The following is a 115,343-nucleotide window of genomic DNA, read 5'->3' as shown; positions in this document are numbered from 1 at the left end:
TATAAGTCAAGGTTGTCAGGCCTGGGTCACCTCGTGGTGGCATCGTTTCCGGTGCGAGGCCCGCGGGTAATCCCGCATCGAAGAGCGTCGGAAGGGGATTCGATGAAACTGGCCGAGGTGCTGACCGACGGGTTCGGCCGCATCCAGGAGGTCGTGCACGAGGCCGTCGAGGGGCTGACTCCCGAGCAACTGGCGGCGAGCCCCGCGCCGGACGCGAACACGATCGCCTGGCTGGTCTGGCACCTGACCCGGGTCCAGGACGATCATGTCGCGGACCTCATGGGCACCGAGCAGATCTGGACCACCGGGGGCTGGCTGGACCGGTTCGAACTGCCGTTCCCGGCCTCGGACACGGGCTACGGGCACCGGCCCGAGGACGTCGCCGCGGTCCGTGTCGGCTCCGCCGATCTGCTCACCGGCTACTACGACGCGGTGCACGAGGCGACGACGGCATGGACCGCCGGTCTGGACGAAGCCGCCCTCGACCGTATCGTCGACCAGGCTTGGGATCCGCCGGTCACCCTCGGGGTACGCCTGGTCAGCGTGCTTTCCGACGACCTGCAACACGCCGGGCAGGCCGCGTACGTCCGGGGACTCGTACTCCACGATACGTAGGCCAGGTGCCGCTCCACGACGGACGACGGGAGCGCCGCTCGCGGAAACACTGGGCGCATGAGTACTTCCACAGTGCGGCGACAGCCGAAGACGCTCACCCCGCGGTGGCGGAAACTCGTCCTCGTCGTCCATGTCGTCTCGTCACTCGGCTGGCTCGGAATCACCCTGGTGAACGCGGTCCTGACCGCCACCTCCGTGTTCACCGACGATCCCCGGCGCCAGCACGCGGCCATCCTGATGATGGACCAGGTCGGCGGGTACCTGCTACTGCCGGTCAGCATGACCGCCCTGGTCAGCGGGATCGTGCTCAGTGTGGGCACGAAATGGGGACTGATCCGGTACAGGTGGGTCGCGATCAAACTGGTCCTGACGCTGATCGCGGCGGCGCTGACGGTGTTCTCGCTGCTGCCGGGGATCCGTGAGCTGGCCGCGCTGGCGGAGTCCACTATGGACGGCGTGTTCGTCGAAGCGGGGCAGCGGGTGGACGGGTTCTATCCGATCATCGTGTCCACGACGATGTACCTGACCATGACCGTGCTTTCGGTGTACAAACCGGGCGGGAAGACGCCCTACGGACGGCGAGTGACCGCCACGCGGGGCCGCGAGCGTCAGCCGGCTTAATACTCTTCGAGGGCTTCGTCGATCCGCTTCGCTTCGGCGAGCAGATCGTCCAAAGTGGTCTGAGCGGCGGCGGTCTCACCGTTCGCCGCCTCCTCCTCGAGTTCCGCGTCGGCGAGCCGTCGCCGCAGCTCGTTCGCCTTCTCAGTGGACTTCTCGGCCCGGCGTTCGGCGCGGGCGACGTCGATTTCCGCCTGTTTACAGGCCTTCGCGAGAGCGGCCGCCTCACGCCGGAGCCGGTTGAACTCCGCCACCCGTTCCTGCTCGCGTTCGGCCTCTTCGCGAGCCTTGGCTTGGCGCTCTTGATCGGCCTTCGCGGCGGCGTCGGCCTTCTGCTTTTCCTTCGCCTTCCGCCGATCGTCCAAATGCGACACGGTGGCCGGTTTTTCCCGCTCCGGAGCGGGTTCCCGCTTCGGTTGCGGCGTGAATCCGCTCGTCAGCCACTGGTCACCCGCGCTGTCCGCGCCGGTGCTGAGCCGCCCGGCCAGCGCGAGCGCCGCCACCTCGGGATCGGCCACGACGGCTTCGAGGGTCGCCTCGACTTCACGGGCGACGGACTCGCTCATCGAGCGTTCGTCCTGCAAGACCTGGTTGACCAGTTCCTGACGCCGCTTGGTGAGCTTGCGCAGTTCCGGCCCGGCCAGCGCGGAATGAGCCTTCCGGAGGTCTTCGCCGAGCCGGGCCAGTTCCTCCAGTTCGGCGGAACCGGCGCGGCGGTTGAGGATCGTGGCCGCGAGCGTCGGTTTCCGGAGCGCGCGGATCCGTTCGGCCAGCGCGGCGTCACCCGCAGCCTTGGCATCTTTCGCCCGCTGATTGCGCACGGAAACGAACTCGGCCGGATCGCCGGCATAGAGTTCGTCCGCGACCTCGTCGAAGTCCATCGTCCTCCGGGAACCGGTGACTCAGCTGTCGGTCAGGCTCGGGATCAGGTGGCCGTGCTGACGCTTGGCCTCGAGGTACGCGCGAGCCGATTCACTCACCGGCACGATCGACGGCTCGCGTTTCACGATGATCCCACGGTCTTCCAGGGCTTTCATCTTTTCCGGATTGTTGGTCAGCAGCCGCACGCGGGTCAGGCCCAGGCTCTCCAGCAGATCGGCGGCGGCCGCGTAGTCACGGGAGTCGTCGGGGAGATGCAGCGCGCGGTAGCTGGTGAAGGTGTCCGCCTCGTGCTTCTGGCTGTAGACATAGCCGCGCGCTTTGGCGAGCAGCCCGGCGCCGCGTCCCTCCTGGTCCAGGTAGACGATCACGCCGGCGCCGGCGTCGATGATCAGCTTCTTCGCCTGCTCCACCTGATCATGGCAGTCACAGTCGACCGAACCGAGGATCTCGGAGTAGACGCAGCGCGAATGGATCCGGACCAGGCAGTCGTCCGTGGGTTCGCCGTAGATCGCGGCCACCGGGGGATTTCCGGTCGCGTGCGCGTCGTCGAGGACCCGGACCCGGAAGCCGGAGCCGCCGGTTCGACTGAGCGAGTGCTCGACGAAAAGTTGTTCAGTCATGGGCCTCGTGCTCCGGAGTCACTTTGAGTACACGGTCCACTTGCTGTGCCATCGGCATCGAATCCGCGACTCCGCCGAACGACTGGGCCGCGGTCATGGCCGCGGTCGCCCATTCGAGGTCGGACTGGTCGATCTTCCGGTCCTTCAGGAGCAGGCGGTGGATGAGCGCGGCGCTGAAGGCCTCCCGGGCGCCAGGGGTGTCCCGCAGGGCGGTCGGGAAGCGGGCGACGTCCGCTTTGAGATGCTCCGACCGCACCATGCAGCCGAATTCTTCGGTGATGCAGACGCCGTGCACGCCGAGTACCAGCAGACTCGAAGCCAGCGCTTCCATGGTGATCTCGTCGGTGGCGCCCGAAAGGAGCTCTCGCAGCTCCCACTGGGTGCCGACCAGGTAATCGATGTCGGCGAAATGCTCGTACAGGAACTGAGGGCTGGCGATCGGCGGAGAAGGCCGGACCACGATCAGCGGCTTCTTCTTGAGGCTGCTGACCACGCGCAGGACCTCGCGAGTGGCTCCCATGGGCTGCTCGAAGGTGATGACGACCGCGTCCGACGCTTCAAGCACGTTGCGCAGTGAGTGGGTGTGGAAGTCGGCCGGGTCGAGCCGGATCTCGCCTTCGTTCATCCACGGCATCAGGACCGCGCCGCCGTTGCGGGTCATGAACACCCCGACAACCGGGGTCTTGGCGTTCGGCACCATCTTGACCAGATTCAGTCGCATGCCCTCGGCGGACATGTAGTCCAGCAGCATCTGGCCGGGCAGGTCGTCGCCGACCGCGGTGATCATGTGCACGTCCATGCCGAGGCGGGCGTTCGCCACCGCGTGGTTGAGGCCCTTCCCGCCGGGATGGGTCTCGTAGGAGATGAGCGGCGTCGACGATCCCGGTGACGGGATGTGGTCGACGACGTAGATGTGGTCGACGACGGCGGAGCCGATGACGCTCACGGTCGCCGCCCGGGTCGCGGCGTCCTTCGTCTTGCCGGGCTCGGGGAGTGCGACGTCGAGAACGGAACTGCTGACGCAGAGTTCCGCCAGTTTGGCGATGGCGCGGGTCTCCAAGCTGGAGCGGAGCGCCCGCACGGTCAGATGCCGATCGGGGAGGTCCACGCCGAGTAACCGGTGGATCGGCTCCCAAAGCTCCACGAGCCGGTCGCGGCGTTCACCGACATCGGCCGCGTACAGGGTCTCGATCTCGGGGGCGTCGGGGAACCGGTCCGCGAGCAGGCCGAGGGAGAGCGCCATGTCGACGATCACGAGTTCCTCGGTCGGCAGCTGATCGGCGATCCGCCGTACCGCGTCCAGTGCGGCCTCGGGCTCGTCCTTGCCGGTGGTGTTCACGATCTGCCGGACGACCGGGAGGTCCAGGATCGGCCGGACACCGACCTCCGTGGAGCGCAACCGTTCGGCGCTCAGGCCGGTACGCGTTCGCAGTCTCACCAGAGCACTGCGGACGCCGTCCACGCCCGGTACCGGACCACTCATCGGGGTAGATTACTCCGTTCATCGGCAGTTGCCATGGGGTTGGGGTTCTCGTACGGCTATTGCCGTCCGTTACGCCGGAGGATCGTCGCGGGGAGCATACCGCCGCCTCCTCGTGGAACGGTCTCGACTCCCTGCAGGGGTCATTCACTCATTCGAACCAGTGTGACCGTGGGATTGGGTGGGTATATCTCAAGTTCGTGTCTGCCAACTGTCTTTCGTTGGCGGCAATTGACGGTTAGCTCCGGCAACTGCCACACTGGGCTTGCCTTCAAAGTCGGGGAGGTCACCATGAAGTGTTCGCGAGCCGCACTACCGATCTTCTTACTGTCCACCGCGCTGACGACATCGCTGGTCAGCGGCTGTGGAGCCCGGGCCGGAGCGGCCGGGGGCGACGGGGAGCGAATCGTCATCCTCGCCTCCGCGAGCGCCAACGAACCTCGCCCTTCCCTTCCGCCGGGGATCGAAAGCCGCCTCGCGGAGGCCGCGCACAGCCAGAACGCCACCGACGGAAAGAACGGCAAGGGCAGTGTCGCGATCGTGACCACGGCCGACGGCGACACCGCACAGACCCTTCCGTTGACTCCGCGCCGGGCCAACGGCGCCGTCGAGCACGGGTTGCAGCGCGAAAACCTCATCGACGCCAACGTCCGGCGGGTCTCGGAAGCCGTGGGCGGGCTGGCCGCCACCCATTCCGGTGTCGACCTGCTGGCGGGCATCGACAACGCCGTACGCGGCGCCGGACCCGGGACGCTCGTCGTGATCAGCAGCGGGCTCTCGACCGCGGGCGGGTTCGACCTGCGGCGCACCGGATGGCAGCTCGAACCGGTCGCGCTGGCGGCGGAACTGAAGACGCGCGGCCTGCTGCCCCGGCTCGACGGACGGCGGTTCGTGATGACCGGGATCGGCGAAACCGCGGGCGCCCAGGCACCGCTCGCCCTGCCGACCAGGGAACGGCTCATCGCGTATTGGCGGGAGATCTGCCACGCGGCGGGCGCGGCCGAATGCGTCTTCGACGAGGCCAGGCTCGAACCGCGGCCGCCGAACGGGACCGTCCCCACACCGGAGGTCCCGGTGCCCGGGATCGTCTCGGTCCGCGGGCCGGACGGCACGACGAAGACGACGCTGTCCAACGACGTCCTCGGGTTCGCCGGCGATTCCGCCGCGCTTTCCCCCGCGGCCCAAGGGGTTCTGGCCGAACTGGCGTCGAGGATCGTCGCGAGGTCGGAGGACCGGCCCTCGGCGAGGGTCGTCGTGCGCGGGTTCACGGCCGACCCGCCGGGTTCGACCGAACAGGGCAGGGCCGACCTGTCCGCCGCGCGAGCGGGCGCCGTGGCCGGCGCGCTGAGGGCGGCCGGAGTGAGCCGACCGATCGATTCGAGTGGAGGGGGGACCGCGCCGGGCATGACGGCGATGTCCGGCGGTGTCTTCGACGAAGGCGTCGCCGTGAAGATGCGCCGGGTCGACATCACGTACTGAAAGAGGGAGGAACCGTCATGGACGGCTTGGACCGGATCACGCCCCGCCTGCCCCTGCAGCGGGCGGCGGCGGAGGACTACCACGACGACTACGAGCGGGCGGCCGCCGGAACCCGGGGCAGGCTCGGCGCGCGTATCGCCGAACTGAAGCTCGCCGCGGACCGTGTCCTGCGCACCCCGGTGATCGGGCCTCGCGGGCAGTTCATGACCGTGTACGAGGCCAAACACCGCGCGGAGGTGCTGAGCGAGCGGATCGACACCGACGAACTGCGCGGCAGCCTGCGGCACTACCGGGTGTCGCGTGCGGCGAAGGTGCTGACCCTCCTCGGGCTGGTGGTGATCGACTTCCCGGTGATGCTCTGGCTGGCGAGTTCGGTGTTCAACGTCGACTGGACGAACCCGCTCGGGCTGCAACTGGTGATCAGCGTCGTGATCTCGGTGCTCGCCACCGGCGGCGCGGCGGCGGCGCTGTACCACCTCGGGCACGACCAGCGGGAGAACAAGGACGACCGGCGGCGGCTCACCTGGCGCACACTGTCGCGCGGCTCGAAGCTGAGCATGCTGGCCGCGGTGGTACTGATGGGACTGATCGCGGCGGTGATGTTCGTCCGGGTCTACACCGAAGGCGAGCTGAGCGGGCTGACCAGCCTCGCGTTCCTGCTGGCCGTGCTGGTCGCCTTCGTGATGCTCGTTTCCGCCGCGCTGGTGTTCTGGACGGCGTTCCGCGACGGTTCGCTCGAACAGGACGATCTGCGGGTCTACAGCGCGATCGTCCTGCGCTACGAATCGCAGCGCCGGGAGCACGAGGTCCACATCGGTGAACTGACCTCGCAACTGCAACGGCTCGAAGGCGAGTACCCGGGTTTCCGCGCCACAGTGGACACCTAGCCTTCGGCGGGGCCGCCGTAGCGCATCGACCCGCTCGGCGGCACCCACCGGACCGGTGAATCCGGCATTGCCCGGAACCGTTCGGCTCAAGCGTGGATCGGCACTTTGGAGGTGGCGCTTCCCCTGCCGCGGAACAACGATGAGCACCAGGGATCTCGGCCTCGAGTCCCGGGGGAAGCCATCTGCCGCTGGAGGTCCGATTGTCCGTCACCGACCGCGTTCCCGTTGCCCCGCAAGCGAACTTCCTCGGCTCCGGACCGTATCCGGAACACCGGTGGCGGGTGGTCCTCTGGTCCGTCCTCGCCGGTTTCGTGCTGACGGTGATCTGGTCCGCGCCCTTTGTGGACAGTGTGATCGGCGACAGCGTCGCCAACACCCTCCTCGGCCACAACGCCAAAGAGACCCCGATCGGCGGTGTCCTCGCCGGGACGTTGTTCGCGTTCGTCTCGGGACTCGCCGGAACCTTCACCGCGTGCAACATCGCCGCGTTCGGCGCAGTCGCCCCGCTGGTCGGCGGAGAGACCCGCGGGCGGCCGAAGTTCTCGGACACCTTGAAGCCGCTGGGCTGGATAGCGGCGGGCATGCTGACCGTTTCCGTGGTGTACGGCGTGATCGTCGCGCTCGTCGGTACACGGATGCCGCAGTTCTCGACGGCCACGACCGCGGGCGGCCTCACGCCGCGGAACATCCAGTCGATGATCGTCTACGGCGTGATCGGTGTCGTGTTCATCGTGCTGGGCCTGGCTTCCGTCGGCATCGTCCGCAACCCGATCGCCGGGCTCACACGCCGTTTCCCGCCCGCGCCGCTCGTCCTGATGGGCGCCCTCATCGGCGGATTCCTGATCGGCCGCCCGTTCCCGCTGTTCCGGATGATGTTCCGCAGCGCGGCCGAAAGCCACAACGTCTTCTACGGCGCGGCCGCGTTCGCGCTGCAATCCGTCGGCAACATCCTGGTGATGGCGCTGTTGTTCCTCGTCCTCACGAACGGGACGGGCGGGCGCCTGCAGCGGTGGATGCTCGCCAAACCCACCAGGATCGCCGTGGTGACCGGGGCCGCGCTGCTCGTCGCGGGCACGTTCACGCTGCTGTACTGGGATCTGCGGGTGCTGGGCCGGACCGGGATCATCTGGTACCCGACCATCAAGTGGTGAAGATCCGCGCCAGAACCCGCTCGACCGAATCCTGAAGATGCCTCGCCGCGCCGTCCCGGCCGGCGAGGTATCTCAGCAGGCCTTGCTGGAACAGGCCGTCGAAGAGCGCGTACACCGTCGACCGGTCCAGATCCAGTGGCTTGCCGAGTAGGTCCGCGTACCGATCCACGATCCGCCAGATCATCAGTTCCAGCGTCTCGTCGATGTCGAGAACGTCCGCCCGGAACACCTTTTCGAACAGGCTCTGATTGCGCAGGTCGTACCAGAGCCGGTGCAGTCGTGCGTCTTCGCGCAGCGTGGCCGCCATCGCCGAGCCGAAAGCGTGTCGCAGGTCTTCGGCGGTCTCCGCGGTCTCGACTATCCGGTCGTACCGGGTGACGCATTCGGTCTTGTACTGCTTGACGCAGTAGGTGATCAGCTCGACCTTGTCACGGAAATAATAGTGCAGTACCCCGTGGGAGAACTCGGAATTCTGCGCGATCTCCCGCAGGCTCGTGCGCGCGTAGCCGAGGTCGGACAAGGTGACCAGTGCCGACCTGGCCAGCTGAGCGCGCCGTTGATCGAATCTGTCCACCTGACGGGTCTCGTCTCCGCTGCGGTTCGCCACGTCGGTCACGATCGCGTTCCCGTCGCTCGGGTGCCCGCCGGCCACGAGCACATCGAAGGATTCTAGCCCCGGGAAGGGTTTTCTAGTGACGGACAGAATCTATTCGAGCCATTCGGTGACGAAGTGGTCGCTTTCGTGGATGTGGACGGCTTCGTAGGTTTCCGGGCCGATCACGGCGAACTTGTGCGGAGTGTCGGCGGGAACGACGAGGACTTCGCCCGCGCCGCCCTCGCGTTCGGTGTCCCCGATGGTGAACCGGGCCCGGCCGCGGACGATCACGAACGTTTCGCAGTACGGATGCCGGTGCAGTCTCGGTCCGGAACCGTCGACGTCGGTCCGCTCGCGGATGATCGAGATCCCGGAGCCGACGTCGCGGCCTTCGACGGTTTCCAGGGCTTCAGCGGTCATCCCGTCACTCTAACTCCGGCGGTGAACGCCGTGGGGTCATTTGCCGCGCTCCACGACGAACGTCGAAAGCCCGGTCAGCAGTGCCCTGGCCGGGCACTCGGGAAGGCCGAGCGCGAGATCCCGGGCCTTGGCCGCATAGCCGTGGGCTTCGGTGAGGGCGCGGTCGACGCCGGGGGACACGCGCAGGAGTTCGAGGGCCTCATGCAGGAGCATCGGATCGGAAACCGGGCCGTGGCCGATGATCTCGCGCAGCCTCGCGGCACCGGACCCCTCGTCGTCGAGAGCGTGGAGCATCGGCAGCGTGACGATCCCCTCGCGCAGGTCGGTGCCGGCGGATTTGCCCAGATCCGTGGTGGACGCGGCGATGTCGAGAACGTCGTCGGAGATCTGGAACGCGACGCCGATGAGCTCGCCGTACTGGCCCAATGTTTCGATGATCCGCTCATCCGCGCCGGACACCTGCGCGCCGAGTCTGGCCGCCATCGCGATCAGCGACGCGGATTTGTCGGCCATCACCTGGATGTGGTGTTCGTAAGGCGCGTGTTGCCCGCAGTCCTCGAACGGCCCCGTCGTTTCGAGGAACTGGCCGCGGACGAGCCTGCCGAACGTGTTCGCCTGCAGCCGCAGCGCGTAGTCGCCCAGCCCGGCGCCGACCCGCGCCGCGCAGGCGAGGACGTAGTCGCCGATCAGAACGGCCTTCTTGTTGCCCCACAAGGAGTTCGCACTCGTCACGCCATGCCTCATCGGGGCCTCGTCCATGACGTCGTCGTGGTAGAGCGTGGCGACGTGGACGAGTTCGACGAGGACAGCGGCCGACGTCGCCCGGTCCGGGTCGGTGCCGAACGCCGCCCCGGTCAGCGCCATCAGCGGCCGGAGCCGTTTGCCGCCCGCGCGCACGAGGTGGGTGGCCGCCTCGGTGAGGTCGGGGTGGCCGGGACTGCGCAACACCTCCTGGAGTTCTTCTTCGACCCGGGCGAGCCCGGCGCGGAGTCCGGCGTCGAACGCCGTGTGCCGCTCATCGGCCGGGTCGAGCCCGAGTTCTGTGACGATCGTGGTCGTGTTCACGACCTCCAGCATCCGAGCGGCGGGCCGCGCTCCGCATGGCGCCGGCGGGGGAGATCGCTCCCTCCCAGGAGGGAAAACGATGACCGCAATTCGCTTGACCCGAGGACGGTCCGACGTTCCACTGTGGCGGGACACCACGATCGTGGTGCCGCATCCAGGGAGGCAGCTTCAGCGATGGAGATCCGTGCGACGACCGACAAGGACCTCGACGTCTTCGTCGACACCCTTTACGCCGCGTTCGGGCGCTTCCCGGAAACCCCCGCCGGGAGCGGGATCTGGTCGGCGCTCGAAATGGACCGCGGCCTGCTCGCGATGACGGCGGACAGACGGCCCGTCGGCACCGCCGCCGCGTACTCCTTCGAACTCACGTTGCCCGGTGAAGCCGTCGTCCCGGTCGCCGGGGTATCCGCCGTCGGCGTTCTGCCCTCGCACCGACGCCAGGGTGTGCTGACCGCGATGATGCGGCACCAGCTCACCGACGTGCGGGCCCGCGGCGAGTTCCTGTCCGTATTGCTGTCCTCCGAGGCACTGATCTATCGCAGGTTCGGCTACGGACCGGCGACCTACACACGACGGCTGACGGTGCCACGCCACCAGGCAGCCTTCGCCCGCCCTCGGGCTCGCGGAACGGCCGACCTCCCGGCGACCGGCTCGGTCGAACTGCTGCGGCGTGCCGACTGCGGCGAGATCCTGGAGCAGGTCTACGACCGGTACCGCCGCGCGCAGCCCGGTGCGCTTTCCCGTCCGCACCGCTGGTGGACGCTGGGAGCCGGGCAGTCCCCGATCGCTCCGACGTCGCGCTACATCGCCGTCCATCGTGACTCCGACGGTGTCCCGGACGGGTACGCCAGCTACTCGATCGCCGATGCCGAAACGATGACCGTCGACGAGACCATCGCCGTCGACGACATCGTTTTCGCGACCCTGACCCGGTTCCTGCTCGCGCACGATCTGATCACCCGGGTCGTGTTCAAGCATCTCCCGCCCGAGCACCCTTTGCGCTGGCAGCTCGAGGACTTCCGCGCCGGCGAGGTGAGCGACGACACCGACTGGCTCTGGGTGCGGCTGCTGGACGTGCCACGTGCGCTGACCGCGCGCGGCTGGTTCACCGACGCAGAGCTGGTCCTCGACGTCGACGACCCGGCTCTCGGTGAGCACGGCCGCTACCTGCTGACCGTCCGGGACGGCAAGGCCGACTGCGTTCCGACGGACCGCGAGCCCGACCTGTCCCTGGACATGAGCGACCTGGGCTCGATCTACCTCGGCGGCACCGCCCCCAGCACGCTCGTGCGAGCCGGCCACATCCGGGCTCACCGCCCGGGCGCGGCCGTCGTCGCCGACGCGCTCTTCCGCGCCGAGCGTCCGCCGCACTGCCTGCACTGGTTCTGACCGGGCTCAGAAGGGCGGCTCCGGGCTTCCGGTGGCCGCGGCGACCGGCGTCCGTTCCCACGCGCCGTCCGACTGCGTGCCGCCCGAACTGCGGCCGGCCCTGTTCACCTTCGCCGTGGCGTACCGCAACGACGGGCCGATCTCGTCGACGTCCAGTTCGACCACCGTCCGTTTTTCGCCTTCCTTGGTTTCGAACGAACGCTGCTTCAGCCTGCCCTGCACGATCACCCTGGTTCCCCGGGTGAGTGATTCGGCCAGATTCTCCGCGGCCTGCTTCCACAGTGAGCAGCGCAGGAACAACGGGTCGCCGTCACGCCATTCCCCGCTCGCCCGGTCCAGGACGCGCGGCGTCGACGCGACCGTGAAGTTCGCGACCGCCGCGCCCGACGGGGTGAACTTCAGCTCCGGGTCGGTCGTCAGGTTGCCGATCACCGTGAGCACCGTTTCTCCGGCCATGGGACTTCTCCTTCTCGCTTCGGCGCGCGGGGCCCGGCCGGGTCCGCTGTCGCCTGGGAAGAGGAGACCACCGGGGTACGACAATTTCGGACGTCCGTCGGCGCTCGGATGTCCTGACGGGGTCGTTCAGGACTCGAAGTGTCGTGAACTTCCCTTTCACGGCGTTCGCGAGGCCGAGAAACATTCGCCGAGGCGGGCGAGTCCTTCGTTGATCCGGTCGGAACCGACCATCCCGTAGCCGATCACCAATCCGCCACGCGTTCCCCCGTACGAGGAAAGACTTTCGACTGCCACACCCGCTCGCCCCGCGGCCGCGACGACACCGTCCATAGTGACCGTCGCATGTGGAGTAACCGGTGCGCACAGGTGAAGACCGGCACTTGAAGGGACGATTTCCAGCACGTCCCGCAACTCGTCGCCTATGAAGGCGAGGATCCGGTCCCGCCGCACCGCGTACTCCCGGGTGGCCTTACGGACGTGCCGGGCGAGCAGGCCTTCGTCGATGAAGCTCGCCAACGCCGACTGGGTGACGAGGTCCCCGTGCCAGTCCATCAGTTGCTTCGCCTGCCGCAGCGCCGGGCGCAGCGAGGCGGGCGCGATGAGGAAACCCAGACGGAGCAGGGGAAGCAAGGTCTTCGAGAACGAACCGACGTAGAGCACCCGGCCGTTGTGGTCGAGGCTCTGGAGCGGCTCGAGTGGGCGGTCGGAGAACCGGTACTCGCTGTCGTAGTCGTCCTCGACGATCACCGCGTCGTTCCGTTCCGCCCACGCCAGCAACGCCGTCCTCCTGGCGAGTGACATCGGCGTGCCGAGCGGGAACTGGTGCGACGGCGTCGTATAAACCAGACGAGTGCCCTTCGCGAGTGCCGTGACGTCCAAGCCTTCGGCGTCGACAGGCACCTTCGCGACCCGGGCACCGAGCGACGCGAAAAGCCGCTCCGCTGGGGGATAGCCGGGATCCTCGACAGCGACCCGGGTACCGGGCTCGATCAGGACCCGGCCGATCAGGTCGAGGGCCTGTTGCGCCCCTTGGGTGACCAGGACGTCCTCGCCGCTCGCCTGTACCGACCGCGCGGCGCCGATATGCCGGGCGATCGCCACCCGGAGGGCTTCGAGTCCGGCCGGATCGGCATACCCGGACGGCGGCAGCAACGACGGCCGCAGCGCCTGGCTGACCAGACGGCGCCAGGTCCGTAGTGGGAACAGTCCCGGATCCGGGACGCCGACGCGGAAGTCGAAATCGGGCGCGGACCGGTCGGCGCCGAGTGGAGCGGGCAGCGAACGCCAGCGTTCGATGGGCCGCAGGCCGGCGCCTGGGGGAGCGGCGCGATCGACCTTGGCCACGGGATCGGCGCTGACGAAGGTCCCGCGGCCGACATGGCTGCTGAGGAAGCCCTCCGCGGTGAGCCGTTCGTACGCGACCGCGACGGTGTTGCGCGAGACGTCGAGTTCGCGGGCCAGTTCCCTGGTCGGTGGCAGGCGTTCACCGGAGCGCAGGCGCCCGTCGAGGATGCCGTCGCGGAGTTGGCGGTAGATCCGCGCGGCCAGGTCGGTGTGGCCGTCGAGGCTGATGTGGAACGGCATGCCACGAGCCTACATTGGCCCAATCATACTGGCTGGAATTGGAGCTGGGATGTGGCCAATACGGCGCCTAGCTTGATTCCATGGAGTCCACGAAGCGACTGACTTTGGCGCAGCTGATCAGTTCCGTCGGCGACGGCGCCTACTACGTCAGCTCGGCGCTCTACTTCACGCTGATCGTCGGGCTGTCGCCCGCACAGGTCGGTCTCGGCCTCACCGTCGGCTGGGCGGTCGGTTCGGTGGCCGGGGTCGCGCTGGGGCATGTGGCCGACCGTCGCGGGCCGAAGGGAACGGCCGTCCTGCTCGGGCTCGGCACCGCCGCGTCGGTCGCGGCGTTCCTCTTCATCGGCTCGGTCGTCGCCTTCGTGATCGCGGCCTGCGTCTACGCCTGTTTCCAATGCGGTCTCGGCGCGTCGAGGCAGGCGCTGCTCGCCGGTTTGATCGACCCGGCCGAGCGCACCACGTTCCGCGCCAAGCTGCAGGCGATGTCGAACGCCGGGATCGCGGTCGGCGCGGCACTCGGCGGCATCGCGCTGGCGATCGGGACGCAAGAGGCCTTCTTGACGGTCTTCGTGATCGACGCGCTCGCCTTTGTCGTCGCCGCTCTCGTGCTTCGAAAGGTTCCATCGGTGGCTCCGGCGCCCATCCGGACCGAGGAACCGTCCGTGGCCGTTCTCCGCGATCGCCCGTACGCGCTGCTGGCGCTGCTCAACATGATCATGCTGCTCTACATGCCGCTGTTCAGCCTGGTTCTGCCGCTCTGGATCTCGACTCGGACGGCCGCTCCGAGCTGGCTGGTATCGGCGATGCTGGTGCTCAACACGGCGAGCGTCGTGGTCTTCCAGGTGCGGGTGGCGCGCGGCGTCACGGGGCTTCGCAGCGCCTCCCGCTATGCGCGGTACGCGGGGTTGCTGCTCTTCGTCTCCTGCCTGATCTTCTCGTTCTCCGCCATGAGTAATTCGGCGTGGCCGGCCGCGCTGATCCTGCTCGCGGGGGCCGCGTTGCAGGTGGTGGGGGAGATGGCGCAGGCGGCGGGTTCGTGGGAGATCGGTTTCGGCCTCGCACCGGACGGCAAACAGGGTCAGTACCAAGGGCTCTTCGGTGCCGGGACGGCCATCGCGCGCATGCTCGGCCCGGTCCTGCTGACCGGCCTGATCCTGGTGGGCGGTGCGCTGGGCTGGGTGGTGCTGGGCGGGCTGTTCCTGCTGGCGGGCACGCTCACCGCGCCCGCCGTCCGCTGGGCGGAACGGACCAGACCCGTTCCCGTACTCGCTCGGGTTCAGTCTTCGAGGGCTTGACGGAAGTGCTCGGCGATGTCGAGTCCGGCGGCTTCTTCCGGTGTGTACCAGGCGAAAGCGTCGTGTTCGTCGGGGTCGAGCACGACCTCGCCCGGCTCGTCCTCGGCGAGCGCGTACACCGTGGCGTGGATCAGCATCGGCCTGCCGCCGACGTCGTCCCAGCTGTAGGCGCCGCGTTCGCCGAGAACCCGCACGGTCAACCCGGTCTCCTCGGCGAACTCGCGGACCACGGTCTCGGCCGGCGCCTCGCCCGGCTCGACCGTCCCGCCCGGCAACTCCCAATGGCCACCGAGGAAGGAGCCTGGCCGCCGCCGGATGAACAGGATCTTCCCGTCGCGGATGACCCTGCCGTACGCCAAGTACTTGTCCGTCACCAGCGCATCTTCCCGTATTCGGAGAACCTTTCCCATTGAGGACCGATCCTGTCCGCAATGCCTCCTAGCGTAGGCGTCATGGAAAACACCGAGATCCGCCCCTTCCGGCTCGACATCCCCCAGGAGCAGCTGGACGAACTGCACGCGAAGCTCGACAGCGCGCGCTGGCCCGCCCCGCTCCCCGGAGACGGCTGGGACACCGGGGTGCCGGTGGCGTGGCTACGCGGGCTCGCCGAGTACTGGCGTGACGGTTACGACTGGCGCGCCGTCGAACGCGAGATCAACCGATTTCCGCAGTACACCACGGAAATCGACGGGCAGAACATCCACTTCCTGCACGTCCGCTCGCCGGAGACCGGCGCGACGCCGTTGATCCTCACGCACGGCTGGCCGGGTTCGGTGGTGGAATTCCTCGACGTCATCGGCCCGCTCACCGACCCGAAGGCGCACGGCGGAGACCCCGCGGACGCGTTCCATCTCGTCATCCCGTCGCTTCCCGGCTTCGGTTTCTCGGGCCCTGTCTCGGATTCCGGTTGGACCATGCAGCGGATCGCGCGTGCTTGGGCGGAGCTCATGAACCGGCTCGGCTACGAAACTTACGGCGTTCAGGGCGGCGACCTCGGCGCTTCGGTGTCCCCGGAGGTGGCGCGGGTCGCGCCGGCCAAGGTGATCGGCGTGCATGTCAACGGCGGTCTGACGCCGATGCCCCCGATGTCGATGTCCGAGGAGGAACTGGCTTCGCTGACCGATCTCGAACGCGACCGCATCCAGCGGATCGGGGCGTTCATGCAGGAGGAGTTCGGGTACATCGCGATCCAGTCGACCCGGCCGCAGACACTCGGCTACGGCCTGATCGATTCCCCGGTCGCGCAACTGGCCTGGATCATGGACAAGTTCCGTGAATGGACGCATCCACGCGCGACGCTGCCGGACGAGATCATCGACCGCGACACGCTGCTCACCAACGTCATGTTCACCTGGCTCACCGGTACGGCGGCTTCGTCGGCGTACGTCGGGTACGCGCAGGCCGAGACTTGGGGCGCGGTCGAGAAGAACTCCGGCGTTCCCACGGCGGCGCTGATCTTCGCGCACGACGTCGGAATCCGGCGGTATTCGGAAGACGCCCACACGATCGTCCGCTGGACCGATGTCGACCGCGGCGGACACTTCGCCGCCTTGGAAGAGCCCGAGATCCTGATCGCGGACGTGCGGGAGTTCTTCCGGTCCCTCAAATGACGAGAGCGGCCGCTTCCCCGAGGAAGCGGCCGTAGTCGTCCACTTCGGACTCAAGGCCGACGATGGCGGACGGCGACAGGGTGGCGAAGGGTTCTATGACGACGCTCGTCCGCTTCGCGGTCCGCTTGGTGTGCCAGGTTCCGGCGATCCGGCCGTCCACCAGCACGGTGGGCGCGATCATCCCGCCGCCGGAGTTGACGCGTTTCGCGTGGTCGGGGTCGAGGAGCAAGTCACGGTCCCGGTAACCCAGCAGGTAGGTGTCGAAGGCGCCGAGCAGGCGTGGGGGACAGGCCGGAGCGGTCAGATCCGTTTCCGCGAGAGCGGAACCGGCGCCCGCCCGCACGAGGTCCAGCGCGTCGAAGGCCTTGCGGCAGAGGCCGAGTGGAAGTCCGGACCAGGCGGCGAAGTCGTCGGTCGTCGCGATGCCGTAGGCGGTGAGATACCGGCGGGCGAGTTCCGTATGCGGGTCGTCCGGGCTGGTTTCCTCGGTGATCCACTCGTCGAGAAGAACGTACGTCGGCTCCGAGCCGTCGTCCGGGCCACGACAGATCAAGCCTCGGTTGGCCGCATACGCCAAGAGATGAGCCGGAGCCTGTGACTTCGCATCGAGCGCGATCCCGTTGCCCGCCAGGCCTTCCACGATCTGCTGCCGGGTGAGCGATTTGCCCGGCAGCAGGGCGTGGAGGTGTTCCAGCGCTCGTTCACAGAGGTCGTCGGTAAGGCCCAGTTGCCTGCGGCGTCCCTGGCCCGCCTGGGCGTTGCGCGGACCGAACAGCCGATTCAGCCAGCGGAGATCCTCGGCCGGGACCAGGTGGAGTGTCTTGCGCATCAGCCAGGTGCGAGCCACCGCCCGGGACGCGTCGATGTCCGCCGCGGTCGACCCCCGGCTCCGGACCCGGAACGCGAGTCTGGCCGCCGGGCTCGACTGCGCCTGGATCGCGGCGATGGACCTGGCGACGGCCAGCACGTCCGCGGCCCGGGCGTCGAGCAGTTGCGCGCGGGCGCGGACGGCGCGGATGTCGTTGTCGGACAGTGTCACCGGATGACGATCTCACGTCGGCTACGGTGGAGCCCATGACCCAGTCCGCGTACCCGGCCGCCCTGCGGTGGCTGTTGTTGTGCGTGGTGGCGCTGGGACTGGTCGGAATGCACCATGTCGCGGCCGAATCCGGCCACGGTCACGAGACTGTCGCCGTCGCGATGGCGGATCCGTGTTGCACGGACATGCCTTCGCACGACGGCGGTGGTGAGCACAATGGACTGCACCTGTGTCTCGCGGTACTGGCCGCGGCCGCGCTCCTGATCGTCACCTGGCTGCTCGTCCGCAAGGGGCGGATCGTGGCGACATGGAAGACGCGGCCGTGGAACGGTTCGGTATCTGGGCGTGATCCGCCGAGATGGAGACCGGTTCCGGAGCGATTGTCCTTCCTTTGCGTGTTGCGGGTGTGACAGGCGGGAGCTTTCCCCGTCATACCCGAAAACCGATCTGAGGAAGAACCATGACCAGCAGGAAACTGGTCGGGGCGGCGCTCGCCGCCCTGGCCTCCGTCGTCGTGCTCGCCGGCTGCGCGAGCTCCGACAAGCCCTCCAGCGGGCACGACATGTCCACGATGAACGTGCCTGCTCCCCAGCAGGCGGGCCACAACCAGGCTGATGTCACCTTCGCGCAAGGGATGATCCCGCACCACGAGCAGGCGCTCGCGATGGCGAAACTCGTCGACGGCCGTACGCGCAACGCGAAGGTCGTCGACCTCGCCTCGCGGATCCAGCAGGCGCAGGGCCCGGAGATCCAGCAGCTGAACGGCTTGCTGAAGGCCTGGGGAGTGGCGCCGTCGGGTGAGCACTCCGAACACGGCTCGATGTCCGGGATGGCGTCCGAGGACGATCTCGCGAAACTCGGTCAGGCCGAGAACGCGGCCTTCGACCGGCAGTGGCTGGAGATGATGGTGAAGCATCACGAAGGCGCGCTCACGATGGCGAAGACCGTGCTGCAGCAAGGAAGCAATGCTGAGGTGAAGGCTTTTGCGCAGAAGGTGATCGACGGTCAGCAGACCGAGATCACCGAGATGCGGACACTGCTCGGCTGATCACGATCGCGCAGGCCGGACTCGTCCGGCCTGCGCGATCACCGCTTGGAAGTGCGCGCACTGGGTGAAGTCGTCGTGCTCGCATCCGAGAGCGCAGTCGATGAGAGTGAGGGAAGCCTGGGCGGCCGCGATTCGCCGCGTGAGCTCTTCCTTGTGTCGTTCGAGAACCGCGTCACGCTCGCCCGGTTTCTGGAACATCTCACGGATGCCGTCGAGGCTGATTCCCGCTTCCTTGGAGCGCAGGATGACCGCGATCCGGGAGAGATCGGCGTCGGCGTAGCGCCGCCGGTCACCCGAGCGTGACGGCTTGAGGAGACCAACGGATTCCCAGTGCCGCAGGACATGCGTCGCCAGGCCGAAGCGCTCCGCGACCTCGCCTACGCTCAAGGTGCTTGACTTCATGTCATCATTAAGTCGGACGATCGCCGGTATGTCCACGAACGGTATGTCCCTGATGCAGCGGCTCGACGCCGCCGACGCGCGGCCGGAAGCCGCCTCTTTGAGGTCCCGGACCTATGAACTGCTCCGCCTGGAACCCGGTTCCGCGGTGCTCGACGTCGGCTGTGGTGCCGGGCGGGCGGTGGCCGAGTTGTCGTCACTGGGGTTCCGCGCTGTCGGTGTCGACTTGTCTTCCGAGATGGTCGAGGAGGCTCGTCGACGGTCTCCGGATCTGGAGTTCCTGACCGGTGACGCCTGTTCGTTGCCGGTGGACGGTGGGTTCGCGGGGTATCGGGCGGACAAGGTGTTCCACGAGTTGGCAGAGCCGTCGCGTGCTCTCGCGGAGGCTCGGCGGGTTCTGGTTCCCGGCGGGCGGATCGTGTTGTCCGGGCACGATTGGGAGGCATTGGTGATCGATTCCTCTTATCCGGCACTGACTCGGGAGATCGTGCGCGCGCGTGCCTCGGTGATCACCGCTCCTCGGGTGGCCCGCGGGTTTCGGCGCCTGCTGTCCGGTTATGGGTTCGGTGAGGTCGCGGTGGAGGTCGTCACCGCGACTGTGGATGGTGGCCTGTTAGGGCGGGTGATGGTCGAGGTGGCTGTTCGCGTGGGGGCTGTTTCCGTTGAGGAGGGGGAGATCTGGCTGACGGAGCAGCTTGAAGAGGGGAGGCTTGTTGCTGTACCGCAGTTCCTGGCGTCTGGTAGTGCCCGTCGATGACTGATTCGTGGACAGTGGGTGCGTATTTTCACCGTTCACTCTCCGCGTAAATCCGATCACGAAATTACGTGAACTCGAACGTCTGTTCGAGTACGATCATGGTCATGACCCCAACTCTTGCTCATAACCCGAAGACCGCTCGCTTTCTGGATGCCGCGTTCGACGAGGAGGTTCTGCTTCGTCAGGCGCAGGGGCGTCAGGTGCGGGCGTTAGCCGATTTCGCTGCTGTCGCCGGATCGCGAAGATCGATGACCGAGGAAGTCGCCTTGCGCTTCTCGGTCACTCGCAATCGAGCGTTCCTGCTGCTGGAAATCGCCTGCGCACTGGTGCGCCGCCTGCCTCATACGCTGGCGGCGTTGGAACGCGGTGACATCGACCTGTTCAAAGCCTCCCGGGTCACCCGCCTGACCCGGGAGGTGTCGGACGAGGTCGCCGCCCAGGTGGATGCCTGGATGGCGAACCGTCTCGCCGAGCGTGATCCGGAGGCGATCCGCCGTTCGGTGAGCCATGCGGTGCAGAAGTTCGACCCCGCCGGCTATCGCGAACGCGCCGCGAAGAAACGCGCGGCGAGGCATGTCTCGTTGAAGCACGAGGACGAGACGATGTCCTCACTCTCCGGTTATCTCCCCGCAGAGGTCGCCAGCTCGATCTATGCGTCGATGAGCCGGGCGGCGAAGGCTCGACGGTTCAAGGACAAGTCCCGCACTCTAGGTCAGCATCGGGCGGATATCTTCGCCGAACGGCTGCTGGCCGAGGAGAGACGAGGGAAGCTGCGGGCGCATATCCATGTCTATGTGGACTTCTTGACCCTCGTCGGTGCACGTAATGACCCCGCGTTCCTGGCAGGCTACGGACCCATCCCGGACTGGCTGGCGCGCGAAATCGCCTCCGACCCCGGCTCGACCTGGTCCCGTCTGATCACCGACCCCGCCACCGGGCAGCTACTGGAAGCGGGGGCCGACAAGTATCGGTCACCGGCCTCCTTGGCGCGGTTGATCAAGGCCCGGGATCGGGAATGCACGCAGCCCGGCTGCCACCGGCCCGCGGAGTCGTCCGAGATCGACCACATCGTCGGCCGGGCCCGCGACGGCAGGACCAACCACCACAACTGCCATGTTTACTGCAAAGGCCACAACCTGCTCCGCGAAGAACCCGGCTGGTCCGCGGAACCCACCGGCAACGGCGGCATGATCATCACCACGCCGTCGGGGCACCGCTACGAAACGGCACCGGAACCGTTCCATGAATCCCGCTCCGACGCCCCGTTCTCTGACGAGGCCAGGGAAGGTGGCGCCCAAGGCGATGCTGATGCGGCCTGACGAACCGAGCGTTCCTCGGACGTCGATGAGCTCGGCGGCATGTTCGGCACGCCGGCGTTCGACACCCTGTTCGCCTCGTCGGTGAGGGCTAACTTCGCGCCGAACGTCCGTGACGCTTCGCGGGCGGCGGTGGGCCGGTTGACGAGCAGTCGGCGACCAACGAAGAGGTTCGGAAGCCGGTCGAGCTTGGCTTCGGGCCCGCGTCGAAGGACGTGGTCGCCGCGCAGCTGGCCAGACCGGGATGTCGGCGGGGCAGGCCCAGGAGGTCGTCGGGACGCTCACGCTTGCCTCGTATGAAGCTTGTTGGATCCAGGGGGGCCTTTACGTGCTCTTTACGCGGGAGTGCCGAGCACCGACATGCCGAGCACCAGTTCGTTCGCCGGGTCGCAGCCGAGGAGTTGCTCGACCATCTCGTCGCGCAGCGCTGCGGTGAAGGTGATGTTCAGCCCGAGCGCCGTCGCCAGCAGGTAGACGGTCTGGCTGAGATGGCCGACGTCCATCAGCAGGATCCGGTACGTCCGGCTCACCGGGTACTTCCACTGGTTCCGCTCGATGACACTGGTGTAGATCAGCAGCGCGCCGGCGTTCCCGGTCCATTCCTGGTCACCGGCGAGTGCGACCAGTTCGTCGTCGTCGATCTTGCCGCCCAGTGGCGTGAGCCCATGCCCGAAAGCGTCATAGTGGTAGACCCCGCATTCGAGGCCCCCGACGTTCCTCGCGTAGACGTACACCTCGGTCGGATGCCGCGCGCCGCCGGACGGGCTCGTCTTGAAGACGTTCCCAGTGGCCGGGATGTCGGGATGCGTTTCCGGCCTCGTCGGCCGGGCGGCCGTGAGCAAGGCGCTCAAAGCACGCAGCGGCAACGGTTCTTCACCGAACTCGCGGACGCTTCTGCGCTTCCGCAGGGCCTCGCCGAGCCCGATCGCGTTCAGCGGTTCGGGCGACGGTTCGGGCAGCGGTATCGCCTCGAAGTCGCCCGACGGCCTCACCGGAGAAGGCGGAGGATTGGCCTTCGCCTTCTCCAGCAGGGTTTTCGCGGTCGTCTCGCTGGTCGTGAACTCGGTTTGCCGTAGCGATCGGGTGCCGAAGTGGAACGCCCTCGCGGACGCTCCCCAGGGACCCCAGTCCCGAAGGATCTCTTCTTCCCTCCGCTGGCGGGAAGAACCTTTGACCACCAGCACGTCGTACCGGATCATCGCGCGCGTGATGCGGACGAGCCTTTCCCGCGTCTCGGGATTCTCGTCCGCGTCACGCACCGATTCCGGCTCTCGCCACGAACCGAACCATCGCAGAACCTGTTCGGTTCCTTCGGCGAGTTTGAGCTGGCGATGTCCGAGGTGATCGTCCCAGATCAGCTCACCTTCGGACCAGTAAAGCGTTCCACAAGAGGAAACCCTTACCAGCATCGAATGTCTTGCGCCCCAGTCCCCAGTAGTGCGAATACTTAGCGAATCCGCCCGGTCATTCAGCGTCGCGGACGGAATGGCGGTGTTCCGCCCGGCGGCGGATCGAACGGGCCCCACTGCTGGAGAACCCGGTACTCGGCTTCGATTTCGGTCAGGAATTCGTCATCGTCGTCTTCCATGTGGCCGATCCTCTACGTGATCAGTTGCTCCGGTCAAGCGAATATACCTACTCCATCAGAGTACCGGAGCGAAACGACGAATTACGCCGAGTAATCGGTCAGGTGCTGTCTGAGTTCGCGTACCTCGGCGGAGTCTGAAATGCCGAGCTCGGCGTAGAGTCGCAAGGCCAGTCTGCGATGACGGTCCGCTTTCGGTCGCTCACCGAGAATGTCGAGCGAGGTCGCCATTTCATGGTGGGCGATGGGCTGCATGCTGCGATTCCCGGTCGATCCGAGAACTTCCAGCGCGGTGGTCAACTGGGAGACCGCGAGTTCGGCATCGCCGACGGAGCGCGAATTGATGCCGAGGGCGATGAAGCATTCGGCCTCGAGGTCGGCCGATTCGTTTTCATGGGCCAGCCGTAGTGCCTGGTCGAGCTCTCCTGCCGCTTCAAGGTGGCGGTCCTTCTCGGTGTGGATCAGTCCGATCCGGTGCCGGGCGCGGGCCTCGATGAGGGCGTTCCCTATGGCCTTCGCGGTGTCGCGGACCCATCCGAGTTGCTCGATCGCCTCTTCCGTCTCGCCGGTGAGCCAGTGGGTGAGGGCGGAGTTCCCCTTCGCCCGGCATTGCATCCGGACGTCGCCCGTGGTCGCGGCCAGTTCGAACACCTCGCCGAACAGGCGATTCGCTTCGGTGTACTCCTTTGCCCGCCAGAGGGTGAGGCCGTAGTTGTGCAAGGCCTGGTACTCCAGTACCAGATTTCCGGTCGCCCGGGCTGCGGACAGCGCGAGCGTGTGGATTTCCCTGGCCTGGTGGTAGTGACCGCGGTTGTCGAAGTAGCGCCAGACCGACGAACAGAAGAGCACGAGGTCCGAATAGTGCTGGGAATGGTTCATGGCGACGGCCACCGGCAGGACGTTCTGCCATTGGTTGTCCATCCAGTGCGCGGCCTGGTCGTAGTCGGCGAACGACTGCCCGAATTCGCTCTTCGGGACCTCGAGGCCGTCGCGGGGCTCGTCGTCGGTATCGGGGTCGATGAATTCCATCGCGGCGGCGACGGTGCAGCGGTAGTAGTCGAACAGCCGCCGCATCATGGTGTCGCGCTGGTCTTCGGGCTCTTCCGCGAACAGCAGTTCACGGGCGTAGCTGCGAAGGAGGTCGTGCATTTCGTACCGGTCCATCGACGGTTGCCGTAAAAGATTCACGTCGACCAGTCGTTCGGCCAGGCGGCGGGCCTCGCCGAGGCCCACTTCGGCCAGCGCGGCCGTCGAATGCAGGTCGAAGGCGGCACCGGGGTGATGGCTCAAGCGCCGGAACACCCGGCGTTCCGCTTCGGACAGGTTCAGATAGGACACCCGGAAAGCGCCGGCGACGTCGCGTTCCCCTGCGGTGAGTTCGCCGAATCTGTTCCGTTCGTCACGCAACTGCCGGGCGACGAAGTCGAGTGTCCAGGACGCCCGCGCTCGCAGGCGGCTCGCCGTGACGGCCAGTGCGAGCGGCAGATCGCCGCATAGGCTCGCGACCTGGTCGGCCGCGTCGGGGGATTCCCGCTTCAGCCGGGACGGTCCGACGATCCGGCCGAGCAGGTCCACCGCGTCCGCGCGGCTGAACGGTTCGAGGGAGAGCAACTCCGCACCGTCGAGGTCGGCGAGCCTGGTCCGGCTGGTGATCAGCACGCAACAGCTCGCCGAACCGGGGAGCAGCGGGCTCACCTGCGTCGCGCTGATGGCGTTGTCCAGCACCACGAGCATGCGTTTGCCGGCGAGACAGCTGCGGAACAACGCCGCACGCTGCCCGGTGCCGGCGGGGATGTCCGAACCCTGGATGCCGAGCGAGCGCAGCAGCGACTCCAGTGCCGCGGCAGGATCCACCGGGTCACCCGCAGGCGAAAACCCTTCGAGGTTGACGAAGAGTTGCCCGTCGGGGTACATCGGCGCCAGCCGGTGAGCGGCGTGGACGGCCAGTGCGGTCTTGCCGACGCCGGGCATGCCGTCGATCGCGATCAGCCTCGGCCCGGCCGACGAACCGGCCTGGCCGATCTCGAGGACCGTTTCCAGCTCCGCGGCGCGGCCACCGAACGCGGGGAGGTCCGCGGGCAGTTGTGCTGGTCGGGGGAAGAGCGCCTTCCGCGCGTCCGCGTCCTCACGTCGTCCGCTGGTGTCCATCCCGGCGCGGAGACCGCCCACGCCGTACCGGATGAGGGAGGTGTCCTCCATCAGTTCGGCGTCCGTGCGCAGGATCTGCTGGTGGAGTGCGCTCAATTCGGCGCCAGGGTCGACACCGAGCTCCTCGGCCAGCGCCGTCCTCGCCCGGTCGAACGTCCGGAGCGCGTCGGCGCCGCGGCCCGCCCGGTAGAGCGCCAGCATGGTCAGGCACTGCAGGGTCTCGCGAGTGGGATGCCGGGCGGCGAGGTCGAAGGCCTCGCGGACCGCGGTGTCGGTCTCCCCGAGCCGGAGCCGGGCGCCGATGAGGAGTTCGCGGGCGGCGAGGCGTTCTTCGTCGAGCCGTCGCGCCGTCTGTTCGATGGCGTCGCCGTCGAGACCGTCGAAGGCGGGGCCGCGCCAGAGCGCGAGGGCGTCCGCGAGTTTGCCCGCCGCCTGGGAGATCAGCCCCGCGGCCAGGAGTTCCGCACCTTGGCGATAGTCCGCCTCGAACCGGGCCGAGTCGAGTGACGCGCTGCTGGTGACGATGCGGTACGCCGAACCGGTGGTGACCACTGCCGACCGCGCGACGCCGAGATCGTGCCGCAGCCGGGCGATCGCGTTGCTGACCTGGCGGACGGCGGTCTTCGGCGGCCTCTCCGGCCACATCGTGCCGATCAGGTAGGACGCCGGGACGAGCCTGCCCGCGTTGATCAGTAGGGAGGCGAGCAGTCGTTGTTCACGGCGTCCGCCGAGCCGGACGGGGACGCCGTCGACCTCGGCTTCGAGCGGGCCGAGGACGGAAAAACTGAGCTGAGAGGGCTGACCACCGCTTTTCGGATCACCACCGGTCTTGGGCGATCCGGCCGTTTCAGGTAAAGGATCGACGGTCATATGCGACTATGTCGTCCGAGACCGTGAGAGTGCTCAAGCACTACCTCCCAGTCCGCTCGCCCGGTGATCGGCACCCTAACCCACCGTTCCGGCCTCCAGCCAGGACGGCGTGGGGGAACGCTGTCCGGCATTCGGCCTAGCCGAGGGCTTCGAGCCTGCCGTGGAACCGGTCCGAGTCTACTCCCGGAACCCCCTGATCTGCGCGGACGAGCGCCGGTGGCGAGCCGATGTAATTCCGATGCAGGGCCTTGGAAAGCTGAAGACATCGGCTGGGCGGGGTTCGGCGCGACGGGGCAGCGTGCCGAGGCCGCATGAAGGGGCTCCACGGCGGTTGGCCTTCGATCTGGGGGTGGTCAACCGCCCTGGGAGCACCCTCGCCGTCATCGGTTTCTCCCGACAGGTTCCTCTCAGAAACGCGCGGCACACTGGGGAAAAGAGGAGTGTGCCGTCATGAGTGCTCTGGGCAATCTGGTGGGTGTCCTGCTCACAATGTTCCTGATCGTGCTTGTCGCCCGGCTGGTGTTGGACTGGGCCGTGACCCTCGCCGGCCGGATGCCGCCCTGGTCGTTCCGGGCGCGCGGGATCACCCACAGGGTCACTGAGCCGGTGATCGCGCCCGTCCGCCGCGTGGTCCGCCCGGTGCGGGCCGGTGGCGTGGCGTTCGACCTCGCGTTCACCCTCGTCTTCCTGGCCGTCGTCGTCCTGCAGTCGGTCGCTTTCAGCCTCTGACCAGGTGTGATCGGCCGCGATTCAGGGTATGTGGGCGGGGACGAGAGGAGTGTGCCCATGCGCCCGGTCTGGAGCGGGTCCCTTTCACTCGGACTGGTGACTGTGCCGGTCCGGCTGTACAGCGCCGTCGAGGACCACAAGGTGCACTTCCGCCAATTCCAACGCGGGACCGAGGATCGCATCCGGTATCGGCGCGTGAACGAGCGCACCGGCAAGGAAGTCGACTACGACGACATCGTCAAGGGCTACGAGTTCGACAGCGGCGAGTACGTGCTCGTCGAACCCGAGGAACTCGACGAGATCGCCCCGGGCCGGTCGAAGTCGCTCGACATCGAGAGTTTCGTCGAACTGGACGACATCGACCCCATGTTCTTCGACAAGACGTACTGGCTGGCGCCGGCGAAAGAGGAATTCGAGCGTCCGTATGCGCTGCTGCTCGAAGCGATGCGCTCGTCCGGCCGGGCCGGGATCGCGAAGTTCGTCATGCGCGGCCGCGAATACCTGTCGTTGATCCGTTCGGGTGACGGCGTCATGGTGCTCAACACCCTGCATTTCGCCGCCGATCTCCGCGACCCCGCCGAACAGCTCCCGGACCTGCCCGGCAAGGCGAAGGCGCGCGGCAAGGAACTCGACATGGCGGTCGACCTGATCGACGCGATGAGCGACGACTGGCGGCCCGAGGAATATCGCGACACCTACAACGATCGCGTGCGGAAGCTGATCAAGGCCAAGAAGAAGGGCAAGACGATCACGCCCGCCGCCGAGCCAGGTGAGCCGACGAAGGTCGTCGACCTGTTCGAGGCGCTTTCGAAGAGCGTCGAGAACGGTAAGTCCACGAAGAAGGCGTCGTCGGGGAAGTCGGCCAAGAAGACGTCAGCCAAGAAGACGCCTGCCAGGAAGGATCTGGCTTCCCTGTCGAAGGCGGACTTGGAGAAGCTGGCGCGGGAACGCGACATCAAGGGACGGTCGAAGATGACGCGGGCCGGGTTGGAGAAGACGCTCAAGGCCTCGTAAGCGTCACACCGGCCGCCGTCAGTTCACCGGCGATGGCCTCGATCAGCAGCGGGACGTCCTCGGCCGCCGTCGCGTGGAGGCCTTCCGACACGATCAGCACGTCGGACGTCGCGGCGGATACCGCGGAGTGCCCGCTCTGCCGGTTCGTCCACCGCCGGGCGTGGGCCTGACCGTCCTCGTCGGCGAAGATCACCTCGCCCGGATTCGGGTGCTCCACGGTGCCTCCGAAGGTCATGTACTTCTCGTCGCCCCGAGCGTGACGGACTTCGAGCGAGCCGCCGATCTTGGCGACGTCGAGCACCGCGACCGGGATGGCGTACGCGACCGACACCGCGTTGCAGAGGTCGATCACCGGATGGATCCGGGGGAGCGTGCCCTCTTTCCGTAGCCGGCGCAGCAGGGATTCCGACGCGCAGCGGTACTGGGTCGGCTTCAGTCCCATCTTGCCGAACGCCCGGCGCCAGGCCTGGATCTCCGGGAACTCCGATTCCGGCCCGTCCGCGAGGCGTCGCGATGCCCGCGCAAGGAACTTCTCGACTTCGACCGGCAGTTCGGTGGTGATCCCGGTGGCCGAAAGCGTCCCGACGGCGAGGCCGGGAAACTCGGCGCGGACCTCGGGGCTGTGCTGGAGTCGCATGCGAAACCTGTCTACTGGGTGGTGAAGGCGAGTTTGGCGCCGAGCGCGGCGAAGGATCCGGCGAAGATCCGCCGCATCCAGGCGAGCACGCGCGGCCGGGAGATGACGTGGTGGCGCACGCCGGCGGCGAGGACGCCGTACACGCTGAACACCACGAACGTCGCCAGCATGAAAACCCCGCTCAGCAACAGCATCCGGGGGATGGACCCGGGTTCGCCCGCCGGGACGAACTGGGGCAGGAACGCGAAGAAGAACAGCGTCAGCTTCGGGTTCAGGACGTTGATCAGCACGCCGGAGGTGATCGTCCGCAGCGCCGACTTCGGTTCGGGGTCGCCCTCGACGACGATCGCGTCCCGGTCCCTCAACGTCGACCACGCCATGTAGAGAAGGTAGGCCACGCCAAGGTATTTGATGATTTCGAAGGCCACCGCGCTCGCGTGCAGCAGCGCCGCGAGACCGGTGATCGCGGCGACCATATGGGGGATGATGCCGAGCGTGCAGGCGGTCGCGGCGATCACGCTCGCGCGTTTGCCGCGGGTCAGCCCGGCGGACAACGTGTAGACCACGCCGGTGCCGGGCGTGGCGACCACGACCAGCGTGGTGATCAGGAAGGCGATGCTCACGCCGACCACTGTGCTGGTGGTTTGGTCTGCCGAACAGAGCCAAAGTCGAGTCGGCTTACAGGGCCAAACGCTGGCGCCCGAGAGGCTGAGCACCATCTCCGTCTGGGGATCGCCGTCGGAGAGAACGCAAATGTGCCGGTCAACTTCGCCGAAGACCCTGTTGGAAGCCGGTTTTCGCCGACGTCACCGGCGAAGAACCGTGCCGAGAGGCCCGAACTGGTGTCCTATCGGGGCTGGGTGGCGGGGCTTCTGGCCCAGAAGAGGTCCGTGACCTGGCCGGGCTCGGGCGCGTCGCGCTGGAGGCGATCGTCTGGGCGGCTTGAATCCGTCACCGGATGGAGTGGCATGATGCACGCTCGCACGTCGACGAGGAAGGCCTTGGTTTGAGCGCGCGCACCTCCCAGGTGGACGACCTCCGGCTGGTGGCACAACCGAATGCCGTGTTGTGCTCCGAGCTCTTCGTCCGTCTCATCTTGTCGGATTGGTCCTTGCGGCCGTTGCTCGATCAGGCGAAGACCGCCGCCGCCAGACTGGTGGACGCGCTGGTCGACGCGGCGGATCCGAAGGAGCCGCCGTTCCTGACGCTGAGATTGCGGCTGCAGGCCGACGTGCTGGTCATCGAGGTCGACCACGAACTCGTCCATCTGGCCGCGCCGACGCCCGCGCCGGGCGAGCGTACCGGGGTGGTGCCGTGCGAGACCGGCGGCGTCACCACCTGGTGTGAACTCCCGCTGCCCGGTGGCCTGTCCGCCGGACAGGTGCAGCTGCCGCGCCGGGGCGACCGCCGGACTCTGGTGGACGAGCCCGTCTCCGGTGAGCCGGTCGGCGCCGATCCCGAGGTTCTGGAGCGACTTCTGTCCCGCTTGAGCGGCTGGTCCGGCTGATCCTCTGAAAGGATCCGAGGATGGGCTCGAAACGCGTCACCACCCCGGTTCTGGAGATCGAGTACGAACACGCCGGTGATGCGGGTGGGCCGCCGGTCATCCTGCTCCACGGGTTCCCGTACGACGTACGCGCCTACGACGAGGTCGCCACGGTCCTCGCGGCCGGCGGCGCTTCGGTGTATGTGCCGTATCTCCGCGGGTTCGGCGGGACGCGGTTCCTCGACCACGCCACGCCGCGCTCCGGGCAGCAGGCCGCGCTCGCGCAGGACCTGCGGGAGTTCATGGACGCGTTGGGGCTCGGAAACGCCGTCGTCGCCGGATACGACTGGGGCGGCCGGGCGGCGTGCATCGCGGCCGCGTTGTGGCCCGAGCGGGTGCGTGGGCTGGTCTCCGTGGACGGCTACAACGTCCAGAACCTCGCCTATGCCGGGGAACCGGCGCCGCCGGAGTGGGAACGCACCTACTGGTACCAGTTCTATTTCCACTCCGAGCGCGGCCGTCGAGGCCTGGAGGCGAACCGCGACGAGCTGTGCGCCTTGCTGTGGCGCACCTGGTCGCCGACCTGGTCCGGAGCGGACGCCGCGTTCCCCGCCAGCGCGGCAAGCCTGCACAACCCGGATTTCGTCGACGTCGTCATCCACTCCTATCGGCACCGGTTCGGCCTGGCGGAAGGGGATCCGCGGTACCAGGCGCTCGAAGACCTGATCGCGAAGGAACCGGCCATCACGGTGCCGACCGTCGTGCTGGAAAGCGGGGACGACGGAGTCGGCGGGCCCAGTGCGGAAGGCGACCGCGAGTACTTCACGGGCGCCTACGACCACCGCGTTCTGCCGGGCGTCGGCCACAACGTTCCTCAGGAGGCGCCTGAAGCGTTCGCCGCCGCCGTCGCTTCCCTGCTTTAGTGGTCCTTCCCTTCCGGCGAAAGGAACGCCCTGTGACCGACTCCCAGCCCGCGCCCCCGGTCCCGCCCGGGACGTTCCTGCTCGAACTCGTCCCGGTGCCGGTCAGCGACATCGATCGGGCGAAAGAGTTCTACACGGAGCGGCTCGGCTTCCACCTCGACGTCGACGTCCGGCCGGCCGACGGGGTCCGGATCGTCCAGCTCACGCCGCCCGGTTCGGCCTGCTCGATCACCCTGGCCACCGGGATCGCGTCGCTCGACATGCCGGTCGGGACGCTGCGCGGGCTCCATCTGGTGGTCGCGGACATCGAGGAGGCTCGCGCCGCGCTCATCGCGAGGGGAACCGAGGTCGGTCCTGTCGAGGACATGGGTGGAGTCTTCTACGCGGCCTTCAGCGACCCGGACGGCAACACCTGGACGTTGCAGCACATGCCCTGGCGGGTGGCGTGAGCGTGATCACCCGTCCGTGCGCATGACGAATCCCGATCAAGGGTTGTCCTCCCTGTGACGGCGCACGATCCGGGCGCCACGGACGGAGGAGGACCCGATGTCGTTGGGCGACAAGATCAGCAACAAGGCGGAAGAGCTGGGCGGTAAGGCCAAGGAAACCGCCGGTGACGCCACCGGCAATGAGGAACTGCGTGCGGAAGGCCAGGCGGACCAGGCGAAGGCCGGTCTCAAGGGCGCCGTCGAGAACGTGAAGGACGCTGTCGGCGACGCGGCGGACAAGATCCGCGACACCTTCAAGAAGTAGCGGTTCCCTACGGGCCGGGGCAGCGACTGCCCCGGCCCTTTTTCATCCGTTCAGGAGGATCGGCAGGCTGGTCAGCCGCGTGCCTTGGATGCCGCCGAGGAACGTCTGCCGGAGCTCGGCGTACGGAACCGCGAGCCGCGCGCGGGGGAAGTCCTCGCGCAGGACCGTCGCCGCCGCCCGCAGTTCGAGCTGCGCGAGCTGGGCGCCGACGCAGAAATGCGGACCCGCGCCGAACGCCAGGTCCTGGCCCGGTTTCCTGGCCGGATCGGTGTTGATGCCCTGGATGTCGACGAGCACCGGTGCCCCGGCGGGGAGACGGACACCGGCGAGGTCGATCTCCGTGGTGGTGAAGCGCCAGAGGGTGAACGGTGCGGGCGGATGCACCCGGAGTGTCTCGCGGACCAGGTCGTCCACGGGGGCGGTGTCGCCGTGGAGGAGCCGGGCGACCAGGAAGCCGAGAGACGCGTCGGTGGTCAGCTGCCCGGCGAAGATCAACGAGAACAGGTGGTACCGCAGGTCGTCGTCGGAAGTCCCCGGCGGGACCCGTTCGCGCAGTTCCGCGGCGAGCCCGTGCCGGTCCGGCGTCAGCCCTGCCGCGGCGAGGCCCGCGATCGCGGCGATGGCCTTGCCCTGGGCGCCCGGTTCGGGATCGGACATGCGGCGGCAGGCGTCGACGGCGTCGTCGAGCAGGCCGAGCGGGATACCCAGCAGATCGAGTAGCACGGTGAGCGGGAACCGGGTGGAGAAGCCGTCCATGAGGTCGGCCTCGCCGCCCAGGTCCGTCAGCAGTTCCCGCGCGATTTCGTGGATCCGGCCGGATTGGGCCTGGATGCGTTTGGCGCTGAGCAGCGGGGCGTGTGCTCGACGCAGTTGTGCGTGGTCGGGGCCGTCCAGGGTGGTGAGTGACGGCTGTTCGGCAGCGGTCTGTTCGAGGCCGGCGACGGCCGGATCCCAAGGGGCGTGCGCGGGGTCCTTGGCGATGCGCGGGTCGGAGAGGACCTCGCGGGCCAGCTCTTCCTCGGTGACGATCCACGCCTTTCCGCCGGCTGGCGCGGCCACTTCGACGAGGGGGCCGGCGGCACGCAACGCGGGGCGGACGAGGTCGGAATCGGTGATGCCGCGGATCGTCGCGGCGAACGGGTCGGGGAGCACAACAACTCCTTCATGAGAAAGTAGCTTCACTGTGAAGGTATATTTGGGGCCGGTAGGTTGTCAAAGCACTTACTCGAGGAGGGTCGATGGAGGATGAGGTCGCGACGCGGAGCGCGTCGCTGCTCGACGGCCTCCGGAGTTTCGGCGCGAACTACACCGAGTTCACCCGCCGCTTCGCGAACTGGCTCGGCCTGCACGCCACCGACGCCGCCGCGCTGGTGGAGATCCTCTACGCCGAGGACACCGGCTCGCCGCTCTCCCCGGCCAGGCTCGGCGAACGCATCTCGCTGACCTCCGGCGCGACCACGAACCTGCTGAACCGGCTGGAGAGCCTCGGCTACGTCGTGCGGACCCGCGAGAACACCGACCGGCGGGTGGTGACCCTGCGCAGCGGCCCCGACATCCAAGGCCCCGCGCGGGAGTTCTTCGGCCCGTTCAGCTCCGGGCTCGCCGCGCTGGTGGCCGAGTACCCGGCGGAGGAGATCGAGCGCTTCGAGGCCTTCTTGCGGCACCTAAGGTCCACAATGGACGACGTCCTGGCCGAACAGGGCCGCCCCTGACCTCTTCCCGCGTTCACCCTTCTGAACGCGGGAGGGACTCGACCAGTCCGGATCGGCGTCGGCGCCGAATACCTCTCAGACGCCGGGAAACCGCGTATCCGGGCGTCGGGTGAGGTGGAGGCAGCTTGATGGTCGAGGGTGTGCGGACGAGTCTGCGCGAAAACGGCGGCACCGGAGCGGAGTCACCCGAGTCGAGCCTGATGCAACGGGTCGCGGCCGGGGACGAGCAGGCGTTCGCCGATCTGTACGACGTCGTGGCGGGACCGGTGTGGGGAGTGGTGAACAGGGTCGTCCGCAACGGCACGTTCGCCGAGGAGGTGACCCAGGAGGTCCTCGTGGAGGTGTGGCGGACGGCGGCCCGCTTCAAACCGGGCAAGGGCAGCACTCTCGCCTGGGTGCTGACCATCGCGCACCGGCGGGCGGTGGACCGGGTGCGCTCGCATCAGGCCGCGCTCGACCGGGACGACAAGGCGGGCAGGCTCGATTTCCGCCGCCCGTTCGACGAGGTCGCCGAGTCGACCATCGCCAATCTGGAACAGCAGCGGGTACGCCAGTGTCTTTCGGCGCTGACCGACCTGCAACGGGAGTCCGTCGTGCTGGCTTATTACAACGGGTACACCTACCCGGAGGTCGCGGAAGTGCTCGACACCGCGCCCGGCACGGTGAAGACCCGCATCCGCGACGGCCTGATCAGGTTGCGTGACTGCTTGGGGGTGGGGCAATGACCGCGGAACTGCACACATTGACCGGGGCTTATGCCTTGGACGCCGTCCCGGAAGAGGAAGCCGCGGCGTTCAAACGGCATCTGAGGGGCTGCGACGCCTGCCGTCAGGAGGTCCAGGAACTGCGGGAGACCGCGGCGCGGTTGGGTAAATCGCTCGCCGCGACGCCGCCGCCGGGGCTGCGGGAGGCCACGCTCACCGCGGTTTCCCATACCCGCCAATGGCCTCCGCTGGTCGCGGCGGTCCGGCGCGCCGAGCCGACGAAGAAGCCGTCCGTGCGGATCGCCTTGTGGAGTGCCGCGGCCGCCGCGGTCGGGGCGCTGGTGTTCGGCCTGGTCACGACGACCACCGAACCGGCCGCAGACCCGGCCCAGCAGCAACTCGCGGCGGTGAACTCGGTGCTCACCGCACCCGACGCCTCGACGGTGAAGGGGGCCAAGCCCGGCGCGCCCACGGTGGTGACTTCGCAGAGCCAGGGCAAGGTCGTCTTGCTCGCGGGTGATCTCCCGCCGCTGGCACCCGGCCGCGTCTACCAGGTCTGGCTCATCGGGGCGAGTGGTGTGCACTCGGCCGGGCTGCTGGCCGAGGACGGTCCGCATCGGACCCGGCCGATGATGACGGACCTGCCCGCGGGCATCGACCGGGTCGGCATCACCGCCGAACCCATGGGCGGCTCGCGGACGCCGTCCACCCCGGCGGTCGCGATGATCGATCTGGCCTAGGACACGGCCTTAGAGCCCGGTGAGCCGCCCGCAGGCCTGCCAGAGTTCCTGGCGCTGCGTGGCGGTTTCCCGGTTCTTTCCGAGGTAGTACGTCGGCCGCTGGACCCGGTCGTGCCAGAACATCCCGTTGTACCGGCCCGGTTCTTCGGCCGCGGCGAGCCAGACGAAGGTGTCCGCGCCCTGCTCGGCGTCGCGCAGGATCAGCCGGGTCAGTTTGCGGAACGTCGGCAGGGAGGTCGCGACGCCGGGGGTGTCCGCCCAGCCCGGATGCGCGGAGTGCACCGTGACCCCGGAGCCGTCCAGTTCGTCCGCCCAGAGTTCGGCGAGGATCACCTGCATGCGTTTGGTGCGCGCGTACCCGGCGGCCGGTTTGTATTCGCCTTGCCGGTATTGGAGATCGTCGGTGCGCAGCGGCTGGCCGTACATGCCGCCGGAGCTGACCCAGATCACCCGCGCGCCGTCGGCGAACTTCGGCCGCAGCAATTCGGTCAGCAGATGCGGGCCGAGGACATGTGTGGCCAGCATGACTTCGTTGCCCTCGGCCGTTTCGCGACGCTCCGAGGGCATCACGCCGGCGTTGTGCACGAGGACGTCCACCTCGCCGTCGAGTTCCTTGGCGTAATCGCGAACGGACGAGATCAGGCTGATGTCGCACTGGTCGACGACGACGTTTCCGGCGGGCGCGGCGCGTTCGATCTCGGCGCGGGCGGCCTCACCGTCGCCCCGGACCGCGATCCGGACGGTGGCGCCCAGTTTCGCCAGGCCGATGGCGGTCGCCTTGCCCAGCCCGGCCTTCGCTCCGGTCACCACGGCGACCTTGCCCGCGAGGGCGTCCGGTGCCGGGTCTTCAGGCCACCAGTGCCGCCGCAGGAGGTGCCCGAGGCTGCTGTACCCGAGCAGGCTCCGGTCGAGCGCGGTGTCGGCGGCCCGGGTCACGGCGGACATGCGGTACTCCTCTGCTCGGTACGGCGGTTCATCGCTCGTAGTACAGCGGAACGGGAACCAGTGCCCACACCGCTTTCCCGGTCCGCTCGGTCCGGAAACCCCAATCGAGTGAAAGCTGGCCCACCAACCTGAGCCCGTAGTGCGCCTGGTCGGAGCACAGGGGGTCCAGATCCGGATCATCGTCGGAGACCTCGACCATCAGGCCGTGCAGGCGCCGCTCGATCCGGAGTTCACCCGGTCCGATGGTGTGCCGGTAGGCGTTGCTGACCAGTTCGTCGACCACCAGGAGCAGGGGGCCGAGCGGTTCGTTCTCGCGCCTGCCGAAGCCGATGTGCTCGGCGACCACGGAGCGGACATGGCGTAGATCGGGACGATTCCGCAGGTCCAGTGTGACTTCCGCGGCGCCCGCGACCCGGCGGCACAACCGTTCGAGCTCCGCGTCCAGATTCGCGTGTCCGCCACTCACCGCACCCAGCTCCCCTCGCCGAACACCTCTCACCGGGTGTTCGGCGCCGACGGGGCCACGGACGGGTGTGATCGCCTACTGGAGGCGGGGACCGGTCTTGGCGGAGAAGCGGAATTCGATGGTCATCGGGAGTTCTTCGAGGTCCAGCGCCTGACGCAGCCGCGGCAGGCCCTCCCCGGTGACGCGTTCGCGGATGGCGGCGAGATCGCCGTCCTGCTCGGCGCTCAGCACCACGGCCAGCACCGGCGCGTCCTGGGTGCCGCCGAGCGTGGCGTGCGCGGCGTGGACGCCGGGATAGGCCCCGACCTCGGCGGTGAACGGCTCCACCGCCGTGCTCGCGGCGAGCGCAGTCTGACCCGTGTCCTGGTCGAACCGCCAGGTGCGGGACTTCGGTTTGCGGACGGGCTGCGCGATGAGCCAGCGCAGCGTCAGCAGTCCGACGACCAGCGCGCCCCCGGCCACGGCGTACCAGGCCCACCCGGGCGGCATCGCCGTGCCGGGCACGAGCGCGGTGTCGGCCTCGAGGAGGGGAATCCTGCCGAAATGGGTGCCGACGGCGAAGAGACCACCGGCGAGCAGCACCAGCCCGGTCAGCACCAGCAGGGTGCGGTTCAGGCGTGCGGGACGGTTGAGGTCGGTCATGACGCGCTCCTGGTGGCCTTGACACGGACCCGCACGGCCGGGACGGTGGCGGGGCCGATCTGCGCGAGGCGGTGCTCGATGGCGGCGCGGACGGCGTCGGCGAGACCGGCGGTGTTCGTCCGGCCGGTGGTCACCACCGAGACGACCTTGTGCCGCTTGACCTTCAGCTTCGCTCCCGAGACGCCGTCCACAGTGGACGCCGCGGTCCGGAGGGTGGAACGGTAGCTGCGCCGGGAGGCACCGGAATCCGGTCCGCCTGCCAGCGGCAGCACGGTCGGCCTCCCCGGGACGATCGCGCTGACGAACAGGAACAGCCCGATCAGGGCGACACCACCGCCCACGATCGCGGGAAGCGGGTCACTCCACCGGGTCCCGTGCAGCGCGGACGCGACGGCGTCGTAGCTGATCCACGGCTTCTCCCCGATGATCACCTGGACCGCGACGGCGGCGGCCAGAACGCAGCCGGCCAGCACCACGAGGGCGACGAGCACTGCCGGGACGCTACGGCGGGGGCGCCGTTTCATCGGACCCTCCTCGTTTCGGGCTCCGCGGTGTGCAGGGCCGTGACCGTGATGCCGACCCGCGTGACGGTCAGGCCCGAGAGCTCGCCGACACGGCGGATCAGATGTTCCCGCGCGGTTTCCGTGGTGGCACGGACCGAAAGCGGGTACTTCACCGAGAGCCGGACGTCCAAAGTGGCCGTCCCGCCGGTGACGTTCGCGCTGACCTTGGCGCCCTGGTCGGGGTCTTCACCGCCGACCGCGATCCCGAGCACCCGCGAAGCCGCGCCGCCGAGACCGTCGAGTTCGGTGATCGCCTGTGCGGCGATCCGCTCGACGGCGCCGCTCGCCACGGTCAGCCCGCCGCGCCCGTCCGTATCCGGCGCGGCGGGGGTCATGGTCGTCATGGCGGTCAGCCCCTGTCGCGGCCGGCCAGGGCCGAAAGGTCGAGCTTGCCGTCGAGGAACCGGCCGACCAGCAGACCGAGGGCGGCGAGGACGAGGACGACGACGAAGGCGCCGAACCCGCCGAACGCGCCGGCCACGCCGAGCACGAGACCGGTCAACAGGCCGAGATGGGTGGCATTCATGAGCGTTCTCCTTGCTGTGGGGCGCGGACCGGCGCCGGTGGTCACTGGACTCGGCCGGATTCGGTGCTTTCCTCGGTGTCGTCGTCGCCCGGGATGTGGACGTCGGACACGTTGATGTTGACCTCGACGACCTCGAGTCCGGTCATCTGCTCGACGGCGCCGATCACGTTGCGGCGCACCGACTTGGCCAGATCCGCGATCGCGACGCCGTATTCGACGACGATCTGCAGGTCGACGGCGGCCTGGCGCTCGCCGACCTCGACGGAGACGCCCTGTCCGGCGGACGCGGTGGCGCCCGGGATGCGCTCGCGCAGCGCGTTGAACGCCCGCGCGGCGCCGCCGCCCAGCGCGTGGACGCCGGAGATCTCACGGGTCGCGAGGCCCGCGACCTTCTGCACGACGGTGTCGGCGATCGTGGTCACGCCCTGCGGAGAGGCCAGCGCGCTGGTGCTGTTGTTGTCCGCGGCGGCGGGGGCGGCGGAGTTCGAGTTGGCCTTGGGGGTGGTGGCGGTGGTCATCGCACTCTCCTCGAGTCGGATTCCGTTGCTGTCGGGGAAGTTCCCGGGGTTTCCCGTTTCGCTCCCACACCCCATAGACCCAGCCGGGACAAGATCGTCACGACCCGATCGTGTGGTCTGGATCTCATCGTTCGTGGGTATGTCTTTCGGGATAGTCCCCAGTACCCACTTCGGCTCGGTTTCTTCAGTCTGTCGAGGGTCGTGCGCGGAGGGGGCGAAGGTGTTGGCTGTGTCGAGTTCAGAGACCGGAAATTCCCCGAACACAGGAGTGCCGAGTGAGTCCCCGTCGGTCGTGGTGGTCAGGCGTGGCGCTGTCCGTCGCGCTGGTCGCCGGATGCGCGACGTCGCAAGGAAGCCCTGCTCCACCGACCAAAGTGGACGAACCGGAGCACGACGCCGCCCTGGCGCCGTTCTACCGGCAGACCGTGAACTGGCAGCCGTGCGAGGCTCTGCAATGCGCGAAGCTGACCGTGCCGATGGACTACCGGCGGCCGGACGGGCCGAAGTTCACGGTGCCGTTGATCAAAGCCGCCGCGACCAGGCCCGGGGGACGACTCGGCACGCTCGTCGCCGGCGCCGGTGGGCCCGGCCAATCCGGCGTCGCCATGGTGAAGGACATCGCCGGGACCTGGCCCGCCTCGGTCCGGGAACGGTTCGACCTCGTCGGGTTCGATCCGCGGGGCATCGGCGGGAGCGAACCCCGGCTCACCTGCGAGACCGAAGGCGAACCGACCGAAAAGGCACCCGAAGGCCTGCCGCTGATCGGTGCCGAGGTCCCGCGAACGCGCCAGTACGCCGAGGCGTGCCTACGGGACACGGGGCGGGAAGTGCTCCCGCACCTGGGAACCGACGACATCGTCAGCGACCTCGACGTGCTGCGGGTGGCCACCGGCCAAGAGAAACTGACCTACGTCGGCTTCTCCTACGGGACCAGGATCGGGCAGTTGTACGCCGAACGGTTCCCGAAGAAGATTCGCGCCATGGTGCTCGACGGCGTCGACAACACCTATCTCGACTGGCGAAACGACACCGTCGAGCAGGCTAAGAGCGTCGAGGAGACGCTGCACGCCTACGCGAAGCAGTGCGCCACCAGGACGGACAAGCCGTGCCCCGGCCGGGACGAGACCGAAATCCTCGCCACCGTCGATCGTGTTCTGGCGAAAGCGGACAAAGAGGGCGACGGAGCATCGCTCCGCGAGGCGATCTCCGGGAAACTCACCTTCCCCGCCGACTGGGCCGAACTGTCCGGAATCCTGCTCGGTGCCGATGCCCCCGCGGACGGGAGGTCGGACGGCGAACCCTCCGACGCGCCGGAGGAGTCGACCGACACGACCGACGCGCTCACCGTCGTCAACTGCCTCGACCGCCCGCATCCCGCCGATCTGGCTCCCTACGAGGAGGCGGCCCGGGAGCTCCGCCGGGTTTCCCGGCTCTCGTCCGGCATCGAGGCGCTCGGGTGTGCCTTCCTGCCCACCGCGACCACTCCGGCCAGGACGGTTCACGCGGACGGCGCGCCGCCGATCCTGCTGGTCGGGACCACGCGGGACGCCGCGACGCCCTATGACTGGGCCCAGCATCTGGCGGGAAGCCTGCGATCGGCCGTGCTGCTGTCCAATGAGGACATCGGGCACGCCGTCTACGGCGGCACTTCGTCCTGTGTGGACGCCGCTGTCAGCCGGTACCTGGTCGATCTGACCCTGCCCGCGACGCCTGCTCGCTGCGCCACCGGGACAGGTGGCTGATCCGGGGCCGTGTGATGCTGTGCGCAGGCCGAGGGACGGGAGCATGAGGATGATGGACCGGCGGCTCGTCACCGTATCCGCCGAGCTGCTCCTGACCGGATTCGTCGCGAGCGTGACGGTCTTCCTGAGTGACCTGCTGCCCGCTTGGGGCTGGCCGGAACTGCTCTATCCGTCGGTGCCGGTGCTGGCCGCCGTGATCGCCTGCGCGGCAGGCCTGATGCTGGCGCGCCGGTGGTTCCCGGCGTCCGCGCTGCTCGTCGCGACGGTGCTGTTCGGGCTGTTCCCCGCCACTGGTGTCGCCCTCGCGGTCGTCGCCCATACGGCGGGTGTTCGGGGGCGGCGGTGGCCGCTGTTCGGCGTCGCGGCGTTGCTCCCGGCCGCGGTCGTGCTGATCACCCAGCCCGCTTTCCGCTGGCAGTACGTCCTCGTGGTGATCGCCGTGTCGACGGTGTCCTGCCTCGTCCTGCCCGCGTTGACCGGTGCGATGCAGGCGCAGCAGGCGCGGCTGGTCGTGGCGTTGCGGGACCGCGCCACGACGCTGGCCGAGGCCCGCCAGGTGACGCGGGAACGGGCCCGGTTGGAGGAACGTTCGCGGATCGCCGAGGAGATGCACGACCAGCTCGGGCACCGGCTCAGCCTGATCACGATGTTCTCGGGCGCACTGGAGGTCGCCTCCGAGGGGAAGGATCCGGAGCTGCGTGAGGCCGCGCGGCATGTCCGTTCGACCGCCAAGGTCGCGCTCGAAGAACTGCGGCAGTCCCTCGGCATCCTGCGCCCGGGCGGGGAACCGGTGGAGCCCGCCGAGGCCACCGACGCGGCGGGTACCAAGGCCGATATCGCCGATCTGGTGGAAGCCTCGCGCGACGCGGGACTCGACGTGAGCCTCGAATGGCATGGGGCCGACCTCGACGGCGTCCCGCCGCCGGTTCGCCGAGCCGTCCATCGGGTGGTGCGGGAAGCGCTGACCAACGTCCACAAGCACGCCGCCGCGGCATCGGCCGCCGTCGTCGTCGACCACGGTCCCGACCGGGTGAAGATCTTGGTGCGCAACGGAGTCGAGCCTGTCGCGGGGGAGCGGCTGCCCGGCACCGGACGCGGGCTGGTGGGTCTGCGCGAGCGGGTCCGGCTCCTCGGTGGCACGTTCACCGCCGCGCCGGACACGGACGGCGGGTTCGCCGTCACCGCCGATCTGCCGCACCGGGCGGACGGCCCGCTCGCCGAAGACGCGGGCGAGGAATCATCGGCCGCCGTCCCCGAGCGTCGTCCGGGCAGGCTCCTTTCCGGACTTCTGCTGACGACCGGGCTGGCCGCCGTCGCCGCGATGCTGCTGACGACGCTGGCCTTCGTCCCGCCGCTCACTCCCGCCGACAGCGAAGATCCACTGGCCAGCGTCAGAATCGGGATGACGCCGGAAGAGGTCGAGGCGTGGTTCGGCCCGAACGAGCCGTCGGCGCACGTCGCCGCGCACGGTCGCGAACCGCCGATCCCCGAGGACACCTACTGCGTCTACACGTCGGCCGCCGATCCGCCGGATGCCGAAACCTCAGCGATCTTCCGGTTCTGCTTCGGCGACACCGGGTTGGTGGAGAAGACCTGGTTCGAGCTTCCCGTCCCGAAGGAGGCGCCATGATCCGGGTCCTGCTCGCCGACGACGAGCCGCTGCTCCGTGCCGGTGCGAGACTTCTGCTGAATCAGGCGGGAGACATCGACGTCGTGGCCGAGGCGTCCGACGGCGCCGAGGCGATCGACGCCGTCCGCCGGGTGCCCGTGGACGTCGTGCTGATGGACATCAGGATGCCCAGGGTGGACGGGCTCGCCGCCGTCGAGGAACTCGGCCGGATCGCGCCCGGGGTTCGCGTCATCATGCTCACCACGTTCGGGGACGAGGCCTACGTGGCCCGCGCCCTGCGTGCGGGAGCGGCCGGATTCCTGCTCAAGGACACCGATCCGGCGCAGCTCATCCAGGCGGTGCGGGCCGCGGCCACCGGCGACGCGGTGCTGTCGCCCCGGATCGCGAAGCAGGTCATCGACCGCTTCCGCGACACCGATGCCGGCAGTGCCGACATCGCAGCGAAGGCCCGGCTCAAGCTCGGCGTGCTGACCGCGCGCGAACGCGAGGTCCTGATGCTGGTGGGGCAGGGGCTGGGGAACGCGGAGATCGCAGGGCATCTGCGGGTGTCGAGTGGGACGGTGAAAATCCACGTCAGCCGCGTCCTGGCCAAACTCGGCTGTGCGAACCGGGTTCAGGCCGCGATCCTCGCCCACGACGCCGGAGTCCTTCGAGACTGACCCTCGCCTTCCGTCGAGTTCTCTGTTAGGAAAGGTTCCTAACTAATGGGAGGCGATGTGCGCGGACGTGGTCTGGCGGCGGCGACGGTTCTGGTGGTCCTGTGCGGTGGCTCGGCCGCCGTCGCGGAGACGACGACGGCGGGGTCCGGTGCGCGAGTGGCGCGCAACATCATTTACATCCAGGGCGACGGCCTCGGCCTGGGGCAACGGGACCTGCTTCGGCTGGCGCTGAAGGGCAAACGTGGCGAGCTGGCGATGGACGGGCTCGCGGTCACCGGTCTCGTGCGGACGGCGTCGGACGATCCCGACGAGATCGTCACCGATTCCGCCGCGGCCGCCACCGCGCTCGCGACCGGCCACAAGACACGCAACGGAGCTGTCGGCGTCGACGTCCACGGCCGACCGCTGGAAACGATCCTCGAACGGGCGAAACGGGCGGGGAAGTCGACCGGCCTGGTCACCACCGCACAGGTGACGGGCGCGTCACCGGCGGCGTTCGCGGCGCACGTACCCAGCCGGGATTCGCAGAGCGACATCGCGAAGCAGTACATCGAGAACAGTCGCCCGGACGTCCTGCTCGGCGGCGGCGAGGACTGGTGGTACCCGAAGGGGAATCCCGGTCTCTGGCCGGACAAACCGGGGGAGGAGAGCCGCAGCCCCTACGGCAACCTGGTCGAACGCGCGCAGCGAACGGGCTACACGTACGTGCGCGACGGCGCCGAGCTTCAGGCCACCCGGGCGAACCGGATCCTCGGCCTGTTCGCGAACGAGGACATGGTCGACTACGGGCCGGACGGCGTCGGCAAGTACGCGCCGCGGGTCCCGCTGCGACAGATGGCGCGCAAGGCACTGGACACGCTGGCGAAGAACCCGCGCGGCTTCTTCCTGTTCCTGGAAGAAGAAGGAACCGACGGCATGTCGCACGAGAACAACGCCCACGGTGTCATCGACGCCGGCCGCGCCCTGGACGACACGATCGCCGAGGTCCTGCGCTTCGTCCGGTCGCACCCGGACACCCTGGTGATCATCGGCGGGGACCACGAGACCGGTGGCCTGAGCATCGAAAACTACGACGCCTCCGAAACCGGCCCCGACGGCCCGTTCGACGTCCCAGGCTCGAAGCAGCAGTTCGCCGTGGACTGGACGACACACGACCACACCGGCGCCGACACCCCGGTCACCGCCGAAGGTCCCGGCTCCGCCCGATTGGGCGGCACCGTGGAGAACACCGACGTCTATCAGGTGATGCGAGCCGCCGGTCGATTCTGAGCCGCCCCAGATGCCACGAAGGCCCCCTTTGAGACGGTGACCGTCTCAAAGGGGGCCTTCACGACATGCTGGACTCGGTCAGCCGCCGATGCTCTCGACGACGGCCTCGGCCACCGCCTTCATCGTGGTCCGGCGGTCCATCGCCGTACGCTGTATCCAGCGGAAAGCGTCCGGTTCGGTGAGGCCCTGACGGCTCATGAGCAGGCCCTTGGCCCGGTCGATGACCTTGCGGGTCTCCAACCGGTCGGTGAGGCCCGCGACTTCGGCCTCGAGCGCTTGAAGCTCGGAGAACCGGCTCACGGCCAGCTCGATGGCGGGCACCAGGTCACGTTTGGCGAAAGGCTTCACCAGGTACGCCATCGTGCCCGCTTCCCTGGCCCGCTCGACCAGGTCACGCTGGCTGAACGCGGTCAGGATGACGACCGGTGCGATCCGGTCGCCGGTGATCTTGGACGCCGCCTCGATCCCGTCGAGCTTCGGCATTTTGACATCGAGGATCACCAGGTCAGGCTTCAGTTCGGTGGCCAGGTTGATGGCCTGCTCACCGTCTCCCGCCTCACCGACGACCTCGTAGCCCTCTTCGCGGAGCATCTCGACGAGGTCCAGACGGATGAGCGCCTCGTCTTCGGCCACGAGCACCCGCCGCTGGGGTGCGGCGACGGCACCATTGGCCTCGGCAGCCTGCTCGGTCACCGGGGTCCTCCTGAAGGTCGTCGGGTAGTTCGGCTCGCGGGCGATCCGCGAACTCGAAGCCTACCGGGAACGATCCAGTTGGCGAGATGGCGTTCACCACGTCAGACGGTCGTCACACTCCCGGGCCCGGCGGAAGGCGCGCCGCCGTGATCCCGTAAAGTTCATCAGGCACCGCCCCCGTAGCCCAACTGGCAGAGGCAACGGATTCAAAACCCGTCCAGTGTGAGTTCGAATCTCACCGGGGGCACAAGCAGGATGCACATTGGGTCTGGCCTGGCATTGTCGTTGTGATGTGGCGTCGCCGATGGCGGTTATCGCGTCCAGGTCCCCGGGTAACGTGGCTTTGATGGTTGCTTGGTCGTTCTGGTAGCGGACTTTGATCGTGAGCTGAGTCAGGGCCAGTAGGCGGTGTAGTAGGTCTGCTGGGGCGTGGCGCAGGTTGGCCTTCAGGTAGGGCAGAGCGGCTAGCAGGTTCGCTTGGTCTGGGTTCGTTTGGCCTGGGGCGGCGTCGTCGGCGATTCGGCTCAATGCGTCGAGGAGTGTTTTGCGCTTGAGGTAGAGCTGGCATGCCCGATGGAGTCAGAACTCGGCGCCGCGTTGGTGTTTCGTAAGTTCGATCTCGTACGAGGCGTCGGATGTACTCGTGGTCGCTTTGGCTTCGAACGACCCGGTGTCGGGCGGATACCGGGTACCGACTGGAACCGGCCAACCGGAGAGTTCTTGGTTCGAGTCCAAGCGGGTGAGCAAAGCCCTGGTCGTAGACCTGGACTGGGTGTTACCCATGAGCAGGAGCGATCTAGTGCCGATTTTGACGCTCGTTCAGCTGCGGCCTGCTGCTCGGGCTCGTCGACGTCCTCGGTCAGGCCTGGCACGACCAGCGCGACGAACCCGCTTCCCTGGCGCACCACCGTGAACCCGGCCGTCTCGGCGTGAAGCGTGATCCGGTTGTTCTTGCACCCGCATCGCGCGTGATACCGGCCCCATCTCGTCAGCAGCGCCTCGTACACCAGCCGATCGCCGTAATACTTTGGATTCCGCGTAAACCCGGACATCCCGCGATACTCGCACCGCAGACCAGGCGCCGACCCACACCACGCGAGCCCCGTTCGGAGCATGCCCCGGTGCCGATAAATCCCGGTCCACACCCGACCAACGACGGACCGTGACGAAACCGGCCCTATTGCCTGCACTCCCTGCACGACATCAAAGCAACTGGTCAGGCCATATCCGCACCTGGAACCGCTACGCACCCGGCGACACTCACCGCTACAAGCAGCGAGAACTGACGCCACTTGAGTACGCGGCCTCACCAGTCAGCGATCCTAGGTTCCCCTCGTCAGCGCGGGTGCTTGAAATGGCCGGGGCCGGGCACAGACGTCAAGACCAGCAGTGCGAACAGATTCCCTTTTCGTTCGCTCGGGCGGCGCCGGTCGTGGTCCAGACCGGCGGGTGCACGGTGCGCCCCCGCTGGCGGGCGACGTTCACCGAGTGCTGGTACTTCACGCACTCGGTAGTGCGGTGGACGTTTCGGCTCCGTGCCGTCACGAACCCTGGCGTGTTCGGGTCCATCGGCCACTTCCGTGCCCGTTGCGCGGGAGTTCCTACTTGAGCCGGACGGTTGTCAACCGGTGCCGGTGCTGCGGGAGTGGGGTCTTCGTCCCATGCCTCCGGGTCGCCGGGCCGTGACATCGTGGTGTTGTCGTCGAAGCGCAGCCCTGCGGGGATGTGCCCGGACCGCGGGCGCCCTGATCGGGTGCGGGTGTCGACCCCGCACCACTCCGCGAACTCGAACACGTCGAAGTTCGGGTCCGCGTGCCCGAGTACCTGCGCAGCAATCCACATGACATTCGTTCGAACGAACTCAGTCTGCTCGGGAGTCAGCTGCTCGGGAGTCGCGTTGATTCCGTCGTTGTCACGCTGATGACCTGCGCGGTCAAGCCGGAATGGTGCGTCCGACCAGTCGTGGTAGCTGATTTCCGCAGCGAATTCGCGGGCAAGACGGCTCAATGCCATAAGGTCCTCCGACAGGACTTGGTATAGCAGCGTCCCCCGACGGGGAACCCTTCCCGAAATTGTACTGGGCGCAACCGTTTGCCTGGCAGGACTATCTGTCACCTTTGATCAATAGTTGTCACAGGGCCTGCTGCTGGCATCACTGCCCACTGAGCGCTTGTGTCCATGCCCGTTCGAATTCGTCGCCAGCGATTCGGGTCGCCACGAACTCCGGCTGCGCGTTGATCTCGTCAAGGGGTGGTACGGGGACCTCACCTAAGCCTGTGCCCCCCACCTCGCATTTTTCGTCGGCCCAACCGATGCGGCCGTCTCGAAAGCGCTCCACCTTCCGACGCTCGTAGCCATCGGTGCCGACCTCGCTGAGGATTTCCACCGGTTCATCGGGGAAGTCGTGCAGCCACGCAACCCGCAGGTGCAACATCTTGCGCATCTCTCCCGCCTGTACTGACCGTGCTCTTCGCTCTCGCGCAGTCTATTCAGCCGCACCCGCGTTCGGGCGGAGATGTCGCGAGAACCGTGGGTGACAACAAGAGCTCACACCAAGTGCCCGAAAGCAGAGCGCTGCCAGGAGTCGCCCACACGCGATCGAGTGACGTCGTCACCGATCACGTATCCGGTGGCTGTTCTCTGCCACCTTGTCGGGTGAGCACTCGCCAACCCCCGCGCTTTCGCCCCGGATCCGACCGCGGCCTACGTCGCTGCGCCAGCGGACCTTCGCCGTGGGCGCATACTGGGGCGCACTTCTCATGGTTGCGGCTGACATTGCGCTAGGTGAAGGCAAACTCGCCAAACCCTGGCATGTCGGAGCGCTCATCATCGCCGGCGGAGTTGACGTGGCCAGCCTGGCAGCGCCGTGCGCAAGGTGGCCTGGATGCGTTGCAGCGTGCCCGGCGTGACCGGTCTGCCCGCCGCGCCGTGGGTCCGGATGATCGCGGTGAACATCGCCTGCACCTGAGCGTTCGTCTACTTGCCGAGCAGCTGGTCGCCCAGGTATGGGATCAGGTACCCGCGGATGTGCTGGCGGTAGCTGCGCAACGTCGACGCACCCGGCCCGATCCTTGTGTCGAGCCAGAGCTGCAGCCGCTGCGCGACCGTGATCGCCGCGGCCGACAGTTTGCTCCTGCCCGGATCGCATAGGTAGGAGTGGGCTGGCGTGCCGCCCGTTGCGACGAGAACCCGCCGCGGCGGATCTGTCGTCTCCGCCCGTTCGGCCACGGCGGCATCTCCACCCGGAAGTACCAGCTCTCGTGCCCCCCGCACCGTCAACCCTCGACACCGGCTACCCAGTAACCGGCCCGCATCGTCCTGGCAACCGCACCGCTTGTACACACCATCGACCTTCATGGCACACCGCTCACTCCTTCGACGGACGTACTCAGCGTGCGCCGCCGGCGGGCTGTTACGGAACCCCCGATGAGGGACTCCGCAAGACGTCCCGACAACGGTCATCGTTGACGCGCTCGTGGGTCTCTGTGGTGTCAGTGCGCGCACAGTCTCGGCGATCCCTGGCGCTCGGACGACGTCGCAATCCCATTGAGACGTGGCAATGGCATCTATAACCGGGCAGCAAATTCAGTGGCAAGTCAGAAAAGTACCAACCGGTTGTTGGTTGAGCCTGAGACTTGGATTGCCCTGAAGGGCTGATACGAAATAGCTGGCTCGCTCATGATCGTTCACTCTGTTGGAGTCTTCCTTCACTCGATAGTGATCGTGAAGAGTCATGATGACTTTGTGGGTCGCGTGGCGTCGGGGGACGCGTGCTGACCGGGCCGAGGGGGTCCTTTCCAATGGTGCGTCCGTCAGTGGCGCGCGGCTTCAGGCTGCGCACGTTACCCATGGTGTTCCTGATGTTGGCCGGCGTCGTTGTGGTGACGGCGAGCTCACCGAAGAGCTCACTGCCGGCTCCGGTCGTTCCCGTCGCGGAGGCGCCGGATGCCGCCAGCGCGTTCGCGGCGGCCCGGTTGCAGGGCACGCCGGTCGGGGTGGCGAACCAGACCGCTGAGGCGAAGAAGGTGCTGGCGAACCCGGACGGGACGCTGACGGCGCAGTTGTCGCCGCAGCCCGTGCGGGTCCGCAAGGGTGACGGCTGGGTACCCATCGACACGGCGCTGACCTCCGTGCCGGACGGCACGATCAAGCCGAAAGCGGCCGTGGCCGACGTGGCGTTCTCCGCCGGTGGTGAGGGGCCGCTGGTTCGGTTCTCGCGTGAGGGCAAGCGTCTCGCGTTGCGGTGGCCTGGCTCGTTGCCGAAGCCTGAACTCGAGGGCAACAAGGCGAGGTACAGGGAGGTATTGCCTGGTGTCGACCTGGAGATGCAGGCAGAAGCGGAGGGCTACAACCAGCGTTTCGTGGTCAAGACTCCGGAGGCGGGACGCAATCCGGCGTTGGCGTCGATCAAGCTCGTGGTCGAGACGGAAGGCGTGCAGCTCACCTCGGATGGAAGCGGTCGTGTTCAAGCCGTCGATGGCGACGGGCAGAAGGTTTTCGTCGCGCCGGCCGCCACGATGTGGGACGCCCGGGGGCGCGAGAGCACGAGCGCGCCGGTCGAGGTCAAGGTCGATCGCTCCGCGATGACGTTGACGCCGAATGCCGCGATGCTGGCGGACCCGAGTACGCGGTATCCGGTGGTGGTCGACCCGGACATGCGGTCGCCGGGACAGAGCATGTGGGCGAAAGTATTCCGCGGGCACCCCGACCGGCCGTATGTCAACGGCACGGGCGACGGTGACGCGTGGGCGAAGGTCGGAAAGTGCACGTGGGCTCAATGCCAGGCCATCGACCTCGCCCGCACGTTCTTCCAGTTCGATACGGCGTTCTTGGCCGGCAAGGAAATCAAGACGGTCAATTTCAACACCGCTGTGGTTCACGGTCCGGATTGTGGTGCGAACGAGCACAAGCTCTTCATCGCGGATCGCAATCTCGACTGGGGGGTAACCTGGAACAACCAGCCAAATGGCCAAGAGATCAGTACTTCCTGGGTTCCAGGTAGCTGGGATAGTTGCCCAGGTAATCAGCCTGTTGGTTTCGGTGTCGGTCTTTACATCAATCCCAGCGGGTCGACGACCTATTTTCTGCAGGCGAAGTCCGAGACGGATTCCGACGCGTGGCGTAAATACGACGTACCGAGCACGATCCTGCAGATCACCTACAACACGAAGCCGAACCCGCCGTATGACATGAGGACCGATCCGCCGCTGCCCGCGCCGTGCCGGTGGTGTGACGGTGTGCCGTATGTCGGCGATCCGTCCATCCGGCTGTTGAGCAGGTTGTCCGACCCGGACGCCAACGACCAGCTCCGTCCGGTGTGGAACATCTACGGTGGTGCTCCAGACCAGCGTGCTCCGGCGATCTACCAGGCATCGGGTGCCTATCACAGTACTGACGTCGATCTAACGAAACGCGACGGGCAGCGTGTCTCGTGGACGGTGTGGGGGCACGATTCCGCGGATGGCGGTGATTGGCGGAATGGTCCAGGTCCGTTCATCGTCGATCGCCAGAAGATCGGCAACAAGCCGACGGTGACAGCGCCCCTCTACAAAGCGGACAATGCGTGGCACGGTGGTGTCGGTGTGCCGGACGTGTTCGAGTTCGATGCGAGCGATGCAACGACCACGGTCACGGATGTCGATCACTACCTTTATGGCTGGACCGATCCGCCAACGACGAAGGTCGATGCGGTCGCCCTAGGCGGTAAGGCCTATGTGAAGTTGACCCCGCCTGGTGACGGACCGCGGGATCTGTTCGTGCAGAGTGTCGACCGTGCCGGGAATCCCAGCCCGACGCGGGTACACCATTTCTATGTGCGGGCGGGTAACGGACCGCTGGCGCAGTGGTCGTTGGAAGGCAACACGAAGGACACCGCCACGCTCGGGTTCCGCGATGCGACACTGAACGGTGGGCCCGTTTATGTGCCGGGCAGTACCGGGTCAGGTCTCAAGCTGGACGGCGTCGACGACTACGTGACGGCACCGGTCTCGGCGAGCACATACCCGAGTTTCTCCTTTTCGGGCTGGGTCAACCTCGCGGAAAAGAAACCGGGCTGGTCAACACTGCTGAGCCAGAACGCGTCGACAACGGCGATGGTGAAGCTCGGGCACACTGGCATCGCGACCGATCGCTGGGCGTTGGAGTTCCGGCCTGGAAACGACCCGGCTACGGCGCTGACGACGGTGTCGTCGCTCACCACGGCGCAGACGAACACCTGGACTCACCTCGCTGGTGTCTACGACTCCGGGGCACAGCAGATCCGGCTGTATGTCAACGGTGACCTCCAAGGCAGTGCGGCATGGAAGTCCCCGTGGCCCGCGACTCATGAGTTCGCGGTCGGTCGCGCCATCGTCAACAGCGTCGGGAAGGACTACCTGGCCGGTTCGGTTGACGAGATCCGCACCTATGACCGGGTGCTGACCGATGCCGAGGTCAAGTCCGCGGTCACGCGGGACAACGTCACCGCGGGCTACTGGAATCTCGACGACGCGGACGGGACGACCGCACGCAACGCCGCCTCGGGCGGTGAGATGGCGGTGCTCCAGCCGGGCGCCAGGTTCGCTCCCCAGGGCGCGGTCAACGGTGCGGCCACCTTCGACGGGGTCAAGGGATTCGCGGCCACGTCGGGGCCGGTGGTAAGGACCGATCAGAGTTACGCGATCACCGCCTGGGTGCGACCGGACAAGCTCGGGGACATGACCGCCGTGTCCCAGGACGGCACGGCGGTGAGCGGTTTCTACCTCAAGCAGAACAACGGTTCCTGGGTCTTCGGCGTGAACCCGGGTGACGCCACCGGTGGCACGGCGGTGGAGGTCAGGTCCGTGGCGAACACGGTGCAGACCGTGCCGTGGACACACCTGGCCGGCGTGTACAACGCAACGGCCAAGACCTTGACGCTTGCGGTCAATGGGAAGCAGGTGGCGAGCGTCCCGGCTCCGGCGTCACCGTGGCACGCCGCTGGGTCCTTCGCCATCGGGCGGGGGAAGCACGGGACGCCGCTCGGTTACTGGTCCGGTGGGATCGACGAGGTGCGTGCCTACAGCCGCGCGCTCGACGTCGCGGAGATCCAGGGCATCGTCGCCCAGAACAACGTCACCGCCGCCACCTGGAAGCTCGACGGCGACGCGCAGGACACGTCGGGCATGACGAAACACGGCACCGCGAAGAACGGCGCCCAGTGGGTCGCCGGGCAAACCAGTTACTCCGACCAGACCGATCTCGCGGTGAACCTGGACGGCATCGACGATCACGTCAGCGCACCCGCGCCGATCGACAGCAGCATGAGCTTCTCAGTCGCCGCTTGGGTGAAGATGACCAACAAAACCCCTGGCTGGGGTGCTGTGGTGAGTCAGAGCGGGCAGAACGTGTCCGCGTTCAACATCGGCTACACCGGCGCTGCCGATGACCGGTGGGCGTTCGCGATGCACGGCCCCGACAGCACCGCACCGAACTCTGTCGTTCGCGCGCGCTCGGCGCAGCCGGTCCAGACCGGTGTCTGGACGCATCTGGCCGCGAGCTACGACAGCAACTCCGGCGAGATGCAGCTGTATGTGAACGGCACCCTGTCCGGGACCGCGACGTTCACGGCGCGTTGGAACGCGACCACTGAGTTCGACATCGGTCGCGGCAAATGGGCCGCTACCTGGCTGGACGCTTTCGGTGGTGCGGTCGACGACGTCAAGGTCTACAGCCGCACCTTGTTCACCGACGAGATCCGCACGATGTCCGGCCAGGACCTCACGCTGGTGCACAACTGGCAGCTCGACGAATCCAGCGGCACCAAGGTCGCCGACTCCACCGGCGCCCGCACCGGAACACTCGAACCCGGGACACAGTTCGCGCCCGGCAGGGTCGGAAACGCCGTCCAGTTCGACGGAAAAACCGGCGCTGTCGGTACCACCGGCGTCGACCTGCGCACGGACGAGAGCTTCAGTGTCTCGGCGTGGGTCTACATGGACCGCAAGTCCGACATCGTCTCCAAGCTCACGGCTCTGAGCATCGATGGCGATCGGACCAGTAAGTTCCGGCTCGGGCACGTCGCCGACGAGATGAACGCGACCTGCTTCGATGGAGTCTTCGAGAATCCGAACGCCTGTGGCAAGTGGGTGTTCGAGATGGCGGAATCCGACTCGGATGCGGCCCCGGTCACCAACGCAGCTGTGTCCACTTTGCCGGCTGAAATCAACACGTGGGTGCATCTGGCCGGTGCCTATGACCGTCAGACCAAGAAGACCTGGCTCTACGTCAACGGAAAGCGCGTTGGGGATGGAACGTTGAACGCGCGCTGGCAGGCGTCCGGAGCCACTCAGGTCGGCCGTGGCCTGACCGCGGACAAGCCGAGCCAGTTCTGGACCGGCAGGGTCGACGATGTCCGCCTCTACACGACAGCGCTTGACAGGGACCGGGTGTCGAGCCTGTACAAGTCGTATCCCGCTGTTGACGGCGGTACCGCTACGTTGCCGGTCGCGGACGCGGGGCACTGGCGGTTCGACGAGAACGCCGGGCAGATGGCCATGGACGCGAGTGGCCGTGGATCGACCGTGGCGTTGAAGAACGGTGCCGGGTGGGGCGGCGGGAAGAACACACCGGGGTTGCGTCTGGACGGGGCCACCGGCTACGCGCAGACCGCTGGCCCGGTACTGGATACCGCGAAGAGCTTCTCCGCCGCGGCCTGGGTTCAGCTGACGAAGACCGACGGCGGCTACTACTCGGTGTTCGGGCAGGACGGTGCTCGGGTCAGCGCGTTCCAGGTCCAATACGACGGGGGCGCGAAGAAGTGGCGTGTCGTCGTACCCAGTGAGGACAAGGACAACCCCCCGATTGTCGCGCTGTGGGCAGGCCAGGCTCCGCAGGCGTACCAGTGGACGCACCTGGCCGTGGTGTATGACGCTCAGTTCCGGCAACTGAAGCTGTACGTCGATGGTGTGCAAAGCGCGGTCCAGGTGGGAGTCACGACGATTCCGTCGGCCGGTGTCTTCTCGATCGGCAGAGCGTGGTGGAACGGCGGGAACGCCGGCTTCTTTCCGCAAGGAATCGACGACACGCGGGTCTTCTCGCGAGCACTCACCGACGCCGAAGTGCGCAAGGTGCACGACGACACCCCCCGGGGTGACGGTGGCGCCTGGCGGTTCGACAACGGCACCGGCAAGGACTACAGCTGGCGCGGCAACGCTGTTGTCCCGACCGGCGGCGCGTCCTTCGCGCCGGGTGTGAGCGGTACCGCGCTCAAGCTGAACGGCACTGACGGGCAGGCCACCGCGCCGGAGCGGGGATTGGCCATGCAGGACAGCTTCACCGTGTCCGCCTGGGCCAACCTCGCCCGCACCGATCAGATCGCGACCGTTCTCTCGCAGGACGGTGTGCGGATGAGCGGCTTCACCCTCCAGTACCGGCCGGAAGCCGGACGGTGGACGTTCGGCGCGACCGCACAGGACGTCGACGCGTCACCGGTCTCCTACGTCAGCTCGTTCGATCCCGCGGTCGTGAACCGGTGGACACACCTCACCGGGATTTACGACCAGGCGGCCCACCAGCTGCGGCTTTATGTCGACGGGCAGTTCGCTGGCAAGAAGGACGGTGTCGTCCTCTGGCAGGCGAACGGGGCCTTCGCCCTCGGCCGCGGCAAGACCAACGGCAAGCCGGTGGACTTCTTTCCAGGGATGATCGACGAGGTCTACGCCCACTACGGTATGGCCTCCGACGCAACGATCAAAACCTACGGCAGCTTTCCCGCACCCGATGGCGGCCAGTTGGGCAGCTACGTCGACGGGACAGGACGCAAGCGGACCGCGAGTACGAGCGCCACACCCGCGGCCGGTTACCGGTTCGAGGAAAGCCTGGGCATGCTGGTCGACGGCGCGCAGCCCAACACGCGGGTGCTGTACTCCTGCCAATCCGGTGCGGACTTCTTCACCTCGACTGACGCCGCCTGTGAGGGTAAGACCAAGCTCGGTGAGATCGGCTCCGTCTACACCCAGCAGCCGACCAACATTCCCACGATCCCGGTCTACCGGTGCACCTCGTCAAGCGGGCATTTCGACAGCCGCCAGGCCGGCTGCGGGGGAGCGACCCAGGAATCACTCCTCGGTTACACCCTCGCCTACGCACCGCTCGTGCGGTACTACAACAACGCCGCCTACGACCACCTCAGCACCACACAAGCCGCCCGGCCCGGGTACTACGCCGAGTTCCGGCACGGCTATCTGTCACTGCTCCCGGCCACAGGTACTCAGCCCCTGACCGCATGCGTGAACGATGCCGACCAGTTCGTGTCACTCGACTCGAACTGTGAGGGCAAGAACGCCATCGGGCCGCTCGGCCAACTATGGACGCAGCGACCGGACGGTCCGGACGTTCAGATGCTCTACCGCTGCGGTAGCGCGAATATCGAGTCGATGACCAACACCAGCGACAACTGCGGCGCTATGGGCAACGATCGCTTGCTCGGCTATGTCGTCACGAAGCTTCCCCAGGCCGAGCCCGTCTTCGCCGCATCGAGCAGCGGAACCACGGCAGGGCGCGAACCAACACCGCCAGCAGGGGCCGGCGGCGGATAGCCCCACCGGGAAATCCACGACCCGATCGACTTACAGCCACTGAGGCGCTCCCAGACCACGGGCAGAACCTCATCGCGTCCAGCCTGGAGAACCGATGCGACACAAGTCGTCCACACGCCGCACCTCGAGAACCCTCACGGTGGCGTTGATCTGCTCGCTGGTCGTGACCGGCGTCAGCACCTCGCAAGTCGCGAACGCGGCCAATGGCTGGAGCGTCGACCCACCGATAGTCGACTCGACTCCGGTGACGAACCAGACCATGCAGGGCCGTGATCTCGATGAAGCGAGCCTGAAGGCGCTCACCGGGAACCAACCCACCGGCTCCACCACGCCCGACGGAGGCGGAACCAGCAAAGCGACCTCGCTGTCGCCCACGGCAACCTGGGATGTGTCCACGCAAACGGGAGACTTCTCGTGGTCGTATCCACTGCGCGTTCCTCCGGCCCCGGGCAATTTGACACCCAACCTGGCATTGTCCTACACGTCGTCGGCGGTTGATGGGCGCACAAGTGCCACGAACAACCAGGCATCGTGGATCGGGGACGGATGGGACCTCCACCCGGGATTCGTCGAACGCGCTTATGGTGCTTGTCAGGACGACAAGGAGAACGGAACGACCCCGCCGAAGGTCGGTGACCTCTGCTGGAAGAGCGATAACGCGATCGCGTCTTACAACGGTTCCGGTGGTCGGCTGGTTTACGACACCACAAAGAAAACGTGGCGGCAGAAGAGCGACAACGGCTCCCGGATCGAGCACCTCGCCGGCGCCGCGAACGGTGCCCGCGACGGCGAGTACTGGAAGATCACCACGGTCGACGGCACCCAGTATTTCTTCGGGTCCACGCCGACGTCAAAGTCGACCTGGACAATTCCGGTCTACGGTGATGACGTCGGCGAACCGTGCCATGCGGCGGACAACACGTTCGCCAACTCCGCCTGCGTCCAGGCGTACCGCTGGAACCTGGACAAGGTCGTGGACCGCCACGGCAACCTGATCCGCTACACCTATGACATCGAGACCAACAACTACGGCCAGAACCTCAAAGACACTCCGGTGTCCTATGTCCGTGGCGGAACACTCAAGGAGATCCAGTACGGACTTCGTGATGGCGACTCAGCGCCCGCGACCGGCAAGGTGAACTTCACGACCGAGGATCGTTGCGTTCCCGGCAGCCTGTGCACACTCGACAAGCCAGAGAACCTTCCCGACGTGGCCCTGGCAGACCGCTGCGAAGGCACGACCTGTAAGGACAAGTACAGCCCCACGTTCTGGTCGACGAAACGCCTCGCCAAGATCACCACCCAGGCCCGCAAAGGCAACGGCTACTCAGATGTAGACAGCTGGACGCTGGAACATCAATTCCCGGATCCCGGTGACGGCCGTAAAGCTGCTCTCTGGCTCAAAAGCATCGTCCACACCGGTCATGTCGGAACACCGATCGGTTTGCCCAAGGTCACTTTCGAAGGCACGAAGCTCGCGAACCGGGTGGACAAGGGCGACGGAGCAGGGCCCCTGAACCGGTATCGGCTCTCCGCGATCGTCTCCGAAGCCGGTGGCGTCACCAGCATCAGGTACGCGCCCTCGGACTGCACTGCGACCTCCTTGCCGGACAAACCGGAAATCAACACCAAGCGTTGCTTCCCGGCCACGTGGACACAGCGCGACTTCGCCGAGCGCACCGACTACTTCAACAAATACGTTGTCGAGGCGGTCGTGGAGTCCGACTGGATGAGTACCAGCAGTGAGCAAGCCACCAGCTACTCCTATCCCGACGGTGCGGCATGGCACTACTCCACAGCCGACTTCGAGTCCGAGAAAGACAAGACCTGGAACGAGTTCCGCGGGTTCGGCAAGGTCATCGTCCGCACCGGCAAGCCCAACGACCCCAGCGGGCCGATGGGGTACACCGAAACCCGCTACTTCCGCGGCATGCACGGGGACAAGCTCCCCAACAACGGCTCGCGGACGGCGAGCGTCCAGGACAGCGAGGGCGCCACTCACGTCGACGAGGACTGGCTCCAGGGCTTCACCCTCGAGACCATCATCAAGAACGGCGAAGCCGGGGCCATCGTCGGTAAGACGATCACCGAACCTACCTGGCAAGGGCCCACAGCCACCCAGGGAGCCTTGAAGGCATACCTGGTCCACACCGGTATCAAGCGCGGATTCGTGGCACTGGCCGCAGGTGGCTGGCGGGTCGCGAAAACCACGACGGACTACGATCCCAATGGTCTGCCCACCAAGGTCAACGACTTCGGCGACATCAACGTCTCCGGTGACGAGCACTGCACGTCCACGACTTACGCGCAGAACACGACACGATGGCTGCTGAGCTTCCCATCACGGGTCGAGACACTCTCTGCACGCTGCGGCCTGCTGCCGGTCTATCCGCGAGACACCATCTCCGACGTCCGGTTGTCCTACGACACGCTCGCACATGGTGTTCCACCCTCTGTCGGTGACGTCACCCTGGCTGAGGAAGTCGACGGTTACAACGGCTTCACTCCGATCTATCGGACCACAGCCAAGACCAAACCTGATGTCTATGGTCGTCCGCTCGAAATCACCGACGCCGATGGCAACACCGCTACTTCCATCTATACGCCGGCCGTCGGCGGCCCTGTCACTCAACTCGTCACCGCCAACGCGCTCGGGCACAAGACGACCACCGTGTTCGAGCCCGCGTGGGGGTCACCTCTCACGGTCACCGATCCCAACAACCGCGTTACGGAGACCAGCTACGACGCGCTCGGGCGTAAAGCAGAAGTCTGGCAGCCGAACCGGCCCCGAGCAGACAACGCTCAAGGCACCGCCCGCTTCGCCTATGACGTCCGAAGAGACGCACCCAGCTCGGTTACCACCACGCAAATCGGCCCCAAGGGGAACTACACCACCTCGACAACGATTCTCGACGGCCTCTACCGAACCAGACAAGTCCAGGCACCCGCACCCGGAGGCGGCAGGCTGCTGGTAGACACCCGTTACGACTCACAGGGCCGTGCCTACAAAACAACACAACCGTTCTACAACGACCAACCGGTCGATACCTCACTCTGGGTGGCCAGCGACCTCAAAGTCCCGGGCCTGACCTTCACCGAATTCGACGGCGCCGGCCGGGCCACCGCATCGATCTACCAGGTAGGTGGACACGAAAAGTGGCGAACCAGCACGGCCTACGGCGGAGACTCGGTCAGCGTCACGCCACCGGCGGGCGGTATCGCGACCCGCACGATCACCGATGCCCGCGGCCGTACCCGCAGCGTCTGGCAGTACCACGGCGCCCAGCCGACCGGCGACTACGACGAGACCAAGTACGACTACACCCCTTCCGACAAACTCGCCGCCATCACGGACTCGAGCGGTAACCGCTGGTCCTACACCTACGACATCCACGGCTCGCTGATCCGCGCCGACGATCCCGACCGCGGTGCCACCACCTACACCTACAACAAGCTGAACCAGCAGACCAGCAGCACCGACGCCCGCAACGTCACCCTCGCCTACGGCTACGACAAACTCGGCCGCAAGACCGGCGTCTTCAAAGACAGCCTGGCGGGGACCAAACTCAGTGAATGGGCCTACGACACCGCGCACAAGGGGATCGGGCAGGTCGCGTCGTCAACTCGCTGGGTCGACGGGAACGCCTACGTCAAGAAGGTCAACGTCTATGGGCCGCTGTACCAGCCGACCGTCCAGTCGACCATCATCCCGCCGATCGAGGGCCCGAAGCTGGCCGGTACCTATCAGTCGTTCTTCCAGTACAACTGGGATGGAAGCCTCGGCGGTGAGGGTATTCCGCGGGCAGGTGACCTGTCGGTCGAAAGCATGCTCTATGTCCACGACGATCTCGGATACCTCCAGAGCACCGAAGGCGGCGTGGACGAGGACTACCAGGACTACGTATCCGAGAGCAGCTACACCCGCTACGGCGAACCACAGCGGCTACAGCTCGGAGGCAAGAGCAGCACCAGCGCCAACGGAAAACGGGCGTGGCTGTCCTACTACTACGACACCAACACCCGACGGCTCGATCGCACCATCGTCGACGCCGAGGTCCCGCAGCCGATGCAGACCGACACCCACTACACCTACAACCCCACGGGCAACATCACCTCGATCGCTAACACCCCCATCGGGCAGCCGACGGACAAGCAGTGCTTCGGCTACGACTACCTGACACGTCTCACCGAAGCATGGACGCCCGCCAACCCCGATTGCGGCGCGCCTCCCGGTTCCACCGGTCTCGGTGGTCCGGCCCCGTACTGGCAATCCTTCACCTATGACAAGTCCGGCAACCGGACCGGTGACACCCAGCACCTGACTGGTGGCGACATCACCCGCAAGTACAGCTACGCCGCTCCCGGGACCGCCAAACCGCATGTGCCCAACTCCATCACCACAGAAGGGCCTGCGGGCGCCAAGACGACTCAATACACCTACGACCAACTCGGCAACACCAAGACCCGCCCCGGTGCCTCCGGGCAGCAAAACCTCGAATGGAACATCGAGAACAAGCTCGAGAAGGTGACCGACGGCACCTCGGACACGACATTCCTCTATGACGCCGACGGCGATCGGCTGATCCGGCGTGATCCGACGGGCACGACGCTCTATCTCGGTGGGCAGGAGGTTCGCCTTGACAAGGCGAGCGGGAACGCGACCACGACGAGGTACTACACCCACGGCGGGGCGACAGTCGCGATGCGGACCGGCGGCGTCTTGACCTGGCTTGCCGGTGATCATCAGGGCACCACGCAGGTCGCGATCAACGCGAACGACCTCACGGTCAAGCAACGACGCCAAACCCCCTTCGGCAGCCAACGGGGCCCGGACGTCGCTATGCCGGGTGAGCGTGGCTTCGTGGGCGGCACGATCGATGCCTCGACCGGGCTTACGCATCTCGGTGCCCGTGACTACGACGCCGATCTGGGCCGGTTCGTGTCGCTGGACCCGCTTCTCGACCCGTCCAGCCCGCAACAGATCAACGGCTACAGCTACGCCAACAACAACCCGATCGCGCTGAGTGACCCATCTGGTCTCGCTCCTGAGGACTCGCCGGGTTATTGCGTCGGCTGGCGGGGCGACTGCGGGATCGATCCGGTGGCCGGCAGCGGCATCCACGGTCACTACAGCGACCAGCAGCTCACGAACATGAACGTCAAGCGCGGCCAGCCCGGTGCTAACGAGAAACGACGGCAGTACAACCAGGCGCAGATGAACGGCGCGAAGAAGCAAAAGCGCCTTCCGCAGACGCCCCTGGAGTGGGCGGACGCCGTAGCAGTGCCCTGGACCGGTCTAGGCGCGGCCTGGCAGTTGTTCAGATCGGAAAGTCTCTCCGAAGCCGCACATAACAGCCTTGACATCATCGGCTACCTCCCCTTGCTCGGCGAGGCCGCAGACCTGGTCAACGCGGCAATCTATGCGGGTGAGGGCGACGACTTCAACGCAGGACTCTCCGCGGCCGCCGCTATTCCCTTCGTCGGCTGGGCAGCCGCCGGCGCCAAAGCCGCTGTTAAACAGGGGGCAAAGGAATTCAGCGATGTTGCCCCGACCGTGGCGAAGTGTGCCACGTCGAATAGTTTCGTCGCCGGTACCCGGGTGCTGCTCGTCGGCGGGGTAACGAAACCGATCGAAGAAATCGAGGTCGGTGACGAGGTCGTCGCCACAGACCCTGAAACCGGCCGCACCGAGTCGCGCCCAGTGATTGCGACCATCGTAGGACAAGGTCAGAAGAACCTGGTCGAATTGACCGTCGACGTCGACGGCCCCAGCGGAGATAAGGTCGGTGTGGTCATCGCGACCGACAAACACCCGTTCTGGTCGCCAGACCGCGCGTCCTGGACCGACGCGACCGACCTTAAGGCCGGTGATACTCTCCGGACGGATACTGGTGTGGTCGTTACTGTGGTCAAGGTCGACCGATGGCAGGCCCAGCGTCAGCGCGTCTACAACCTCACCGTCGACACCCTGCACACATATCACGTAATCGCCGGGACTGTGCCGATTCTCGCCCATAACGCCGGTGGGACAGGTGTCGACCTTAGTGGTGCGACGCCTTGGGGCAATGGAAAATTTCCGGTTGGCGGCGCATTGGATGCTGGCGGGCCAGCTAATGGAATTCTGTATCGCACTCATAACGGTGCTATCAGTAATTATGCGGTATATGATGCTGACGGGATAATTTTGCGAAGGGTTGACCTGGTCGGCGCGACTCATCTCGGAGTTCCGACGCCGCATATTCAAGAGTTTACGCGTAACGTGGCTCCGGATGGAAGAATTTTCCCTCAGCAGAGCAAGGTTGCAATTCCGGCTGGCCCTGACGATTTGCCTCGTATTGGTTGCTGATTAAGGGGTCCTAACAGATTGAGTGGTTTGAGTCTGTGTCAGCAGATTATGGTGCAGCCGAGTGCTAGGAACGTCTGGTGGATGTCGTTGCAGATTTTCCAGTGGAGGCGCAGGCGGCGTGACTAGTGCAGAAGTGTGAAGGCGTCTTCGGTGCTCCAGCGGTGGGCGCCGGGGCCGCGGTGTTCGTCGCTGCGGGCGGTGGCAGGCGGGATTCTCGTGGCGTGGACAAAGGGCGGTACTTGTCGTGTTCGTAGGCCTGGTCGGAGTAGATCCGGCGTGGCTGTCGCCGCGGTGGCCCGGTCGGCCCCGCGCGGGTGGGATCGCGTGGATCGGCGGCATCAGCTGGGTGACGTCATGTCGGTCCCCGCCGATGAGGGTGTCCGCGAGCGGGATGCCGGTGTCGTCGGTGATTATTTGGTGTTTCGACCCGGCACGGGCTCGGTCCACTGGGCTGGGGCTGGTTTCTGGGCCCCTTCTAACGTCCGCACATGCGATCCATCAACGGCTGCCCTCATTGAGCCCGCCTCCGGGTCATCACCAAGATGCGGCGTCAAGTCACATCCAAGGCCATTCTGTTAGGTCCTCATGTCGAGGAGGTTGTAAACTCATGAGCAACGTACGCATGAAGAAGGTAAGGTGACATGGAACTGAACGGCCTGCCGCAGGTGGATGCCTGGTGTGCCGATCTTGGCAGCTTTGACCTTCGGACGTTCATGCTGTCTAATGTGTCGATCGCTGAAGCGTGCTCGGTAATCGCGCTAATGTCTCCTGGCTTTGTCGAATATCGCGGCTGCATATTCTTGGACTTCGTCTTCGATGCCAGTGGAGTCGATGCGTGGATCGATCGATTCGATGGCGTCGAACAATCGGTTGAATCTGCGGTAAATCACGTTCATCTTTGGGACTTCTTTTCGCCGAAATCTGAGGCTGAGAACGATGCTCTGGTTGAACTCGCGCACCGGATGGTCGAATCTTGGAAGAGTTCGGCGCTAATGCAATTTCCTGGAAGAGAGTTCGTGGTTCAGTTCAGTGATGGTTCCGATGATTATGGGCCGACACTGGTAATTTATGCGGGTTAATTAATTAGGTGGATGCGGTCTGTGGTTGATGGTCACAGCCCTGCTCAGAGTCGGTAGTCGACTTTAGTGTCGGACGAGTGGAGTGTTTTAGGGGATCGCGGTCATGTGTTTGTCCCTTCTCTGGGAGTTCGGTGGCTGAGCAGCAGCTGGTCGTAGATCGCCACCGACGGCAGCGGCCGGGTGTCGGGCGGCAGCTGGGTAAGCCGCCGTTCGGTCAGCGAGGTCACCGCTGCGGGCGGGACGACCCGGTCGGCTGCCGACGGTGGTGTGGTGTCGGTGTCGGCGGGCTTCGAGCGCGACCGCGTCCGCGGTCAGCGCGCCGGCGCGCAGTGCCGCCGCGAGGCCGGCGACGACGTGTTCGTGGGTCATGTGCCGGTGCAGCAGCAGGATCTGGATCAGCGCGCGGGTGCCGTCGCGGTCGCCGTGGGTCTTGCGGGCAGCGGCCCACCAGGCGTCGTGCACCGGGGTGAACTTACCCGCCGCGCGCCTGCTCCAGGGCGGTCGCCCTAGGGAGGGCACTGGGTTTGCGGACCAGCGCTTCGAGGTAGTGGTCCAGCTCGAGACGGCTGCTGGCCTTGGCCAGCAGCCGCTCGTGCCGGGCGACCTCGGTGCGGCCGTCGAACACGATCAGCTCGGAGGCGTGCAACAGCACCCGGACCCGGCGCCCGATCAGCCGGACAGGCACCGAGTAGCGGTTGGTGCGGATGCTGATCTGGCTGAACCGGTCGACCCGCGGGGTGAACCAGCGGCCGGTCTCGAACGGCTCGTCCGGCAACGGCCGTAGCAGCGGAGCCTCGAGCGCGAACATCTCGCCGATCGTGCGTGGCCGCGCCCCGATCCGGCGGGTCTCATCGGCGACGTCCCAAGCCTCAATGCAGGTGTTGAGCTCGCTCAGCGAGCTGACTTCGGGAACCGGGACGAGGTGATTGCGGCGGAACCATCCGATCTGGCCCTCGCCCCCGCCCTTCTCGTGCGCGCCCTGCAAACCGGGTGGCAATAGAAGGGCTCGATCGCCCAGTGCGACCGGAACGCGGTCCACCGCTCGGTTTCCACCCGCTACCGCGAGAACCCCAGCACCTGGGCGACCGCGGCCTTGAGATTGTCGTAGCGGATCTGGCCGAGCGGGACACCACCGAGCACCCGGAACGCGTGCTCGTGCCCCTCGAAGAACGCCTCCTGGCCGCCCGACAGGGAAATCTTGTGGACGGCCTTGCCGGAGAACGACAGCCGCAGCGCGAACAGGAAACACGTCACGAGCGTGCCGCGCAGCCGCACGGCGACCTCGCCGAAGTCGATCTCCGCCTCCTGTCCCGGCCGATGCGACTGCGGTATGAACACCTCGGCCGGGCCGCGGTCGGCCGAGATCCGGACCTCGGGCTCGCGGATCGCGACGTAGGTGCGGACGACCTGATACGACACTTCGGCCATGGCGTGTTCGTCGATCAACCGGTCGAAGATCCGCTTCACCTTGTGCCGCTGTTTCCGCCGGGGCATCCAGGTCCGCACGCAGGATTTCGTCGATCACTGGCTTGAATGGATCGAGCTCCGAAGACCGCGGTGATGGCTTCTTCCGCGGCTCCGGCCACGCCGATGCGAGCGCCTTGACCGCCGTGCGCCGGCCGACGTTGTATTTCCGCTCCAAAGCACGCCCGGACATGCCAGCCCGGGCGTCCCGGCGGATCGCCGCGTAGAGCTCTACCTTCGACAGCGGGGACATACGTGCTCCGTCAAGCACACGTAGCCGCCCACCGCAAGGGTTCACCCGCGGTCAAATCTCACGAACACCTACTTCGCAACCACGCCGACCGCGGTCACTACAGACGGACAACCGCGGTCACATCACGCAGACAAAACCACGGCTGGCTCCACGACCCGGGACTGACGGCCAGCGGGGGGACCCTGCTGGGCTTGTGCACGCATTGCCTGACCCGAACGACGGTACTGTCGAGGTACTCGGGGTCGACGACTTCGCGATCAGGCGCGAACGCAATGCGCGACTTGCTGATCGATGTCGCTCCACGGCGGGCCGATCACCTCGCCGCCGCGTTGGCCGAGCAATGCCCAGCAGATGGAACAGTGGGGTAGAGCAGAAGGGCGCGGGTGTTCCGCGGGAACGTCGTGGTCTGCGCGGCGGTCCACGCCACCGCGGGTGGCCGCTGCTGCCGTGGAAGATCGATGAAGCGAGCGGGATTGCGATCGATCAAACCACGCCGCACTGCCGCGCCGCGCGCAACGCAGCCTGGATGCGTGCATCGTCCCAGCGGGCACCGGGCGCCCCGCTATGTGGGTCCGGATGATTGCGTTGTGCGCGCCTTTGGCGGAGCAAGCGGCAGGATCGAAAATGGAGACTTGTCGCTGTCGCCCGCCGGCGTTCGAGTTGGCTGACCTGGCGCGTCCTGTTTGCTGCGAGCTTCACGTCTTGGTCGACTGGGCATGCCGACGCTGCATGATCAGCGATACGAGTGCGCTGATAATTAGCGGCTTCTCATTGATCGATGTGCATCCTGAGAGTGCCGCCCGTTCACTGCGCACAGAGTGCTTCCCGCTGTACAACCCGGAGGAGCCTGTCCGGGGGCACAGACAACATCCCCACAAGCTCCGGCGCGGCTGCGCGCTGGAGTTCGGGGGAGTGCGTCGCGTCGGTGATCCTTTCCGCTACGTGAGTGATCTTCGGTAGTTGGCCTGCCGGGAGTTTGATCGTGATTGTCGCATGTTCGCCGTCGTCGTGGACCATGATGGCGAGCTGGACGGCCTCGAACAGCGCTTGAAGGTACGGTCTCGGCGCCAACCCGAGGTAGGGCAGCGCGTCGATCAGAGGCAGTTCGTCTACCGTCACCCCTTTCGGCGTCACAGCAAGGTCCGCTTCGTTCAGCTCTGTGATCTTGGCCTGGAGTTGCTTCTCCTCTTTGGCGAGGTTGTTGTAGTCACCCCGCAGTGCGGCGGTGAAGGGATCGTCAGGGTCGCCTTGCTGCGCTTGTTTCAGGATCGATGCCTGTTGTTTGGCTATCTCGGCCAGCTTGCGCTGAACACGGTCTCGTTCTGCTGTCGCATGATCGTCGACACCGGCAAGGTCGCCCGCCGGTCGGGGCCGAACACTCGGTCGGCGAAGAACTTGGCCACAGCGTCCTCGTGAAGGTAGAGGACCTTTCATGGTCGGCGAACCTGTCTGAACGGCCTCGGTTGTTGTTGCTCGCCGGCAGCGGTAGTACGCCCCGCCATGACGCGGATCGCCGAACATCCGTCTTCCGCGTTCGTGGAACATCCGTCCACGGAAGAGGTACGTCCTGGCCGTGGCCGGGTGTTGTTCGTTGGTTCGGTTCCGTCTCGCGAGCCCTGGTTGGACTTCCAGCCCGCGTTGATCGCGTCGCACATCCACTTCGGGATCAGCGGCTCATGTACAGGGGCAGGCGACCAGGCCCACTTGATCGGGTCGTTGACTTTGCCTCGTCGTGATCGGGTGGCTCGTCGGTTGAAGACCTGATAGCCGGTGTACTTCGGGTTCCGCAGGATGTCGTACACGCTTGATCACGATTCACCACCCCTTAGCGCGTTTCCTTGCGGACGTTGGAACTCACCACCCTCCTTGCGGTTCCGCCGTGCCCGCGAGCGATCTCGAGGATCGTGCACGGGTACCGGCACGACACAGTCCGTCGGTGCTCCGGTGAAGAGGCTGATCAGCCCGGTGGTGTGAATCTTTCGCTGTCCCTTGCTTGCGGTTTGAGAGACTTCCTGTGCATAGCGATTTCAGTTCGGATCGCGCGCCGGCGGTTCGGCGTCGAGGATGTCTGTCGCCCGAATGGCACGGGCAGAGGTGCCGGTGCGGGCGCCGTCCGGACGGATCGGAACCCAGGTGATGCCGGTGTGTTCGTCACGCAGGCTGCCTCCCGCTACCGTTCCGGTGCGTTCCTGTTCAGCAGGCCTTGCGTGGTTGGGTGGACAGGACGCGTGCCGGCGAAAACGGACTCGCCATCCCTGCGGGTAGCCGCCACCGTGACGAGTGGGCCAGTCCCGGTGAGTGTTCTCTGCCTGCTTGGCCGGGTCTGTCTCAGGAACGGCAGGCATGGTCGGGTGTCGACGACGCAGGGAAGGCGTGCCGTCGACGGCGGCCGGGGAATTGATCGGCTGGTGACAGGCGGGGCAGCGCCTTGCCCGAGCGGGCCGGCCTGGAGGAACTTCCGTTGGCACCTCTGGTCACCTCGATCGAGTCCGATTCATCGTCACCGGTCGGCCGCGGTCCAGGGCGTCTGATTCCAGGGTAGGGCCTCTCGGCCGGTGTCGTGCTCATCCGCGTGGGTGGTTCAGGTCTCGCAGACGAATGATCGGCTTCGTGACGCGGTCGCAGGGCTACCCTGGAGGAACCGGAGAGGGTGGCGAGGACACGTTCCCCTTGACGACCCCACCGGTGCCGCCCCAGTCCTCGGCTGTTTACCCGCGGAACAGCCGACTCGGGAGGTGGCGTGATGAGAGCCAAGGGAAGAAAGACAGGTGCCGCCGTGACGAGGCGGCCTGCGGCGAGCCTCGATGGCGTCAGGCCAGAGTCCTACGAGATGAGCCGCGACCAGCGTTGTCGCGGCGCGCGTCTGGTGGCGTCGGCGGCGAAGGACGTCGAGGACTGTGCGTTGCTACTCGCCATGTTAGGGCTTGACCCCGCCGACGGATTGGAGCCCAGGGGCGATTGACAAAGCCGTGGTATCAGGGGTGCCAGTCTCTGTGCGATCGACTCGCGCGACGAACCGATAGTGGTCAGCGGGAATTCCTCGGCCCTGGTCGGGGATCTCCCTCACCCTCGACGACAAGGGCGGGGCCGTGGACCGCGCCGACTGGGACGCCTGCGATGACAAGGCCGTCCAGTCGATAGTGGCGGTCTGTCACGGCCGAGTCTGAGATCCCGCTCGGTGCGGCGACCAGCTGTGCTCACATCTGTTCCCGTGACCGTGCCCCGTCCTGGTCATCCAGGTCAGGAGACTTTGCAGATCGCAAGCGGTTCGTAGCTTGGCGTTCACGTCCTCGCTCTCCCCGCACCGCTTTCCGTGGATTCCCTGCCGGGTTCAGGGCCGCTCGATGATCGCCACTACCGATCCGCCGTCAGGAGAACTCTGGCTCGGCCTCCCGCTTGAGCCTCGCGAAACGTGTGGCCGCGAACAGTGCCGCTACCGCGATCATGCCGAACGTGGCCAAGAGGCGGTTCACGTCGATGGCAGGTTCCCAGCGCAGCTTGCCGTCCTTGATGACGTACGCGCCCACCGGCTTGGCCGACAGACCGAACCCGCCACCTTCGCCCGAGCGGCCCTTCTCGTCGCGGCTGTCGCCGCCACCGCCACCGGTGCCGACCGTGGCGGCCACGATCACCGTGACCCCGTCGGCGTGGTACGGCTCGCCGTAGACCATCTTGGTTTCGAGACCGTCTTTGGTCTTCTTCAGTAGTTCGTCGACGTTCATGAGGTGCTCCCGTGTTCGGCCGTCGGATTCGTTGCTGATCTCGTGCTGGGTATCAGCTTTCGTGCTGCTGTACCGGTATCGGTAGACCGATCCCGTAGTGACCCAGTGGCCGCAGGACTTCCGCGATCGGACGTCGTGGGGTGGCAGGGAGTGGGGGAGTGCCGTCGGGGAGGTGGCCGATTCGCACGACGAGCTGAGGCTCGGCTCTCTCGGCGACGACGCAGTCGCGGATCAGTCCGCGGGTGCAGGTCAGCTCCAGTGGCTCGGTGACCAGGCAGGACGCGAGGTTCAGCCGGGTCGCCGTCAGCACTACGGCGCTGGCGGCTTCGCCTGCTCGTAGCCTGTCGAGCGGAGTGTCGTCCGCGGTCGACAGTACGGTCAGTGCGGCGCCGTCCTGGGCCTCGGTGTCGGTGAGCACGGCGTCGGAGAAGTCTCGCCCCAGCGATGCCGCGGTGGTCAGGACCGCGTTTCGTGCGGGTACGCCGTCTGTGGCATACCGCCGTCCGCTCCAGGACGCGAGTTCGATTCCGTAGTCCGGATCGGCCCGGTGCAGGCCTCGAGCCTCCACCGCGGCGGCCGTCAAGGCCGCACGCCGCGGGGCGTCGTCGACGAATCGCAGCATCGCGCGGTGGTCTGTCGCGCTACGTGCGAGGCGGTTCTCCTCCCAGGCCGTCAACGGCCGAGTGGCATACCGGCGGCGATCCGACCGGCGTCGAGGTATCGCCGTGGCCAGCGCGATGTCCTCTTCACGCGGATCACGGGGAACGAGTTCGATCCGGGCCAGCACGGCAGATTCGGGCATCCGGTCGATGTGGGTGGCCCAGCCGAGCGCGGCGGCCGCGATCGTGAAGTGGTGGAGCACGCACCCGCAGCTGATGAGCAGATCGCGACCCTCGGGGTCGGCCTGCCTCAGCCTGCGGTCGGTGTCCGCGCGCAGTTCGACCGTGCGGCCGCTGAACCGCCAGTCCCAGGGTTGGCTGTTGTGCACCGAAGGTGCGCGTACCGCAAGTGCGATGGCCGCCCTCACCGTGTACGCGTCGGGCGCGTTCTGGTCCATCGCTTTCCTCCTCGGATCGGACTGTTCTCATGCTCACCGGCTCCGGATCGCGATCACAGAGGCGAACGAGACGGAGCCGAGGGCCCTTCGACCCTTCCGTGCGGGCGGGGCGCCGCTCACCAGGGCCTGGGAGCGGCGAGACGCGGACGGTCGCCGTCCATAGTGGACAGTGCGACGACGTCCGGACGAGAGTCGGATGTCTCTCGTCGATATGGACCAAAGACCTCTCTGTCATCGACGTACGGCCGAATCCCGAAGCCTCCTGGATTCGTACCGTTGAGTGCATGGCTGGCAAGGACAGGGCACGGATCCCCCGCGCGGTGTACGAACGGGAACTGCTGCGGTTGCAGGCCGAGCTGGTCAAGCTTCAGGAGTGGGTGCGGCGCGAGGGTGCCCGGCTGGTGGTGGTGTTCGAGGGGCGGGACGCGGCGGGGAAGGGCAGCACGATCAAGCGGGTCACCGAACATCTGAATCCGCGCGTCGTGCGGATCGCGGCTCTGCCGCGGCCTACGGATCGTGAACGGACACAGTGGTATTTCCAGCGCTACATCGAGCACCTGCCCGCCGCCGGTGAGATCGTGCTGTTCGACCGCAGCTGGTACAACCGGGCCGGCGTCGAGCGGGTGATGGGATTCTGCACCCCCGAAGAGCATAGGCGGTTCCTTCAGCAGTGCCCCATTTTCGAGCGGCTGCTTGTCGACGACGGCATCCTCTTGCGCAAGTACTGGTTCTCGGTCAGCCGGGACGAACAGGAGCGTCGGTTCCGAAGCCGGATCGACGATCCGATGCGCCGCTGGAAACTCTCCGCGATGGACCTGCGATCCGTGACGCAATGGGAGGACTACTCGCGGGCAAAGGACGACATGTTCGTGCACACCGATATCGCCGAATCTCCTTGGCACGTGGTCGAAAGCGAGGAGAAGCGGCGTGGACGGCTCAACATGATCGCACATCTTCTTTCGAGCGTGCCCTATCACGACGTCGTCCATGAGCCGGTTTCGCTCCCATCGCGTCCGGAATCGAACGGTTACTGCCGCCCTGACCGGCTGCTGCAGACCTACGTCCCGGACCACGCGGCGACCTTGAAGGAGCCAAAGCCATGAGCGCGACCGTCGTGACCGCGTCCGATACCGCGTACTTCGACACGGTTTCTCTGCGCCTGCTCAGAAATGACCTGACCTTGAGCGTCGACAACGGATCGTGGTGCCTCGCGACGCCCGACGGTCCGGTCCGCTTCGCCGGCACGGGCCTGGCCGTCCCGCCCGCCCTTGCCCGGCTGGTTCGAGCGTATACCCGTGATGACGACCTGGTGGCCGTCGCACGCGTCGGAGACGGCGGGACGACCGAACTCCATGCGCTGCTCGATCACCGGATCGCGCGATCGCCTCGACCTCTCGACGACTCCGCACGAGGAGTGGTCCTCCGCTACGTGCGTGCGCAGATCGCTGCCCTCGCCGCCGCGGATCTGGCCGCCCGACAGGACAAGCCGGACGCGGTGCATCGGATGCGGGTGGCCACCCGGCGGCTGCGAGGCGTCTTTTCCGTCTACGCCCGGGTGCTGGGCGGCCGGAGACTTCTCAAGGCACTGGGTGACGAATTGCGCTGGCTCGGCGGGGAACTCGGCCCGGCGCGGGATATCGAGGTCCAGTGGGCACGTTCACGACCTTGGGTCGGAGAGCGGACGAACGCCTGCTTCGCCGTCCTCTCGGAGGAGGCGCGCGAGCGGGCGCGGTGCGCGCTCGACGGCCGTCGGTATCTCCAGTTGCTCACCGCCCTGGACGTTCTCGAGGTGGTCCTGAGCGAGAAGCCCCGGCGGAAGTGGCCCACAGCGGCCCGCCGACCCGCGGCCCGGGTACTTCCTCACCTGGCGCGTACGGCGGCCGAGAAAGTCGACGCTCGCGTCTCCGGGCTCGCCGCGCACTCAGCTGGTCCGGGGCGTGACCGCGCCGTTCACGACGTGCGGAAAGCGGCCAAGCGGCTGCGGTACGCGCTGGAGGCCGGCGCCGAGGCACTGCCGGTCGACGCCAAGCCCGCACTGCGTGCCTTCCAGGACCTACTCGGAGAATTCCAAGACGCGGTTGTCGCCCGCGAGCTCTTGAGCGCCTTGGAGGTCGCAGACGGTGACTTGGCGGCGGTGCGGGCACGGGAGACGGTCAACGCCGATCGATGCGTGGCAGCGCTGCCCAAAGCCTGGCACGATCTCCGCCGTGCCCTTCGTCCGTTATGGACTTAGCGCGCCGTCAGGCGGCAGTGACCTTCGGTCCTTCCCCAGGGCCGGGGAGACGCATGATCCTGAACGGAGGACTTTCTGACGGAGGAGGCCGATCGTGAAGATGCGAGCATGGCGGGTCACCCGGCCCGGGCCGATGGCCTCGAATCCTCTCGACTGGGCGGAGGTGCCGGTCTCGCGACCGGCCGCCGGCGAAGTGCTGGTCAGGGTGCTGGTGTGCGGGGTCTGCCGCACTGATCTGCACGTCGCAGAGGGCGACCTGCCGGTGCATCGGGAGGGGGTGACTCCAGGACACGAGGTCGTCGGCGAGGTGGTCGCGTCAGGGGAAGGCGTTTCGGGCTTGGCCGTGGGTGACCGCGTCGGAATAGCGTGGTTGCGTGAGACCTGTGGCCGGTGTCGGTACTGCCTTCGCGGCCGGGAGAACCTGTGTCCGGAGTCGCGTTACACAGGCTGGGACGAAGATGGGGGATACGCCGAGTTCGCGGTCGTGCCGGCCACTTACGCGCTTCCGCTGCCCGACGGGTACACCGACGACGAGCTCGCGCCCTTGTTGTGCGCCGGGCTCATCGGCTACCACGCGCTGGAGCGGGCGCAGGTACCCGAGGGCGGACGCTTGGGGATCTACGGATTCGGCGGAAGTGCTCACCTGACCGCTCAGGTGGCGATCGCCCGTGGCGCCACCGTGCATGTGATGACCCGCAGCGAGGAAGCCAGGAAGCTGGCGCTGGCTCTCGGAGCGGCTTCGGCGGTCGCGGCTGCCGAGCCGCCGCCCGAACCCCTGGACTCGGCGATCCTGTTCGCGCCCGTCGGAGAACTGGTTCCACCCGCCCTCGAGGCTCTCGATCGAGGCGGGACACTGGCACTCGCCGGGATCCATCTCTCCGACATCCCGTCACTGAACTATCAGCGGCACCTCTTCCAGGAACGCCAGATGCGCAGCGTCACGGCGAACACGCGCGCCGAGGCGCGGGAGTTCCTGGCGTTCGCGGGGACCCATCACCTCGAGGTGAGTACGGTGCCGTACCCACTGGACGGGGCGGACCGGGCGCTCACGGATCTGGCGGCGGACCGGGTCAATGGCGCGGCCGTGCTGCGGGTGAGCTGACCGCCGCGTCGTTCACGCGGGAACGAGCAGAATCCACAAAGGACCTTCGGATACCGGAAGTGGCCGCCCGGAGGTGGTGAACCGGGTCGGCGCCGTCGCTGCCGCGCGGTCCCAGGTAGCCGAAAACCGCTGCCCGTCCCGCCACACCTCGCCTGCCCGCTGCCGACCGTCTGCGCGATGGGGGAGTTGGGGATTGTGCCGGTCTCCCCGCGCTCGCCGATCCGGCCGCCGTCCACCGTGGTCAGCGGCGAGTCGTCCAGCCGATCAGGTACCTGCCGATGTCCTGGGACCAGGTGAAGGTGAAAGCGGCCGCCGGATAACGGATCGCCGCGGTGGTGGCCGTCGCGCCGGATTCCGGTGCGGTGATCACTGTGCGGATACGGCGTCCGGCCCTCTCCGGACCGGCGAGTTCCGCCGGGCCCTGCAGGGACAAGCCGAACCCGAAACCCAACCGGCTCGTCGGCGCTACTCAAGGGGCTGGGACCGCCACGGGCAGGCTGCCCGCAAAGGTCCCGACGACGCGAGGGCTGTCTCCGCATAGGGAGACAGCCCTCCGGCTAGGTCCAACCGCTTGTGATCAGGCCCAGACTGTGCAGTGGAACTGATTGTTGCCCACGTTCACGCAGGCGCGCCATGACGTGCTCTGTCGGTTCAAGATGAGAGTCGAGCCGTTGCCCGCGCCGAGCGGGCCGTCCCAGCCGCCCGCCTTCGCCCGGTCGAGGTGGACGGGCCGGCCCAAGCTGTCCTTACCCTGCATCCTGTAGTCGGCACCCACGCTCGCCGGCGGATACGTGTAGAGGAGGAGTTCTCCACCGCTACCGGGATACGCCGAACAGATCCGGGTGCCATTCGGCTGCGTCCAGCATCCGTCCGCCAATGCCGCGGGCGTGGCGACGAACAACCCGGTGATCGTCGCCGCTCCGATCACGGCAGCCGAGACCTTCGTGCGTAAAGACATTCTTTCTCCCCGGCTCTCAAGTTCGCCGTACCCGGACGGCATCAACTGCAGACTTGCGTTCAACGAATCAGCGTGTGTTCGCGGCCCTCGGCGACCCAGGCCGTATGTCCAGCCTTTTGGCTTGGGAGCCGTCTTATTATGCGATCGAAACTCGGATACTGCCCGAAATCGACACGTTCCCCGCCCGGCGGAGCAGTTCGACCTCCCGAACAATAGTTCTCGTCAACGAATACCGTCAAGGTGCTGATGGTGTTGTCGGTGGCCATGGCGACGATCCTCACCGAGCATGTCCTGCGCCCCCCGGGTGGAACTCCGGAGTGAGCGAATAAGGCGACGCCAAAGCCGGCAGGGAGAACGAACAAAGACTGACCGTCGAGCAGGCCCGCTGCGGGCACTTCATCGGCGTCGCGACTGAGCGGAATCGCGGCGGCCGCAGCGCCGACACCACCTTCAGCGGCGATCAGGTTCGGCGGTGGAGTGTTGCGCAAAGCCAAGCCCAGGGCGGATGTGACCCCATAACCACCCATCCAGGTCACTGCTGTGCCGCCATCCTTCCTGTGTTCGTCCGCGCTGCCGCACGTAGACACTCAAGCGCGACAAGGCAGGGCAAGGAAGAGGTTTCAAGCCTGCCTGAAAGGGGTTCGGGCAGGTTGACTGCCTGACATTTGAGCGGTTACGTTGCCTGAGGGTGCGGTTGTGCACCCCTTGAAATCGGGCGTACGCGGTCGCCGCTGGGAAATGGTCAAGGGAAAGAATTTCCGATTGCTTGTCACTGTCGGAATGTAAGGTCGGCGGTCGTTGTCCGGCAGTGGTCTTTCCGTCAGATGGCACCACTGTGAACAGTTGGTACGACATCGAAGAAGTTGCGATAGCCGGGGGAAGATCATCGTGTTCCTGCCGGGGGCGACGAAGACCGGGCCGTGCTCTGTCCGGTGAGTTCGGTCGACGTCTTCCGGTTGTGGTCACGATGTGCTTGTTCCCGTGGCATTCGCTCGGACCTGGTAGGTCCCCCGAGTGCTGGCGACAACCTCGCCGGTGGCATCGGTGATCGTCGCGTCGAGCACGAACTCGGCCTTGCCATGGTGATCGGCCTCGCGGCGCAGCCGGACGATCGTGTCCGCATCGAGGGATGCTTCGGCCCGCACATCGGTAGTGGCAGGACGTCGGTAACGGATCTGAACGTCCTTCACCGTCGGGTGGAACCGTTCGACATCGAAGTTTGCGACGAACAATGCGCCGCCCAGCATCTCGGCCAAACCGAACAGGGTGCCAGCGTACATCGTGCCCAGGTGGTTGACGTTTCCCGTCAGCGGAGCCGCACCGATCACGTGCCCTGGCCGCAGGTCGACAACTCGAATTCCCAACGAGTACATCGGCGCGACGCCATGTTCGATCACGGCATTCATGAACGCGGCCAGATCGGCGTCCGCCGCGTCACCCTGCGCGGATCCATTCGTGATCAGATCGTCGGTCGCCACCATCATCACTCCTCACCAACAGGTCACCCGACCCGGCCCGGTCGGCGATCAACTCGAATAGCGCGCGCCAGGTCGGCTAGGGCGTTCAGGTCCTGGTCCCGCCGCGGTGATCTGTGCGCCATGGGTCTCTCCGTCGGACGTCAGCGGCCGGTTATCGCTCGCCACCGCCTCCGCACGTCACGAGTACCGGCGGTGCGCATGAACCTGGCGAACCGTTCCGCATTGCCGCGCTTGTAGGGGAACCAATGCGGAGTGAGGGGTAAGGGGAACCGGTCGGACAGCACTGCCTGGCTGCGGCAGTACTTGCGGATGCCGTACGGTCCACCGTTGCGGGCGCCGAGCCCGGAGGCTTTCCAGCCGCCGTGCGGCAGGGGCAGCGCGAGCAGGTTGACGATGACGTCGTTGACGTTCACCGCGCCCACTTCGAGCCGCTGCGCCTGGCGGCGGGCCAAGGCCCGGTCACGGGTCCAGATGCTCGCCGACAGCCCGTAGGGCGAATCGTTGGCCAACCGGATCGCCTCGTCGACATCGTTGGCCTTCATGATCGGCAGCAGCGGCCCGAAGGTCTCCGCGCGCATGCAGGTCATCGAGTGGTCGACGTCCACGAGGACGGTCGGTTCGTAGTAGTGCTCGCCCCGTCGCGACCCGCCGATCAGTACGCGGGCGCCGCGCTCTCGGGCGTCGGCGACATGCTCGGCGACGATCTCCGCCTGCTGCGCGACCGTCATGGCGCCGACGTCGATGCCGTAATCGGGGGTAACCGCGCCGTGGCGCAACCGCCCGACCTCGGCGACGACGGCGTCCACGAACCGGTCATAGACCTCGGCGACCACATAGACCCGCTCGACCGACACGCATGTCTGGCCGGCGTTGTACAGCGCACCGAACACCGCTCCCCGGGCCGCGCGCTCGATGTCGGCGTCGGCCAGCACGATCATCGCGTCCTTGCCGCCAAGTTCCAGGCCGCACGGGATCAGCCGCGCCCCGGCTCGCTCGGCAATGCGTCGGCCGGTGCGCTCGGAGCCGGTGAACTGGACGAAGTCGACCTCGTCGACCAACGCCGCGCCGGTCTCTCCCGCCCCGGTCACGCAGGCGAAGATGTCCGGGGCGCCGATCTCGCGCCACCCCGCCACGGCCGCCCGGGTGGCCAGCGGGGTGAGCTCCGACGGCTTGATCGCCACGGCTGCGCCCGCGATCAGCGCGGGCAGCGCGTCCATCATGGCCAGCGCGAGCGGGAAATTCCACGGTGAGATCACCCCGACCACCGGGTAGGGGCGCAGTAGCCGTTCCTGCCGCTTGTTCGCGACCAGTATCGACGCCGGGCGGGGGCTTTCGGCCGCCAGGAAGCGGGCGGCGTGCTTGGTGTAGTAGTTGATCACGTGGACCGGGTAGGCGGGTTCGGCGCGGGACTCCGGCCACGCTTTGCCCGTCTCCTCCTGCAGCAGCCGGGCCAGGTCGTCGGCGTGGTCGAGCAGCCAGTCGCGGTAAAGGTGGAGCCAGCGCGAGCGCTCGGCGACCCCGAGCGCTTCCCACTCCGGTTGCGCCGCACGCAGGTTCGCGACGATGCGCGCCACGGTCGCCGCGTCGGCGTTGTCGACGGACGCGAGCAGTCTGTCGTCGACGGGTGATCGCACGTCGATCCCGGTTGCTTCCACGGCTACGACGGTAGGAGCGGGTGGATCGGTATCCCATGGCCGTGCCGACCAGATGATTGGCCGAAACGCTCAGGCGTTCTGGTGTTGGTATGCGCCGGGCGGGCTGCCGGTCCAGCGCCGGAAGGCCCGGGAGAAGGTGCTGGGCTCGGAGAACCCGAGCCGTCGTGAGAGGGCCTGCACCGTCTCCTGCCCACGCACCAGGCCGGCGATGGCGGCGTCGCGCAGGATCTCCTCGCGGATCTCCCGTGCGGACGTTCCCTCCTCTCGGAGTCGTCGGCGCAGCGTCTGCGGGCTCATCGCCAGCTCGGTGGCGATCTCCTCGACGCGGGCCGCCTCACCGCCCAGGTCGCGCGCCATCCGCGCGCGGACCTGCTCGGTGAGCGTGGTGCTGCATCCGGCATCGGTGAGGATGCGGGTCGCCGAGTCACGCAGGTACTCGTCGAGCTCGTCGGCGCCGCGCACGATCGGCGCCGCGAGCCATTTGGCGTCGAACACCAGACCCGGTCGCGCCGCGCCGAACGTCGCCGGCGCGCCGAAAATCAGGTCGTAGTCGTCGATATCCGGCTGCCGCCGGTAGGGCACCTCGACGCAGCGCAGTGGCAGGCGCTCCCCGATCGCCCAGCCGATGAACCGGTGGGCGATCGCCAGCACGGTGTCGATCAGCAACGGAATGGGATCTTCGACGGCCCGGATGTCGCAGGTGAACCTCGCCAGGTCACCGTCGACCGTCACCGCCAGCGGCGGGAACCCCGGGACCGCCCGCTGGAACGCCTGCCCTCGCCGCAGCATCCCGCCGAGATCCGGTGCGGTGATCATGGTGTGCCCGAGCAGGTGCCCGGCGCCGCGCGGCACCGGCGAGAGCCCGAAGCCGAGCAGATCGTCGTCGGTGGCGCTCCACAGCCCCTTGATCACGGAGCCCAGCTGCGCGGCGGTGACCCGGGAGCGGCCCTCGGCGAGCAGGTCTGCCGAGATCCCGGCGGCGGCGAGCAGGGCGTTGACATCCCAGCCGCGCCGCATGGCCAGCGCGACGATCTGCTGTACGCGCTGAATCGGGACGGTATGGCCGGTCGTCGCCGACACGTCGTGCATGGGATGGAGGTTAGTCCCCGGTCCGAGGCTTCAGCGACCGCAGGCGCGAGCGGTGGAGCTGGAAAGTCGTGAGCGGTTCGGCCAAGGGCGCGAGTGATTCGGCCATCGTCAGGCGACCGGTGCGGTTCGTACCTTCGGTTCATGTCCGATGAAGCGCAAGAGGTCACCGTGGCCGACAACGAGGGTTACCACCTCGACCGCCTCGACGTCTGGGGCGAGGAGCAGGAGTTCGTCGTCGAGGCCGAGCGCACCATCGCGTATGCCAAGGCCACCAACGACCCCATCGCTCAGCACCTGGACGGCACCTACGCGCCGCCGGTGTTCGCGATCGTGCCGGCGATGGTCATGATGGCCGACGCCACCATGTCCGTGGTGCCCGACGAGCTGATGCTGCGCATCCTGCACGGCGAGCAGGACTTCCGGCTGCACCGGCCGATCGTGCCGGGCGAGACGCTGGTGGTGCGGGCCAAGCCGGTCGGTATCCAGGGCAAGGAATCCGGCGTCGTGGTCACCACGCTGATGGAGACCCACAGCCGCACTCACGGCGACTTGGTGAACGAGCAGTACTTCATCGGCTTCTTCCGCGGTGGCAAGTTCGAGGGCGGGGAAGGCGTCCCCGCGCCGGAGCACGCCTTCCCCGCCGAGCTGCGCGAGCGCGAGCCGGACTTCGTCGCGGAGCAGCGGTTCGACGAGGACCAGACCTTCCGCTACGCCGAGCCCGCCGGTGACCCGATGCCGATCCACACCGACGACGAGTTCGCCCGGCAGATGGGCCTGCCCGGGATCATCATCCACGGCCTGTGCACCATCGCGTTCATCTCGCACGCGCTGATCACCGAGATCAGCCCGGACGACCCGACGCGGCTCAAACGGCTCGCGGTGCGGCTGACCAAGCCGGGCCTGCCGAAGGAGACCATCACCACCAGCGTGTGGTCGGCAGGCGACGGCGCTTACGCGTTCGAGGCGGCCGGTGACGAGAACCCCGGCAAGTTCCTGATCACCGACGGCCGCGCCGAGTTCGCGTAACCAGCAGAGGAGCATTTCCCATGGGCAGCAAGGTTTTCGTGGTCGGCGTCGGCATGACGAAGTTCGAGAAACCGGGTCGGCGGGAGGGCTGGGACTACCCGGCCATGGCCAAAGAGGCCGGCACCAAGGCACTCGAGGACGCCGGCATCGACTACGCCAAGGTCCAGGAGGCCGCGGCGGGCTACTGCTACGGCGACTCCACCAGCGGTCAGCGCGCCATCTACGAACTGGGCCTGACCGGCATCCCGATCGTCAACGTGAACAACAACTGCTCCACCGGTTCCACCGCGCTGTACCTCGCGGCCCGGGGCGTGCGCAGCGGCGAAGCCGACTGCGCGCTGGCCATCGGCTTCGAGAAGATGCAGTCCGGCTCGCTGGAGTCCGGCTGGTCCGACCGGGAGCAGCCGCTGATGCGCCACCTCGAGGCGCTGGCCCGGTTGCGCGAGTTCGCGATGCCGGTGGCGCCGTGGATGTTCGGCGCGGCGGGTGTGGAGCACATGGACGTCTACGGCTCCACCCCCGAGCACTATGCCAAGATCGCCGAGAAGAACCACCGGCACTCGGCCAACAACCCGTACGCGCAGTTCCAGGACGTGTACACGCTGGACGAGATCCGCGGCGCGAAGATGGTTTACGAGCCGCTGGGCATGACCCGGCTGATGTGCTCGCCCACCTCGGACGGCTCGGCCGCGGCCGTGCTGGCCGGCGAGCGGTTCGTCGAGGAGCACGGGCTGGGCGATCGCGCGGTCGAGATCGTCGGGCAGGCCGTGGTCACCGACCTGCCCTCGACGTTCGAGGCCAAGACGGCTCGCGCCCTCGTCGGCGTCGACATGACCGCGGCCGCCGCCGAGAAGGTGTACGCCCAGGCCGGGATCGGCGCTGAAGACGTCGACGTGATCGAGCTGCACGACTGCTTCGCCCCCAACGAGCTGCTCACCTATGAGGCGCTCGGCCTCGCACCGGTGGGCGAAGGGCACAAGCTCGTCGACAACGGCGACACCACCTACGGCGGCCGCTGGGTCGTCAACCCGTCTGGCGGGCTGATCTCCAAGGGGCATCCGCTCGGCGCCACCGGCTTGGCCCAGTGCGCCGAAATGACCTGGCAGCTCCGCGGCGAGGCCGAGTCGCGTCAGGTCGAGGGCGCGCGGATCGCGCTCGCGCACAACATCGGCCTCGGCGGGGCGTCGTTCGTCACCGCCTACCGGCCGGCGAACCGCTGAGAACCACGACACCGAGGAGGAAATGATCATGGCCGAGGCACATGTCTCGAAGGAGTTCGGCGTCTCGCAGGAGAAGCTGTGGGCAGTCATCTCCGATCCGAAGCGCTTCGAGGAGTGGCTGACGGTCCATACCAAGTGGAAGGAAGAGCCGCCCACCGAGCTGACCAAGGGCGCCACCATGGCCGAGGTCCTGACCATCATGGGCATGGCCAACACCATCACCTTCACCGTCGAGGAGTTCGACGCGCCGAACACGACCCGCTTCTCCGGCAACGGTATGGCCGGCGCGAAGATCACTTTCACTCTCTCCGTCGAGGCCATCGGCGCGGACGCCTCCGTGGCCAGGATCGACGCGGAGTTCCTCAGCCAGATGATGGTCGGCGCGATCGGCGGCGCCATCGAGCGGGCCACCACCAAGGAGCTCACCGCCTCGCTGGACAACCTCGAGAAGCTGGTGGCCTGACGTGGGCGTGCTGGAGGGACGGGTCGCCGTCATCACCGGAGCGGGCCGCGGCATCGGTCGCGAGCATGCCCTGCTGTTCGCCAAGGAGGGCGCCGCGGTCGTGGTCAACGACCTCGGCGGCGGCAACGACGGCAGCGGTTCGGACGCCGGTCCGGCCCAGGAAGTGGCCGACGAGATCGTCGCCGCCGGTGGCCGGGCCGTGGCCAACACCGACAACGTCGCCACCTGGGACGGTGCGAAGGCGCTCATCGACCAGGCGGTGGCGGAGTTCGGCGGGCTGGACGTCGTGGTGAACAACGCGGGCATCCTGCGCGACGCGTTCGTCGCCGGGATGGACGAGACCCAGTGGGACTCGGTCATCGCGGTCCACCTGAAGGGCCACTTCGCGGTGCTTCACCACGCGTCGGTGTACTGGAAGGAGCAGGCCAAGGCGGGCAGGCCGGTCTCCGCATCGGTGATCAACACCGCTTCGGCGTCGGGCACCTTCATGCCCAACGCGGGCCAGGCCAACTACGGCGCGGCCAAGGCGGGCATCGCGGCCCTCACCGAGGTCGCGGCGCTGGAACTGGAGCGCTACGGGGTGCGGGTCAATGCCATCGCGCCGGTCGCGCGTACCCGGCTCACCTTGGCCACCCCGGGCATGGGCGCCATCTTCGCCGAAGAGGTGCCCGAGGGTGAGTTCGACGCTTTCTCCCCGGCCAACATCGCGCCGATCGTGGCGTACCTGGCCGGTGCGGATTGTCCGCTCAGCGGCAAGGTGCTGGCCGTGCAAGGGGGCGCGATCTCGCTGCTGCAGGGCTGGACGTCCAAGGACCTGGTGGAGACCGACGGTCCGTGGGAACTGGAGAAGCTGCCCGGGAAGTTCGACCAGTGGGCGTCGGCGTGAGCAGGGACAAGACCGCGACGGTCCGCGGCAAGGTCGTCGTCGTCACCGGCGGTGCCCGCGGTATCGGTCTCGCGACCGCTACCGCATTGCACCGCCGCGGTGCCCGCGTCGCCATCGGTGACATCAACGAGACCGCCGCGAAGGCAGCGGGCGAGCAAGCCGGGTTCGAGGTCGCCGCGAAGCTGGACGTCACCGGACGGGAGTCGTTCGAGGCGTTCCTCGACGACGTCGAGAAGCGCATCGGACCGGTCGACGTACTGATCAACAACGCCGGGATCATGCCGGTCGGCTTGGTGGCCGGCGAGTCCGACGAGGTGACCAGGCGCATCCTGGACATCAACGTCTACGGCGTAATCCTCGGGACCAAGCTCGCACTCGAGCGCATGCTCCCGCGTCGCAGCGGACACGTCATCAACATCGCGTCCCTGGCCGGTGAGACGTACGCACCCGGGGTGGCCACCTACTGCGGCAGCAAGTACGCCGTCATCGGGTTCACCGACGCGGTCCGGGTCGAGAACCGCGGCAGCGGCGTCGACTTCTCCCTGGTGCTGCCCTCGTTCGTCAACACCGAACTCACCGCGGGCACCAAGGGGATCTCCGGGTTCCGGGCGGCCGAGCCGGAGGAGATCGCCGCGGCCATCGTCCGGCTGATCGGCAAGCCGCGTGCGGTCGTACGGGTGACCTGGCAGACCGGGGCGCTGCTCGGGTCGCAGAAGTTCCTGCCCCGCCGTGTCTCGGAGGCCGCCGCGCGGCTCCTCGGCGGCGACCACCTGTTCACCGACGACGTCGACCCCGAGCGGCGCCGGGCCTACGAGGAGCGCGCTCGCGGCAACTGACGTCCCGCTCCCACCCCCATTCACCAAAGGAGCCCCGCGATGCCTCGTGCGGTATCGACCCCCCGGACCCTGTGTGAGGCATTCCAGACCGTCGCGGCGCTGGACCCCGATGCGGTCGCTCTGCGCGACCTCGGCGGCGACGTGGCGATCACCTGGCGGCAGTATCGGGACCGGGTGCGCTCCATCGCCGCCGGGCTGGCGGGCCTGGGCATCGGCCGGGGTGACACCGTCGCGCTGATGCTGACCAACCGGCCCGAGTTCCACCTGTGCGACACCGCCACGCTGCATTTGGGCGCGACGCCGTTCTCGGTCTACAACACGAATCCCGCGCAGATGCTGGCCTACCAGTTCGACAACGCCGACAACCGCGTCGTGATCTGCGAGCGGCGGTTCCTGCCCGTCATCCGCGAGGCCGTCCAGCAGGGCGGCAAGGTCGAACACATCGTGTGCGTCGACGGGGAGGCGTTGTCGCTGGAGCAGCTGGAAGCCGCGCCGGCCCCGGAGTTCGACTTCGAGGCGGCCTGGCGTGCGGTCGAGCCGCACGACCTGCTCACCCTCGTCTACACCTCCGGGACCACCGGACCGCCCAAGGGCGTCGAACTGACCCACGCCAACTTCCTTGAGAACGCGCGCATCCTCGTCGACTTCGGCGTCCGCGATCAGCCCAACCGGATGATCTCCTACCTGCCGGACGCGCACGCGGCCAACCGCTGGTTCAGCCATTACGCCCAGTTGCTGTACGGCGGGCAGATCACCACCGTCGCCGACCCCAAAGGGGTGCTGGACGCACTCACTCAGGTCCGGCCCACCTACTTCCTCGGCGTGCCGCGCGTGTGGGTCAAGATCAGGGCCGGACTGCAAGCCGCCCTCGCCCAGCAGGACCCGGTCAAGCGCAGGCTCGCCGCATGGGCGATCGGCACCGGACGCGCCCGTGCCCGCGCCCGGTCCGAGGCCCGCGAGCAGCACCCGCTGGCCCGGCTGCGTTACGCGGTGGCCGACCGGCTGGTGCTGGCGCAGGTCCGGCAGCGACTCGGCCTGGACCAGATCGTCGCCGCGGTCAGCGGTGCCGCGCCCATCCCGCGCGAGGTGCACGAGTACATCCTCGGCCTCGGCATCCCGCTGTCCGAGGGCTGGGGAATGTCCGAATGCACCGCGGCGGTCACGGTGAACCCGTTACACCGCATCAAGATCGGCACCGTCGGCCTTCCGGTGCCCGGCGCTCGGATCACCCTGGCCGACGACGGCGAGGTTCTCGCGCGCGGCCCGATGGTCACCCGCGGCTACCGCAAAGACCCCGCCAGGACCGCCGAGGCCATCGACGCCGACGGCTGGCTGCACACCGGCGACGTCGGCGAGTTCGATTCCGACGGCTACCTGAGGATCGTCGACCGCAAGAAAGAGCTCATCATCAACGCGGCGGGCAAGAACATGTCACCGACGAACATCGAGAACGCCGTTCTCGCGAACTGTCCGCTGGTGAGCACTGTCGCGGTCATCGGCGAACAGCGCCCGTACAACACGATGCTGATCTGCCTCGATCCCGATGCCGCGCCGTCCTTCGCCGACCAGCATGAACTGCCGGCCGACCTCGCGACGCTGGCCGAGAACCCGCAACTGGTAGCGGCCGTTCAAGCAGGGGTGGACGCCGCCAACGTCACCCTGTCCCGGGTCGAGCAGATCAAGAAGTTCACCGTCCTGCCCGAGGTCTGGCAGCCGGGCAGCGCACTCCTGACCCCGACCGGCAAGCTCAAGCGCGCGCCGATCGCCACCCACTACGCCCAGACGATCGAGGCCATGTACTGACCCGCCCGCGCTCACGTCGAAGTGCCGTAAATCAGGTGGCCGGTGCTCACGGTGGCGGTGATCGGTTACAGCACGTTCGGGTTGGGCGTCTGGGTGGAGTCGAGCATCCGGGCGGGCGCGGCGGGGGAGTTGTACGCCCATACCGCGAAGAACCAGTTCTCCAGCTTCTCCGGATCGCCGTCGCCCAAGGTGATATCAGCCGTGCGAACCCGATTCCATTTCTGCTGCACGATGCGTACCGAGGCGGCGATGTTCGCGGTGTAGTCCAGTGCGATGGCCCGGCCATCTCGTAACCGTGGCGGCGCAGGCCGTCGGTCACCTGCCCGACGACGTAACCGCAGTCCGCCTTCGCGACGGCCTGGCGATTTCGGCAGGGCCGTCCGGCCCCTCGACCCGAAGGCCGCGCCCCTGGGTGTCACCGGCGATCTCGCGTTCCTTCGAAACCCTGTGACCCTGGGGTTTTCCTGACGTTAGGTGAAGGATCACAACTTCTCCGCCGGAGACGGTCTCTTAACCGTTGGAGAGGCCCGAGGAGAAGGTCATGAAGCTGCGGAAGATCCAGATCATCGTCGGCACGGTGGTCTTGGCGGGCCTGATGGCCTTTTGGTTCCGAGAGGAGGTCGGCGCGGGCATCTATGCCCTGATCCTGCTCCTGACAGTCACCTGATGAGGCGTAGTGGTTCTCCCTGCCACCTTGCTGGGAGTGGCAGGGGGAAACAGACGTGGCCGCAGGCGCCTGGACCACCGACGCCGCCGAGGCCGGCCGTCGCAACGGCTGAACGTGTTGCCGCGAATCCATGCAGACGGCTCCCACGCAAGCTCAACCGCCAGCTGACCTCAGCAGCTCCTCGATCTCGGTGATCGCCTGAGCGTTGTCCCGGTAGTGGATCCCGTGGACGCCGACCGCACGCGCAGCGGCGACGTTTGGCTCCACATCGTCGAGGAAGATCATTTCCTCGGGGCGAACCTCGAGTCGGGCGCAGGTGAGCTCGTAGATCCGCGGATCCGGCTTGCTCATGCCGACCTCGTGCGAGTAGACGATGTCATCGACGAGATTCTCGAACCCGTACGCGGCCTGTTCCCGTTCCCGGGCGCCGACGAAGCTGTTGCTTAGGATGCCAGTCCGATAGCGCGGGCGCAGCCCCCGGCAGTACTCGATCAACTCGGAGTTGCCGACGCCCAGATACTGCTCCCAGAAATCCGCCATGATCGCATCGGCTTGCTCCCTGTCGACGCCTAGTCGATCGCTGATCGCCTGATGCACCTCATCCTCGGTCACCGCGCCGATGGCCCCGGCTGCCCAGACCTCCGACAGCCGTCGGCGGACCTCACCTTCCACAAAACCGAGCTGGGTCTCCCACCGCCTGCCGACACCAAGGTCAGGCGCGATCTCCAGTACGTCGCCGATGTCGAACACCGCCGCACGAATCGCCATGATCGCCACCATATCGGCCGCCGGCCCGGTGTCCTGCGCTGTCGAGGCAGGCCCATTTTCGTTGGGAAGGCGTCGATGTACCTCGCGGCCGGACTCCACCGGTGAATTCCGTAGCTCCATTCGGGTGGCGAGTCGTGGTGGCGGCAACGTGGCCGGGGTGCGGGGACGTGGTTGGGGTGGCGGGCTTGGGTCGCCTGGGCCCGCCGACAATGAGGAGGGACGAATGAGGATCACTCGAAGAGCTACCTTGGCCGGACGATGGACCACCGGTTCTGTTTCCAGGGGGTTGACATGTCTGTACTGAGTCGGCCTGGTCTCGGCGCGATGGTGACGACGCTCGCGGGGCTGGGATTGCTGGCGGGGCCGGTGACGGCGGCCTCTGCCGCCGGACGCGTGGTCGAATGCCCTGGCCGCAACCAGATCTGTGTGAACAGCTTCTACCACGGTGTCACCGGCGCGGTCTCCGTCGATGCAGACGTCTACGGATCCAGCAGCACCAAGTACCGGTGGGAATTGATCCGTCCGAACGGCACCGCACAATGCTACGGAGAGATGACCGGTGTCGACCCGCCCCGAAGCTGGATCTGCAACGGGGTCGGCGTCGGGCAGCACCAGCTGCGCATGTACACCGGCACGAACGGCGGGAAACTCGGCTTCCGGTTCTAACGCAGTGTGAAGCTCAGAGCGTTGGCGTGCCTCGGGCCGACCGCGGCAACGGCCGACGATCGAGCGCGCCGCAAACGCACAGTGGCGCCGATGCCGTGCAGTCGTCCGATCAAGTCGGTGCGCGCCGCCATGAGCCAGACCACACCAGACATCGAATTCAGGGAGTTTCTATGAACAACCGGACAATCAGGCTCTTGGGCACGGGCTCGCTTATCGTCGCATGTGCCGCGGTCGCGGCACCGGGGGTAGCGACCGCCGCGCCTACCGGGTGCTCGTCGGCGTACATCACGAACGGAACCGGTGCGGAGGCCAGGTGCACCGGCGGAACCGGTACTTTCCGGATCAGAATCGACTGCCGGCAACCGGGACAATCCAATACCTACCCGCGCACCGGTATCTGGGCACACCCGGGCCTGCAAAAGAGCACCATCTGGTGCTACTCGGGCGACCTGGCATCCGGCAAGACCATCAACTACAACACCTGAGCCCGACGGTCTTCGGGTATGGCGGTGAGTCGTCGCGCCCGCTCACCGACAGCGTGCTCCACTTCGCCCGAGCGTGCGGACTGACCGTAGATACTTTCCGGCGTCGTCGACGTTTTCGCCGTCAACCGTCCGCATAGGACAGTGTCGCTCCAGCTTCCAGGTATCCGGCGGCGGGCGAACACGGCGCATCTTCAGGTGACTCGAAGCCGCGGCTGTAAGACCCAGGGCCCACACGCGTCGGACAGGATCGGTCCCCGGTCCGACGCGCGGGGTGCCCTGCTGGACTTGACTGGCGGGCAACGTGATGGCGCCCGACGGGAAGTGGATCCGATGCTCAAGTTCGACCAGCTCACCAAGCGACGAGGAGTGGCGACGATCCTCTCCGACGTCAGTTTCGAAGCGCGCCCTGGCAGAGTCACCGGATTCCTCGGGCCCAACGGTGCCGGGAAGTCGTCCACGCTGCGGATCCTGCTCGGACTCGACAGCCCGACCTCGGGCACCGCGTTGGTCGACGGTGTTCCCTTCGCCGAGCTGCGGGATCCCCTGCGCAAGGTCGGTGCCGTACTGGACGGTTCGGGGGCGCATCGTGCGCGCACCGGACGGGCGCATCTGAGGTGGATCGCCGCGGCGGGCGGTATCCCTCGGGGGAGGGTGGACGAGGTCCTGGCGGAGGTCGGGTTGTCCAAGGCCGCGGGCAAACGCGTCGGCGGCTACTCGCTGGGGATGGGGCGACGGCTGGCGCTGGCGGCGGCACTGCTCGGCGACCCTGAGGTTCTGGTCCTCGATGAACCGGTCAACGGCCTCGATCCGGAAGGCATCCGCTGGATCCGCGGCTTCCTCCGCGAGCGCGCCGGGGACGGGCGCACCGTCCTGCTGTCGAGCCATCTCATGGGAGAACTGTCCGAGACGGTCGACGACGTCGTGGTCATCGACGGCGGCAGGATCGTCGCGCAGGGAACGCTCGCCGAAGTCGTCGGCGGGCACCGGAGCCTGGAGAACGCCTTCTTCGCGCTCACCGCCGGTGCTGTGCGATGAGGGCTTATCGGGGCGAGCTGCGCAAGCTCGTCGGCCTGCCGGCGGTCTGGGCCGCGTTCGCCGTCGGTGTTGTGGTCCCGGCCGCCTTCACGTTCCTCAACGCGAAGTCGGCGGTCGCGGCCGGTCGCGGCGGCAACACGGACATCGGGTTTCAGGAACTCGCGTTCGGCGTGGTGGGGGCGGTGATCCTGGGCGTCGTCGCGGTGAGCAGCGAATACACCACAGAGGGGGAGAGCGCCGGTGGCGGACGCCAGATCACCACGAGCCTCACGGCCGTGCCGTCGCGGCGGCGGTTGCTGATCGCGAAGCTGACGGCGGTGATCACCGTGGTCGCCACCATGGCGGCGGTCTCCTCGGCCGTCACCCTGATGACGGTCGAAGTACTGCTGGGTGAGGGAATCGGCGTCAGCGGCGTCGGGCGTCTGCCCGGAGTCGTCCTCTACTGGGTACTGACGGCGCTGCTCGCGTCAGGTCTGACTTTCCTGACGCGTAACGGAATCCTGCCGCTCACCGTGCTGATCCTGAACACGTCGGTGGTCACGGTCACCTACCTGCTCGCGAAACTCACGCCGCTGGCCGTCTTCTTCCCCGACCTGGCCGGGATTCGTATGTTCATCAAGCGGGTGGATCTGCCCGTCCAGCTCTCGCCGGTCACCGGCGGCCTGGTGATGGCGGCATGGGTTGTGGCGTTGCTCGCCGCGGGTTTCCTGGTCTTCCGCGGGAGGGACGCGTGACGGGCCGCAGGGCGGTCCGCGCCGAGATACTCAAACTGCTCAGCCTGCCGGCGACGTACTGCACTGTGCTGGGCGCGATCGGCGCCTCGGCGGTCCTCGCGATCGCGTTTTCGCGGCAGGGCGTCTCACCCGTCGGCTACACGCAGGCGGGGTTCATCGTCCTCGGCGTCATCGCCGCGACGTCGGAGTACGGCGACGGCCAGATCCACCTGACTCTCATCGCCATGCCACGCCGGATCGCCCAGCATCTGGCCAAAATGGCCGCCTTGCTGATCGTGAGCGTCCCCGCGGCCATCTTCACCGTGTCGGCCGGCCTCCTGGTGGCCGGTGGGCCCTGGTCCGCCGCGGTGGGAGCGAGTGCCTATCTCGCGCTGACCGCTGTGCTGTCCGCCGCTGTCGCGACGGTCTCGCGGCGGAGTGTTCCGGCGATGGCCGGGCTGCTCGGCTACTACTTCATCGTGGGCCCGCTTCTCCGGGATCGAGTCACGTTCGCGGCATACCTGCCGGACGCCGCCGGTCACGACCTCGTCGCGATCGGCGGTCCGATCGTCGTGCTGGGCTGGGCGCTCGTCGTGCTGGGCTGGGCGCTCGTCGCGGTGGGGTTCTCCGCGACCATGTTCCGTCTGCGGGACGCTTGACGGCGTGCCTCAGCTTCGCGGAACCACCAGGCCCCGGTCGTACGCCGTGATCACCAGCTGAGCGCGGTCCCGGGCCGACAGCTTGCTCAGCAACCGGCTGATGTGCGTCTTCACCGTCTTGACGGAGATGGTCAGCGTCTCGGCGATCTCGGTGTTGGACAACCCGCGGCCGACGAGCGTGAGGATCTCGATCTCACGCTGGGTCAGCCCGGCGGGCGGGTGTGGGCTCCGGTGCGGCGGCGCCGCGACGTAATGCTCGATCAACCGGGTGAGGATGCCCGGCGCGAAAAGGGATTCGCCGGCATGCGTCCGGCGGACGGCGGCGATGAGCTCGTCGGGTTCGGTGTCCTTGAGCAGAAAACCGCTCGCCCCCGCGCGAAGCGCACCATATACGTACTCGTCCAGTTCGAACATGCTCAGCACGAGGATCCTGGTCCCGGACAGGTCGGGGCAGGCGCTGATCTCCTTGGTGGCCACGATGCCGTCCTGGCCGGGCATGCGGATGTCCATCAGCACGACGTCCGGGCTCAGCCGCCGCGCCATCTCCACCGCTTGCGTCCCGTCCTCGGCCTGTCCGACGACGACCATGTCCGGCGAGGCGCCGATGATGATCGCCAGGCTGTGCCGCAGCAGCCGTTGGTCGTCGGCGAGCAGGACCCGGATCGATGGCTGTTCGGGATTCGTCACCATGCTCCGTCGGGTAACCGTGCAGTGAGCCGGAATCCGGTCCCGGCCGGTGCCGCGTGCAGGCTGCCGCCGAGCACCTCGGCACGTTCTCGAAGCCCCGCCAGGCCGTGGCCCGCACCGTGGGTGGGGGACCAGGCGCCTCGCGGCCCGTCGTCCTCGACGGTCACGACGATCGTGTCGCTGTCACGCCGTAGACCGATGTGAGCGCTCGTCGGTCCGGCGTACCGCGCGGTGTTCGCGACGGCTTCGCGGACGATCTCACAGATTGTCGCCTGTACCCCAGGGGAGACGTCCCCGAGTTCACCGACGTCCAGCCGCGGCGCCAGGCCCAGCGATCGGGCGGCCTCGACGATGGCCGGAAGATCCGACAGGTTCCGCACGGGCCACAACGGTGCGTCGTACTCGGCAGGGTCGCGAAGCACGGCCAGCATACGCCGGAGTTCGGTGACCGCGTCCCGGCTCGCGTGCTCGATGTCGATGAGCGCCTGCTCGTGTTCGGCTTCCCGGGTGTCTCCTTGGACCCGCCTCGCCGCACTGGCTCGCAGGGTGATCACGCCGAGGCCGTGGGAGACGATGTCGTGGAGTTCCCGGGCGATCCGGAGCCGCTCATGGTGCGTGGCGTGCTCCGCCGCCCAAGCGGTGAGGCGTGCCTCGTAGTCGAGGCGCCGCTTGCGCGCGCGAACCAGCGTCCACGTCGTCACTCCGATGGCCGTGGCCACGACGAGAATCGGCACTACGACCGCGCCTCGCCCATTCGCGCCGACGGCCAGCAGCACGACCACGGCTACGACCAGCACCGTGGAGGCGGCCAGCCACGCGCGTGATCGCCATTCGGGACGGTCCGGCGGTGTCATCGCGGGCCATCGTATTACCCCGGCGGGCGAGGCCGCGGGGGTAACGCCGATCGCCTCGGCATCTCCCCGAGCCAGCCTTGAGATGCCGTCGGTCAACGGAGATCAGGACAGCGCAACCGTTGCCGATCCCGGCCCTCTGCGGCGTGTCGACCGATGCTCACGGCGCGCTGTAGCTGGCGTGCAAATGCGCGAGGTAGGCGTCGGGCCCGCTGTGGTCGCGGTCCTGAGCGCCGGACCGGGTATGCGCCAGCCCGTGGTGCCGGCTGACGCGCAGGGTGGTGGTCGCCGCGCGCCCGGCGTCGGGCGAGCCGTCGGTGGCGTCGAGGACGTGGACTTCCGGTGGGAACATCGCGCGCGCCTCGGCGGGAGTCGCCGCGGGCCGGTGCCCGGTTCGGTTGGCGCTGCTGACGTGCAGGTGCCCGATGCCGGTGAGGATCGGGCGCAGCGGATCCCAGCAGGCGCCGAATACGAGGGCATGGCCATCGCGAGTGGCCGGCGACGCCCAGTCCGGCACCCGGGCGGTCACCAGCGGCAGCAACAACGTCAGCCGCTCGTGCACCAGGAGGTCACGGGCGAGGCCACGGGTGGCGTTGTCGAGGTCGAGCGCGTCGGCGAACTCGGTCCAACGCTCGTCGTCGACCAGCCACAGCGCGACGGCCTGGTCCGCGGGGCGACCTTTGGCGGTGTTGACGACATCGGGCGAGGTCGCGGCGACCACGGAGGTCAACGGGTACGGATTGGGAAACACGACTGCAGAGCCCGCCCTCAGCGCGTCGGCGGCCGCAGCCGGCTCCACGAGCGCCGGGTCCGGTGGTGTCACGTCGCCGCCACCGGTGCGGTCGCGCGGAACGCGTCGACGAACCCGACCAGGCTCTCGACCGGGATGACGGCTTCGTTGCGGCGGAACGCTTCCGCCTTAACCCATTCCAAGGCGGCCGCCGTCTCCGCGCGGTCGAGTACCAGCCCGGCGAGTTCACCGACGGCGCGCAGGACCCGGGCGCTGGCGAGGTGGGTCAGTACGACGGCCGGCTCGATGCCCAGGATCGCGGGGTCGTAGGGCTGGAACGTTTCCGGCCGCACGAACGGCGTTCCGGTGGAGATCGTGCCGACGCCGGTGCCGACGATCGGCGTGGTCACGGTCAGCGGCAAGCCGGTCTCCGCCGACACCGAGCGGGCGATCGCGGGAATCCTGGTCAAGTCGGGCGCGGTATGCCAGAGGTCGGCCTCGCCCAGCAGTTCGGCGGCGCGCTGGGCGAGCAGGAACAGGATCTGTTCGGTGGCGACCATGCCGCTGCGCTCGGCGACGCCCAGCCACGAGCTCGAAACGACCCGGACCCCGGCCCGGACCGCTGCCAAGGTGTTCGCCAGGCCGAGACCCAGGTCGTTGTGCAGGTGTGACGCCAGGACCACGTCCGCGCCTACCCGTTCGAGCAGGCCCTGGAACAGCGCGGCACAGTGCTCGGTGAGCAGATCGCCGGTGGTGTCGGCGACGACGATCACCCCGGCGCCCGCCGCGGTCAAGGTGTTCGCGGTGTCGGCCATCACGTCGAGGTCGGCGCGGGGCGCGTCGGCGAAACACACGTCCGGGATGACGCCACTACCGCCGTCGCGTACGGAGTGCACGAGCGCGACGGACTCGGTGAGCGCTTCGAACGCGGGGCGGTGCACCATCGCGTCGGCCATCTCGTCGGACGCGGGCACCACGATCATCACCCGCGCGTTCGGCGCACCCCGTACCGCATCGCAGGCCTGCCGGACATCGTCGGGGGTGGCGCGGCAGACCGCGGCCGGGCTCACGGATCCGGCCGCTTCCAGCGCGACTCGGCGGGTGGCAGCGAACTCCTCCGCGCACACCGCGGGAAACCCGGCCGCGAACACCACGTGCCTCGGTCCGTCACCGCCGAACACCAGGCCCTGTTCCCGAGCCAGCCGTACGCGGAAGTCCGCACTCATCAGGGTTTTGCCCTGGGCGCCGTCGCGAGCCGACTCCTCCCACAACACCAAACGTCCGCCCAGCGCGGATTCCCTGACCAGATCCGGCATCCCCATCGTCCTGCTCATCCTCCCCGCTGGTCCGGACGCGTTCCCGGAATGAACACGAAGTCAACTGGGCCGGAGTGGATCACGTCAAAGTGCCCATGCTCGCAGTGCATGGCCGATAGGCGCTGTTCGACGACGAAGCGTGACTGCGTCGCGAGTGGCTCTGCGAGACTCCCGCCGGGAGGTGGAGTCGTGCTCAGCGCTGCGTGATGGTGTCGCGGTGTCGGCGTCGCGTTTGGCGCGGCCGTCAACCGATCGGGCGATTCCCGTCCTTGCTACCGGAGACGAGGCGCCCGACGCTGTGGCGGAACGCTGTATGCCTGGCACTCACACCGACGCCGATCTTGGCGAAGGTTTCGAACCAGCGGCCCTCACCATTCCGGCCACTGTCGGCTAGCCCTCCGGAACCGTCGCCGCGTACGCCGGGTGGACCACAGCAGGATCAATCGGCTCCTGGTACAACGAAGCAATGAGAGCTGCTCGCCGGGTGACGACGGCGCGCTGGTTGATGTACCCCTTGTCGGTGATTTCACCGTGATCGAGGCTGGGCGGCTCGGCGACCAGTAACAGACGTTCGATCCGCGAGGCCGATCCCGCGCCCTGATTCAGCTCGGCCAGCTTGCGCGCGAGGTACAGCCGTACGTCCGGATCGTCGCTGTGCCGGCCGGCGCGAAGCCAGCACAACGCCGAGACCGACGACCGGTCCGCTCCAACCACCACCGCGTCGGCCAAGATCTCGGTCGTGGCGAGCAAGGTCTCTCTGAGACGCCCGGGCGCGACCCAGGTTCCGCTGGACAGCTTGAAATCCTCGGCGATACGGCCATCGAACATCAAGCCTTCGCGAGGGTCGTTGTCGTCGAGGGGCCGGACAGCGTCACCAGTGCGGTAATATCCTTCGTCGTCGAACATGTTGTCGTTCGCAATGCCGACGTAGCCCGCGGTCACCGAAGGGCTGAGCACTCGGATTTCCTGACGGGAACCGTAGGGCACGAGCTTTACCGATACCCCGGGCAGTGGCACACCTATGCCGTCGTGGACCGAGCCGTAGGTCGAAGTCGCGGCCGGTCCCGTTTCGGTCGCTCCCCATGACGAGACCACCGGGATATCGCGTCCGGTCGCCTTTTTCGCAAGCCGCCGCAGCCGACCCCGAAGACTGCTGTCGAGAGCGGCTCCGGCATAGAGGATCAGTTCGGCCGCACTGAAGACCTGCGACGCGAATGCGTGGTCCTGCTCGAGCCGATGAACGAGCATGGCGTAGCCGGCCGGGACATTGACACAAATGGTGGGAGGCGCGGATCGCAGTGCCTCGAGGGTGTGGTCGAAGAGGTCCGGGGTCGGCTTTCCGTTGTCGATGTGGAGAGTTCCGCCGTTGCACAGCGCGAGATGCAGGTTGTGGTTGCCGCCGAAGGTGTGGCTCCACGGCAACCAATCGGTCAGCACCGGCGGGGTCTTCGTCACGAACGGCCAGATCTGCCGGAGCATCTGCTGGTTGGCGCCCAGCATGGCGTGCGTATTGAGCACGCCCTTGGGGACGTCCGTCGACCCCGAGGTGAAAAGGATCTTGGCGACGTCGTCACCGTTCACGGACCGGAACGCTCGATCGACATCGGCGGACACCGTTGTCCGCAGCAGCTCGTCGATCGACTCGTGGCGTGGTCCTCGCGCGTTACGGGCCACCAGCTCGCGACAGGCCGGGCCGTCGACGGCGGTCACGGCTTCGAGTGCGGCGCCGAACAGCTCACCATCCTCGGCGTACACCAGGCCGGGGCGCACGAGTTCGGTGATCGCCCGCAGGCGGACGTGGGTGTCCGACCGTAGCGAGTACGCCACGCTCACCGGGACGATCGGTGCTCCGATGGTGTAGCACGCCAGCGTGAGCAGGAGGTGGTTGATCGTGTTTCCGGACAACACGAGTAAGGGGTTTTCCCGTCCGAGGCCCCGATCGAGCAACGCCTGAGCGAGCGCGTCGACCCGAGTTCTCGCTTCACCATACGAAATCGGAAGCCAGCCGCCGGCCGAAGTACGTTCGGCCGCGAGGACTTGCCGGGGCGTCTTACGTGCCCAGGTGCGGAGCGGATCGGCGAGCGAATCCGGGTAGGCTCCGACCGGCTCGGTGGAGCGAAGGATTCGTACGCCGTCCGATCTGTTCTCGCAGGTGATCGCCGGTTCCGCGAAGACCGGATTCATGGCCTGGGGTCGATGGTCAGTTCACCGGACTTGATGAGGGCGCTGACCCGCTCGATATCCGCGTCGAGCGGACGGTCACGGTCGAGAAAGGGGGATACCGCACGAATCTGGTGGTAGACGGCCAACGTCGGGCTGCTGAGGTACTCGAGACCGCGGAGGTCGGCGGCCTGGCACAGGGCGATCAGCTGGATCGCGGCGATCTGCTGCACGAGCTCGACGACGGAGCGCGCGTCACGAGCCGCGATGGTGCTCATGCTGACCTTGTCCTGGTTGTGCGCTTCGGTCGACCGGGAGAACGACGTCGCGGGCATGGTCCACTTGAGAGCCTCCGCCGCCAGCGCGGACGCGGTGATCTGCATTCCCTTGAACCCGTGGAAGAGGCCGGCTTCGAAATTGTCGTGGGTGAGCCGCGGGATCAGGTTCGGCGTCAGCCCGTTGTTGAATTTTTCGTCGACGATCAGCTCGAGCTGGCGATCCAGGAGATCACCGACGCTGGCCACGGCGGTCTTCACCGAGTCCATCGCCTGACTGACGTGTCCACCGTAGAAGTTTCCGCCATTGTGGACGGTGCCGGACGCCGCGTCGAACAAGGGATTGTCGTTGGAGGAGTTGACCTCCACGGTGAGCCAGTTACGCACCCAGCCGACCGTGTCCCGCACCACCCCGATCACGTGCGGGGCACAGCGAATCGAATACCGGTCTTGAATCGGGTGTTCGAGTTCGCGGAAGTTCACATCGGGATGGATGTCGGGTTCGCCGATCGGGGCCACGGACGAGAGCAACCGCCTGATGGCGCGGGCGCTGGTCATCAGCCCGTCATGCGGCTTCTGCTGAAACAGGAATTCCGCGAAGTGGCCGGGGTTTCCGGCGAGTACCTGGCTCGCCATGGCGGTGCAGCACTCCGCGACCTCGGCGACTCGCTCGGCGTCGTGCACGGCGAGCGCGGCGTACGCCGAAGAGAAAGACGTCCCGTTCACCAGCGCGAGGCCCTCCTTGGCCTCCAAGGTGAGCGGTTGTATCCCGCACTCTCGCAGCGCTTCCGCCGCTTGCTTGAGGGTGCCTCGATGGGTCACCGTGCCCTGTCCGGTGATCATGGCCGCCAGATAGCTCAGCGGGACCAGGTCACCGCTGGCGCCTACCGAGCCACGCTCGGGGATACGTGGCAGGATCTCCGCGTTGAGGCAGTCCACGATGGTTTGAATGAGTTCCGGGCGTACCCCGGACGCCCCGCGGGCAAGGCAATTCGCTCGGACGACCATGGTCGCCCGAGCGACTTCCGGCGTGGCGTACGGGCCCACACCCGTGGACAGGAAGCGGATCAGATTGTCCTGAAGCTGGGCGGTCTTGTGCTTCGAAACCTGACGGGTGTTGCTGTCGCCGAATCCGGCGGTCACGCCGTAGATCGGCAGTCCGGACGTGACAAGCTCGTGCTTGAGGTCGTTGGATGCCTCGATGCGCCGCCTCGACCCCTCGGAGAGCGCGAACACCTGCGTACCAGGAGATCGAGCGGCGAGCACGAGCTCGTTGATCGTCAGTTCGCGCCCGTCGATACTGATCTCGTCAAGTTGGTGCGAGGTGGTCAATGACATGACCGGACTCCTTCTAGTGCGATCCAGCGAGAATTACTCGGACGCGTTGATGAGGGCAGCCGCATTGCCAGGAGGCAGCTCGTTGCCGAGCATCTGTTGATGCACCTGTCCCAGCTCGTGGAATCCCACCGTTGTCGACAAACAGGGGTCCAAGCGATTCGCCGCTACCAGTTCGGTCACCGCACGACACTGTTTGAAGTTGGCGAAATGTGAGCCCTGTAGCCGTTTTTGACGCATCCACAGGAACCGCAGGTCGATATCCGCGTGATAACCGGTGGTGGCGCCGCAGATCACGATCATGCCGCCGTTGTCGCCGACGTACACCGAGGTGGGCAGTGTGTCCTGACCGGAATGTTCGAAGACGATACGCGGGTTGCGGCTTTCGCCGACGATGCTCCACAGCGTGGAGCGGAATCTCTTGACCTCGCTCATCCAGGCCTTTGTCGCTTCGGTGTCCGACGTATCCGGGAGATGGCCCCAGTGGTTGAAATCCTTGCGATTGATCACGCCGGCCGCGCCGAGCGCCTTGCAATGATCCGCCCGGGATTCCGAAGACACCACCGCGACGGGTATACCCCCGAAAAGGCGGACGATCTGAATGGCCATCGAACCGAGTCCGCCCGCGCCACCCCAGATGAGGACCACGTCGCCGGGTTGGACCGTATGCGGCTGCCAGCCGCAGAGCTGCCGGTAGGCCGTCGCGCCGGAGACCATGAAGCACGCTGCTTCCGGCCACGAAAGTTGAACGGGTTTGGGATGGCACTGGTATTCGTCGACCAGGGTGAATTGCGCGAACGAACCATAGTTCGATTCGTAGCCCCAAGCTCTTTGGCTCACCGAGGTGATCGGATCGACGCCCATCCGGATGTCCGCGGCGTGCTCGTCCCATTGACAGCCCGCCAGGACGACCTCGTCGCCGACCTTGACCTGGCGGACACCGTCGCCGACCGCCCACACGATGCCTGCCGCGTCCGATCCGCCGATGTGGAAGTCCTCCGGCTCACCGCGTCGCTGCCGCATGCCGATGACGTCCAGCGGTTTGCCGAGAGCGGCCCACACGTTGTTGTAGTTGATCCCGGCGGCCATCACGAAGACGAGGACCTGGCCGTATCCGGGCCGGGGGGTGGGCAATATCTCGTGCTGAAACGCCTGTTCGGGTTGGCCGTAGCGGTCTTGGCGCAGTACCTGCGCATGCATCTGATCCGGGACATGACCCACGGGAGGGAGTTCCCCGAGGTCGTAGAGGTTTTTTCCCATTGAGGCACTTTCCTGCGATAGTGAAGAGAAATTCAACCGTCATGGACTCAGCTAGCGGCCTCTGTGCAAGTAGCCCCCAAGGTCAACTATTCGCTGTGCTGATCGCTTCGCGCTGAGCCGCGATTCGCGCGGGATCAGGTTGGTGTCGCAGGAAAAGAAGGTTCCCGCGTCGGTGCGTCCGGGTTTCCCAGGATGTCGGCCGGGCAACGGGACCGTCAACCCCTAGCGGCGCCCCTAAGGCACCCAGTACCGCGGCCGGGGATCAGCAGGAACACCGGTGGCCGGCGGGAAAGGGAGTTTCTCGCGACGGATAGGGGTCAGCTGGTGGCGGCTAGGGGCTGCTTTCCCGCCGAGGCCCTCAGTAGCGTGCGGGCAACAAAAAAATCACGGGCGCGATCGGCGTCGATGCCGCGGAGAAGGCGGCTCGGTTCGCGCGTTTCCGTGACACCCTCGGCAATCCTTCTGTGCGGCGACTCGAATTCCGCTGTGCGCCGGATCGGACGGCGGATGGTGGTGACGACGACCAGTACCGTCTCGGCCGGGACCACCCCGGCTGAAGACGGGGTGAACCAAGGGAGATGGCGATGCGCTGGCGGCTGGGTCTTCTTGGGATCGTTTTCCTTGTCGGCGCGGCGGGAATGCCTCCCGTCACGGCCGACGCGACAACTCGCTGGCCGTCGGTCACGCAGCAGGTGCGGGGCCTGACCCAACCGGTGGACCTGCTGGTCGACAAATGGGGTGTGCCGCACATCTACGCGCAGAACACCGCGGATGTGTTCCTGGCACAGGGCTTCGGGGCCGCACGCGATCGAATCTTCCAGATGGACCTGTGGCGGCGCAAGGGGTTGGGCCTGCTTTCCGAAGTATTCGGCGATTCGTTCGCGGAGCAGGACAGGGCCGCCCGGTTGTTCCTGTACCGAGGCGGCATGACGCAGGAGTGGGCCAAGTACGGGCCGGAGGGCAAACTCGCCGCGACGCGGTTCGCCGATGGCGTCAACGCCTATGTGGACTTCCTGGCCGCCAATCCCGCCGCGCTGCCCGAGGAATTCCGGAAACTGGGATACTCCCCGGCCCGCTGGAGCGCCGAGGACGTGGTGAGGATCCGTGCGCACGGGCTCAGTCAGAACCTCAAGAGCGAGGTGGCACGCGCGAAGATCGCCTGTGCCGGCGGGATCGAGGCCGACCGGTACCGGGTCCGGCTCGAACCCGCGCACAGCCCGCCGGTTCCGGCCGGGTTCGACCCGTGTGCGCTGCCCGCCGATGTGGCGCGGGTGTTCACCCTCGCCACCGGCGGCCTGGACTTCAGCGCGGGTGCGAGCGTGCCCGACCCGCTCGTCGAGGTACCGGAGGGCAGTAACGCCTGGGTGGTCGGCACGAACCGGAGCAGCACCGGACGGCCGGTGCTGGCTTCGGACCCGCATCGGGCCATGCCGGCGCCCGCGACCCGGTACGTGTCACACCTGAACGCGCCCGGGCTCGACGTGATCGGCGCCGGTGAACCGTTCGCACCAGGGATCTCGCTGGGGCACAACGAGGTCTCCGGGTTCAGCCTGACGATCTCGGCGATGGACCAGGAGGACCTCTACGTCTACGAACTCGACCCCGCCGATCCCAGCCGGTACCGCTACGGCGGCGGCTGGGAGAGGTTCACCACCGTCACCGAGCGGATTCCGCTGCGTGGCGGGGGCACCAAGGAGGTCGCGCTCCAGTTCACCCGGCACGGCCCGGTGATCAAGACGGACACCGCGGGCAACCGTGCCTACGCCGTGCGTGCCGCCTGGCTGGAGCCGGGCATGTCACCCTATTACGGCAGTCTGAAACACCTGCGTGCCAAGAACTTCGGTGAGTTCAAACAGTCGGTGGACAGCTGGGGCGCACCGGGGCTCAACCACGTGTACGCGAACACGTCCGGCGAGATCGGCATGGCCGTCGGTGGACTCGCCCCGCGGCGGACCGGGTACGACGGACTCCTCCCGGTGCCGGGGGACGGGCGATACGACTGGAACGGCTTCGTGCCCGCCGCGGAACTGCCACGGGTCCACAATCCCGCGAACGGGCTCGTCGTCACCGCCAACGAGTACAACGGTACCGCGCCGGGCGTCGGCTACGAATGGAGCAATCCCGCGCGTTTCCAGCGGATCAACGAGGTCCTGGGGTCGAAGCCGCGAAGCTCCCCGTCCGACTCCGCGACGCTGCAGAACGACCAGCTCTCCCTGCAGGCACGGCGTCTCGTCACGTTGCTCCAGGGTTTGAACAGCACCGATCCGGCGGTGGCCGAAGCGTTGTCGTTGCTGAAGAGCTGGAACGGAGTGCTGGACGCGGGGAGCGCACCCGCGTTGCTGTTCGAGGTGTGGTTCATGTGGCACCTCGGGCCGAACTTCCTGTACTCGGTGCTGCCCCCGGCGGTGGCAGGCGCGATCTTCCTGCCGGATCAGGCGGTACTGATGGACGCCATGGACAACCCGGACCGGTACTTCGGTCCCGGCGGCGCCGCGGTCAGGGACCAGCTGCTGCTGAAGACCCTCGGTACCGCGATGGCGGATGCCAAGCGGCGCGGCGGCGCGGACTCGGCGAAGTGGAAATGGGGCGAGCTGCACCGGGTGACGTTCGCGCATCCGCTGGCACCCAAGGTCGACGAGGCGACGGCCGCCCGGTGGAACGCGGGGCCCGCGTCGATCGGCGGGTCGTGGAACACGGTGAACTCCTCGGTCTACAGCCCGGTCGACTACCAGGGCCTCGCCGGGCCCTCGTTCCGGATGGTGCTCGACGTGGGGAACTGGGACGCCGCGCAGATGATCAACGCGCCAGGGCAATCCGGTGATCCGAACTCGCCGGGCTACGAAGCGATGACCGAGAAGTGGCGGACCGGCAAGTACGTCCCGCTGGTCTACAGCCGCGATGCGGTGGAGCGGAACACCGTCCTGAACATCCGGCTGGTGCCGAAACCCTGACGACCCCGCCCATCCGGACGGCGGCAGCCCCGCACTTCCCAGGAAGTGCGGGGCTGCCGTCCGAGGGGGAGAAGAACTGTCAGGCGATACCCGCCAGCTCGGTGGGCAGGTCGGTGCGGCGGCTGACCTTGAGCTTGCGGTAGGTCTTGGTCAGGTGCTGCTCGACCGTGCTCACCGTGACGCACAGCTTCCGGCTGATCTCCTGGTTGCTGTGGCCGAGCGCGGCCAGCACCGCCACCCGCCGTTCCGCCGTGCTCAGCGGCTCCAGCGGGTTGAACTCGTCCGCGACCCCGGCCGAGCCCGCCAGCGGTTTGCTGTGCATGACCAGCCGGCTGTGGAGCACATTGGCGTGCGCGACCTTCGAGAGCTGGATCGCCCGTCTGGCGAACATCCTGGCCCGGTTCGTCTCACCGAGCACCTGACCGGCCTGGCTCAGGTCGGCCAGGGTGTAAGCCAGTTCGTAGGGGTCACCACAGAGCTGGAGAAGGTCCGCGGCCTCCTGGAGCAGCGGGACCCGCTTGCGGAGGTTGTCGGTGGAGGCCAGCACCCGCAGCGCGACCGCCCTGATCCGCGGTGCCCGGCTGCCGGGCAGCTCCAGCTCCTCGGCGACGAGGCGCTGAGCCACGTCGCCGCGGCCGAGGCGGACGTACACCCTGGCCGCGTCGCTGCGCCACTGTGTGAGCGCGGGGTAGTCCAGCCCCCACCGGCGGGACCGGTCGCCCGCCATCTGGAAGTCGTCCAGCGCGGCGTGCAGCCGGTCGGTCGCCAGATGGTAGTGCCCGCGCGCCTGCAGGTACTGCAACCAGAACCGGGTCTGGTGCGTCGTGCGCGGCATCATGTGCGTGAGCTGCTCGGCCGCTTCGTCGAACCTGCCCATCATGGTGTTGGCCAGCACCAGGTGCGCTCGTGGCGAGCCGATCGCCACCCCCCAGCCCTGCGGCGGCATGATCTCCAGCGCCTTGAGCGCGTGGGCACGCGCTTCGGACGGGTTGCCCAGCTGGAGCGCGATCGCCGCGCGCAGATCGGTGAGGATCGCCCGCCAGGTGGTCGCGTTGCGGTTCTCCGCCTCGGCCAGCAGCTCCTTGCACCATTCCGTAGCACGGTTCGGGCACTGCGCGTACAACAGCGTCTGCAGCGCCGACAGTGCGTACTCGATGGGCATGTCGCTCATCCGCCAGCCCTGCAGCACCTGTTCCGCGTCGTGCACGCTGTCCGTGGTCGTGCCGTCCTTCAGCACGGTGAACAGGGTGCTTCCGGCGGCCTCGCCCCGATCCGCGAAGGCCGGATCGACGGTGTCCTCCAGCAGCCGCGGATGGAAGAACTTCAGCCACTGCAAGGTCATCCGGTAATCGGCGGCCAGCGCCGGCCCGGCGTCGGCGATCGTGTCCCGGAGCCCGACCAGTACCTCCTTGGCTTCATTGGCGAAACCGTGCCAGGCCAGCCATCGGGCCAACGACGGCGCGTGCTCCTGTGACAGCCGCCCGTTCTGCAGTTCGGTCGTGAGCCTGCTGAGGTGCTGACCGGACGCGGCCGGGTCCACCAGCCACTGCACGCCTGCCAGCCGTACGGTCAGATCCGCACGTTGCCGCTCGTCGGCGGAGGTACGCCGCGCGAGGTCGAGATAGGAGACGGCGGCACGGAGATCCGCCTGGGCGACCGCCTGTTCCGCGGTATCCCGCAGGAAGTTGATCGCCCACGTCTCGCCGGACTCTCCCGAAGCGGCGATGTACGCCGCGACCTCGGCCGCGTCGGCTCCCTCGTCGTGCAGCAGTTTGGCCGTGCGCAGGCACAAGGCCGTGTGCTCCTGCCGACCGAGGTCGGCCAGTACGGCGCTGCTGGCCGCCGGGTCACGGAACCGTCCGTGCGCGGTCAGCCCGCCGCTGTCCACAAGGGACAGGAGGTCGGCGACGTGTGCCGGCGACATGTCCGTCACCTTGGCCACGTTGGCGGCCGTGGCGAGTTCGTCGAGTACGGCCACCGCGCGCAGCACGCGAGCGGCGTCGGGATCGGCGCGGTGACAGTAGGACAGCACCGCCTGCCGGTAGTTCTCGCCGATGACCGGTACCGGCGGAAGGGTCTGGCCGCTTCCTGCCACGGCGGTGGCGGCCAGCCAGTCCTCCGCCAGCGCGCACACCAGCATCGGATTGCCACCGGTCAGTTCCACGCAGCCGGTGACGAAGGACGTGTCAGGGATGCTGTCGAGCCGTTCGGCCAGCAGTTCGCCGACGCCTGTGTCGGACAGCGACTGGAGCCGGACGTGCCGCGAATGCGGCTGACGCATGACCTCGGTCCTGAACTGGGCCGAGCCCTCGCCGGTGCGTTCCGCGAGAACCATCAGGACCCGGGCGGAGCGGATCCGCCGGTGCAGATAAAGCAGGGTGTCGGTGGACGACCGGTCCGCGAAATGCGCGTCGTCCACGGTGATCACCACCGGCCGTTCCTTGGCGAGTTCGAGCACGAGCGCGCAGATCGCCTGAGCGAGCAGGAGGGTCGTCTGATCGAAGGCTCGCGGGTCGTTGCCGTGCTGCCTGCTGGTGAGCATGCCGGCGGAAAGCAGGTGGTCCGCTTTCGCCACGACGGTTTCGGGCAAGGCCGCGTTCCGGAACAGCTGTCCGACGACACCCATTTCGAGCGCCTGCTCCACCGGCGAGGCCGTCGCGCTGAGGACCAGCGCGCCGGAGTTGATCGCCTGATCGTTGAGCCGTTCCAGTAGCTCGGTCTTGCCGCTGGCGACACCACCGGAGACGAGGCACGCCCGACCCCGGCCGCCATTCTCGTACACTTCGTTCAGCTGATCAAAAAAGGCGTCTCTTTCTGCGATCGACATAGTGTCCCCCCACAGGGCTTTTGTGACATCACCGTTCATTGACACAGCGCTGATTCCCCAGAATTCACGTGTGAGTGATGTGACCGTACCACCTGATCGGGTGTAGCGGTGATGGTTTCACGGAGGCTGATCCGGGGGCGCCGGTGAGCGGAGTGCCACTTTTTTCAGGCGAGTTCACCTGAATGGAGCTGCGGGGAACGGAATATATACGGAAGGAGGAGTAGGGGTTCTCCGGGAATAGGGGTTGAGTGGGGTCGTTATCTCTGAGTGCGGGCATGCTGGTGCCGCCACTCGTCCCCGTGGCGACTGGTTGGTTAGTGGCCAACCGACCTACGGGGCGCGACGTGGCGAAGGATTAACGAGTCTTTTACCTCGTCGGGGTGAGATCAGGTGGCCACCTTCGAGGTCTGCGCCGCGGCCGGCGTCGGTGACCAGGAGCCGTAGGTGACCGCGCGTAGCAGCCATTCGACCGGACCGTAACGGAACAGTCGCAGCCACAGCCTGCTCACGAGAAGCTGGGCGACGAACAGGCCGAGAGTCAGCAGTAGCACGGTGCCCGGCCGCAGCTTGCCGATCAGCCCGGCTCCGAGGCCGGTGAAGATCAGGGCGCACACGAGCGACTGGGTGAGGTAGTTGGTCAGCGCCATCCGGCCGCCCGCAGCCAGGAAATCGGTCAGTATCCGGATGCGTGGCGAGGAGAAGGCGCGAAGGGCTGTGGCCACATAAGCGGCGGTCAGCAGGGGTGCGGTGGCGTAGCCGACCGTGGTGGCCAGCGTGTCGTGGGTGCCGCCGAAGCTGGCGAAAATCAGTGCTCCGGACAGTCCGATCGGCAGGCCCGCCCACTGGAGCATCCGCAGTACCTGCCCGTGTGCGGCGGGGTCCGCCAGTGCCCGGTGCTTGCCCAGTGCCAGCCCGATGAGGAAGGAGGCAAGGGCGAGCGGGCCCTGTACGACGAGCGTGCCGAGGCTCCACGGCAGCGTCTTGAGGTGTTCGGACAGCACTTGGCTCGCGTTCCCACGCAGTGCTTCGGTGGATCGGGCGCCCTCGATGAGCGCCGACGCCGGGTCTGTGGCGATCGTCCCGGAAAGGCCGACCAGCACCGTCGCGACCGTGGTGGCGACGATCAGCAGACAGGCGACGATCATCGCTGTCCGTGGCCTGATGTTACGGACGGCGAGCAAAATCAGACCGAGGATGGCGTATGTCGCCAATATGTCACCGGGGAACAGCAGCACGGCATGCGCGATGCCGAGGACGAACAGAGCCGCGAGCCGCCTGAGGAAGGCCGGTTTGAAGGGGCTGCCCCTACGTTCGGCCGAATCCATCTGAAGTGTGAAGCTGTATCCGAAAAGGAAAGAGAAAAGCAGGTAGAACTTCATCGTGAACAAAAAGAAGATAATCCATTCGACCGTATCGTCCGCCCAGGAATTGAATGTCGGGTCGGCGATTCCGGTGAAGGCGAAGCCGGAGGAGAACAGGGCCATGTTCACGGCGAGAATGCCCAGCAGGGCAAACCCGCGGAGCGCGTCCACGTGCGCCAGGCGAGTGCCTGAGCCGGTCGCGCCGTCGGCGGTCATCAGATGCACGCCTCTTTGAGTTTGTCGATGTTGCGGACGGTGTCGCGGACCCAGTGGGCGAACGTCTCGACCGTCTCCCGCTTGTTCCTCTGGGACTTGGAGTACTGGTCGGCCAGACCGCCGACGGCGTCGCCGACGTTCTTGTCGGAAACCGTTCCGGCCAGCTCGCGCAGCTTGGCCGACCGGTTCTGGAGTTCGTCGGCGTCCCGCTCGCGGTTCTTGTAGTCAGGCACCATGGCGGCCAGGTTGAGGGCCTGTACGCACGCCTTCGCCTTGCTGGTCGTGGCCTGGGCCTGGCTGCCCTCTTTGCATCCGCTTGTCAAAACAAGCAGGGTAACGAGCAGTAACGAGCACTTCCGAGCCATTCCCGCGGTCATCTTCAACCTTCCGCCGTAGCCGGAAATCGGACATAAAGATCTGATTGCATCGATGCTATTGATCTCGTCATCTCCTGACGATCGGCGTAGAGACGGATATCCGCCTCATCACAACGGAGGAGGCGGCCGCCGGTCTTGGTACCGATTGACGAGGGTGTGCGGGGGCGGGCTGTGATCCAATCGAGCGGTGCGAGAAGCGACAACGGCCCCCGTGACGACCGATGACGCCTCGGTCCCGCTGGAGATCTCCGGCCTGCGGAAAGTGTTCGGTGACAAGGTCGCGGTCGACTCGGCCGAGTTCACGGTCCGCCGCGGCTCGTTCTTCGGTCTGGTCGGGCCGAACGGCGCCGGGAAGACCACCGCCCTGTCCATGGCCGTCGGCCTGCTGAGGCCGGACGCCGGCTCGGTGCGGATCTTCGGCGTGGACGTGTGGCGCGAGCCCGCCAAGGCCAAGGCGTTGATCGGGGTACTGCCGGACGGATTGTCCGTACCCGAGCGGCTCACCGGTCGTGAACTGCTGTTTTACAGCGGACTCCTGCGGGGCCTGGACCGGGAGACCGTCGGCTCGCGGGCCACCGAACTGCTGCAGGTGATGGGGCTGGCCGAGGCCGAGCGGACGCTGATCGTGGACTACTCCGCGGGCATGCGGAAGAAGATCGGCCTGGCCAACGCGTTGCTTCACGCCCCGAGACTGCTGGTGCTCGACGAGCCGTTCGAGGCGGTGGACCCCGTGTCCGCGGCCACCATCCGGATCATCCTCAACCGGTTCGTCGCTTCGGGTGGCGCGGTGGTGCTGTCCAGTCACGTGATGGCGCTGGTGGAGCTGATGTGCGACCACGTCGGCGTGATGTCGGACGGCAAGGTCGTCGCGGTCGGGCCGGTGGACGAGGTCCGGGGCGGCGAACAGGGTCTCGAGCAGGCGTTCGTCACGCTGGTCGGCGGGCATACCGAAGGGGCGGAGGGGCTTGCGTGGCTGTCGTCCTGATCCGGATGCGCCTGCGGGTACTGGCGCATTCCTTTCGGCCGGAGCAGGCGATCACCAGCATCGCCAAGTTGCTGCTGGGCCTGCTCGGGGCCGCGCTCACCATCGGGCTGGCGGCGGTCGGCCTTGACACCGACAAGATCACCGCGGACCTGCTCGGCATGGTGTTCCTGGCCTGGTTCGTCGGGTGGATCATCGTGCCGCTGCTTTCCGGCGGCGGGGACGAGACCCTGCGCCCGGAGCATTTCGTGCTGTTCCCGATGACCTCCCGGCAGCTGGCCTCCGGACTGCTCGGGGTCGCCTTCGTCAGTGGAGGCGCGCTGGTCACCCTCATCGCCGGGGTCGCGCTGGTGGTGTTCGGCGCCGGTCTGGGTCCCGGCGCGACGCTGGTCGCCATTCCGGCACTGCTGCTGCAGACGGCGTTCTTCGTCCTCGCCTCCCGGGTGGTCCTCGCCGCCCTCGGCGCCGCGCTGCGGTCACGCCGCGGGCGGGATCTGGCGCTCCTGCTGGTCGCGGCGCTCTGCGTCTGCGGCTTCCTGCTGCGGTACCCGATCCAGTCGCTCGGCCCGGAGATCGTGCGCGGGAACGCGCCGGTGTTCTCCACGCTCCTGCACCTGCTGCCGTCGGGCTGGGGGATCGCGGCGGTCGAGGCGGCGGAACGGGCCGACTGGCCGATCGTGCTCGGCGCGTTGCTCGGACTCGCGGTGCTGATCGCGCTGCTTCTGCGCGCGTGGGCGCCGCTGATCGAACGCCGGATCACCGCCAGGGCCGCGACCGGCCGCAGCAGCCGGGCCGGAACCGACGGGCTGCTGGTCCGGGTGCTGCCGGCGACCCCGCTGGGTGCCGTCGTCCACAAGGAACTGCTCACCTGGGGCCGTGACGCGCGTCGCCGGGCGGTGCTGGTCACCTCGCTGGCGGCGCTGCCGGGCGCGGTGGTGCCCGCGTTGAGCGGCGCCGAGCTGCTGCTGCCGTTCGCCGGGCTGTTCGTCTTGGGCCTCGCCTGCGCGGAGACCTCGAACCTCTACGGACTCGACGGCGGCGGTGTGTGGCACACACTGGTGGCGCCCGATTCCGAGCGGGCCGACGTCCGCGGTCGTCAGCTGGCGTGGGCGCTCGTGGTGGCGCCGTTCTGTATCGCGCTCACCGTGGGCTTCACCGTCTTCAGTGGACTGGACTGGGCTTGGCCGTGGGTGCTCGCACTCCTGCCCGCGGGCATCGGCGGCTGCGCGGGCTCGGTGGTGCTGCTCTCGGTGATCGCCGCGTACCCGGTGCCGCAGAACGCCGACAGCAATCCCTTCACTTCGGGCACCAACCCGCACTATCTCCAGCTGGGCCTCATCCCGCTGCTGCTCACCGCGATCGGCCCCTCGACCGCGCTGCTGATCCTGGGCTTGGCCGAGGACCGCCCCGTACTCGGCTGGCTGGCCGTGCCCGTCGGGGTGGTCGTCGGAGCGCTGATGTGGTGGCAGTGCGGCCGTCAGGCGTACCGACGGCTCGAGCGCCGCGGCCCGGAGCTGTTCAAGGTGGTGCGCCAGGGCGTGTGAGCCACCGGCGCACCGGACTCGTCAGTTGGACCCGACGCTTCTCGACTGTCCACAAAGGAACTTTCGCAGTTCGATGCCCTGTTCGACCTATTTGCACTGTTTCGGATGGAGGTCGTGAGCGGCAAAGAGGGCTATTGAGGGGTAAGTCGAACGTGTCGTGTTTCAGGCGAGGCGGTGGCCTGGGCGGCGCACTCGCGTGCTTGAAGACGGATCTCGCGTGCTCGGGCGCCGTACATCCGAGTGCGGTAGCCAGGCACGCGAGTCACGTCTCCGAGCACACGAGATTCGGGCTCAAGCACACGAGTCACGCCTTCGCGCCCACTGTCACCCCGGGTGAACGGGCCCGCCCCTTTACCTACCTGCCGCTCGGGTGTTGCGAAAGCCACTTTCGCAACCTTCAACGTTGCGAAAGTGGCTTTCGCAACACCCCGCCATGCGGCCGGACGCTACGACGGCGCCGACCACGCCACCTTTGACTTACCCCTCGATCGTCCACAAGGGACACAAGTCAAGTGGAAATTTCCGATTCGTCCCTGTTTGATCGTATATCCTGGTCCGTGAAGGCCTCCTTCCCTACTCTGAAGGTAGGGAAGGAGGCCTTCACGGACTAACAACTCGCGTTCTCGTCGACCCGATACCTTTGCCGTACCCCTCAGTGCTTGCTCAGCGGCAGGGTCCGCAGGCCGCGGATCACCAGCGACCGGCGCACCTTCGGCTCGCTCGCCACCTTCAGCTTCGGCATCCGGGCGGCGAGGGCCTGGAACGCCACCTCACCCTCCAGCCGGGCCAGCGGCGCGCCGATGCAGTAGTGGATGCCGCTGGAGAAGGACAGGTGGTCCGGGCCGTCCGTGCGGTTGAGGTCGAACCGGTCCGGTTCGGTGTAGACCTCGGGATCGCGGTTCGCCGCGCCGATCAGCAGCACCACCTGGGTGTCCGCCGGAATGACCGTGCCGTGCAGCTCGACATCCTCGTGCGGCAACCGTTGTGACTGCTGCACCGGTGACTCGTAGCGCAGTGTCTCTTCGACGGCTTTCGCCGCCAGGTCCGGGTTTTCGCGCAGCTGGTCCCACTGGTCGGGATGCCGCAGCAGGGCCAGCGTGCCGTTGCCGATCAGGTTGGCCGTGGTCTCGGAGCCCGCGATGGCCAGCAGGCCGAAGATGTTGACCAGTTCCTCGGCGGTCAGCTTGTCCTCGGCCCTCGCCTGGACGAGACTGGTGGTCAGATCGTCACGGGGGTCGGCCCGGCGCTGGTCGATCAGTTCGCCGAAGAGGACCGTGAGTTCCTGGATCGAAATACGCAGCTGCTTGGCGAATTTCACCGAGCTGACGCCGTCGAGCGTCGCGCCGATCACCGCGCCGTGGCGCAGGAAATCCGTCCAGCGGTCTTCGCCGATGCCGAGCAGCTGGCCGATCACGACCAGCGGCAGCCGGGTGGCGAACCCGGCCATCAGGTCGAAACTGTCGTCGCGCTCCAGCTCGTCGAGCAGCTCCTCGCAGGCGCGTTCGACGGCGGGCCGGAAGCGCTCGATCGTGCGCGGGCCGAACGAGGGCGCGACCAGGCGGCGCAATCGGCCGTGGTCCGGTGGGTCCAGTTCCAGGAAGGACACGTCCAGCTTCGGCGCGTCCTTGAGTCCGCCGTTCAACACTTTTCCTTCGGTGGTACGGATTCCGAAGCGTTTGTCGCGGAGGATCGAATCGATCAGCGGATGGCTGGCGGTGAGCCACGGCCCGAGTTTGCTGCGGTGCAACGGTCCGAGCTCCCGGACCCGCTGGTGCACCGGATACGGATTCTCCTGGCCGCGCAACAGATCCGCGAACGGATCGCCGAGCACCCCGCTGAACCGGACCAGCGCCTTCGCGGCGAGCAGGGTCGTGCCCAGCCGGAGATCACCGACGCGGCTCTGGGTTGCGGTCACCATGGAAAGTCCTCTCCGGGAACGGGAACAACCAATGGCCGCATCGTTCCACGGAAGTCTTACCCGCCGAGCCGGGACGAACCCCTAGCCATCCCCTACGCGGCCCCAGAACACGTTTACGCGGTAGAGGAAGGAGTGCGCCCGACAGTACGGTCGGGCGATCCAGACGCCGATGGCAGGGTCATCGCGCGCGGTCCGGAGTCGCCCGGGAAACCGGGACCAGTGCGGTGGGGGATCTCAGTGGAACAGAGCGTTTCGGCGCCGGCGATCTCGCCGGCAGGCGAAGTCCAGGACGTCGACGGCGACCGTCGACCGGTGTTCGCCCGGGCACCGGTCGCGATCGTGGCCGCCGTCGTCGGGCTGGCGCTGCTGGCTACCAGCGGCTCCTACGGCTACCACCGGGACGAGCTCTACTTCCTCGCCGCGGGCGCGCATCCGGACTGGGGCTATGTCGACCAGCCGCCGTTGGTGCCGCTGCTCGCCTGGGTGCTCGATCACGTCTCGGGCGGTTCGCTGGTCGTGCTGCGGCTGCCGGCGATCCTGCTGGCGGTGCTGGGTGTGCTCGTCACCGCGCTGATCGCCCGCGAGTTCGGCGGTGGGCGGCGGGCGCAGGTGATCGCCGCGGCGGCCTACGGCGCGGCGCCGATCACGCTGCTGGCCGGGCACTGGCTGGCGACCAACTCGGTGGACATGTTCTTCTGGGCGCTGGCCACCCTGCTGCTGGTGCGCTGGGTGCGCACCAGGGACGATCGGCTGCTGCTCCTGCTCGGGATCGCCGCCGGGGTGGCGTTGCAGGCCAAGTACCTGATCGTGTTCTTCCTGGTGTTCGCGGTGGCGGCGGCCGCGCTCGCCGGGCCCCGGGAACTGCTGCGGCGTCCGATGCTCTGGGCGGGTGCCGCGATCGCGGTCGTCTGCGCGCTGCCGACAGTGTTCTGGCAGGCCGCGAACGGCTGGCCGCAGATCGAGATGAGCGAGGCGATCGCGCAGTCCGCCGAGGCCACCGGTGGCCGGATCGGCTACCTGCCGACCCTGCTTTCGCTGGCCGGCCTGCCCGCGCTTCTGCTCCTGTTCGGCGCGGGACGGCTGCTGTGGTCGGACCGGCTGCGGCAATGGCGGTTCCTCGGATTCACCTTCGTCGCCCTGCTGGTGGTGTTCATCGCGATCAACGGGCGCGCCGACTACCTGGCCGGTGTCTTCCCGTTGTTGCTGGCCGCGGGCGCCGCCGGGCTGGGACCGTCACCGCGTACCCGGTGGGTGCCGTGGGTGGCCTGGCCGGTGCTGCCGGTTTCGGCCGCACTGGCCGCCGCGTTGATGCTCCCGATCTATCCGGTCGCCTCGTTGGCGAGCTCCCCTCAGGGGCCGGCCGAGTCGGCACAGACCGTGGGCTGGCCCGAGTTCGCGGGCGCCGTCGAGCGGACACAGCGGACGATGCCGCCGGGCACGGTCGTGCTCACCGCGGACTACGCCCAGGCCGGTGCCCTGTACAAGTTCGCGCCGGAGCTCGCCGTCTACAGCGCGCATCGTGGCTACGCGTACTTCGGTGTCCCGCCGGAGAACACGACGTCGGTGTTGTTCGCCGGGTCCGATCCCGGCGAACTGGGGAAGTACTTCGGCTCGGTGCGACCGGCGGGCACCACCGGAAACGCTTACAACGGCCTGAAGAACCTGGCGCTGGACGTTCCGCTTTGGATCTGCGACAAGCCACTGGACGGCTGGCCGCGGCTCTGGGAACGCATGCGCCACATCGCCTGAAGCCGCCGGTTCCGTTCTCGGGGCCCTGAGCTGGGGCGGGGCGCGGCGTGAAGGGGGCGATAGGGGTATCCCTTCCCGAATAACGGTTTTAGGCTCGCCTCGGCGGTACTTGCGTTGATTCGCCCATGATGCCGGGGATCTCCGGCGACTTTCCGTCCCGGTGTGGAGGAATACCATGACTGCGAGAATTTTCGCCCCGGACTCGGTGCGTACTTTTTCCGAACTCGAACGCGAGGTGGTCGGCGTCGCCGAGGCGCTGCGTCAGCGGGGCGCGGGCCCCGGCGTGCGCGTCATGCTCAAGGCAGGCAACTCCGCCGGGTACGTGAGCACGCTGTTCGCGCTGATGCACGTCGGTGCCTCGATCGTGCTGGTGGACCAGCAGGAACGCCCGGAGGAGACTCGCCGGATCGCGCAGCGCGCCGGCGTGAAACTGATCATCGCCGACGACGACGCGCCGCTGGCCGACGTCGAGAACACGTCGTTCATCTACGAGCTGATGATCGATGCGCCGGGCTTCGCCCCCGCGTATCCCCGAGTGTCCTTTGAGGACTGGTGCGAGCTGCCTGACAGCCTGCTGATGTGGTCCTCGGGCTCCACCGGCGAGCCCAAGGGCATCGTCAAGAACGGTGGGCGGTTCCTGCGGAACCTGCAGCGCAACGCCGACCAGGTCGGCCACACCGAGCAGGACGTCCTGCTGCCCCTGCTGCCGTTCTCGCACCAGTACGGCATTTCCATGGTGGGCATCGCCTGGCTGACCCGGTGCTCACTGGTGATCGCGCCCTACCGTCGTCCGGACCGGGCGATGCTCATGGCGGGGCAGTGCGGGGCCACCGTCGTCGACGCCGCCCCGGCCACCTACCGGAGCATGCTCAACATCCTCCGCAAACGCCCACAGGTCAAAGAGCAGCTGCGCACGGTGCGGATGTTCTGCAGCGGTGCCGCGCCACTGGACGGACCGCTGGTGGACGCCTACGTCGAGGAGTTCGGGCTGCCGCTGCTGGACAGTTACGGCAGCACGGAAGCGGGCAACGTCGCCTTCGCCACCCCGGAGAACGCGGTCGGCTGTGGACGCGCGATGCCGGGGCTGACGGTGGAGGCGGTGGACGACGAGAACCGGCCGGTGGCCGCCGGCGAGATCGGCGAGCTGATCATCCACACCCCGGACATCCTGACCGGCTACCTCGCCGAGGACGGCACTGTCGACCCTGTCGACCATGAGACCTACCGCAGCGGTGACTTCGGCTACCTGGACGCGGACGGCAACGTGTTCGTCCTCGGCCGCAAGTTCGCCGTGCACCGCAACGGTTTCACGCTGTATCCGGAGATCATCGAGCGCAAGGTGAGCGCCGCGGGCTGCTCGGCGAAGCTGATCGCGTTGCCGGACGAGCAGCGAGGCGCGCGCCTGACGCTCTTCGTCGAGGACGAACAGCTGCGGGAACCCGCACACTGGCGCCCACTGGTCGACGACGTGCTGGCGGAGTCCGAACGGCCGAACCGGATCCGCGTGATCGAGCGGTTCCCGTTGAACCGCAACGGAAAACCGGACCGCGGCCAGCTCACCGCACTCGCGTCCGGGATCGGCGAATAACGGTGGCGGCGGAAACGGCCTACTTCTTTCCCGGCCTCGACGGGTTCCGGCTCGCCGAGATCGGCAAGTTCCTCGTGCTCAGCCCGTTCGCGCGCGAACGGCTGGCGGTCGCCGACGAGGTGCTCGGCTACTCGGTCACCCGCGCGCTGCGCGACTCCGGCGACTACGCGTCCCCCGCGGCTCGTGCCGCCACGCTGGTGAACGCGCTTTCCCTGGCGGACTGGGCGAAGGAGAACCTGGGCGAGCCCGGCTACTGCGTCGGCATGAGCTTCGGCGAGCTGATCGCCGCGGCGCACGCGGAATGCCTGCCGTTCGCCGACGCCGTCCGGGTCGCCGCCGGGGTGGGCGAGTGCGAACTCGACTACTTCCGTACCGCGCACCAGGATCTCGTCACCCAGGTGGTGACCAGGGTGGCCGCCGAACGGATGGACGAGCTGCTGGCGGACCTGTCCGATCGCGGGGTCTGGTACGACCTGTCCGGGCACGTGGACGACGGCCACTACCTGATCACCATGGCGGAGAAGCATCTGGAGGAGTTCACCGCCGGGGTCGGCCGGGCCGGCGGGTACTCGTTGTACGCCATGCGCCCGGCCGCGCACTGTAGTGCCTTCGGACCGCTTCGCGACCGGATCGAGGCGGAGGTGCTGGGCGGCACCGTGTTCGCCGACCCGGCCGTCCCGCTTGTGTCCGATGTGGATGGTTCGGTCCTGCGGACCGGCCGTGCGGTGCGGGAACTGGTACTCAGCGGCTTCCTGCGCCCGCTGGGGTGGCGTTCCACGGCCGGTGCGCTGGCCGGGCTCGGAGTACGCAGGCTGTGTGTGGTGGGGCTGGACCGGATGTGGTTCCGGCTGGCGGTCACCAAGAAGAACTTCGTCGTGGAACCGGTGAACCAGGCCACGGTGCTGCGGCACCGTCGAGATTGACCGCGGCGCGGTGCTGGTTCGCTCGGACAAAAGCTTGAGATGGGGAGTCGTTGGCCATGGCCAGTGCGGATGATGTCACTGAGAACTCCGTCCGGACGGCCGCGCTGCGCGACCGCCTGACGTCCGCGTCCGCCGCGGAGCGCGCGCGGTCGCTGCTCCGGCTGGTCCGGGAACAGGTCGCGGACGCGCTGGCGCACGTCCGGCCGGAGGCGGTCGGTCCGCGAACGGTCCTGCCGGACCTCGGCTTCGATTCCCTTGCGGCGGTGGCCCTGCACCGCGGGCTGGTCGCGGCGACCGGGCTGGACCTCCCGGTGACGATGGCCTTCGACCAGCCGACGGTGTCGGCGCTGGTCGATTTCCTCGAGGGTGAGCTGCTGGGCCGCACCAGGGCCGGAGCCGGCGCGCCCGCGCGGGCGGCCGACGACGGCGAACCCATCGCCATCGTCGCGATGGGCTGCCGCTTCCCCGGCGGCGCCGAGACCCCGGACCGGTTCTGGGAGCTGATCGCCGACGGCGCGGACAGCACCGCCGGATTCCCCGAGGACCGCGGCTGGGACCTGGCCGCCCTGTTCGGCCAGGACGACGGTCACAGCGCCGTGAGCACCACTCGCCGCGGCGGGTTCCTCGCCCACGCCGACCGGTTCGACCCGGCGTTCTTCGGCATCAGCCCGCGTGAGGCGCTGGCCATGGATCCGCAGCAGCGCCTGCTGCTGGAAACATCCTGGGAGACCTTCGAGCAGGCCGGTCTCACCCCGGGTTCGCTGCGGGGGAGCCGGACCGGCGTTTTCGTCGGCGCCGAGAACCACGAATACGGCCCGCGTACGGATCAGGCGCAGGATGGGCTCGAGGGCTACCTCGTCACCGGGACGGCGGCGAGCGTGGTCTCGGGCCGGATCGCCTACACGTTCGGCTTCGAGGGCCCGGCGATCACCGTGGACACCGCGTGTTCGTCCTCGTTGGTCGCCCTGCACCTCGCGGTGGCCGCGTTGCGCCGCGGCGAATGCGACCTGGCGCTCGCCGGCGGGGTCGCGGTCATGTCCGGCCCCGCCTCGTTCGTCGCCTTCAGCCGCCAGCAGGGTTTGGCCGCCGACGGCCGCTGCAAGCCGTTCGCGGCCGCCGCCGACGGGACCGGCTGGGGCGAGGGAGCCGGTCTGGTCCTGGTCGAGCGGTTGTCCGACGCGAAGCGCAACGGACACCGTGTACTGGCGCTCGTCCGCGGTTCCGCGGTGAACTCCGATGGCGCGAGCAACGGCCTCACCGCGCCGAACGGACCCTCCCAGCAGCGGGTCATCCGCGAGGCGCTGGCGTCGGCCGGGCTCGAACCCGCCGAGGTGGACGTCGTGGAGGCACACGGCACCGGGACGAAGCTGGGCGATCCGATCGAGGCACAAGCGCTGCTCGCCACCTACGGCCAGGACCGGCCCGGCGACCGTCCGCTGCTGCTCGGCTCGGTCAAGTCGAATATCGGGCACACCCAGGCCGCCGCCGGTATCGCCGGGGTGATCAAGATGGTGCAGGCGATGAGCCGCGGCGTCGTGCCGCCGACCCTGCACGTCGACGAGCCGACCCCGTTCGTGAACTGGGCCGCAGGCGCCGTGCGGCTGGTCACCGAGACCACGCCTTGGCCGGAACTGGACCGTCCGCGCCGGGCGGCGGTGTCCTCGTTCGGGATGAGCGGGACCAACGCGCACACCATTCTCGAGCTGCCCGAGCCGGAGCCGGCGCCTGAGTCCGAAAAGGACATCCACCACCGGGTGCCCTGGGTGCTGTCGGCGCGGTCGGACGCCGGGCTGCTGGCACAGGCCGCCAGGCTGAAGGACTTCGTGGCGGAGCTCGAAACGCCCGGCGTGGGCGAGATCGGTACCGCGCTGGCCACCACCAGGACGGCGTTCGAGCACCGCGCGGTGGTGACCGGCTCGGCGCTCGGCGATCTGCTCGCCGGGGTGTCCGGTCTGGCCGAGGACTCGGTGCCCGCGGGCACCGTGCGCGCGACCGTGGCGGAGAACGCCGACAAGGTCGTGTTCGTCTTCCCCGGCCAGGGCTCGCAGTGGGCCGGTATGGCGGTGGACCTGCTGGACAGCTCGCCGGTGTTCGCCAAGCGGCTGCGTGAGTGCGCGGCCGCGCTGGAACAGTTCGTCGACTGGTCGGTGCTCGACGCGCTGAGCGCGGACGCGGAAGACCCGTGCTGGACGCGGGTCGACGTGGTGCAGCCGGTGTTGTGGGCGGTCATGGTGTCCCTGGCCGAACTCTGGCGGTCCGCCGGGGTGGAACCGGCCGCGGTCATCGGCCATTCACAGGGCGAGATCGCCGCCGCCTGCGTCGCGGGCGCGCTGAGCCTCGACACGCTGACGCTATTCGCCGGAGAAGGCCTGAGTTACGAGGAAATCGCTGCCGCACTGGACATTCCGGTCGGAA

General features: G+C 67.4%; 100 protein-coding genes, 1 tRNA gene and 2 pseudogenes. 51 read left to right on the top strand and 52 right to left on the bottom strand.

The genetic code is table 11. The features are described from left to right. The first annotated feature begins 102 nt into the window (after positions 1–102). Both H5J31_RS03585 and H5J31_RS03580 read left to right on the top strand, forming a co-directional pair. On the top strand, positions 103–615 hold the full coding sequence (locus H5J31_RS03585) for a mycothiol transferase (RefSeq protein WP_181770975.1): 513 nt from the start codon (positions 103–105) through the stop codon (positions 613–615). Positions 616–672: 57 nt separating this feature from the next. Beyond that, entirely contained in the window at positions 673–1,236 is a 564-nt protein-coding gene (locus tag H5J31_RS03580; RefSeq protein ID WP_207897365.1) for a hypothetical protein, read from the top strand. On the opposite strand, the gene H5J31_RS03575 is transcribed toward H5J31_RS03580, so the two are convergent. From H5J31_RS03575 to H5J31_RS03565, 3 genes are read right to left on the bottom strand one after another with little or no spacing between them, the layout of a single operon-like run. After that, the gene (locus tag H5J31_RS03575; protein WP_181770974.1) at positions 1,233–2,114 is read right to left on the bottom strand and encodes a hypothetical protein; all 882 of its coding nucleotides are present in this window, start codon (positions 2,112–2,114) and stop codon (positions 1,233–1,235) included. The two genes, H5J31_RS03580 and H5J31_RS03575, sit on opposite strands and share 4 nt — an antisense overlap. Positions 2,115–2,135: 21 nt before the next feature. Continuing rightward, the gene (locus tag H5J31_RS03570) at positions 2,136–2,735 is read right to left on the bottom strand and encodes a GTP cyclohydrolase II (protein ID WP_181770973.1); all 600 of its coding nucleotides are present in this window, start codon (positions 2,733–2,735) and stop codon (positions 2,136–2,138) included. Next, a complete protein-coding gene (locus H5J31_RS03565; protein ID WP_181770972.1) occupies positions 2,728–4,218 on the bottom strand; it encodes a PfkB family carbohydrate kinase in 1,491 nt (496 codons plus the stop codon). The genes H5J31_RS03570 and H5J31_RS03565 overlap by 8 nt, the downstream gene beginning before the upstream one ends. Positions 4,219–4,506: 288 nt before the next feature. On the opposite strand from H5J31_RS03565, the gene H5J31_RS03560 reads away from it, so the two are divergent. From H5J31_RS03560 to H5J31_RS03550, 3 genes are all read left to right on the top strand, one after another. Continuing rightward, positions 4,507–5,694: an OmpA family protein gene (locus H5J31_RS03560; RefSeq protein ID WP_181770971.1), complete on the top strand. Its 1,188-nt coding sequence runs from the start codon at positions 4,507–4,509 to the stop codon at positions 5,692–5,694. 17 nt (positions 5,695–5,711) lie between these two features. After that, a complete protein-coding gene (locus tag H5J31_RS03555; protein ID WP_181770970.1) occupies positions 5,712–6,581 on the top strand; it encodes a hypothetical protein in 870 nt (289 codons plus the stop codon). Positions 6,582–6,781: 200 nt separating this feature from the next. Next, positions 6,782–7,732: a hypothetical protein gene (locus H5J31_RS03550; protein WP_181770969.1), complete on the top strand. Its 951-nt coding sequence runs from the start codon at positions 6,782–6,784 to the stop codon at positions 7,730–7,732. Here the strand turns inward: H5J31_RS03550 and H5J31_RS03545 are convergent. The 3 genes from H5J31_RS03545 to H5J31_RS03535 form a co-directional block, all read right to left on the bottom strand. Beyond that, positions 7,722–8,348: a TetR/AcrR family transcriptional regulator gene (locus H5J31_RS03545; protein WP_181771035.1), complete on the bottom strand. Its 627-nt coding sequence runs from the start codon at positions 8,346–8,348 to the stop codon at positions 7,722–7,724. The two genes, H5J31_RS03550 and H5J31_RS03545, sit on opposite strands and share 11 nt — an antisense overlap. A gap of 90 nt (positions 8,349–8,438) precedes the next feature. After that, on the bottom strand, positions 8,439–8,747 hold the full coding sequence (locus tag H5J31_RS03540; RefSeq protein WP_181770968.1) for a cupin domain-containing protein: 309 nt from the start codon (positions 8,745–8,747) through the stop codon (positions 8,439–8,441). A 36-nt stretch (positions 8,748–8,783) separates the two neighbouring features. After that, entirely contained in the window at positions 8,784–9,812 is a 1,029-nt protein-coding gene (locus H5J31_RS03535) for a polyprenyl synthetase family protein (protein ID WP_328701364.1), read from the bottom strand. Positions 9,813–9,986: 174 nt separating this feature from the next. On the opposite strand from H5J31_RS03535, the gene H5J31_RS03530 reads away from it, so the two are divergent. Continuing rightward, positions 9,987–11,201, top strand: a complete 1,215-nt coding sequence (locus H5J31_RS03530; protein WP_181770966.1) for a GNAT family N-acetyltransferase — start codon at positions 9,987–9,989, stop codon at positions 11,199–11,201. A 6-nt stretch (positions 11,202–11,207) separates the two neighbouring features. Here the strand turns inward: H5J31_RS03530 and H5J31_RS03525 are convergent, their stop codons facing one another. Both H5J31_RS03525 and pdxR read right to left on the bottom strand, forming a co-directional pair. Beyond that, the gene (locus tag H5J31_RS03525) at positions 11,208–11,657 is read right to left on the bottom strand and encodes a single-stranded DNA-binding protein (protein WP_181770965.1); all 450 of its coding nucleotides are present in this window, start codon (positions 11,655–11,657) and stop codon (positions 11,208–11,210) included. Positions 11,658–11,813: 156 nt separating this feature from the next. After that, positions 11,814–13,241, bottom strand: coding sequence for a MocR-like pyridoxine biosynthesis transcription factor PdxR (pdxR, locus tag H5J31_RS03520; protein ID WP_181770964.1), 1,428 nt, complete (start codon positions 13,239–13,241; stop codon positions 11,814–11,816). A gap of 80 nt (positions 13,242–13,321) precedes the next feature. Between pdxR and H5J31_RS03515 the strand changes: the two genes are divergently transcribed. Continuing rightward, on the top strand, positions 13,322–14,536 hold the full coding sequence (locus H5J31_RS03515; RefSeq protein WP_181770963.1) for an MFS transporter: 1,215 nt from the start codon (positions 13,322–13,324) through the stop codon (positions 14,534–14,536). Here H5J31_RS03515 and H5J31_RS03510 read toward each other — a convergent pair. Then, the gene (locus H5J31_RS03510) at positions 14,518–14,910 is read right to left on the bottom strand and encodes an NUDIX hydrolase (RefSeq protein WP_181770962.1); all 393 of its coding nucleotides are present in this window, start codon (positions 14,908–14,910) and stop codon (positions 14,518–14,520) included. The genes H5J31_RS03515 and H5J31_RS03510 overlap by 19 nt on opposite strands. A 78-nt stretch (positions 14,911–14,988) precedes the next feature. Between H5J31_RS03510 and H5J31_RS03505 the strand changes: the two genes are divergently transcribed. Further along, positions 14,989–16,146, top strand: coding sequence for an epoxide hydrolase family protein (locus H5J31_RS03505; RefSeq protein WP_181770961.1), 1,158 nt, complete (start codon positions 14,989–14,991; stop codon positions 16,144–16,146). On the opposite strand, the gene H5J31_RS03500 is transcribed toward H5J31_RS03505, so the two are convergent. Beyond that, complete coding sequence (locus tag H5J31_RS03500; protein WP_181770960.1) at positions 16,139–17,185, bottom strand: winged helix DNA-binding domain-containing protein; 1,047 nt, start codon at positions 17,183–17,185, stop codon at positions 16,139–16,141. The two genes, H5J31_RS03505 and H5J31_RS03500, sit on opposite strands and share 8 nt — an antisense overlap. 35 nt (positions 17,186–17,220) lie before the next feature. Between H5J31_RS03500 and H5J31_RS03495 the strand changes: the two genes are divergently transcribed. Together H5J31_RS03495 and H5J31_RS03490 are read left to right on the top strand one after the other, a co-directional pair. Then, positions 17,221–17,595, top strand: a complete 375-nt coding sequence (locus H5J31_RS03495) for a DUF6153 family protein (protein ID WP_181770959.1) — start codon at positions 17,221–17,223, stop codon at positions 17,593–17,595. A 50-nt stretch (positions 17,596–17,645) separates the two neighbouring features. Continuing rightward, complete coding sequence (locus H5J31_RS03490; protein ID WP_181770958.1) at positions 17,646–18,233, top strand: DUF305 domain-containing protein; 588 nt, start codon at positions 17,646–17,648, stop codon at positions 18,231–18,233. On the opposite strand, the gene H5J31_RS03485 is transcribed toward H5J31_RS03490, so the two are convergent. Then, the gene (locus H5J31_RS03485) at positions 18,234–18,620 is read right to left on the bottom strand and encodes a MerR family transcriptional regulator (protein WP_236004640.1); all 387 of its coding nucleotides are present in this window, start codon (positions 18,618–18,620) and stop codon (positions 18,234–18,236) included. A gap of 58 nt (positions 18,621–18,678) precedes the next feature. On the opposite strand from H5J31_RS03485, the gene H5J31_RS03480 reads away from it, so the two are divergent. Both H5J31_RS03480 and H5J31_RS03475 read left to right on the top strand, forming a co-directional pair. Further along, a complete protein-coding gene (locus H5J31_RS03480) occupies positions 18,679–19,389 on the top strand; it encodes a methyltransferase domain-containing protein (RefSeq protein ID WP_181771034.1) in 711 nt (236 codons plus the stop codon). A gap of 104 nt (positions 19,390–19,493) precedes the next feature. Further along, positions 19,494–20,708: an HNH endonuclease signature motif containing protein gene (locus tag H5J31_RS03475; protein ID WP_181770956.1), complete on the top strand. Its 1,215-nt coding sequence runs from the start codon at positions 19,494–19,496 to the stop codon at positions 20,706–20,708. 332 nt (positions 20,709–21,040) lie between these two features. Here the strand turns inward: H5J31_RS03475 and H5J31_RS03470 are convergent, their stop codons facing one another. Together H5J31_RS03470 and H5J31_RS03465 are read right to left on the bottom strand one after the other, a co-directional pair. Continuing rightward, the gene (locus H5J31_RS03470) at positions 21,041–22,114 is read right to left on the bottom strand and encodes a SagB/ThcOx family dehydrogenase (protein WP_181770955.1); all 1,074 of its coding nucleotides are present in this window, start codon (positions 22,112–22,114) and stop codon (positions 21,041–21,043) included. Between the two features lie 260 nt (positions 22,115–22,374). Next, on the bottom strand, positions 22,375–25,308 hold the full coding sequence (locus tag H5J31_RS03465) for an AfsR/SARP family transcriptional regulator (RefSeq protein ID WP_181770954.1): 2,934 nt from the start codon (positions 25,306–25,308) through the stop codon (positions 22,375–22,377). A gap of 450 nt (positions 25,309–25,758) precedes the next feature. Between H5J31_RS03465 and H5J31_RS03460 the strand changes: the two genes are divergently transcribed. Together H5J31_RS03460 and ku are read left to right on the top strand one after the other, a co-directional pair. Continuing rightward, complete coding sequence (locus H5J31_RS03460) at positions 25,759–26,037, top strand: YggT family protein (RefSeq protein ID WP_181770953.1); 279 nt, start codon at positions 25,759–25,761, stop codon at positions 26,035–26,037. 57 nt (positions 26,038–26,094) lie between these two features. After that, positions 26,095–27,051, top strand: coding sequence for a non-homologous end joining protein Ku (gene ku / locus H5J31_RS03455; RefSeq protein WP_181770952.1), 957 nt, complete (start codon positions 26,095–26,097; stop codon positions 27,049–27,051). Here the strand turns inward: ku and H5J31_RS03450 are convergent. Both H5J31_RS03450 and H5J31_RS03445 read right to left on the bottom strand, forming a co-directional pair. After that, entirely contained in the window at positions 27,038–27,688 is a 651-nt protein-coding gene (locus tag H5J31_RS03450; protein WP_181770951.1) for a B3/B4 domain-containing protein, read from the bottom strand. The two genes, ku and H5J31_RS03450, sit on opposite strands and share 14 nt — an antisense overlap. An 11-nt stretch (positions 27,689–27,699) precedes the next feature. Further along, positions 27,700–28,311 (bottom strand): LysE family translocator, encoded by a 612-nt coding sequence (locus tag H5J31_RS03445; RefSeq protein WP_181770950.1) that lies wholly within the window; start codon positions 28,309–28,311, stop codon positions 27,700–27,702. Between the two features lie 383 nt (positions 28,312–28,694). Here H5J31_RS03445 and H5J31_RS03440 point away from each other — a divergent pair, with 383 nt between their 5' ends. From H5J31_RS03440 to H5J31_RS03425, 4 genes are all read left to right on the top strand, one after another. Continuing rightward, positions 28,695–29,195 (top strand): ATP-binding protein, encoded by a 501-nt coding sequence (locus tag H5J31_RS03440; protein ID WP_181770949.1) that lies wholly within the window; start codon positions 28,695–28,697, stop codon positions 29,193–29,195. Between the two features lie 20 nt (positions 29,196–29,215). After that, entirely contained in the window at positions 29,216–30,097 is an 882-nt protein-coding gene (locus tag H5J31_RS03435; RefSeq protein WP_181770948.1) for an alpha/beta hydrolase, read from the top strand. A gap of 32 nt (positions 30,098–30,129) precedes the next feature. After that, positions 30,130–30,546, top strand: a complete 417-nt coding sequence (locus H5J31_RS03430) for a VOC family protein (RefSeq protein WP_181770947.1) — start codon at positions 30,130–30,132, stop codon at positions 30,544–30,546. A 97-nt stretch (positions 30,547–30,643) separates the two neighbouring features. After that, positions 30,644–30,850, top strand: a complete 207-nt coding sequence (locus tag H5J31_RS03425) for a CsbD family protein (protein ID WP_181770946.1) — start codon at positions 30,644–30,646, stop codon at positions 30,848–30,850. Positions 30,851–30,892: 42 nt separating this feature from the next. Here H5J31_RS03425 and H5J31_RS03420 read toward each other — a convergent pair whose 3' ends face one another. Then, complete coding sequence (locus H5J31_RS03420; protein WP_181770945.1) at positions 30,893–32,002, bottom strand: cytochrome P450; 1,110 nt, start codon at positions 32,000–32,002, stop codon at positions 30,893–30,895. A gap of 86 nt (positions 32,003–32,088) precedes the next feature. Between H5J31_RS03420 and H5J31_RS03415 the strand changes: the two genes are divergently transcribed. The 3 genes from H5J31_RS03415 to H5J31_RS03405 all read left to right on the top strand — a co-directional run bounded on the left by H5J31_RS03415 (position 32,089) and on the right by H5J31_RS03405 (position 34,006). Beyond that, positions 32,089–32,562: a MarR family winged helix-turn-helix transcriptional regulator gene (locus tag H5J31_RS03415; protein WP_181770944.1), complete on the top strand. Its 474-nt coding sequence runs from the start codon at positions 32,089–32,091 to the stop codon at positions 32,560–32,562. Positions 32,563–32,690: 128 nt separating this feature from the next. Beyond that, positions 32,691–33,287 (top strand): ECF RNA polymerase sigma factor SigK, encoded by a 597-nt coding sequence (gene sigK / locus H5J31_RS03410; protein WP_181770943.1) that lies wholly within the window; start codon positions 32,691–32,693, stop codon positions 33,285–33,287. After that, entirely contained in the window at positions 33,284–34,006 is a 723-nt protein-coding gene (locus H5J31_RS03405; RefSeq protein ID WP_181770942.1) for an anti-sigma factor, read from the top strand. Before sigK ends, H5J31_RS03405 begins: the two co-directional genes overlap by 4 nt. Positions 34,007–34,015: 9 nt before the next feature. On the opposite strand, the gene H5J31_RS03400 is transcribed toward H5J31_RS03405, so the two are convergent. From H5J31_RS03400 to H5J31_RS03370, 7 genes are all read right to left on the bottom strand, one after another. Then, positions 34,016–34,951: an SDR family NAD(P)-dependent oxidoreductase gene (locus tag H5J31_RS03400; RefSeq protein WP_181770941.1), complete on the bottom strand. Its 936-nt coding sequence runs from the start codon at positions 34,949–34,951 to the stop codon at positions 34,016–34,018. 28 nt (positions 34,952–34,979) lie between these two features. Next, complete coding sequence (locus H5J31_RS03395; protein ID WP_181770940.1) at positions 34,980–35,417, bottom strand: ATP-binding protein; 438 nt, start codon at positions 35,415–35,417, stop codon at positions 34,980–34,982. Positions 35,418–35,492: 75 nt separating this feature from the next. Continuing rightward, complete coding sequence (locus H5J31_RS03390) at positions 35,493–36,059, bottom strand: Asp23/Gls24 family envelope stress response protein (protein WP_181770939.1); 567 nt, start codon at positions 36,057–36,059, stop codon at positions 35,493–35,495. Then, entirely contained in the window at positions 36,056–36,583 is a 528-nt protein-coding gene (locus H5J31_RS03385; protein WP_181770938.1) for a DUF6286 domain-containing protein, read from the bottom strand. The genes H5J31_RS03390 and H5J31_RS03385 overlap by 4 nt, the downstream gene beginning before the upstream one ends. After that, on the bottom strand, positions 36,580–36,966 hold the full coding sequence (locus H5J31_RS03380) for an Asp23/Gls24 family envelope stress response protein (protein WP_181770937.1): 387 nt from the start codon (positions 36,964–36,966) through the stop codon (positions 36,580–36,582). Before H5J31_RS03380 ends, H5J31_RS03385 begins: the two co-directional genes overlap by 4 nt. 5 nt (positions 36,967–36,971) lie before the next feature. After that, positions 36,972–37,148 (bottom strand): hypothetical protein, encoded by a 177-nt coding sequence (locus H5J31_RS03375; protein WP_181770936.1) that lies wholly within the window; start codon positions 37,146–37,148, stop codon positions 36,972–36,974. 41 nt (positions 37,149–37,189) lie between these two features. Next, on the bottom strand, positions 37,190–37,666 hold the full coding sequence (locus tag H5J31_RS03370) for an Asp23/Gls24 family envelope stress response protein (protein ID WP_181770935.1): 477 nt from the start codon (positions 37,664–37,666) through the stop codon (positions 37,190–37,192). A 305-nt stretch (positions 37,667–37,971) separates the two neighbouring features. Here H5J31_RS03370 and H5J31_RS03365 point away from each other — a divergent pair, with 305 nt between their 5' ends. The 4 genes from H5J31_RS03365 to H5J31_RS03350 are packed head-to-tail and all read left to right on the top strand — an operon-like array spanning position 37,972 to position 42,966. Then, entirely contained in the window at positions 37,972–39,408 is a 1,437-nt protein-coding gene (locus H5J31_RS03365) for an alpha/beta hydrolase (RefSeq protein WP_181770934.1), read from the top strand. A gap of 43 nt (positions 39,409–39,451) precedes the next feature. Then, positions 39,452–41,038, top strand: a complete 1,587-nt coding sequence (locus H5J31_RS03360; protein ID WP_181770933.1) for a histidine kinase — start codon at positions 39,452–39,454, stop codon at positions 41,036–41,038. Continuing rightward, on the top strand, positions 41,035–41,697 hold the full coding sequence (locus H5J31_RS03355) for a response regulator (RefSeq protein WP_181770932.1): 663 nt from the start codon (positions 41,035–41,037) through the stop codon (positions 41,695–41,697). The genes H5J31_RS03360 and H5J31_RS03355 overlap by 4 nt, the downstream gene beginning before the upstream one ends. A 57-nt stretch (positions 41,698–41,754) precedes the next feature. Next, positions 41,755–42,966 (top strand): alkaline phosphatase, encoded by a 1,212-nt coding sequence (locus H5J31_RS03350; RefSeq protein ID WP_181770931.1) that lies wholly within the window; start codon positions 41,755–41,757, stop codon positions 42,964–42,966. A gap of 78 nt (positions 42,967–43,044) precedes the next feature. Here H5J31_RS03350 and H5J31_RS03345 read toward each other — a convergent pair whose 3' ends face one another. Next, complete coding sequence (locus H5J31_RS03345; RefSeq protein ID WP_181770930.1) at positions 43,045–43,659, bottom strand: ANTAR domain-containing response regulator; 615 nt, start codon at positions 43,657–43,659, stop codon at positions 43,045–43,047. Positions 43,660–43,832: 173 nt separating this feature from the next. Between H5J31_RS03345 and H5J31_RS03340 the strand changes: the two genes are divergently transcribed. Next, positions 43,833–43,906 (top strand) — tRNA-Leu (locus H5J31_RS03340). A 1,130-nt stretch (positions 43,907–45,036) separates the two neighbouring features. On the opposite strand, the gene H5J31_RS03335 is transcribed toward H5J31_RS03340, so the two are convergent. The 3 genes from H5J31_RS03335 to H5J31_RS03325 all read right to left on the bottom strand — a co-directional run bounded on the left by H5J31_RS03335 (position 45,037) and on the right by H5J31_RS03325 (position 46,932). Beyond that, a complete protein-coding gene (locus H5J31_RS03335) occupies positions 45,037–45,672 on the bottom strand; it encodes a hypothetical protein (protein ID WP_181770929.1) in 636 nt (211 codons plus the stop codon). Positions 45,673–45,811: 139 nt separating this feature from the next. Beyond that, positions 45,812–46,102 (bottom strand): DUF6881 domain-containing protein, encoded by a 291-nt coding sequence (locus H5J31_RS03330; protein ID WP_236004632.1) that lies wholly within the window; start codon positions 46,100–46,102, stop codon positions 45,812–45,814. 533 nt (positions 46,103–46,635) lie between these two features. Continuing rightward, entirely contained in the window at positions 46,636–46,932 is a 297-nt protein-coding gene (locus H5J31_RS03325) for a hypothetical protein (protein WP_181770928.1), read from the bottom strand. 587 nt (positions 46,933–47,519) lie between these two features. Between H5J31_RS03325 and H5J31_RS03320 the strand changes: the two genes are divergently transcribed. The 3 genes from H5J31_RS03320 to H5J31_RS03310 all read left to right on the top strand — a co-directional run bounded on the left by H5J31_RS03320 (position 47,520) and on the right by H5J31_RS03310 (position 61,640). Then, positions 47,520–54,215, top strand: a complete 6,696-nt coding sequence (locus H5J31_RS03320) for a LamG domain-containing protein (protein WP_236004653.1) — start codon at positions 47,520–47,522, stop codon at positions 54,213–54,215. Positions 54,216–54,309: 94 nt separating this feature from the next. Beyond that, positions 54,310–60,561, top strand: coding sequence for a polymorphic toxin-type HINT domain-containing protein (locus H5J31_RS03315; protein ID WP_181770926.1), 6,252 nt, complete (start codon positions 54,310–54,312; stop codon positions 60,559–60,561). Positions 60,562–61,202: 641 nt separating this feature from the next. Continuing rightward, positions 61,203–61,640, top strand: a complete 438-nt coding sequence (locus tag H5J31_RS03310; RefSeq protein ID WP_181770925.1) for a hypothetical protein — start codon at positions 61,203–61,205, stop codon at positions 61,638–61,640. Positions 61,641–61,741: 101 nt separating this feature from the next. Here the strand turns inward: H5J31_RS03310 and istA are convergent. The 5 genes and pseudogenes from istA to H5J31_RS03285 form a co-directional block, all read right to left on the bottom strand. Continuing rightward, a pseudogene (gene istA / locus H5J31_RS03305) lies at positions 61,742–63,357 on the bottom strand (IS21 family transposase). An 804-nt stretch (positions 63,358–64,161) separates the two neighbouring features. After that, the gene (locus H5J31_RS03300) at positions 64,162–64,902 is read right to left on the bottom strand and encodes a hypothetical protein (RefSeq protein ID WP_181771040.1); all 741 of its coding nucleotides are present in this window, start codon (positions 64,900–64,902) and stop codon (positions 64,162–64,164) included. Then, complete coding sequence (locus H5J31_RS40545; protein WP_181770924.1) at positions 64,788–65,159, bottom strand: recombinase family protein; 372 nt, start codon at positions 65,157–65,159, stop codon at positions 64,788–64,790. Before H5J31_RS40545 ends, H5J31_RS03300 begins: the two co-directional genes overlap by 115 nt. Positions 65,160–66,725: 1,566 nt before the next feature. Further along, entirely contained in the window at positions 66,726–67,079 is a 354-nt protein-coding gene (locus H5J31_RS03290; RefSeq protein WP_181770923.1) for a spore germination protein GerW family protein, read from the bottom strand. A 52-nt stretch (positions 67,080–67,131) separates the two neighbouring features. Continuing rightward, positions 67,132–68,136 carry an Acg family FMN-binding oxidoreductase gene (locus H5J31_RS03285; RefSeq protein ID WP_181770922.1) on the bottom strand — a complete coding sequence of 335 codons (1,005 nt, stop codon included), beginning with the start codon at positions 68,134–68,136 and terminating at the stop codon, positions 67,132–67,134. Between the two features lie 284 nt (positions 68,137–68,420). Between H5J31_RS03285 and ppk2 the strand changes: the two genes are divergently transcribed. The 3 genes from ppk2 (at position 68,421) to H5J31_RS03270 (ending at position 71,471) form a co-directional block, all read left to right on the top strand. Next, entirely contained in the window at positions 68,421–69,239 is an 819-nt protein-coding gene (gene ppk2 / locus H5J31_RS03280; RefSeq protein WP_181770921.1) for a polyphosphate kinase 2, read from the top strand. Continuing rightward, positions 69,236–70,369 carry a CHAD domain-containing protein gene (locus H5J31_RS03275; RefSeq protein WP_181770920.1) on the top strand — a complete coding sequence of 378 codons (1,134 nt, stop codon included), beginning with the start codon at positions 69,236–69,238 and terminating at the stop codon, positions 70,367–70,369. Before ppk2 ends, H5J31_RS03275 begins: the two co-directional genes overlap by 4 nt. Positions 70,370–70,469: 100 nt before the next feature. Continuing rightward, on the top strand, positions 70,470–71,471 hold the full coding sequence (locus H5J31_RS03270; protein WP_181771032.1) for a zinc-binding alcohol dehydrogenase family protein: 1,002 nt from the start codon (positions 70,470–70,472) through the stop codon (positions 71,469–71,471). Between the two features lie 12 nt (positions 71,472–71,483). Here H5J31_RS03270 and H5J31_RS39760 read toward each other — a convergent pair whose 3' ends face one another. From H5J31_RS39760 to H5J31_RS03240, 7 genes are all read right to left on the bottom strand, one after another. Further along, on the bottom strand, positions 71,484–71,618 hold the full coding sequence (locus H5J31_RS39760) for a DUF3048 C-terminal domain-containing protein (protein ID WP_328701362.1): 135 nt from the start codon (positions 71,616–71,618) through the stop codon (positions 71,484–71,486). Between the two features lie 94 nt (positions 71,619–71,712). Beyond that, positions 71,713–71,922 carry a hypothetical protein gene (locus tag H5J31_RS39755; protein ID WP_236004630.1) on the bottom strand — a complete coding sequence of 70 codons (210 nt, stop codon included), beginning with the start codon at positions 71,920–71,922 and terminating at the stop codon, positions 71,713–71,715. A 126-nt stretch (positions 71,923–72,048) separates the two neighbouring features. Next, positions 72,049–72,429: a hypothetical protein gene (locus tag H5J31_RS03260; protein ID WP_181770919.1), complete on the bottom strand. Its 381-nt coding sequence runs from the start codon at positions 72,427–72,429 to the stop codon at positions 72,049–72,051. Positions 72,430–72,488: 59 nt separating this feature from the next. Continuing rightward, positions 72,489–72,965: a hypothetical protein gene (locus H5J31_RS03255; RefSeq protein WP_181770918.1), complete on the bottom strand. Its 477-nt coding sequence runs from the start codon at positions 72,963–72,965 to the stop codon at positions 72,489–72,491. A 426-nt stretch (positions 72,966–73,391) separates the two neighbouring features. Continuing rightward, complete coding sequence (locus tag H5J31_RS03250; protein WP_207897362.1) at positions 73,392–73,910, bottom strand: PaaI family thioesterase; 519 nt, start codon at positions 73,908–73,910, stop codon at positions 73,392–73,394. A gap of 137 nt (positions 73,911–74,047) precedes the next feature. Further along, positions 74,048–75,562: an aldehyde dehydrogenase family protein gene (locus H5J31_RS03245; protein WP_181770917.1), complete on the bottom strand. Its 1,515-nt coding sequence runs from the start codon at positions 75,560–75,562 to the stop codon at positions 74,048–74,050. A 69-nt stretch (positions 75,563–75,631) separates the two neighbouring features. Next, on the bottom strand, positions 75,632–76,651 hold the full coding sequence (locus H5J31_RS03240) for an AraC family transcriptional regulator (RefSeq protein ID WP_181770916.1): 1,020 nt from the start codon (positions 76,649–76,651) through the stop codon (positions 75,632–75,634). 141 nt (positions 76,652–76,792) lie between these two features. Between H5J31_RS03240 and H5J31_RS03235 the strand changes: the two genes are divergently transcribed. The 6 genes from H5J31_RS03235 to H5J31_RS03210 are packed head-to-tail and all read left to right on the top strand — an operon-like array spanning position 76,793 to position 82,885. Then, complete coding sequence (locus tag H5J31_RS03235; RefSeq protein ID WP_181770915.1) at positions 76,793–77,677, top strand: MaoC/PaaZ C-terminal domain-containing protein; 885 nt, start codon at positions 76,793–76,795, stop codon at positions 77,675–77,677. A gap of 20 nt (positions 77,678–77,697) precedes the next feature. Further along, the gene (locus H5J31_RS03230; RefSeq protein ID WP_181770914.1) at positions 77,698–78,897 is read left to right on the top strand and encodes a lipid-transfer protein; all 1,200 of its coding nucleotides are present in this window, start codon (positions 77,698–77,700) and stop codon (positions 78,895–78,897) included. Between the two features lie 28 nt (positions 78,898–78,925). Further along, a complete protein-coding gene (locus H5J31_RS03225) occupies positions 78,926–79,360 on the top strand; it encodes a type II toxin-antitoxin system Rv0910 family toxin (protein ID WP_181770913.1) in 435 nt (144 codons plus the stop codon). A 1-nt stretch (position 79,361) separates the two neighbouring features. Continuing rightward, the gene (locus H5J31_RS03220) at positions 79,362–80,246 is read left to right on the top strand and encodes an SDR family oxidoreductase (RefSeq protein ID WP_181770912.1); all 885 of its coding nucleotides are present in this window, start codon (positions 79,362–79,364) and stop codon (positions 80,244–80,246) included. After that, positions 80,243–81,082, top strand: a complete 840-nt coding sequence (locus H5J31_RS03215; RefSeq protein WP_181770911.1) for an SDR family oxidoreductase — start codon at positions 80,243–80,245, stop codon at positions 81,080–81,082. The genes H5J31_RS03220 and H5J31_RS03215 overlap by 4 nt, the downstream gene beginning before the upstream one ends. 39 nt (positions 81,083–81,121) lie before the next feature. Next, complete coding sequence (locus tag H5J31_RS03210; RefSeq protein ID WP_181770910.1) at positions 81,122–82,885, top strand: AMP-dependent synthetase/ligase; 1,764 nt, start codon at positions 81,122–81,124, stop codon at positions 82,883–82,885. Between the two features lie 65 nt (positions 82,886–82,950). Here H5J31_RS03210 and H5J31_RS40170 read toward each other — a convergent pair whose 3' ends face one another. Next, a complete protein-coding gene (locus H5J31_RS40170) occupies positions 82,951–83,073 on the bottom strand; it encodes a hypothetical protein (RefSeq protein WP_268879150.1) in 123 nt (40 codons plus the stop codon). A gap of 353 nt (positions 83,074–83,426) precedes the next feature. On the opposite strand from H5J31_RS40170, the gene H5J31_RS40165 reads away from it, so the two are divergent. Beyond that, positions 83,427–83,552 (top strand): hypothetical protein, encoded by a 126-nt coding sequence (locus tag H5J31_RS40165; RefSeq protein ID WP_268879149.1) that lies wholly within the window; start codon positions 83,427–83,429, stop codon positions 83,550–83,552. 153 nt (positions 83,553–83,705) lie between these two features. Here H5J31_RS40165 and H5J31_RS03205 read toward each other — a convergent pair whose 3' ends face one another. Further along, positions 83,706–84,320 carry an HAD family hydrolase gene (locus H5J31_RS03205; RefSeq protein ID WP_181770909.1) on the bottom strand — a complete coding sequence of 205 codons (615 nt, stop codon included), beginning with the start codon at positions 84,318–84,320 and terminating at the stop codon, positions 83,706–83,708. Positions 84,321–84,611: 291 nt separating this feature from the next. Between H5J31_RS03205 and H5J31_RS03200 the strand changes: the two genes are divergently transcribed. From H5J31_RS03200 to H5J31_RS03180, 5 genes are all read left to right on the top strand, one after another. Beyond that, complete coding sequence (locus H5J31_RS03200; RefSeq protein WP_181770908.1) at positions 84,612–84,986, top strand: hypothetical protein; 375 nt, start codon at positions 84,612–84,614, stop codon at positions 84,984–84,986. 170 nt (positions 84,987–85,156) lie between these two features. Then, on the top strand, positions 85,157–85,471 hold the full coding sequence (locus H5J31_RS03195) for a hypothetical protein (RefSeq protein WP_181770907.1): 315 nt from the start codon (positions 85,157–85,159) through the stop codon (positions 85,469–85,471). A gap of 330 nt (positions 85,472–85,801) precedes the next feature. Continuing rightward, positions 85,802–86,506 (top strand): ABC transporter ATP-binding protein, encoded by a 705-nt coding sequence (locus H5J31_RS03190; protein ID WP_181770906.1) that lies wholly within the window; start codon positions 85,802–85,804, stop codon positions 86,504–86,506. After that, entirely contained in the window at positions 86,503–87,240 is a 738-nt protein-coding gene (locus H5J31_RS03185) for an ABC transporter permease (protein ID WP_181770905.1), read from the top strand. The genes H5J31_RS03190 and H5J31_RS03185 overlap by 4 nt, the downstream gene beginning before the upstream one ends. Then, positions 87,237–87,878, top strand: coding sequence for a hypothetical protein (locus tag H5J31_RS03180; RefSeq protein ID WP_181770904.1), 642 nt, complete (start codon positions 87,237–87,239; stop codon positions 87,876–87,878). Before H5J31_RS03185 ends, H5J31_RS03180 begins: the two co-directional genes overlap by 4 nt. 9 nt (positions 87,879–87,887) lie before the next feature. Here the strand turns inward: H5J31_RS03180 and H5J31_RS03175 are convergent, their stop codons facing one another. The 7 genes from H5J31_RS03175 to ccrA form a co-directional block, all read right to left on the bottom strand. Next, positions 87,888–88,568, bottom strand: coding sequence for a response regulator (locus H5J31_RS03175; protein ID WP_181770903.1), 681 nt, complete (start codon positions 88,566–88,568; stop codon positions 87,888–87,890). Beyond that, the gene (locus tag H5J31_RS03170; protein ID WP_181770902.1) at positions 88,562–89,419 is read right to left on the bottom strand and encodes a sensor histidine kinase; all 858 of its coding nucleotides are present in this window, start codon (positions 89,417–89,419) and stop codon (positions 88,562–88,564) included. Before H5J31_RS03170 ends, H5J31_RS03175 begins: the two co-directional genes overlap by 7 nt. A gap of 157 nt (positions 89,420–89,576) precedes the next feature. Then, entirely contained in the window at positions 89,577–90,239 is a 663-nt protein-coding gene (locus H5J31_RS03165; RefSeq protein WP_181770901.1) for a Sua5/YciO/YrdC/YwlC family protein, read from the bottom strand. Beyond that, positions 90,236–91,480 (bottom strand): 2-isopropylmalate synthase, encoded by a 1,245-nt coding sequence (locus H5J31_RS03160; protein WP_236004629.1) that lies wholly within the window; start codon positions 91,478–91,480, stop codon positions 90,236–90,238. The genes H5J31_RS03165 and H5J31_RS03160 overlap by 4 nt, the downstream gene beginning before the upstream one ends. A gap of 372 nt (positions 91,481–91,852) precedes the next feature. Continuing rightward, positions 91,853–93,646 carry an AMP-binding protein gene (locus H5J31_RS03155; protein WP_181770900.1) on the bottom strand — a complete coding sequence of 598 codons (1,794 nt, stop codon included), beginning with the start codon at positions 93,644–93,646 and terminating at the stop codon, positions 91,853–91,855. After that, a complete protein-coding gene (locus H5J31_RS03150) occupies positions 93,643–95,235 on the bottom strand; it encodes an HAL/PAL/TAL family ammonia-lyase (RefSeq protein WP_181770899.1) in 1,593 nt (530 codons plus the stop codon). The genes H5J31_RS03155 and H5J31_RS03150 overlap by 4 nt, the downstream gene beginning before the upstream one ends. 33 nt (positions 95,236–95,268) lie before the next feature. Further along, on the bottom strand, positions 95,269–96,492 hold the full coding sequence (gene ccrA, locus H5J31_RS03145) for a crotonyl-CoA carboxylase/reductase (protein ID WP_181770898.1): 1,224 nt from the start codon (positions 96,490–96,492) through the stop codon (positions 95,269–95,271). A 584-nt stretch (positions 96,493–97,076) separates the two neighbouring features. On the opposite strand from ccrA, the gene H5J31_RS03140 reads away from it, so the two are divergent. Further along, positions 97,077–99,443: a penicillin acylase family protein gene (locus tag H5J31_RS03140; RefSeq protein WP_236004626.1), complete on the top strand. Its 2,367-nt coding sequence runs from the start codon at positions 97,077–97,079 to the stop codon at positions 99,441–99,443. Positions 99,444–99,522: 79 nt separating this feature from the next. Here H5J31_RS03140 and H5J31_RS03135 read toward each other — a convergent pair whose 3' ends face one another. The 3 genes from H5J31_RS03135 to H5J31_RS03125 all read right to left on the bottom strand — a co-directional run bounded on the left by H5J31_RS03135 (position 99,523) and on the right by H5J31_RS03125 (position 104,170). Beyond that, complete coding sequence (locus H5J31_RS03135) at positions 99,523–102,270, bottom strand: helix-turn-helix transcriptional regulator (RefSeq protein WP_236004624.1); 2,748 nt, start codon at positions 102,268–102,270, stop codon at positions 99,523–99,525. A gap of 386 nt (positions 102,271–102,656) precedes the next feature. After that, positions 102,657–103,847, bottom strand: a complete 1,191-nt coding sequence (locus H5J31_RS03130; protein ID WP_181770895.1) for a DUF418 domain-containing protein — start codon at positions 103,845–103,847, stop codon at positions 102,657–102,659. Continuing rightward, positions 103,847–104,170, bottom strand: a complete 324-nt coding sequence (locus H5J31_RS03125) for a hypothetical protein (RefSeq protein WP_236004619.1) — start codon at positions 104,168–104,170, stop codon at positions 103,847–103,849. The genes H5J31_RS03130 and H5J31_RS03125 overlap by 1 nt, the downstream gene beginning before the upstream one ends. 265 nt (positions 104,171–104,435) lie before the next feature. Here H5J31_RS03125 and H5J31_RS03120 point away from each other — a divergent pair, with 265 nt between their 5' ends. Next, positions 104,436–105,209 carry an ABC transporter ATP-binding protein gene (locus H5J31_RS03120; RefSeq protein ID WP_181770893.1) on the top strand — a complete coding sequence of 258 codons (774 nt, stop codon included), beginning with the start codon at positions 104,436–104,438 and terminating at the stop codon, positions 105,207–105,209. Then, positions 105,194–106,750: a hypothetical protein gene (locus H5J31_RS03115; RefSeq protein WP_181770892.1), complete on the top strand. Its 1,557-nt coding sequence runs from the start codon at positions 105,194–105,196 to the stop codon at positions 106,748–106,750. Before H5J31_RS03120 ends, H5J31_RS03115 begins: the two co-directional genes overlap by 16 nt. Before the next feature lie 652 nt (positions 106,751–107,402). Here the strand turns inward: H5J31_RS03115 and H5J31_RS03110 are convergent. Then, a complete protein-coding gene (locus H5J31_RS03110; RefSeq protein WP_181770891.1) occupies positions 107,403–108,668 on the bottom strand; it encodes a cytochrome P450 in 1,266 nt (421 codons plus the stop codon). Positions 108,669–108,905: 237 nt separating this feature from the next. Between H5J31_RS03110 and H5J31_RS03105 the strand changes: the two genes are divergently transcribed. The 4 genes and pseudogenes from H5J31_RS03105 to H5J31_RS03090 form a co-directional block, all read left to right on the top strand. Next, positions 108,906–110,417 (top strand): ArnT family glycosyltransferase, encoded by a 1,512-nt coding sequence (locus H5J31_RS03105; RefSeq protein WP_328701358.1) that lies wholly within the window; start codon positions 108,906–108,908, stop codon positions 110,415–110,417. A gap of 175 nt (positions 110,418–110,592) precedes the next feature. After that, positions 110,593–112,005, top strand: coding sequence for a class I adenylate-forming enzyme family protein (locus H5J31_RS03100; protein ID WP_181770890.1), 1,413 nt, complete (start codon positions 110,593–110,595; stop codon positions 112,003–112,005). Positions 112,006–112,007: 2 nt separating this feature from the next. Beyond that, on the top strand, positions 112,008–112,928 hold the full coding sequence (locus H5J31_RS03095; RefSeq protein ID WP_207897360.1) for an ACP S-malonyltransferase: 921 nt from the start codon (positions 112,008–112,010) through the stop codon (positions 112,926–112,928). 98 nt (positions 112,929–113,026) lie between these two features. Then, a pseudogene (locus H5J31_RS03090) lies at positions 113,027–115,343 on the top strand (type I polyketide synthase); the annotation flags it as partial.

The sequence above is a fragment of the Amycolatopsis pittospori genome (genome assembly GCF_013870525.1).
Lineage (GTDB): Bacteria > Actinomycetota > Actinomycetes > Mycobacteriales > Pseudonocardiaceae > Amycolatopsis > Amycolatopsis pittospori.
The sequence above is the reverse complement of the archived record's forward strand: the minus strand, read 5'-3'. Positions and strand labels throughout refer to the sequence as shown.

Bases quoted from the DNA above. Each gene is read 5' to 3' on its own strand.
- H5J31_RS03575 (WP_181770974.1), bottom strand. From the start codon at position 2,114: ATGGACTTCGACGAGGTCGCGGACGAACTCTATGCCGGCGATCCGGCC.
- H5J31_RS03275 (WP_181770920.1), top strand. From the start codon at position 69,236: ATGAGCGCGACCGTCGTGACCGCGTCCGATACCGCGTACTTCGACACG.
- H5J31_RS03200 (WP_181770908.1), top strand. From the start codon at position 84,612: ATGTCTGTACTGAGTCGGCCTGGTCTCGGCGCGATGGTGACGACGCTC.
- H5J31_RS03370 (WP_181770935.1), bottom strand. From the start codon at position 37,666: ATGACCACCGCCACCACCCCCAAGGCCAACTCGAACTCCGCCGCCCCC.
- H5J31_RS03405 (WP_181770942.1), top strand. From the start codon at position 33,284: ATGACCGCGGAACTGCACACATTGACCGGGGCTTATGCCTTGGACGCC.
- H5J31_RS03355 (WP_181770932.1), top strand. From the start codon at position 41,035: ATGATCCGGGTCCTGCTCGCCGACGACGAGCCGCTGCTCCGTGCCGGT.
- H5J31_RS03160 (WP_236004629.1), bottom strand. From the start codon at position 91,480: ATGAGCAGGACGATGGGGATGCCGGATCTGGTCAGGGAATCCGCGCTG.
- H5J31_RS03130 (WP_181770895.1), bottom strand. From the start codon at position 103,847: ATGACCGCCGACGGCGCGACCGGCTCAGGCACTCGCCTGGCGCACGTG.
- H5J31_RS03380 (WP_181770937.1), bottom strand. From the start codon at position 36,966: ATGACGACCATGACCCCCGCCGCGCCGGATACGGACGGGCGCGGCGGG.
- H5J31_RS03490 (WP_181770958.1), top strand. From the start codon at position 17,646: ATGACCAGCAGGAAACTGGTCGGGGCGGCGCTCGCCGCCCTGGCCTCC.
- H5J31_RS03310 (WP_181770925.1), top strand. From the start codon at position 61,203: ATGGAACTGAACGGCCTGCCGCAGGTGGATGCCTGGTGTGCCGATCTT.
- H5J31_RS03425 (WP_181770946.1), top strand. From the start codon at position 30,644: ATGTCGTTGGGCGACAAGATCAGCAACAAGGCGGAAGAGCTGGGCGGT.
- H5J31_RS03225 (WP_181770913.1), top strand. From the start codon at position 78,926: ATGGCCGAGGCACATGTCTCGAAGGAGTTCGGCGTCTCGCAGGAGAAG.
- H5J31_RS03135 (WP_236004624.1), bottom strand. From the start codon at position 102,270: ATGTCGATCGCAGAAAGAGACGCCTTTTTTGATCAGCTGAACGAAGTG.
- H5J31_RS03525 (WP_181770965.1), bottom strand. From the start codon at position 11,657: ATGGCCGGAGAAACGGTGCTCACGGTGATCGGCAACCTGACGACCGAC.
- H5J31_RS40165 (WP_268879149.1), top strand. From the start codon at position 83,427: ATGAAGCTGCGGAAGATCCAGATCATCGTCGGCACGGTGGTCTTGGCG.
- H5J31_RS03140 (WP_236004626.1), top strand. From the start codon at position 97,077: ATGCGCTGGCGGCTGGGTCTTCTTGGGATCGTTTTCCTTGTCGGCGCG.
- H5J31_RS03175 (WP_181770903.1), bottom strand. From the start codon at position 88,568: ATGGTGACGAATCCCGAACAGCCATCGATCCGGGTCCTGCTCGCCGAC.
- H5J31_RS03495 (WP_181770959.1), top strand. From the start codon at position 17,221: ATGACCCAGTCCGCGTACCCGGCCGCCCTGCGGTGGCTGTTGTTGTGC.
- H5J31_RS03435 (WP_181770948.1), top strand. From the start codon at position 29,216: ATGGGCTCGAAACGCGTCACCACCCCGGTTCTGGAGATCGAGTACGAA.
- H5J31_RS03285 (WP_181770922.1), bottom strand. From the start codon at position 68,136: ATGGACCAGAACGCGCCCGACGCGTACACGGTGAGGGCGGCCATCGCA.
- H5J31_RS03555 (WP_181770970.1), top strand. From the start codon at position 5,712: ATGGACGGCTTGGACCGGATCACGCCCCGCCTGCCCCTGCAGCGGGCG.
- H5J31_RS03205 (WP_181770909.1), bottom strand. From the start codon at position 84,320: ATGGCGATTCGTGCGGCGGTGTTCGACATCGGCGACGTACTGGAGATC.
- H5J31_RS03480 (WP_181771034.1), top strand. From the start codon at position 18,679: ATGTCCCTGATGCAGCGGCTCGACGCCGCCGACGCGCGGCCGGAAGCC.
- H5J31_RS03100 (WP_181770890.1), top strand. From the start codon at position 110,593: ATGACTGCGAGAATTTTCGCCCCGGACTCGGTGCGTACTTTTTCCGAA.
- H5J31_RS03560 (WP_181770971.1), top strand. From the start codon at position 4,507: ATGAAGTGTTCGCGAGCCGCACTACCGATCTTCTTACTGTCCACCGCG.
- H5J31_RS03155 (WP_181770900.1), bottom strand. From the start codon at position 93,646: ATGAATCCGGTCTTCGCGGAACCGGCGATCACCTGCGAGAACAGATCG.
- H5J31_RS03570 (WP_181770973.1), bottom strand. From the start codon at position 2,735: ATGACTGAACAACTTTTCGTCGAGCACTCGCTCAGTCGAACCGGCGGC.
- H5J31_RS03475 (WP_181770956.1), top strand. From the start codon at position 19,494: ATGACCCCAACTCTTGCTCATAACCCGAAGACCGCTCGCTTTCTGGAT.
- H5J31_RS03580 (WP_207897365.1), top strand. From the start codon at position 673: ATGAGTACTTCCACAGTGCGGCGACAGCCGAAGACGCTCACCCCGCGG.
- H5J31_RS03250 (WP_207897362.1), bottom strand. From the start codon at position 73,910: ATGGTGGCGACCGACGATCTGATCACGAATGGATCCGCGCAGGGTGAC.
- H5J31_RS03235 (WP_181770915.1), top strand. From the start codon at position 76,793: ATGTCCGATGAAGCGCAAGAGGTCACCGTGGCCGACAACGAGGGTTAC.
- H5J31_RS03450 (WP_181770951.1), bottom strand. From the start codon at position 27,688: ATGCGACTCCAGCACAGCCCCGAGGTCCGCGCCGAGTTTCCCGGCCTC.
- H5J31_RS03330 (WP_236004632.1), bottom strand. From the start codon at position 46,102: ATGCGCAAGATGTTGCACCTGCGGGTTGCGTGGCTGCACGACTTCCCC.
- H5J31_RS03230 (WP_181770914.1), top strand. From the start codon at position 77,698: ATGGGCAGCAAGGTTTTCGTGGTCGGCGTCGGCATGACGAAGTTCGAG.
- H5J31_RS03505 (WP_181770961.1), top strand. From the start codon at position 14,989: ATGGAAAACACCGAGATCCGCCCCTTCCGGCTCGACATCCCCCAGGAG.
- H5J31_RS03270 (WP_181771032.1), top strand. From the start codon at position 70,470: ATGCGAGCATGGCGGGTCACCCGGCCCGGGCCGATGGCCTCGAATCCT.
- H5J31_RS03150 (WP_181770899.1), bottom strand. From the start codon at position 95,235: ATGTCATTGACCACCTCGCACCAACTTGACGAGATCAGTATCGACGGG.
- H5J31_RS03335 (WP_181770929.1), bottom strand. From the start codon at position 45,672: ATGGCATTGAGCCGTCTTGCCCGCGAATTCGCTGCGGAAATCAGCTAC.
- H5J31_RS03210 (WP_181770910.1), top strand. From the start codon at position 81,122: ATGCCTCGTGCGGTATCGACCCCCCGGACCCTGTGTGAGGCATTCCAG.
- H5J31_RS03290 (WP_181770923.1), bottom strand. From the start codon at position 67,079: ATGAACGTCGACGAACTACTGAAGAAGACCAAAGACGGTCTCGAAACC.
- H5J31_RS03190 (WP_181770906.1), top strand. From the start codon at position 85,802: ATGCTCAAGTTCGACCAGCTCACCAAGCGACGAGGAGTGGCGACGATC.
- H5J31_RS03240 (WP_181770916.1), bottom strand. From the start codon at position 76,651: ATGCACGACGTGTCGGCGACGACCGGCCATACCGTCCCGATTCAGCGC.
- H5J31_RS03195 (WP_181770907.1), top strand. From the start codon at position 85,157: ATGAACAACCGGACAATCAGGCTCTTGGGCACGGGCTCGCTTATCGTC.
- H5J31_RS03110 (WP_181770891.1), bottom strand. From the start codon at position 108,668: ATGGTGACCGCAACCCAGAGCCGCGTCGGTGATCTCCGGCTGGGCACG.
- H5J31_RS03390 (WP_181770939.1), bottom strand. From the start codon at position 36,059: ATGACCGACCTCAACCGTCCCGCACGCCTGAACCGCACCCTGCTGGTG.
- H5J31_RS03470 (WP_181770955.1), bottom strand. From the start codon at position 22,114: ATGCTGGTAAGGGTTTCCTCTTGTGGAACGCTTTACTGGTCCGAAGGT.
- H5J31_RS03540 (WP_181770968.1), bottom strand. From the start codon at position 8,747: ATGACCGCTGAAGCCCTGGAAACCGTCGAAGGCCGCGACGTCGGCTCC.
- H5J31_RS03260 (WP_181770919.1), bottom strand. From the start codon at position 72,429: ATGTCTTTACGCACGAAGGTCTCGGCTGCCGTGATCGGAGCGGCGACG.
- H5J31_RS03465 (WP_181770954.1), bottom strand. From the start codon at position 25,308: ATGACCGTCGATCCTTTACCTGAAACGGCCGGATCGCCCAAGACCGGT.
- H5J31_RS03185 (WP_181770905.1), top strand. From the start codon at position 86,503: ATGAGGGCTTATCGGGGCGAGCTGCGCAAGCTCGTCGGCCTGCCGGCG.
- H5J31_RS03515 (WP_181770963.1), top strand. From the start codon at position 13,322: ATGGAGTCCACGAAGCGACTGACTTTGGCGCAGCTGATCAGTTCCGTC.
- H5J31_RS03170 (WP_181770902.1), bottom strand. From the start codon at position 89,419: ATGACACCGCCGGACCGTCCCGAATGGCGATCACGCGCGTGGCTGGCC.
- H5J31_RS03385 (WP_181770938.1), bottom strand. From the start codon at position 36,583: ATGAAACGGCGCCCCCGCCGTAGCGTCCCGGCAGTGCTCGTCGCCCTC.
- H5J31_RS03400 (WP_181770941.1), bottom strand. From the start codon at position 34,951: ATGTCCGCCGTGACCCGGGCCGCCGACACCGCGCTCGACCGGAGCCTG.
- H5J31_RS03565 (WP_181770972.1), bottom strand. From the start codon at position 4,218: ATGAGTGGTCCGGTACCGGGCGTGGACGGCGTCCGCAGTGCTCTGGTG.
- sigK (WP_181770943.1), top strand. From the start codon at position 32,691: ATGGTCGAGGGTGTGCGGACGAGTCTGCGCGAAAACGGCGGCACCGGA.
- ku (WP_181770952.1), top strand. From the start codon at position 26,095: ATGCGCCCGGTCTGGAGCGGGTCCCTTTCACTCGGACTGGTGACTGTG.
- H5J31_RS03300 (WP_181771040.1), bottom strand. From the start codon at position 64,902: ATGTTCCACGAACGCGGAAGACGGATGTTCGGCGATCCGCGTCATGGC.
- H5J31_RS03415 (WP_181770944.1), top strand. From the start codon at position 32,089: ATGGAGGATGAGGTCGCGACGCGGAGCGCGTCGCTGCTCGACGGCCTC.
- H5J31_RS03530 (WP_181770966.1), top strand. From the start codon at position 9,987: ATGGAGATCCGTGCGACGACCGACAAGGACCTCGACGTCTTCGTCGAC.
- H5J31_RS03315 (WP_181770926.1), top strand. From the start codon at position 54,310: ATGCGACACAAGTCGTCCACACGCCGCACCTCGAGAACCCTCACGGTG.
- pdxR (WP_181770964.1), bottom strand. From the start codon at position 13,241: ATGCCGTTCCACATCAGCCTCGACGGCCACACCGACCTGGCCGCGCGG.
- H5J31_RS03460 (WP_181770953.1), top strand. From the start codon at position 25,759: ATGAGTGCTCTGGGCAATCTGGTGGGTGTCCTGCTCACAATGTTCCTG.
- H5J31_RS03320 (WP_236004653.1), top strand. From the start codon at position 47,520: ATGTTGGCCGGCGTCGTTGTGGTGACGGCGAGCTCACCGAAGAGCTCA.
- H5J31_RS03585 (WP_181770975.1), top strand. From the start codon at position 103: ATGAAACTGGCCGAGGTGCTGACCGACGGGTTCGGCCGCATCCAGGAG.
- ppk2 (WP_181770921.1), top strand. From the start codon at position 68,421: ATGGCTGGCAAGGACAGGGCACGGATCCCCCGCGCGGTGTACGAACGG.
- H5J31_RS03375 (WP_181770936.1), bottom strand. From the start codon at position 37,148: ATGAATGCCACCCATCTCGGCCTGTTGACCGGTCTCGTGCTCGGCGTG.
- ccrA (WP_181770898.1), bottom strand. From the start codon at position 96,492: ATGGGAAAAAACCTCTACGACCTCGGGGAACTCCCTCCCGTGGGTCAT.
- H5J31_RS03360 (WP_181770933.1), top strand. From the start codon at position 39,452: ATGAGGATGATGGACCGGCGGCTCGTCACCGTATCCGCCGAGCTGCTC.